108 protein-coding genes and 1 riboswitch (2 of these 109 only partly in view) are annotated in these 115343 nt (G+C 43.8%); of the genes, 29 read left to right on the forward strand and 79 right to left on the reverse strand.

Annotated features, from left to right (window positions below):
- The 45 genes from QPK24_RS21790 to QPK24_RS22010 form a co-directional block, all read right to left on the reverse strand.
- Positions 1 to 1357 carry the 5' portion of a DUF5693 family protein gene (locus QPK24_RS21790; protein ID WP_285744662.1) on the reverse strand. 659 nt of this gene lie to the left of the window's left edge, so 1357 of the gene's 2016 nt are visible here — the first part of the coding sequence; the start codon lies at positions 1355 to 1357; the stop codon falls past the left edge of the window.
- A 211-nt stretch (positions 1358 to 1568) separates the two neighbouring features.
- Positions 1569 to 3278 carry a phospho-sugar mutase gene (locus QPK24_RS21795; protein WP_285744664.1) on the reverse strand — a complete coding sequence of 570 codons (1710 nt, stop codon included), beginning with the start codon at positions 3276 to 3278 and terminating at the stop codon, positions 1569 to 1571.
- A gap of 108 nt (positions 3279 to 3386) precedes the next feature.
- A complete protein-coding gene (gene fabZ / locus QPK24_RS21800) occupies positions 3387 to 3818 on the reverse strand; it encodes a 3-hydroxyacyl-ACP dehydratase FabZ (protein WP_285744666.1) in 432 nt (143 codons plus the stop codon).
- Positions 3819 to 4100: 282 nt separating this feature from the next.
- A complete protein-coding gene (locus tag QPK24_RS21805; protein WP_285744668.1) occupies positions 4101 to 4301 on the reverse strand; it encodes a DNA-directed RNA polymerase subunit beta in 201 nt (66 codons plus the stop codon).
- 9 nt (positions 4302 to 4310) lie between these two features.
- Positions 4311 to 5147: a flagellar hook-basal body protein gene (locus tag QPK24_RS21810; protein ID WP_285744670.1), complete on the reverse strand. Its 837-nt coding sequence runs from the start codon at positions 5145 to 5147 to the stop codon at positions 4311 to 4313.
- Between the two features lie 34 nt (positions 5148 to 5181).
- Positions 5182 to 6063 carry a flagellar hook-basal body protein gene (locus QPK24_RS21815; protein ID WP_285744672.1) on the reverse strand — a complete coding sequence of 294 codons (882 nt, stop codon included), beginning with the start codon at positions 6061 to 6063 and terminating at the stop codon, positions 5182 to 5184.
- A gap of 45 nt (positions 6064 to 6108) precedes the next feature.
- Positions 6109 to 7107, reverse strand: a complete 999-nt coding sequence (gene mreB / locus QPK24_RS21820; protein ID WP_285744673.1) for a rod shape-determining protein — start codon at positions 7105 to 7107, stop codon at positions 6109 to 6111.
- 218 nt (positions 7108 to 7325) lie between these two features.
- Positions 7326 to 7613 (reverse strand): sporulation transcriptional regulator SpoIIID, encoded by a 288-nt coding sequence (gene spoIIID, locus QPK24_RS21825; protein WP_160032722.1) that lies wholly within the window; start codon positions 7611 to 7613, stop codon positions 7326 to 7328.
- A 205-nt stretch (positions 7614 to 7818) separates the two neighbouring features.
- On the reverse strand, positions 7819 to 8553 hold the full coding sequence (locus QPK24_RS21830; RefSeq protein ID WP_160032721.1) for a M23 family metallopeptidase: 735 nt from the start codon (positions 8551 to 8553) through the stop codon (positions 7819 to 7821).
- 86 nt (positions 8554 to 8639) lie between these two features.
- Positions 8640 to 10163, reverse strand: coding sequence for a stage II sporulation protein D (gene spoIID / locus QPK24_RS21835; RefSeq protein WP_285744674.1), 1524 nt, complete (start codon positions 10161 to 10163; stop codon positions 8640 to 8642).
- Between the two features lie 434 nt (positions 10164 to 10597).
- Positions 10598 to 11944, reverse strand: a complete 1347-nt coding sequence (gene murA, locus QPK24_RS21840) for a UDP-N-acetylglucosamine 1-carboxyvinyltransferase (RefSeq protein ID WP_213530413.1) — start codon at positions 11942 to 11944, stop codon at positions 10598 to 10600.
- A gap of 491 nt (positions 11945 to 12435) precedes the next feature.
- Positions 12436 to 12693 (reverse strand): DUF1146 family protein, encoded by a 258-nt coding sequence (locus QPK24_RS21845; protein WP_285744675.1) that lies wholly within the window; start codon positions 12691 to 12693, stop codon positions 12436 to 12438.
- Between the two features lie 232 nt (positions 12694 to 12925).
- A complete protein-coding gene (locus QPK24_RS21850; protein WP_285744676.1) occupies positions 12926 to 13333 on the reverse strand; it encodes a F0F1 ATP synthase subunit epsilon in 408 nt (135 codons plus the stop codon).
- Between the two features lie 74 nt (positions 13334 to 13407).
- Entirely contained in the window at positions 13408 to 14811 is a 1404-nt protein-coding gene (gene atpD, locus QPK24_RS21855) for a F0F1 ATP synthase subunit beta (RefSeq protein WP_285744677.1), read from the reverse strand.
- A 106-nt stretch (positions 14812 to 14917) separates the two neighbouring features.
- Positions 14918 to 15784: an ATP synthase F1 subunit gamma gene (gene atpG / locus QPK24_RS21860; protein ID WP_285744678.1), complete on the reverse strand. Its 867-nt coding sequence runs from the start codon at positions 15782 to 15784 to the stop codon at positions 14918 to 14920.
- Positions 15785 to 16005: 221 nt separating this feature from the next.
- Positions 16006 to 17523 carry a F0F1 ATP synthase subunit alpha gene (gene atpA, locus QPK24_RS21865; protein ID WP_160032716.1) on the reverse strand — a complete coding sequence of 506 codons (1518 nt, stop codon included), beginning with the start codon at positions 17521 to 17523 and terminating at the stop codon, positions 16006 to 16008.
- 16 nt (positions 17524 to 17539) lie between these two features.
- Complete coding sequence (locus QPK24_RS21870; RefSeq protein ID WP_285744679.1) at positions 17540 to 18088, reverse strand: F0F1 ATP synthase subunit delta; 549 nt, start codon at positions 18086 to 18088, stop codon at positions 17540 to 17542.
- Positions 18085 to 18573 carry a F0F1 ATP synthase subunit B gene (gene atpF / locus QPK24_RS21875; protein ID WP_160032714.1) on the reverse strand — a complete coding sequence of 163 codons (489 nt, stop codon included), beginning with the start codon at positions 18571 to 18573 and terminating at the stop codon, positions 18085 to 18087. Before atpF ends, QPK24_RS21870 begins: the two co-directional genes overlap by 4 nt.
- Before the next feature lie 91 nt (positions 18574 to 18664).
- Positions 18665 to 18877: a F0F1 ATP synthase subunit C gene (gene atpE, locus QPK24_RS21880; RefSeq protein WP_211747437.1), complete on the reverse strand. Its 213-nt coding sequence runs from the start codon at positions 18875 to 18877 to the stop codon at positions 18665 to 18667.
- A 113-nt stretch (positions 18878 to 18990) separates the two neighbouring features.
- A complete protein-coding gene (gene atpB / locus QPK24_RS21885) occupies positions 18991 to 19752 on the reverse strand; it encodes a F0F1 ATP synthase subunit A (protein WP_285744681.1) in 762 nt (253 codons plus the stop codon).
- A 32-nt stretch (positions 19753 to 19784) separates the two neighbouring features.
- On the reverse strand, positions 19785 to 20162 hold the full coding sequence (locus tag QPK24_RS21890; RefSeq protein WP_285744683.1) for an ATP synthase subunit I: 378 nt from the start codon (positions 20160 to 20162) through the stop codon (positions 19785 to 19787).
- A complete protein-coding gene (locus tag QPK24_RS21895; RefSeq protein ID WP_285744685.1) occupies positions 20155 to 20376 on the reverse strand; it encodes an ATPase F0F1 in 222 nt (73 codons plus the stop codon). The genes QPK24_RS21890 and QPK24_RS21895 overlap by 8 nt, the downstream gene beginning before the upstream one ends.
- Positions 20377 to 20658: 282 nt before the next feature.
- Positions 20659 to 21813, reverse strand: a complete 1155-nt coding sequence (wecB, locus tag QPK24_RS21900; RefSeq protein WP_285744687.1) for a non-hydrolyzing UDP-N-acetylglucosamine 2-epimerase — start codon at positions 21811 to 21813, stop codon at positions 20659 to 20661.
- Positions 21814 to 21845: 32 nt separating this feature from the next.
- A complete protein-coding gene (gene upp, locus QPK24_RS21905; RefSeq protein WP_160032709.1) occupies positions 21846 to 22475 on the reverse strand; it encodes a uracil phosphoribosyltransferase in 630 nt (209 codons plus the stop codon).
- Positions 22476 to 22719: 244 nt separating this feature from the next.
- On the reverse strand, positions 22720 to 23970 hold the full coding sequence (locus QPK24_RS21910; protein WP_285749498.1) for a serine hydroxymethyltransferase: 1251 nt from the start codon (positions 23968 to 23970) through the stop codon (positions 22720 to 22722).
- Positions 23971 to 24009: 39 nt separating this feature from the next.
- Complete coding sequence (locus QPK24_RS21915) at positions 24010 to 24606, reverse strand: TIGR01440 family protein (protein WP_285744689.1); 597 nt, start codon at positions 24604 to 24606, stop codon at positions 24010 to 24012.
- Positions 24607 to 24780: 174 nt separating this feature from the next.
- Positions 24781 to 24863, reverse strand: a riboswitch (ZMP/ZTP riboswitch).
- 87 nt (positions 24864 to 24950) lie between these two features.
- Positions 24951 to 25520, reverse strand: a complete 570-nt coding sequence (locus tag QPK24_RS21920) for a low molecular weight protein arginine phosphatase (RefSeq protein WP_285744691.1) — start codon at positions 25518 to 25520, stop codon at positions 24951 to 24953.
- A gap of 121 nt (positions 25521 to 25641) precedes the next feature.
- Positions 25642 to 26202, reverse strand: coding sequence for a manganese efflux pump MntP (locus tag QPK24_RS21925; RefSeq protein WP_160032706.1), 561 nt, complete (start codon positions 26200 to 26202; stop codon positions 25642 to 25644).
- Between the two features lie 72 nt (positions 26203 to 26274).
- Positions 26275 to 27423, reverse strand: a complete 1149-nt coding sequence (locus QPK24_RS21930; protein ID WP_407082939.1) for an L-threonylcarbamoyladenylate synthase — start codon at positions 27421 to 27423, stop codon at positions 26275 to 26277.
- 87 nt (positions 27424 to 27510) lie between these two features.
- The gene (gene spoIIR, locus QPK24_RS21935) at positions 27511 to 28161 is read right to left on the reverse strand and encodes a stage II sporulation protein R (protein ID WP_285744693.1); all 651 of its coding nucleotides are present in this window, start codon (positions 28159 to 28161) and stop codon (positions 27511 to 27513) included.
- Between the two features lie 91 nt (positions 28162 to 28252).
- Complete coding sequence (locus tag QPK24_RS21940) at positions 28253 to 29209, reverse strand: IS30 family transposase (protein WP_285741540.1); 957 nt, start codon at positions 29207 to 29209, stop codon at positions 28253 to 28255.
- Between the two features lie 264 nt (positions 29210 to 29473).
- Complete coding sequence (locus tag QPK24_RS21945; RefSeq protein WP_285744695.1) at positions 29474 to 30682, reverse strand: FtsW/RodA/SpoVE family cell cycle protein; 1209 nt, start codon at positions 30680 to 30682, stop codon at positions 29474 to 29476.
- Positions 30683 to 30860: 178 nt separating this feature from the next.
- Positions 30861 to 31757 (reverse strand): peptide chain release factor N(5)-glutamine methyltransferase, encoded by an 897-nt coding sequence (prmC, locus tag QPK24_RS21950; protein WP_285749503.1) that lies wholly within the window; start codon positions 31755 to 31757, stop codon positions 30861 to 30863.
- Between the two features lie 6 nt (positions 31758 to 31763).
- Positions 31764 to 32831 carry a peptide chain release factor 1 gene (gene prfA, locus QPK24_RS21955; protein WP_285744697.1) on the reverse strand — a complete coding sequence of 356 codons (1068 nt, stop codon included), beginning with the start codon at positions 32829 to 32831 and terminating at the stop codon, positions 31764 to 31766.
- A gap of 321 nt (positions 32832 to 33152) precedes the next feature.
- Positions 33153 to 34253: a redox-regulated ATPase YchF gene (gene ychF / locus QPK24_RS21960; RefSeq protein WP_285744699.1), complete on the reverse strand. Its 1101-nt coding sequence runs from the start codon at positions 34251 to 34253 to the stop codon at positions 33153 to 33155.
- A gap of 206 nt (positions 34254 to 34459) precedes the next feature.
- A complete protein-coding gene (locus tag QPK24_RS21965) occupies positions 34460 to 34942 on the reverse strand; it encodes a GNAT family N-acetyltransferase (protein ID WP_285744701.1) in 483 nt (160 codons plus the stop codon).
- Between the two features lie 13 nt (positions 34943 to 34955).
- Positions 34956 to 36062 carry a type 2 isopentenyl-diphosphate Delta-isomerase gene (fni, locus tag QPK24_RS21970; RefSeq protein ID WP_285744703.1) on the reverse strand — a complete coding sequence of 369 codons (1107 nt, stop codon included), beginning with the start codon at positions 36060 to 36062 and terminating at the stop codon, positions 34956 to 34958.
- A 200-nt stretch (positions 36063 to 36262) separates the two neighbouring features.
- The gene (locus QPK24_RS21975; protein ID WP_285744705.1) at positions 36263 to 37735 is read right to left on the reverse strand and encodes a phytoene desaturase family protein; all 1473 of its coding nucleotides are present in this window, start codon (positions 37733 to 37735) and stop codon (positions 36263 to 36265) included.
- On the reverse strand, positions 37732 to 38937 hold the full coding sequence (locus QPK24_RS21980) for a glycosyltransferase family 2 protein (RefSeq protein ID WP_285744707.1): 1206 nt from the start codon (positions 38935 to 38937) through the stop codon (positions 37732 to 37734). Before QPK24_RS21980 ends, QPK24_RS21975 begins: the two co-directional genes overlap by 4 nt.
- 3 nt (positions 38938 to 38940) lie before the next feature.
- Positions 38941 to 39678, reverse strand: coding sequence for a lysophospholipid acyltransferase family protein (locus QPK24_RS21985; protein ID WP_285744709.1), 738 nt, complete (start codon positions 39676 to 39678; stop codon positions 38941 to 38943).
- Positions 39647 to 40417 (reverse strand): carotenoid biosynthesis protein, encoded by a 771-nt coding sequence (locus QPK24_RS21990; RefSeq protein ID WP_285744710.1) that lies wholly within the window; start codon positions 40415 to 40417, stop codon positions 39647 to 39649. The genes QPK24_RS21985 and QPK24_RS21990 overlap by 32 nt, the downstream gene beginning before the upstream one ends.
- Positions 40417 to 41289 carry a phytoene/squalene synthase family protein gene (locus tag QPK24_RS21995; RefSeq protein ID WP_285744712.1) on the reverse strand — a complete coding sequence of 291 codons (873 nt, stop codon included), beginning with the start codon at positions 41287 to 41289 and terminating at the stop codon, positions 40417 to 40419. The genes QPK24_RS21990 and QPK24_RS21995 overlap by 1 nt, the downstream gene beginning before the upstream one ends.
- Positions 41286 to 42749 (reverse strand): phytoene desaturase family protein, encoded by a 1464-nt coding sequence (locus tag QPK24_RS22000; protein ID WP_285744714.1) that lies wholly within the window; start codon positions 42747 to 42749, stop codon positions 41286 to 41288. The genes QPK24_RS21995 and QPK24_RS22000 overlap by 4 nt, the downstream gene beginning before the upstream one ends.
- A complete protein-coding gene (locus QPK24_RS22005; protein ID WP_285744716.1) occupies positions 42746 to 44296 on the reverse strand; it encodes a phytoene desaturase family protein in 1551 nt (516 codons plus the stop codon). Before QPK24_RS22005 ends, QPK24_RS22000 begins: the two co-directional genes overlap by 4 nt.
- 276 nt (positions 44297 to 44572) lie before the next feature.
- A complete protein-coding gene (locus tag QPK24_RS22010) occupies positions 44573 to 45514 on the reverse strand; it encodes a MerR family transcriptional regulator (protein ID WP_285744718.1) in 942 nt (313 codons plus the stop codon).
- 263 nt (positions 45515 to 45777) lie between these two features.
- Here QPK24_RS22010 and QPK24_RS22015 point away from each other — a divergent pair, with 263 nt between their 5' ends.
- The 9 genes from QPK24_RS22015 to QPK24_RS22055 all read left to right on the forward strand — a co-directional run bounded on the left by QPK24_RS22015 (position 45778) and on the right by QPK24_RS22055 (position 56567).
- Positions 45778 to 47289, forward strand: a complete 1512-nt coding sequence (locus QPK24_RS22015; RefSeq protein ID WP_285744720.1) for a phospholipase D family protein — start codon at positions 45778 to 45780, stop codon at positions 47287 to 47289.
- Positions 47290 to 47494: 205 nt separating this feature from the next.
- Positions 47495 to 48103, forward strand: a complete 609-nt coding sequence (locus tag QPK24_RS22020; RefSeq protein ID WP_285744722.1) for a TetR/AcrR family transcriptional regulator — start codon at positions 47495 to 47497, stop codon at positions 48101 to 48103.
- Positions 48100 to 48459 carry a DMT family transporter gene (locus QPK24_RS22025; RefSeq protein WP_285744725.1) on the forward strand — a complete coding sequence of 120 codons (360 nt, stop codon included), beginning with the start codon at positions 48100 to 48102 and terminating at the stop codon, positions 48457 to 48459. The genes QPK24_RS22020 and QPK24_RS22025 overlap by 4 nt, the downstream gene beginning before the upstream one ends.
- The gene (locus tag QPK24_RS22030) at positions 48460 to 48774 is read left to right on the forward strand and encodes a DMT family transporter (protein WP_285744727.1); all 315 of its coding nucleotides are present in this window, start codon (positions 48460 to 48462) and stop codon (positions 48772 to 48774) included.
- Positions 48775 to 48992: 218 nt separating this feature from the next.
- Positions 48993 to 49910 (forward strand): TetR/AcrR family transcriptional regulator, encoded by a 918-nt coding sequence (locus QPK24_RS22035; RefSeq protein ID WP_285744729.1) that lies wholly within the window; start codon positions 48993 to 48995, stop codon positions 49908 to 49910.
- 62 nt (positions 49911 to 49972) lie between these two features.
- Positions 49973 to 53143 (forward strand): efflux RND transporter permease subunit, encoded by a 3171-nt coding sequence (locus tag QPK24_RS22040; protein ID WP_285744731.1) that lies wholly within the window; start codon positions 49973 to 49975, stop codon positions 53141 to 53143.
- Between the two features lie 175 nt (positions 53144 to 53318).
- Entirely contained in the window at positions 53319 to 54254 is a 936-nt protein-coding gene (locus tag QPK24_RS22045; RefSeq protein ID WP_285749505.1) for a 1-phosphofructokinase family hexose kinase, read from the forward strand.
- Between the two features lie 107 nt (positions 54255 to 54361).
- Positions 54362 to 55459: a stalk domain-containing protein gene (locus tag QPK24_RS22050; RefSeq protein WP_285744733.1), complete on the forward strand. Its 1098-nt coding sequence runs from the start codon at positions 54362 to 54364 to the stop codon at positions 55457 to 55459.
- Between the two features lie 280 nt (positions 55460 to 55739).
- On the forward strand, positions 55740 to 56567 hold the full coding sequence (locus QPK24_RS22055) for an aldo/keto reductase (RefSeq protein WP_285749507.1): 828 nt from the start codon (positions 55740 to 55742) through the stop codon (positions 56565 to 56567).
- A 170-nt stretch (positions 56568 to 56737) separates the two neighbouring features.
- On the opposite strand, the gene QPK24_RS22060 is transcribed toward QPK24_RS22055, so the two are convergent.
- Positions 56738 to 57352, reverse strand: coding sequence for a LysE/ArgO family amino acid transporter (locus QPK24_RS22060; RefSeq protein WP_285744735.1), 615 nt, complete (start codon positions 57350 to 57352; stop codon positions 56738 to 56740).
- 164 nt (positions 57353 to 57516) lie between these two features.
- Here QPK24_RS22060 and QPK24_RS22065 point away from each other — a divergent pair, with 164 nt between their 5' ends.
- Positions 57517 to 58968 (forward strand): aminotransferase-like domain-containing protein, encoded by a 1452-nt coding sequence (locus QPK24_RS22065; protein ID WP_285744737.1) that lies wholly within the window; start codon positions 57517 to 57519, stop codon positions 58966 to 58968.
- Here QPK24_RS22065 and mobA read toward each other — a convergent pair.
- Positions 58952 to 59584 carry a molybdenum cofactor guanylyltransferase gene (gene mobA, locus QPK24_RS22070; protein ID WP_285744739.1) on the reverse strand — a complete coding sequence of 211 codons (633 nt, stop codon included), beginning with the start codon at positions 59582 to 59584 and terminating at the stop codon, positions 58952 to 58954. The genes QPK24_RS22065 and mobA overlap by 17 nt on opposite strands.
- Before the next feature lie 219 nt (positions 59585 to 59803).
- Between mobA and QPK24_RS22075 the strand changes: the two genes are divergently transcribed.
- The 4 genes from QPK24_RS22075 to QPK24_RS22090 all read left to right on the forward strand — a co-directional run bounded on the left by QPK24_RS22075 (position 59804) and on the right by QPK24_RS22090 (position 63390).
- Positions 59804 to 61012, forward strand: a complete 1209-nt coding sequence (locus QPK24_RS22075) for an MFS transporter (RefSeq protein ID WP_285744741.1) — start codon at positions 59804 to 59806, stop codon at positions 61010 to 61012.
- 865 nt (positions 61013 to 61877) lie between these two features.
- Entirely contained in the window at positions 61878 to 62288 is a 411-nt protein-coding gene (locus QPK24_RS22080) for a DUF6941 family protein (protein WP_285744743.1), read from the forward strand.
- A gap of 5 nt (positions 62289 to 62293) precedes the next feature.
- On the forward strand, positions 62294 to 62818 hold the full coding sequence (locus QPK24_RS22085; RefSeq protein WP_285744745.1) for a hypothetical protein: 525 nt from the start codon (positions 62294 to 62296) through the stop codon (positions 62816 to 62818).
- Between the two features lie 2 nt (positions 62819 to 62820).
- Complete coding sequence (locus QPK24_RS22090) at positions 62821 to 63390, forward strand: hypothetical protein (protein WP_285744747.1); 570 nt, start codon at positions 62821 to 62823, stop codon at positions 63388 to 63390.
- A 197-nt stretch (positions 63391 to 63587) separates the two neighbouring features.
- Here the strand turns inward: QPK24_RS22090 and QPK24_RS22095 are convergent, their stop codons facing one another.
- Positions 63588 to 65291, reverse strand: coding sequence for a glutamine--tRNA ligase/YqeY domain fusion protein (locus tag QPK24_RS22095; RefSeq protein ID WP_285744749.1), 1704 nt, complete (start codon positions 65289 to 65291; stop codon positions 63588 to 63590).
- 337 nt (positions 65292 to 65628) lie between these two features.
- On the opposite strand from QPK24_RS22095, the gene QPK24_RS22100 reads away from it, so the two are divergent.
- The 3 genes from QPK24_RS22100 to QPK24_RS22110 all read left to right on the forward strand — a co-directional run bounded on the left by QPK24_RS22100 (position 65629) and on the right by QPK24_RS22110 (position 66934).
- Positions 65629 to 65883 (forward strand): DUF2164 domain-containing protein, encoded by a 255-nt coding sequence (locus tag QPK24_RS22100; RefSeq protein ID WP_160032678.1) that lies wholly within the window; start codon positions 65629 to 65631, stop codon positions 65881 to 65883.
- 83 nt (positions 65884 to 65966) lie between these two features.
- Positions 65967 to 66515 (forward strand): GNAT family N-acetyltransferase, encoded by a 549-nt coding sequence (locus QPK24_RS22105; RefSeq protein WP_160032677.1) that lies wholly within the window; start codon positions 65967 to 65969, stop codon positions 66513 to 66515.
- A gap of 182 nt (positions 66516 to 66697) precedes the next feature.
- Positions 66698 to 66934 (forward strand): hypothetical protein, encoded by a 237-nt coding sequence (locus tag QPK24_RS22110; protein ID WP_285744753.1) that lies wholly within the window; start codon positions 66698 to 66700, stop codon positions 66932 to 66934.
- 96 nt (positions 66935 to 67030) lie between these two features.
- Here QPK24_RS22110 and QPK24_RS22115 read toward each other — a convergent pair whose 3' ends face one another.
- From QPK24_RS22115 to QPK24_RS22140, 6 genes are all read right to left on the reverse strand, one after another.
- The gene (locus QPK24_RS22115) at positions 67031 to 67525 is read right to left on the reverse strand and encodes a GNAT family N-acetyltransferase (protein WP_285744755.1); all 495 of its coding nucleotides are present in this window, start codon (positions 67523 to 67525) and stop codon (positions 67031 to 67033) included.
- 227 nt (positions 67526 to 67752) lie between these two features.
- On the reverse strand, positions 67753 to 68994 hold the full coding sequence (locus QPK24_RS22120) for an MFS transporter (RefSeq protein WP_285744757.1): 1242 nt from the start codon (positions 68992 to 68994) through the stop codon (positions 67753 to 67755).
- A 490-nt stretch (positions 68995 to 69484) separates the two neighbouring features.
- A complete protein-coding gene (locus tag QPK24_RS22125; RefSeq protein WP_285744759.1) occupies positions 69485 to 70318 on the reverse strand; it encodes a formate/nitrite transporter family protein in 834 nt (277 codons plus the stop codon).
- Positions 70319 to 70492: 174 nt separating this feature from the next.
- Positions 70493 to 71854, reverse strand: coding sequence for an FAD-dependent oxidoreductase (locus QPK24_RS22130; protein WP_285744761.1), 1362 nt, complete (start codon positions 71852 to 71854; stop codon positions 70493 to 70495).
- A 578-nt stretch (positions 71855 to 72432) separates the two neighbouring features.
- Complete coding sequence (locus tag QPK24_RS22135) at positions 72433 to 72909, reverse strand: glutathione peroxidase (RefSeq protein ID WP_285744763.1); 477 nt, start codon at positions 72907 to 72909, stop codon at positions 72433 to 72435.
- A gap of 259 nt (positions 72910 to 73168) precedes the next feature.
- On the reverse strand, positions 73169 to 74818 hold the full coding sequence (locus QPK24_RS22140) for an amidohydrolase (RefSeq protein ID WP_285744765.1): 1650 nt from the start codon (positions 74816 to 74818) through the stop codon (positions 73169 to 73171).
- Positions 74819 to 74968: 150 nt separating this feature from the next.
- Between QPK24_RS22140 and QPK24_RS22145 the strand changes: the two genes are divergently transcribed.
- Positions 74969 to 75517, forward strand: a complete 549-nt coding sequence (locus QPK24_RS22145) for a GNAT family N-acetyltransferase (protein ID WP_285744767.1) — start codon at positions 74969 to 74971, stop codon at positions 75515 to 75517.
- 215 nt (positions 75518 to 75732) lie between these two features.
- Here QPK24_RS22145 and QPK24_RS22150 read toward each other — a convergent pair whose 3' ends face one another.
- The 16 genes from QPK24_RS22150 to QPK24_RS22225 form a co-directional block, all read right to left on the reverse strand.
- Positions 75733 to 76548 (reverse strand): hypothetical protein, encoded by an 816-nt coding sequence (locus tag QPK24_RS22150; RefSeq protein ID WP_285744769.1) that lies wholly within the window; start codon positions 76546 to 76548, stop codon positions 75733 to 75735.
- 54 nt (positions 76549 to 76602) lie between these two features.
- A complete protein-coding gene (locus tag QPK24_RS22155; protein ID WP_285744771.1) occupies positions 76603 to 77457 on the reverse strand; it encodes an ABC transporter ATP-binding protein in 855 nt (284 codons plus the stop codon).
- Positions 77458 to 77759: 302 nt separating this feature from the next.
- Positions 77760 to 79397 carry a DEAD/DEAH box helicase gene (locus tag QPK24_RS22160; RefSeq protein ID WP_320416901.1) on the reverse strand — a complete coding sequence of 546 codons (1638 nt, stop codon included), beginning with the start codon at positions 79395 to 79397 and terminating at the stop codon, positions 77760 to 77762.
- Between the two features lie 73 nt (positions 79398 to 79470).
- Positions 79471 to 80835, reverse strand: a complete 1365-nt coding sequence (locus QPK24_RS22165; protein ID WP_285744775.1) for an aldehyde dehydrogenase — start codon at positions 80833 to 80835, stop codon at positions 79471 to 79473.
- A 149-nt stretch (positions 80836 to 80984) separates the two neighbouring features.
- On the reverse strand, positions 80985 to 82649 hold the full coding sequence (locus QPK24_RS22170) for an ABC1 kinase family protein (RefSeq protein WP_285744777.1): 1665 nt from the start codon (positions 82647 to 82649) through the stop codon (positions 80985 to 80987).
- Complete coding sequence (locus QPK24_RS22175) at positions 82650 to 83039, reverse strand: phasin family protein (protein ID WP_285744779.1); 390 nt, start codon at positions 83037 to 83039, stop codon at positions 82650 to 82652. It abuts the gene before it with no gap.
- A 99-nt stretch (positions 83040 to 83138) separates the two neighbouring features.
- Positions 83139 to 83786, reverse strand: coding sequence for a ThuA domain-containing protein (locus tag QPK24_RS22180; protein ID WP_285744781.1), 648 nt, complete (start codon positions 83784 to 83786; stop codon positions 83139 to 83141).
- 366 nt (positions 83787 to 84152) lie between these two features.
- Positions 84153 to 85502: a hemolysin family protein gene (locus QPK24_RS22185; protein ID WP_285744783.1), complete on the reverse strand. Its 1350-nt coding sequence runs from the start codon at positions 85500 to 85502 to the stop codon at positions 84153 to 84155.
- Positions 85503 to 85718: 216 nt separating this feature from the next.
- The gene (locus tag QPK24_RS22190) at positions 85719 to 86540 is read right to left on the reverse strand and encodes a uroporphyrinogen-III synthase (protein WP_285744785.1); all 822 of its coding nucleotides are present in this window, start codon (positions 86538 to 86540) and stop codon (positions 85719 to 85721) included.
- 40 nt (positions 86541 to 86580) lie between these two features.
- Complete coding sequence (locus QPK24_RS22195) at positions 86581 to 86991, reverse strand: DoxX family protein (RefSeq protein WP_285744787.1); 411 nt, start codon at positions 86989 to 86991, stop codon at positions 86581 to 86583.
- A 56-nt stretch (positions 86992 to 87047) separates the two neighbouring features.
- The gene (locus tag QPK24_RS22200) at positions 87048 to 87911 is read right to left on the reverse strand and encodes a M56 family metallopeptidase (RefSeq protein ID WP_285744789.1); all 864 of its coding nucleotides are present in this window, start codon (positions 87909 to 87911) and stop codon (positions 87048 to 87050) included.
- Entirely contained in the window at positions 87908 to 88324 is a 417-nt protein-coding gene (locus QPK24_RS22205; RefSeq protein ID WP_213530521.1) for a BlaI/MecI/CopY family transcriptional regulator, read from the reverse strand. The genes QPK24_RS22200 and QPK24_RS22205 overlap by 4 nt, the downstream gene beginning before the upstream one ends.
- A gap of 145 nt (positions 88325 to 88469) precedes the next feature.
- On the reverse strand, positions 88470 to 89930 hold the full coding sequence (locus QPK24_RS22210) for a catalase (protein ID WP_285744792.1): 1461 nt from the start codon (positions 89928 to 89930) through the stop codon (positions 88470 to 88472).
- Between the two features lie 225 nt (positions 89931 to 90155).
- A complete protein-coding gene (locus QPK24_RS22215) occupies positions 90156 to 90971 on the reverse strand; it encodes a response regulator transcription factor (protein WP_285744794.1) in 816 nt (271 codons plus the stop codon).
- On the reverse strand, positions 90947 to 91345 hold the full coding sequence (locus tag QPK24_RS22220; protein WP_213530525.1) for a Fur family transcriptional regulator: 399 nt from the start codon (positions 91343 to 91345) through the stop codon (positions 90947 to 90949). The genes QPK24_RS22215 and QPK24_RS22220 overlap by 25 nt, the downstream gene beginning before the upstream one ends.
- 211 nt (positions 91346 to 91556) lie before the next feature.
- Positions 91557 to 92498: an aldo/keto reductase family protein gene (locus tag QPK24_RS22225; protein WP_285744796.1), complete on the reverse strand. Its 942-nt coding sequence runs from the start codon at positions 92496 to 92498 to the stop codon at positions 91557 to 91559.
- A 193-nt stretch (positions 92499 to 92691) separates the two neighbouring features.
- Between QPK24_RS22225 and QPK24_RS22230 the strand changes: the two genes are divergently transcribed.
- On the forward strand, positions 92692 to 93195 hold the full coding sequence (locus tag QPK24_RS22230) for a helix-turn-helix transcriptional regulator (RefSeq protein ID WP_285744799.1): 504 nt from the start codon (positions 92692 to 92694) through the stop codon (positions 93193 to 93195).
- A complete protein-coding gene (locus QPK24_RS22235) occupies positions 93192 to 93500 on the forward strand; it encodes a hypothetical protein (protein ID WP_285744801.1) in 309 nt (102 codons plus the stop codon). The genes QPK24_RS22230 and QPK24_RS22235 overlap by 4 nt, the downstream gene beginning before the upstream one ends.
- Before the next feature lie 103 nt (positions 93501 to 93603).
- Here QPK24_RS22235 and QPK24_RS22240 read toward each other — a convergent pair whose 3' ends face one another.
- On the reverse strand, positions 93604 to 94893 hold the full coding sequence (locus QPK24_RS22240) for an amidohydrolase (protein ID WP_407082940.1): 1290 nt from the start codon (positions 94891 to 94893) through the stop codon (positions 93604 to 93606).
- Positions 94894 to 94960: 67 nt separating this feature from the next.
- A complete protein-coding gene (locus QPK24_RS22245) occupies positions 94961 to 96034 on the reverse strand; it encodes a MerR family transcriptional regulator (protein ID WP_285744805.1) in 1074 nt (357 codons plus the stop codon).
- Positions 96035 to 96329: 295 nt separating this feature from the next.
- Here QPK24_RS22245 and QPK24_RS22250 point away from each other — a divergent pair, with 295 nt between their 5' ends.
- A complete protein-coding gene (locus QPK24_RS22250) occupies positions 96330 to 97586 on the forward strand; it encodes a DUF438 domain-containing protein (protein ID WP_285749509.1) in 1257 nt (418 codons plus the stop codon).
- Between the two features lie 151 nt (positions 97587 to 97737).
- Here QPK24_RS22250 and QPK24_RS22255 read toward each other — a convergent pair whose 3' ends face one another.
- From QPK24_RS22255 to QPK24_RS22265, 3 genes are all read right to left on the reverse strand, one after another.
- The gene (locus QPK24_RS22255; protein ID WP_285744807.1) at positions 97738 to 98721 is read right to left on the reverse strand and encodes an Abi family protein; all 984 of its coding nucleotides are present in this window, start codon (positions 98719 to 98721) and stop codon (positions 97738 to 97740) included.
- A 112-nt stretch (positions 98722 to 98833) separates the two neighbouring features.
- The gene (locus tag QPK24_RS22260; RefSeq protein ID WP_285744809.1) at positions 98834 to 101266 is read right to left on the reverse strand and encodes an EAL domain-containing protein; all 2433 of its coding nucleotides are present in this window, start codon (positions 101264 to 101266) and stop codon (positions 98834 to 98836) included.
- A gap of 228 nt (positions 101267 to 101494) precedes the next feature.
- Complete coding sequence (locus tag QPK24_RS22265; protein ID WP_285744811.1) at positions 101495 to 104314, reverse strand: glycoside hydrolase family 3 protein; 2820 nt, start codon at positions 104312 to 104314, stop codon at positions 101495 to 101497.
- A 326-nt stretch (positions 104315 to 104640) separates the two neighbouring features.
- Here QPK24_RS22265 and QPK24_RS22270 point away from each other — a divergent pair, with 326 nt between their 5' ends.
- Both QPK24_RS22270 and QPK24_RS22275 read left to right on the forward strand, forming a co-directional pair.
- Positions 104641 to 106137 carry an FAD-dependent oxidoreductase gene (locus QPK24_RS22270; protein WP_285749511.1) on the forward strand — a complete coding sequence of 499 codons (1497 nt, stop codon included), beginning with the start codon at positions 104641 to 104643 and terminating at the stop codon, positions 106135 to 106137.
- Between the two features lie 144 nt (positions 106138 to 106281).
- Complete coding sequence (locus QPK24_RS22275; protein ID WP_285744813.1) at positions 106282 to 107496, forward strand: NAD(P)/FAD-dependent oxidoreductase; 1215 nt, start codon at positions 106282 to 106284, stop codon at positions 107494 to 107496.
- 94 nt (positions 107497 to 107590) lie between these two features.
- Here the strand turns inward: QPK24_RS22275 and QPK24_RS22280 are convergent, their stop codons facing one another.
- Positions 107591 to 107989, reverse strand: coding sequence for a YrhK family protein (locus QPK24_RS22280; protein ID WP_285744814.1), 399 nt, complete (start codon positions 107987 to 107989; stop codon positions 107591 to 107593).
- A gap of 210 nt (positions 107990 to 108199) precedes the next feature.
- On the opposite strand from QPK24_RS22280, the gene QPK24_RS22285 reads away from it, so the two are divergent.
- The 6 genes from QPK24_RS22285 (at position 108200) to QPK24_RS22310 (ending at position 112968) form a co-directional block, all read left to right on the forward strand.
- The gene (locus QPK24_RS22285; RefSeq protein ID WP_160032645.1) at positions 108200 to 108529 is read left to right on the forward strand and encodes a PadR family transcriptional regulator; all 330 of its coding nucleotides are present in this window, start codon (positions 108200 to 108202) and stop codon (positions 108527 to 108529) included.
- Positions 108522 to 109163, forward strand: a complete 642-nt coding sequence (locus QPK24_RS22290; RefSeq protein WP_285744817.1) for a DUF1700 domain-containing protein — start codon at positions 108522 to 108524, stop codon at positions 109161 to 109163. Before QPK24_RS22285 ends, QPK24_RS22290 begins: the two co-directional genes overlap by 8 nt.
- 1 nt (position 109164) lies before the next feature.
- Positions 109165 to 110124 carry a DUF4097 family beta strand repeat-containing protein gene (locus QPK24_RS22295; RefSeq protein ID WP_285744819.1) on the forward strand — a complete coding sequence of 320 codons (960 nt, stop codon included), beginning with the start codon at positions 109165 to 109167 and terminating at the stop codon, positions 110122 to 110124.
- A gap of 89 nt (positions 110125 to 110213) precedes the next feature.
- Positions 110214 to 111434 carry an NAD(P)/FAD-dependent oxidoreductase gene (locus QPK24_RS22300; RefSeq protein WP_285744822.1) on the forward strand — a complete coding sequence of 407 codons (1221 nt, stop codon included), beginning with the start codon at positions 110214 to 110216 and terminating at the stop codon, positions 111432 to 111434.
- Between the two features lie 111 nt (positions 111435 to 111545).
- Positions 111546 to 112475 carry an aldo/keto reductase gene (locus tag QPK24_RS22305; protein WP_285744824.1) on the forward strand — a complete coding sequence of 310 codons (930 nt, stop codon included), beginning with the start codon at positions 111546 to 111548 and terminating at the stop codon, positions 112473 to 112475.
- Positions 112476 to 112689: 214 nt separating this feature from the next.
- Complete coding sequence (locus tag QPK24_RS22310; protein ID WP_285744826.1) at positions 112690 to 112968, forward strand: hypothetical protein; 279 nt, start codon at positions 112690 to 112692, stop codon at positions 112966 to 112968.
- A gap of 121 nt (positions 112969 to 113089) precedes the next feature.
- On the opposite strand, the gene QPK24_RS22315 is transcribed toward QPK24_RS22310, so the two are convergent.
- The 3 genes in view from QPK24_RS22315 to QPK24_RS22325 are tightly spaced (each overlapping or abutting the next) and all read right to left on the reverse strand, a layout consistent with a single transcriptional unit that may run on beyond the window.
- Positions 113090 to 114160: an ABC transporter substrate-binding protein gene (locus tag QPK24_RS22315; RefSeq protein WP_285744828.1), complete on the reverse strand. Its 1071-nt coding sequence runs from the start codon at positions 114158 to 114160 to the stop codon at positions 113090 to 113092.
- A complete protein-coding gene (locus QPK24_RS22320) occupies positions 114157 to 114960 on the reverse strand; it encodes an ABC transporter permease (protein ID WP_213530563.1) in 804 nt (267 codons plus the stop codon). Before QPK24_RS22320 ends, QPK24_RS22315 begins: the two co-directional genes overlap by 4 nt.
- Positions 114947 to 115343 carry the 3' portion of an ABC transporter permease gene (locus QPK24_RS22325; protein WP_285744830.1) on the reverse strand. 425 nt of this gene lie beyond the right edge of the window, so only the last 397 of its 822 coding nucleotides appear in the window; its start codon lies beyond the right edge, outside the window — the gene reads right to left on this strand; it ends in the stop codon at positions 114947 to 114949. Before QPK24_RS22325 ends, QPK24_RS22320 begins: the two co-directional genes overlap by 14 nt.

Consider the following 115343-nt stretch of genomic DNA (forward strand, 5'->3'; position numbering starts at 1 on the left):
AAAGATCAGGATTTCTCAGCTGCATTGCATTAATACGGCGTACGGCAAGCACCATCGCAATCGTTGGAGCGCTGATCGCAACGAGCAGAGCAACACCTTGTTCCATAAGAGACGGTCTAAGTACATATAATCCGCCGCTTCCGAGGATTCCTAGCACAAAGGCTGGCAAAGTCAGGAATGGAATGAAGTAGGATACCATTAATGCGATCATTGCAATGCTTCCGACCACAACAACAGCTTTGAAATATTTTTGACCTGGTGTTTCATGTACTTTGAATGGCTCGGCTTGTCCTATAGTGAAGCCATTCTCTTTCATTCGTTCTACTGCATTTCCTTCTTCCCCCAGTGCATCCAGTAAGTTATCCAGAGGATCTGTCACTGCTGCTTGCAGTGCACTGCGTGAAGGTGCTGCGTTTAGATAAATCATCCGAATATTCCGATCTTTTGTAGCCAGCGTGAATCGATCTGCAATTACTTTTGGAGAAAGATTCGCATCGTTTTCACTTAGAGAGATAAGACGAACGACATTGTAGTCTGTTAAATAAGCAAGGGTGCTGAAACCATGCTGCGGCACTTTCAAATTCTCAATTGCAGCAAGTCCGATACCATGCTGATTCAGAAGCTCTGCAAAAGATGACAAGCTTCTCAGCTCTCCATTATCGTTATAGCCCTTAACCTTATCTCCTTCAAACAGAATTCGTTTGACACCGAAACTCTCAAACGTATCCATTAACTGAGCTACGGACTGCTGATCGTAAGGAAGTGAGTCACCTAGCCGAGGCATAATACTAAAACCACGATCCACTAGATCACTCATTGTAATTGGATCCGGCATCATTGGCTTTAAGTTGGCATTTTCTACAGGTGTTTCAATAACCAAACCTTCTTTACCCTCATGAGTCCATGTACGAACTGGAATATCGAGTCTGCGGAATGTGTCCGCAATGACAGGAGTTAAGACTTCTTTATTCTCTTCATTTGTAAATAAGATATAAGTATAATTCTCATTCTCCGGTAAAATTTCACCTGACATATTCGCTACATCTAGACTGCTGTAGATCATGATGCGACGAGATTTACGGAATTCATCCAGTGTACTCTCAAACATCGCCATCGTTGATATGCCTGCATTTTTGAGTTCCGTTAATTTTTCATCAATAAAGTCCTGCGGGTGAACCTGATAGGCTGCTATATCCACAAGATCCCGATAATCGAATACCAATTCTACATTTTTGGAACTGGATTCCGTTGTGACACGGTCGTAGATGACTGGAATGGAAGCTATAAGTCCAATAATTACAATAATCCATAGCCATTTACGAGAGACCGTGTTCCAATATTGCCATTTTTGACGCACCGATGTGTACCCCCTAAATTTTATACCTTTTATAAGCCATATCATGCCCAGCACGCAAATATTTAGCAACTCAGCATTGAAACGATTCCTGTATATTCCTGTGTCTTCATTCCAACACAAAAGCCTCTCCGCCAAACAACCCGTAACGGTGCGGAAAGGCTCCTGATTTAACTTAACATTTCTTATAAAAAGAAATCAAACAAGCTCTTGATCAGCGATCAATACGGCCCATAACTGCATCCGTAAGACGCTGAATTCGTGCATGAGCATCTTCATTATTTTCGCCTTGAACAGCAAAGTATATTTTAATCTTCGGTTCTGTACCTGAAGGGCGCAAGCAGAACCATGAGCCATCTTCCAGAATGAATTTAAGCACATTCTCTTTAGGAAGACCATCAATACCTGTGGAATAATCCAGCATTTCTTGAACCTTAATTCCAGCAACCTCTTCTGGAGCAGAAGTACGCCACTCGGTCATAATAGCCTGAATCTGCGCTACGCCATCTTTGCCTTTTAAGGTACGAGACTGCAAGTTCTCTAAGAAATAACCAAACTGCTCATACAGTTCTTGAAGAACATCGTACAAGGTTTTGCCTACACTCTTATAATAAGCAGCCGCTTCACAAATCAGCATCGCAGCGAGTACGGCATCTTTATCCCTTGCATAATTACCTGCGAGATAGCCGTAACTTTCTTCATATCCAAAAAGATAAGTATGACTGCCTGTCTCTTCAAAGGCATTCATTTTTTCACCAATATATTTAAAGCCAGTTAGTGTATTAAACACTTCCGCACCGTAATGTTTCGCGATTACAGCACCCATCTCACTCGTTACAATGGTTTTTACCACTGCGCCGTTCGTAGGAAGCTGTCCGCGCTCTTTCAGCTGTCCGAGGAGATAATTCGTCATAATGGCACCGGACTGGTTACCTGAGAGCACGAAATATTTGCCTTCTTTATCTTTTACCACTGCACCCATACGGTCCGCATCCGGATCGGTACCAATGATAATATCTGCATCCACTTTTTCGCCAAGCTTCATGGCAAGTGTGAATGCTTCGCGTTCTTCTGGATTAGGTGACTTCACCGTAGTGAAATTTGCATCCGGCTCTGCTTGCTCAGAAACGACATGCACATTCGTAAATCCAATACGCTCCAGCACTTTTGTCACAGGCATATTTCCTGTACCATGCAGCGGTGTATAGACGATATTGAAGTCTTTACTATACTCAGCAGCAATACGGTCCCGGTTCAAACTTTCGGCAGCAACGGTTTCGATGAATGCTTCATCTTCTGCATCGAGAAGCCATACAAGCAGTCCTTGTGCTTCTGCATCCGCCTGTGTAAGCTTCTTCACATCAGCAAGGGAAGCTACATCCTGAATATACTGAATCACTTGTTCTGCTTCATCCGGCACGAGTTGTCCGCCAGAAGCATTATATACTTTGTACCCATTATATTCGGGAGGATTATGACTCGCTGTGATCACGATTCCACCTGTCGCCTGCAAATGACGTACACTATAAGACAACTGTGGTGTCGGACGCAGTGATGTAAAGAGTTTAGCCACAATACCATTCGCAGCGAGTACTAAAGCAGCCTCAAGAGCAAACTCCGGTGAAAAATGACGAGAATCATGAGCGATTACAACAGAAGGTTTTCCTTCTCCGTTATGAGCTTCATTAATGTAGCGTGCAAAACCTTGTGTTGCTTTTCCTACTGTATAACGGTTGATCCGGTTACTGCCTGCTCCAATGACACCGCGCAGACCTCCTGTACCGAATTCAAGCTCCCGGTAAAAACGATCCTCAAGTTCATTCGTATCTCCAGATAAATCCGTTAGCTCCTGTTTGGTTTCCTCATCAATAGATGGATCCTTAAGCCATTGTTCCAATGTTTGCTTCGCAGTTTCACTTAACATGTCGTCACCATTCTCCTTTATCCCATATGTAACTATGGTTCTCTATGTGGTTATTTCATGATTGTAAGCTAATCGATAATTCATTGCAGTTCATTCCGTAACATCGCCCTACTGCGGATCAGATAGAGCAAACATAATCTCGCCTTCTGCGACGACTTTATCGCCGACTCGAGCGGTTGCTTTCCCTTTTCCAATGGAGCCTTTCAGACGTGTGATCTCCACCTCAAGCTCCAGCGTATCACCTGGTACCACTTGTCCGCGGAATCGGAAATTATCTAGACCAGCAAGGAAACCAATCTTACCTCGGTTACTTTCCACTTTAAGAATAGCCACTGCGCCTACTTGAGCGAGTGCCTCTGTAATAAGTACGCCCGGCATTACCGGATAGCCTGGAAAATGACCTGTGAAGAAGGGTTCATTGATGGTTACATTCTTAATTCCAACTGCTCGTTTGCCCTCTTCGATCTCCACGATCTTATCGACCAATAAAAAAGGAGGTCTGTGAGGGATGATTTCTTGAATTTGATTAACATCTAACATATGTTTATAAACCCCTTCCTTACATGCATAAACAATCTATTCTTCGTCCATACTAATTATATCCTTCATTAACTGCAGTAGTGAAGGTTAAGATAAGGGGCTTGTTCCTTTGTGCCGCACAGTTCGTACTGACGGTCTAAGGGAATCAGCCCTTTTTGTGTTTGCAGTAGACACCGCAAAGTCCCCCATCATTATACATTTTTCGGGAACAAAAAGAAAACTCCTGCTTCACAGGAGTTCCGTTTCTAAAACGATCCACAATACGACGTTCTGCCTACCCGATTAAGGGGCAAAAACAAGATCAAATATATGTTTCCATGTTTGATAATCAAAGGCAGATCCAATATCTCTCCCGCCAACGACCACATAACCGACTAACATACCTCCGATTAAAGCAATTAACAAAAGCAGCGGAATCAGAAGCCGGCGTAAGATCTTTCGTGAAGATCCCTTCTTCTTCTCTACTTTTTTTTCTTCAGTCATAACCTTCACCTATGCCCTCATTGTATTCGCAAGATTCATCATCGTGTCACTTGAACTCAGTGCGCGGGCAGCCAGCTGGTAAGTGCGCTGTACTTCAAGCATTTGCGTCATCTCACTCGTTAGATCTACATTGGAATTCTCTAAATAACCTGCCCGAATGGTCGCTTCAGGCACCGTAGTTGCCGCATTTTCTCCAAAAACCATGTTTTCGCTGGCTCCAGAAATTAAGCTGAACAAGTTGTCTGAGCTAGCTGCGAGCCCTTCAGGGCGCATGGGTTCAACGAGTTGAAGTTGCCCTGCAATTCTTGCATTCATGGAGCCGCTGTCCCGCACTAATAAGTTACCGCTCGAATCAAAAGCTACCGTAGCATTTGCAGGTGCAGTAATAGGCTGATTGTCTCTGCCGAGCACAGCATAACCATCACTCGTTACGAGTCTCATGCGCGGTGCTGCATTTGGGTCCTGAACCGATTCATCCGGTACAAAACGGAAATCGCCTGCTCTTGTCCATGCTTTTTGACCATTCACTTCTACAGCAAACAGCGCATTTCCTTCAATAGCCAAGTCTGTGGGATTTCCTGTCTCACTTAGTTCCCCTTGTGCCATATCTTGAGTAATCGATGTCATCTTCACACCATAGCCTACATTAAAACCGAGCGGCGTTGCTCTGCCATCCCGTGACAACGAGGAAGTCTGCTGCTGAACACCTGTCAGTACATCTTCAAATGAAGCTTGTTTGCTCTTGTAACCTGCCGTGTCTACATTCGCAACGTTATTTGCGATCAAATCTAGTCGCTGCTGCATGCTCGTCATGGATACGAGAGCACTGATCATTGAATTATTCATATAATCCCCCAAACTTCAAAAATATGTAGTACCTCTACACACGCCCGATTTCATTTACGGCTTTATCCAAGCTTTTATCGTAAAATTGAATTACTTTCTGATTGGCTTCATAGGCTCGAAGAGCTGCTGTTAAATCAACCATCGACTGAGCTGAATCCACTGTTGAACGTTCCAAGAATCCCTGCTTCACTTGAACCCGGTCTTCTGCTCCAAGCAGCCGGGCTGATCCCGCACGATCCGAGCTTAGTACATAATTCCCATTACCTTCTCTGACTAGCTGATATGGGTCATCCACGATGGTAATACCAAGTCTCTCACCTGTGAGAGCTCCTGTAAGAGGATTCACTAGCTGTCCTTGCTCGTTCACTTTAAATTGATTCATGGCGCCTGTCAATCGAATAGGCTCGCCATTATCTGACAATACCTCATCGCCCGTTGAACTTAGCAGTCTGCCTTCCGCATCCACCTGAAAACTGCCGTCACGGGTATATTTTACGTTTCCTTCCTTATCTTGCACGGTAAAATAAGCTTGCGGTTTATAAATTACATCCCCGTTATCACTGATATATTTACCTGAAGCATCAAAAGGAATGGCTTCGCCTGTATTCGGATTGGTAACGCGAAGATCTGAATACAGCGCAAAATCTGTTATTTTATCAGAGGGTATAAGATCCCCCTGTACATTCATAGACATGCTTTCTTCTGCAAATACGCCTGTATTTAAACTGCCAATCACCTTACTGCCGAGAGAGGAGTCGCCGCTTCTGCTAAGCTGCATTTCTGGAAAGGATCGTACCAGACTCTCCACTTGTTTATAACCGTTCGTATTAAGGTTAGCAATATTCTGTGTTACCGTATCATGTTTACGCTGTTGAGCAACCATTCCCGCAGCTGCCGTATAAAGACCTCGAATCACACCAGGTCCCTCCTTATTATTACAACTACTACCTATATCGGTGCATTAGAACTTTTTCTTAAGAGAACGGTCCAAATGATTCAGCATCAGTCCCGTTCCCTTGACAACGCAGTGCATCGGATCATCAGCAACGAGTACAGGTACCCGAAGTTCATCCGTTAAGAGCTCGTCCAGTCCTTTAAGTAAAGCGCCCCCGCCTGTTAAAATCACACCTCGATCAATAATATCAGCAGATAATTCCGGCGGTGTCTGTTCGAGGACAAACTTAGCTGAAGCTACAATGGATGCTACCGAATCAGCGAGTGCTTCCTGCACTTCACTTGAGGTGACCGTCACGGTTTTAGGTAAGCCGCTCACCATATCACGTCCGCGAATATCGAGTTCTTCCTGCTGCCCTCCCATTTTCACGGTTCCAATCGATACTTTGATATGTTCTGAAGTCCGCTCTCCGATCAATAGCTTGTACTTATTTTTTATATATTTCAAAATCGCTTTGTCAAACTTGTCCCCTGCCATTTTAATAGAAGAAGCTGTAACGATCTCACCCATAGATAATACGGCCACATCGGTGGTTCCTCCGCCAATATCGATGACCATATTTCCACTCGGTTCATATATGTCCATTCCCGCTCCAATCGCTGCGGCTTTGGGCTCTTCTTCAAGGAACACCTCTTTGGCACCACTGCGCTCTGCTGCCTCACGAATGGCTTTTTGTTCTACGGAGGTGATATTCGTCGGTGCACAAATTAAAATACGGGGACGGCTGTACCAACTTTTGCCGCCAACCCGGTTAATAAAGTACTTAAGCATTACTTCTGTAATATCAAAGTCAGCAATGACGCCGTCCCGCAAAGGTCTAATTGCAATAATGTTACCTGGTGTTCTGCCGACCATGCGTCGTGCATCTTCTCCCACAGCAAGCACTTTCTTCGATCCACTCTCAATTGCAACTACCGAAGGTTCGTCGAGAACGACGCCACTCCCTTTTACGTGAATGAGCACGTTGGCCGTACCAAGATCAATACCGATATCCTTGCTTAGCATATAAAAGAGCCCCCAAAGAGATATTTTTGATCGTATAATAGTTCCTTATTTCTTACCTATGTATTTCATACATTGCTCGCTATTAGCTACATTTTGTGTCGGATCATGCAGATAAGAAGTCTTGTGCTTAAGCTTATACCATCTTTTAACATATCATACTTCAGGGGAGGTCTTCAACGTATTTGTATGCTTTTTGACCTACATGAGTTTTATGGTCACTACGACTTCCCAGAAGCGAGCACCTCTCGATTTTTTCCGTTCGTTTTTTTATATTTAATCTTGGTTGCCTCGCCTCCTCGTAAATGGCGAATCGATTTATGGTACTCGAGAATGTGTTTTACCTGATCGGCAAGATCAGGGTTGATTTCCGGCAGTCGTTCGGTCAAATCCTTATGCACCGTGCTCTTTGAAACGCCAAATTCCTTGGCAATGGTACGGACCGTATTCCTCGTCTCAACGATACAGCGTCCGATTTTTATGGTCCGTTCTTTAATGTAATCGTGCACGCTCCCGCCTCCCTACTGTGGATAGTTTGGTACATTATATGAGAGGCATGCTTAGATATTCACGGTTTCACGGGGTGACAAGCTTTACAGTGATCAAATATTTTTCATTTTGTTATCCACAGGTTTGTCCCAAAATAAATTCCTTCTATATAACAAAAGAAACAGCGGGCATGTCCCACTGCTTCTTTGTTTTTACCTACATATTTTATTTTTTCAGGAATTGCTCTGGATTAACGGGTTTTCCTGCTTCGTACACTTCAAAGTGTACGTGGTTGCCAAGATCCTTGCCAAGTTCACTCTTGCCTGAGATGGCAATGGTGTCACCTTGTTTTACTTCATCATTTTGTTTTACTTTTACATCAGCAATACTTTGATATACGGTTTTGAGATCATTGTCGTGAGTGATCTCGACAACCATTCCATTCAGCGGATGTTGTTCTACACGAGTTACTTTACCGCTCAGTGCAGCTTTTACTTCAAAAGTTTGGTCATCCGCTCTTGCTAAATCAATACCAGCATTTGCGATAAAGGTTTGATCGTACTCTAGTAAAGCAAGTGCTTTCTCATCTGTCGTTGCTGCAGCGTCATAAAAAGGTTTCACTACGTTCACTTCCGATGCTACTGCCACCGGCCATGCTAGATTTTCAGATACGCCTTCTACTTCACTTGTAACAGGTTCTTCTTCCAAAACTCCAGTGGTAGGAACGGCTTCGCCATTCTCAGACACTTGCTTTGTCGTTTCTTTCACAGCAGACTGCATGCTAGCGTCCTGGTAGGCCCACACTAAAGTTAGTATAATAGCTGCTGCGGCGATGTAAGCTGCCGGGTATACCCACCGTTTGGACAACAGCTTTTTCCAGGATGAAGATTGTGATTCAGGTGCTCCATTACTTGTTTTTGGAGCATTTTCTTGGTTTTGATTTTTGTTTTGTTCATTCATTTTCTATCACCTCAGTAACAAGTGTTACCGGGTGCAACTCTTTTATACTCGTACTATTAAATTTATTTACAAGATTTTTAAGGAGACTATGATTTGCCTTTATATAATAACTTGGAAGCTTGGCCAAAAGCGACTCCGTTATAGTAGTGTTTTAGAATCTGAGTTGCAGTATAACCTTCTTGCGCCATTCCGTTGGCTCCATACTGACTCATCCCTACTCCATGTCCATAGCCGTGAGTGGTAATCGTAATCTCATCCCCGTTTGTCTTCCACGTGAATTCAGTAGAACGCAGCCCGAGCTTCTCTCTTATCTCTATTCCCGTAAATACTTTCTTACCGACCTGAATCTCTTTAATCCGATTTCCTGCTGTTTTAGACAGGACCTGAATAAAAGGCTTTGCCTTCTTGCCGCCAACAGATACAGGAATTGCATCGGAGGTTACATTCAGTTTATTCAGAAAATCAATTCGGGACATCGTTACACTTCCCTCATACCCTGGAGCAATCTTGGCATCCCATGGACTTTCGACACTTCGTAGATAAGGAACAGCTTGCTGCCATACATCTTCCGAATTCTCGGTATATCCGTTGCTAGTCGAGAAAAAGGAGGCGGTGATCGGCTCCCCTTTATAGGTCATAATGGTATCCTTACTCTCCCTTACGGCTTGCTTCAGCTTGGCCCAATCCTTTTCTTTTCCTGCTTCTTTAAAATGAGCTTCGAGCTTGCTGTAAGGAATGTATACCTGATGCTCGACCGTATCCTTTACGTCTGCGCCCTCGACCGGTATGCCGCTGTGATCTCCCGCAGCCATCCGCTTGGTTACAAATGTGCGCGCGGCAATGGCCTGCGCCTTAAGTGCTTCAATGCCGAAGTCCGAAGGCATTTCGGCTGCTACGACCCCGGTGACGTACTCTTCCATCGTCACCTTATCAATGGTGCCCGTTTTCGTTAGATAAACGCGTACCTCGGGTTCGGGATACACCACTGCCGGCTTTGGTGCCGGTGTGGTGTCAGGGACAAGGGCAGGCGGCTCTGCAGCGATAGGATTCTTCGCGGGTGCAGCGGGAGCCGTCTGCCCTTGCACCGCCGGCGCAGGGCTCGGCGGTGGTGTTTCCTCGCGGGGCCAGGCAAGCACTGCTGGAATCAGCAGTGCCGCAATGGCTAGTCCCGCGAGGGCGGCGGCAGGGCCGGGCCGCCGGGGGCGCTGCGGTGCGGAGCCGCGGCGCCAGGAGCGGGCGGCTTTGTAGGTGCCGCCCGCTGGGTTTGGTGCATGCAGCTGAGGTGCATGCACGGGCTGGCTGTGCCCGGTAAGAGGCACAGCGGGTTCCGCAGCGGGGGAAAGCGAAGCCTCTCCCCGCTCTCGTCTTTCTTTTACACCGCCCAGCTGCTCTTTGCTGCCTACTCCATTTACTATAGTAAGAGACGTTTGTTTTACGTTTCTAACTTTTAAGATTCCTTGTTCATCCCGCTCTATTAAAATCTCCGCTGGGCCGTAGGAAGTTTCGGTTACCTCTTGCCAAGGAATGGCCACAACCTTCTTCCTTTTCATTCGGACTCTTCTATTCTTAAGCTCTTCTTTAGGTATGGAAGAACCTCGTGTTGCCTTCATCTATATTCCTCCCAACATCTCATTTGATAGCTGCTCTAGCTCGGTAGATCAGATAGACCTTATATGACATACATATGGAGATCTCGCTTCTGATAGAACCAAATTAAGAGAATATAAATGAGAGGTTGCCTAGTATTAAGACCACACTATAGTAGTTACTAATGATGTGTAATCTCATACTTGAGGTATTATCTCTAAACTCATTAAATTCATAAGATATAAAGAATAAGATATAAAGATAGCGATGCGCCTTCTACCATCTTCTTTTAAATAGACCAAGACCATGTATTGTATAAAGGTTCTATAAAATAAAAAAAAGACTGCAGACATCCTAGTTATAAGCTAGTGTGTCTACAGTCTTCATCAAGCCTAAAAGGCTTGGTTTCTATTCTTTCTTACACAATGTTGCATCAGGTTCCAATCTATCCCTTAGCTTACGCTAAAGTAGGCTGAACCTTAAATCTTGCTGTTTCTGTTTCCGTTACAGCGGATTCTGTCGATTTCGCTTCACGTTTCGGCTCTTCTACCGATACACGATAGATGTCTGCTCCAAGACCGTTCAGCTTCTCTGCAAGGTGCACATAACCGCGGTCAATATGATGAACACCGCCTACTTCTGTTGTGCCGTCAGCGATCAAACCAGCAAGAATCAAAGCAGCACCTGCACGCAAGTCCGTAGCTGTTACTTTTGCTCCGGTAAGTTTAGCTCCTCCAGTAATAATCGAAGAACGACCTTCTACTTTGATCTCTGCATTCATCAGGTTGAACTCATCCACATGCATAAATCGATTCTCGAATACCGTTTCCGTTACAACACTTGTACCTTGAGATTTGAGCAGCAATGCCATCATTTGTGATTGCATGTCTGTCGGGAATCCTGGGTAAGGAAGCGTCTTGATATCCACCGCTTTCAGAGGACCGTCAGCAATGACACGGACACCGTTCTCGTCAGGGACAATCTTCACACCCATTTCTTCCATCTTAGAGATAACAGGGCCAAGATGATCGGAAATTGCACCTTCAACATAAACGTCTCCGCCTGTAATCGCTGCAGCAGCCATATACGTGCCTGCTTCAATTCGATCTGGAATAACAGCATGTTGTACACCGTGAAGTTTTTCTACGCCTTCAATGCGAATCACGCCTGTGCCAGCACCGCGTACTTTTGCACCCATCCCATTCAGGTAGTTTGCCAGATCCACAATTTCCGGTTCTTTTGCTGCATTCTCAAGAATCGTTGTTCCTTCTGCAAGTACAGCAGCCATCATAATATTTTCCGTTGCACCAACACTCGCAACATCCAAATAAATTTTGGCTCCGCGCAATTTTCCATTTGACCTTGCTTCTATATAACCATGTCCTAGGCTGATTTCTGCACCCATTGCTTCAAACCCTTTAAGGTGTTGATCAATCGGGCGTGTACCAATCGCACATCCGCCTGGAAGAGATATTTTTGTATAACCCATACGTGTTAGCAGAGGACCCATAACCAAGAAAGACGCCCGCATTTTTGTAACCCATTCGTAAGGGGCTTCGCACGAAGTAAGATTCGTTGCGTCTACGGTGATTACTTCATTTTGGTATGTAACTTCCGCTCCTAGCGATTCCAGTACTTTGTTAATTGTCATCACATCGTCTAAAGGAGGTGCATCTGTAATAATGCTTACTCCTTCTTCCCCTAAGAGAGAGGCGGCGATGATCGGAAGAACTGAATTTTTAGCGCCGCTGACTTTGACACTTCCGGTCAATCTCTTGCCTCCGCGGACGATAAATTTGCTCATCTTGTTTCCCTCCGCGCGTTATTTTTCTTTTTCTGCTTACGAGTGGAGTTTCCTCTTTCACTTGTCGTCCGATCCCGTCGGAAAATTCGACATCATTATTAAACATTCGTCAAGATGTCGTATTTCAGAAAAGAATAGTTTGCACTTTTCATTTTTTAAATTCGTTAGTGATTGAAGACATGATTTCCATCATATAAGACCATTTCTATTCGAAATCATTTGAAACTGTGATTAAAAACAAAGAAATAGCAGTCATTCCGCTAATCCCCTAACTTACATCATAACATTAAAAGTTCATGGGAGACAAGCGATTTTTCATTTTACATTGTTTTTTACCATTCCATACGAATCAACGTAAGAAACGACCGACATTGCATTGTTATCAAATGAATATCTTTAATTCCATTGTTCACATAAAAACATAATGTTATTCGACAAAAGCTGTCTTAAGGTATTCTGGCCTAAGAGTGATATAACCAGCCTGGAAAGCTTTAAAACAGATATTTAAGCATTTGTGTCCATGAGAGATATTCGAGCACGAAATTAGACACAAAATGTCCCAGCACAATCGCTAAAAGCAATTGCAGCATTCTAGCTTGCGCACTCTTTGGATGTTTAACAATCAAGTCGAGTTTCAAGTGCTGTAAGGACCACCATGCGATCGCAATACAGGAAAGTGAGATAATCATAGCTACAAGACTATTTGTGCTAATGGCCTGATTAACTTGATCATTCAACAGTTGATCCATGTCCAGCCTCCGTCTTTCTTTGTTAATGATTTATTTCACATACTGTGAAATCATATTCGGAACAGTGTTTATTGTCAACCAATCTTACAACATTGGAACCCACAAACCTTAATTTAACTCTGAATTGTTATACTTTTGACAAAAAACATGTCTAATCCGTATTCTTTCTGTCATTTCCTCGGAAATAATCTCGAAAACAAAAAGAACCTGACGAATGGTCAGGTTCTTTGTTCTATAGGTTGCCGGATACTTTAAGTCGGTTCATTGCTTTTTGTAATGCAATTTCAGCACGACGGTGATCGTATTGATCTCTGTTTCCGCTAGATGTTAAACGAGTTTCTGCACGCTCAAGAGCAGCTTTCGCACGAATTACATCAATCTCAGAAGCGAGTTCAGCACTCTCAGCCAAAATGACTACCTTCTCTTTGCGAACCTCTACAAAACCGCCTGCAACAGCGATTTTCAGTTCCTTTCCATCCGTTTTAATGGACACAGGTGCAATTTGCAAGGGAGTTACGAAGGGAACGTGACCAGGAAGGATTCCCAGTTCACCTTCCACTCCGCGTACAACCAGGCTATTTACCTGTTCAGAGAAGATGAGTCGCTCCGGAGTTACAATTTCCAATAAAAAGGTACTCATTGTCATCCCTCCTGAACTCTATCCGAAGGATAGTTCAACTCATCTTTGGGTCATTAATCCTAAGGATTAATGGACTACTCCATTGATTTTGCTTTTTCTACCGCTTCTTCAATTGTTCCTACGAACAGGAATGCTGCTTCTGGAAGATGGTCATACTTACCATCTAGAATTTCTCTGAAACTGCGAACTGTATCTTTAACAGGAACATATTTACCCGGGAATCCGTTAAATGCTTCTGCTACGTGGAACGGTTGGGATAAGAAACGTTGGATTTTACGAGCACGTGCTACGAGCATTTTGTCTTCTTCGCTCAGCTCATCCATACCCAAGATCGCAATGATATCTTGAAGTTCGTTGTAACGAGCAAGAATACGTTTAACTCCTTGAGCTACGTTGTAATGCTCTTCCCCTACTACTTCTGGAGTAAGGATACGTGAACTTGATGCGAGTGGATCTACCGCAGGGTAGATACCCATCTCAGAGATTTTACGCTCAAGGTTCGTTGTTGCATCCAAGTGAGCAAATGTAGTTGCCGGCGCAGGGTCAGTGTAGTCATCCGCAGGAACATAGATTGCCTGAATGGAAGTTACGGAACCTGTTTTCGTCGAAGTAATACGTTCTTGAAGTTGACCCATTTCCGTTGCAAGCGTAGGTTGGTAACCTACCGCTGATGGCATACGTCCCATAAGGGCAGAAACCTCAGAACCTGCTTGAGTAAAGCGGAAGATGTTATCAATGAAGAGAAGAACGTCTTTACCTTCTTGATCACGGAAATACTCAGCCATAGTAAGACCTGTCAAGGCTACGCGAAGACGTGCACCTGGAGGCTCATTCATTTGACCGAATACCATTGCTGTTTTGTTAATAACACCAGAGTCCGTCATCTCATGGTACAAGTCATTACCTTCACGAGTACGCTCACCAACACCGGCAAATACAGAGATACCGCCATGTTCTTGAGCAATGTTGTTGATAAGTTCTTGAATCGTTACCGTTTTACCTACACCCGCACCGCCGAAAAGACCAATCTTACCGCCTTTTGCGTATGGAGCTAGCAAGTCGATAACTTTAATTCCTGTCTCCAGCATTTCTGCTTGTGTAGACAACTCATCAAAAGTAGGCGCTTGACGGTGAATCGGATTACGAACAGCCGTTTCAATTACACCGCCATTGTCAATTGGATTACCTAGTACGTTAAATACTCGGCCCAAAGTAGCTTCCCCTACGGGTACAGAAATAGGTGCACCTGTATTGATTGCTTCTGCACCGCGAACGAGTCCATCTGTGGAAGACATTGCAATACAGCGTACACGGTTATCGCCTAGATGTTTCGCTGCTTCAAGCGTAAGGTTGATTTCTTTACCATCGCTTGTCTTTGTGTTGATTGTAACTGCATTATTAATATCGGGAAGTCCGTCACGGTCGAACTCAACGTCAACAACCGCACCCGTAATGCTGACAACGCGTCCTTTGTTCATCTTCAGTTCCCTCCTACAAGCTATTGCAGTAATAATCTCCTGTCATCATTCATCATAAATGTGAAAGAGCATTATTCTGAAAGCTTCATTGTTTATCCGTACTTGATTAAGATTGCGCGTTTGCACCAGCCACAATTTCTGTGATTTCCTGTGTAATCGCAGCTTGACGTGCTCTGTTATAAGTAAGCGACAATTCGCCAATAAGCTTCGATGCATTTTTCGTTGCACTGCCCATCGCTGTCATTTTCGCTCCAAGTTCACTTGCTTTACCGTTCAGAAGTGCACCATAGATCAAAGTCTCGGCGTAGCGAGGCAAAAGAGCTTCTAGTACTGCTTCAGGTGAAGGTTCATACTCATATTGAGCAGAAGCTTCGGTCTGCTTCTTCTCCGGTTTTTCCATTGGAAGAAGTTTTTCAACCGTAGGAATTTGGGTAATTGCATTTACAAACTGGCTGTAACAGATATAGATCTCATCATACTTTCCTGCTTCAAATCCAGAAACGGTTTCGTTCGCAATGGATTTAATATCAGCAAAGGTTGGGGAGTCAGACAAATCTGTGACATCCATACCAATCGGTTGCTCACGGCGTCTGAAGAAATCACGGCCCTTCCGTCCAATTACAAACAGAACATATTCGTCTTTAGAGGTATGGCGTTCCTTTAGAGTCAGGGATACCTGACGAAGAACGTTGGCATTGTATCCACCTGCAAGACCACGGTCTGAAGTAATTACAAGATAAGCTGTCTTTTTGACAGGACGAGTCACCAGCATGGGATGGGTAACCTCTGTAGAAGAGGATGCAATGCTTGTTACCACTTCCTTCAACTTCTCGGAATATGGTTTTGCAGCTTCTGCTTTCTCCTGCGCTTTTCTTAGCTTGGAGGCAGCAACCATCTCCATTGCCTTGGTAATTTGCTTCGTGCTCTGAACACTTTTGATTTGACGCTTGATTTCGCGCATACCTTTTGCCATGTTTTCACCACCTTAAAGTTTTGACGAAGTCAAAACTAACTTCGAGAGCATTTACTTAAAGTTTTGACGAAGTCAAAACGATCTTCGAGAGCGTTACTTAAGTTTTGACGAAGTCAAAACGATCTTCGTAAGCATTTACTTCATATAAGAAAGAGGGACTGCGGCGTACGTTGTGTTCGCGCAGCCCTTCTTTGGTTCTTTGATATGGAATACGATGCGGCTTAGTTCGATGATTTAGAGAAGCTGTTTCTGAATTTCTCGATTGAGTTTTTCAGAGCGGCTTCATTATCTGCAGTAAGCTCTTTCGTTGTACGGATAGATTCAAGAATCTCAGGGTGATTGCTTTCCATGAAGGAGAGATATTCTCTCTCAAAACGAGTTACATCACCTACTGGGATTTCATCTAGATATCCTTTAGTCGCTGTATATAAGCTGACAACCTGTTGTTCAACAGGAAGTGGCTTATGCACATCTTGCTTCAGGATTTCCATCATCCGCGCACCACGGTTCAGACGAGCTTGTGTTGATTTATCAAGATCAGATCCGAATTGGGAGAACGCTTGAAGCTCACGATATTGAGCTAGATCCAGACGCAGGGAACCTGCTACCTTTTTCATTGCTTTAATCTGAGCGGAACCACCAACACGGGATACCGAAATACCTACGTTGATCGCTGGACGTTGACCTGAGTTAAACAAGTCTGCTTCCAGGAAGATCTGACCATCGGTAATCGAGATTACGTTTGTTGGGATGTATGCAGAAACGTCAGATGCCTGCGTTTCAATAAATGGCAGAGCGGTTAATGAACCACCACCAAGTTCGTCATTCAGTTTAGCTGCACGTTCGAGCAAACGGGAATGCAGATAGAAAACGTCACCTGGGTAAGCTTCCCGACCCGGAGGACGACGAAGCAGCAAGGAAAGTTCACGGTATGCAGATGCTTGTTTAGTCAAGTCATCATACACTACGAGCACATGCTCACCTTTGTACATAAAGTACTCACCCATTGCACAACCAGCATAAGGAGCTATGTAGAGAAGTGGTGAAGGCTCAGAAGCAGATGCAGTTACAACCGTTGTATACTCCATTGCACCATTACGGCGAAGTGTTTCAACTACTTGTGCAACGGTGGATTGTTTTTGTCCAATAGCAACGTAGATACATTTCATTCCGCTGCCTTTTTGGTTAAGGATCGCATCAATCGCAATCGCTGTTTTACCTGTTTGACGGTCACCGATGATAAGCTCACGTTGTCCGCGGCCGATCGGTACCATTGCGTCAATCGCTTTAATTCCTGTTTGCATTGGCTCATGAACCGATTTACGGGCCATAACGCCAGGTGCCTGGTTCTCTACCGGGCGGAATTCATCTGTTGCAAGCGGACCCTTGCCATCAACGGGTTGTCCCATTGCATTAACGACACGGCCGATCAAAGCTTCCCCTACCGGAACTTGCATGATTTGTCCTGTACGTTTTACTTGGTCTCCTTCACGAATGTCTGTGTAAGGTCCCATGATAACGATACCTACGTTGCTTTCTTCAACGTTAAGCGCTAGGCCCAAAACGCCTGTAGAAAACTCTACGAGCTCACCGGACATTACGTTCTCGAGTCCATAAACACGGGCAATCCCGTCACCGACTTCGATTACAGAACCAACTTCGCTGACTTCGATGTCCGTTTTGTATTGTTCGATCTGATTTTTAATGATAGTACTAATTTCTTCAGGTCTGATACTCAAGCGTCCTCACCCCTCACTACTTTACTCGTCTTGTAAAAGACTGTTCTAGACGTTTCAGCTGGCCTGCCAGACTTCCGTCATAAATTGTATCGCCGATGGCAACTTTAAGTCCGCCAATCAAGCTTTTATCAATCACATTTTCAATGCGAACTTGTTTACCAACTCGAGTACTAAAATCTTTCGCAACTGCATCTTTCTCTTCCTGGCTAAGCTCATATGTCGAATACACACGCGCATTAACCATTCCAAGTGAATCTGATTCGAATTTAACATAACTTTCCACGACGGATTCCAGTACATGGATTCGGTTACGTTCGATAAGCAGTTTAATTGTATTTAAGACTGGCTCAGATACTTTGCCTTGCAGACTGCTGTCTACAACACTCAGTTTCGAAGCAACACTGACGTTTGGAGAAGAGATAAATTTAACGATGTCGCGATCTCCTGTAATAGAGGTTGCAACCGCGTGAAGCTCGGCTTCGACTTCCAGTACGGATTGATTTTTGATCGCCACTTCAAACAACGCTTTTGCATATCTCTTGGCGACTACCGAATCCCTACTCATGGTCTGCCTCCTACTTCATTCAGATACTTTTCAACAAGCTCTTCCTGAACGTTGTCTTGCTTAACTTCTTTATCCAAAATCTTAGATGCGATCTGTACAGATACCGCTCCAAGTTCACTGCGGAGGGATTCAACCGCTTTATTCTTCTCACTCTCAATCGCACGAACAGCTTCCAGTTTCAGACGCTCTGCTTCTTGTTTTGCTTCATTCAGCATTTGCTCTGTTTGGTTTACACTAGTTTTGCGAGATTGTTCAATAATACTTTGAGCTTCATTACGCGCTTCTTGCAAAGCTGCTTTTTGCTCTTCTACATATTGGGTAGCCTGTTCACGAGTTTGTTTTGCTTCATTAAGCTGGGAAGCAACTAACTCACGACGCTGCTCCATAATAGCGAACAATTTGTTAAATGCATACTTGGACAAAAGCCAATAAAGGATCAAGAACGCAACAATGGTAATAGCAATGTTTTCCCATAAAATGTGCACTCACGTCACTCCTTTCCGTTCATTCCTGTATCGTAACAAAAACGAAGGCGCGGATGGCATCGCCCTCCCCGCCAAACCGTTACTTCTGATATTATGAAAACATAATCAAGAACGCGATTACTGTAGCTGCCAAAGGAATAACCTCTACGATACCTACACCGATAAACATTGTTGTTTGCAATTGTCCACGAGCTTCTGGTTGACGAGCGATGGACTCCACTGTTCTACTTACGATCATACCGTTACCAAGACCTGCACCAAGGGCACCCAGACCTACTGCGATAGCTGCTGCTAACATTTCCATTTTTGAATTTCCTCCTCAAAATATATATACAATTTTTGGTTAAACTTACGAATATAATAATCTCCTTGCTGGCTTACAAACCGCTCCGGAGTTACTATTGTTGCCAGTTAAAACTAGTGTTCTTCGTGAATTGTCGTTTGTGCGATATACACCATCGACAAGATTGTGAAGATGAAGGCCTGCAAAGCACCAACGAAAATACTAAATCCTTGCCATGCCATCATGGCCGGAACACCAACCCATCCAATTTTTAGAATGGTGGAGATGAGGATTTCACCTGCAAAGATGTTGGCAAACAAACGAATCGCAAGAGCGATCGGCTTCGCCAAGTTCTCAATAATGTTAAGTGGCAGGAAGATCGGGAACGGTTCGATGTAGTGTTTCAGGTAATGCTTACGGTTGTATCTCAGTCCAAGATAGTTCATTAGAATGAAGATAATAATCGCAAGCCCTGCAGTGATCGAAATATCTGCCGTCGGAGATTTCCACCAAAGAATTTCTGCGTGGTGTTCACCACCAAGTCCTCTAGTCGCTTCAATTACGTGTCCAAACACACTTGCTTGTTCCGTGTGCTCTGAGATCACCGAGAACGGTAACCCAAGCAAGTTGGCTACGAAAATAAACAGAATCAGTGTTAACCCCAAAGTTATGTAATGCTTACCTTTACTTAACGGCATGGCACTTGCAATGAGATTCTGAACGAATTCAACGACCCATTCCATGAAATTCTGTACTTTAGAAGGATTCTCCACAGATAGATTCCGAACACACAAACGAACGAGTAAGAACACGATTAACACCGTCACTGTGAGCATTAATACAGCGGAAAGGTCAATGTTCAATCCTCCGAGTTTGATAATCGGTGAGTCATGCATATTGATTTATTCACCCCTTTCCCATAATAATGTCATTTGCCTTCTTTAGCGTTCACAAAAATACTTACGGGAACCGCCAAAACCTGTACTAAGAAAAGTCCTATCACAGTAAAACTTATAGATATCTGATCAAACTTCACAGCCAGCATGATCGCCAGAAGAGAGATACTTAACCGTGACAAAAAGCCAAAATTCACTCGTTTGCCTCCGCTTGTTGCTGCACTCTCTGAAACTTGATGAATTTTGATATGCAGATATCTAAAGTTAAACAACCCTGCTGCAAGACCAATAATAAGGCCTAAAAACAAAGGACGTTGTTCAGGGAATATCACCCATAAGAGAAGGGATCCCGATAAAAGGAAAAACGTTGCCCTTGTAACAGCATTTACAATGGAAGACAAATCATTCATTTTGTTCCCCCAAAAACTTCTTAATAAAAACGGCAATATTCAGAACACCTAGAACAAGACCTGATAGACAGCCAATAGCAATCCAGAAACTCGGTCCATCCACAGCATTCATGAGCCACTTTCCTATAAAGTATCCGATCGTTATGTAAGCAGCCAGCAGGATGCCTGAACCACCGATACTCAAAGCAATCAACCACGGTTTATCCTGATTCATTTAGACACAACCCATCCCTAGAAAGCGCTGTATATGGAAAATGAGTTAATAATTCTTTTCCCGCGGAGATCGAGAGAAAAAGATGAAAAATGTGTCAAGTTTGTCCAATCCCAATTATCTTACTGAATGGTTAAAGCGTTTGTCAATCGGTAGAACAACCTGTTCTGGCTGTAAGAAACGTTGAAAAATCCTGAAAGAAAATCAGAAAATCTTTCAAACCCTTATAAACCGTACAGTTTAACTGTACACTCTACTGTCTACACTAGATATTAAAAGGTTGAATTATTTTTTGAACTTTCTGTGAAAAGTCTCGGGACGCTCTTCTTTTTTACCGAAATAGTGCAAAATCGCACTGACAATACGCTCAGAAGCATGTCCATCTCCGTAAGGATTCGCTGCTTCGCTCATAGAAGCATACAGCTCTGAGTCTGTTAATAATGCTTTTGTTCTTGCATATACATTTTCCTCTTCTGTACCAACCAGTTCCAGTGTTCCTGCCTCAATCCCCTCTGGTCTTTCCGTTGTATCACGAAGAACAAGAACAGGCACTCCGAATGAAGGAGCTTCTTCCTGCATACCACCGGAATCCGTTAAGATTAGATGTGTGTGTGGATAAATGTTATGGAAATCCACTACATCCAGCGGATCAATCAGTTTAATACGCGGATGGTTTCCAAGCAGCTCATAAGCTGGTTCTTTAACGGCTGGGCTTGGATGTACAGGATACACAATGGCAATATCCTCGAATTCATCTGCAATGCGTTTTACCGCCTTAAATATATTTCGATGCGGTTCACCTTGTGATTCTCTGCGATGCGCCGTCATCAAAATCAATCTTTTTCCCTTAGCAAACTCCAGCACTGGGTGGTTGTAATCTTCGCGCACAGTATATTGAAACACATCAGTAACCGTATTGCCTGTGACAAATACACTTGATTCTGATTTATTTTCACGCAGTAAATTGCCTCCAGACATATCTGTTGGAGCAAAGTGTAAATCTGCCAAAACCCCTGTGAGTTGTCTATTCATTTCTTCTGGGTAAGGAGAGAGTTTATTCCACGTACGAAGACCCGCTTCTACATGACCTACCTTGATCTGCTGTAAGAAGGCCGCATAACTCGCCAGGAACGTAGTGAGGGTATCTCCATGAACCAGAACGATGTCAGGCTTCGCTTCCCGCAGAACGGGTTCAAGACCTTCCAGTACGCGAACGGTAACTTCATTCAGGGTCTGGCGCTCTTTCATGACATCCAGATCGTAATCCGGTGTAATGTTAAAAACTTCAAGTACTTGGTCCAGCATCTGACGATGCTGGGCCGTTACACATACAATGGATTCGATATCTTCGGAGTGACGTTCGAGCTCCAAAATGAGTGGAGCCATCTTAATTGCTTCAGGGCGCACTCCGAATACCGTCATTACTTTAATTTTAGACATTGCTCTAGAGCCCCTTTTCATCCCAATTTTCCTTATTTGGTGCCGTACAGTCTGTCTCCCGCGTCTCCAAGACCCGGAATGATGTAACCATGCTCATCCAAACGCTCGTCCATTGCCGCAACATAAATGTCGACGTCTGGGTGTGCCTCTTGAACTGCTTTCACACCTTCTGGCGCTGCAATCAGGTTCATCATCTTAATTTGAGTACAGCCGCGTTTCTTGAGTACGTTGATCGCTTCAATAGCAGATCCGCCCGTTGCCAGCATCGGGTCGATCACGATCAGTTCGCGCTCTGTTACGTCTGTTGGAAGCTTCGTATAGTATTCAACAGGCTGCAATGTTTCAGGATCACGGAATAATCCTACGTGTCCTACTTTTGCGGCCGGAATCAGTTTTACTACGCCATCAAGCATACCCAGCCCTGCACGAAGAATCGGAATAAGTCCGAGCATACGGCCCGAAATTACTTTCCCTTCTGTCTCTGCAACAGGAGTTTGTACTGTTATTGTTTCGAGTGGAATATCACGTGTAATTTCGTAAGCCATTAGAGTTGCTACTTCATCTACAAGTTCGCGAAAATCCTTAGTGTTCGTGCGCATGTCACGAATAATTGTCAATTTGTGTTGAATCAACGGGTGATCACATACCACCAATTTTCCCATTGTTTGTCCCTCCGGTAGTTTCATCTTCCATTATCAACTCCGGGCAGTTCCTGCTCACAGAAACAAAACCTGTCGATAAATCCTGTATATTATATCATTCCCTATCCTCAAATTACACTATAAACCGTGACAGCTTCCGGACATCAATAAAAAAAGACCGAAACTACAAAAAAAGCAGCTTCGGTCTATATGAAGTAAATAGCTTACCAAAGCTATTTACTATTATGGGTAAAAATACTCAATTTTAATACTTCAGGTCAGGATAAAGCGGAAATTTATCAGTAAGTGCCGTAACTTGAGCTTTTGCTTCTTCAAGAACAGCCGCATCTTTCGAGTTTTTCAGCGTCTTCGCGATAATCTTGCCAATCTCAACCATAGCCTCTTCATCCATACCGCGGGAAGTCGCTGCCGGGGTACCGATACGGATACCACTAGTTACAAAAGGACTCGTAGGATCAAATGGAATTGCATTTTTATTCACCGTAATACCGATGGAATCAAGGACATGTTCTGCCTCTTTTCCTGTAATATTAACACTGCGTGTATCAATAAGCATCAGATGGTTGTCTGTTCCGCCAGATACGATATTGAGACCTTCAGCGATCAGGGTTTCTGCCAATACTTGAGCATTCTTCACCACGTTCTGAGCATATGTTTTAAATGATGGCTGCAACGCCTCACCCAAAGCTACAGCTTTTGCTGCGATTACATGCATCAAAGGACCGCCTTGTGAACCAGGGAATACGGCTTTATCAATCGCTGTTGCCCATGCTTTCGTTGTCAGAATCATACCACCGCGCGGTCCGCGAAGCGTTTTGTGTGTAGTTGTCGTAACAAAGTGTGCATGCGGAACTGGATTTGGATGAAGACCAGCTGCTACTAGACCAGCAATGTGAGCCATATCTACCATGAATAGCGCACCCACATCGTGTGCAATTTTAGCAATCGCTTCAAAATCAATCGTACGCGGATAAGCACTCGCACCTGCCACAATCATCTTAGGACGATGTTTAAACGCCGCTTTGCGGAGATCATCATAATCAATACGGAACGTGTCTTCTTGTACACCGTAAGAAACAAAGTTATACAAAAGACCGGAAGCATTCACCGGGCTGCCGTGCGTTAAATGACCGCCATGTGCCAGGTTCATACCAAGAACAGTATCGCCTGGTTTCAGTGCTGCAAGATAAACCGCCATGTTTGCTTGTGCACCAGAGTGAGGCTGAACATTGACATGTTCTGCTCCGAACAATTCTTTTGCACGATCGCGAGCGATATCTTCTACGATATCCACATGTTCACAACCGCCATAATAGCGTTTGCCTGGGTATCCTTCTGCATATTTGTTCGTAAGAACAGAACCCATTGCTTCCATAACCGCTTCAGATACGATATTCTCGGATGCAATTAATTCGATGTTATTTTGCTGACGTTTCAGTTCCAAATTCATAGCTTCCAGTACAGCAGGGTCACTTTTACGCAATTGTTCCATAATGATAATTCCTCCTAAGAAATAAAATAATATGAAAAAAAGTTAATCACATGTTGAGGTATTACTTGATGTCTCCATCTGATACACTGCGCGCTGACCCCCGATAAGTTTCGGTCTTGTTATCGCTGTTGTCACACGAGCCTCGCCAATATACCGTCTTTTGGTACGATAGGGTACGGCCACTCTGCGAAGGTGCATTCCTATAAGGGTCTCTCCAATATCCATTCCTGCATGGGCTTCGATCGTCTCTGCCAGGCACGGGTCTGTCATAGAGCGATAAGCTGCTGCTGCCATAGAACCGCCGGCGGTGGGAATGGGTACCGCAGAAACCTCGGTCAGACCTAAGCGTTCGAGTAAATGCCTTTCCATGACGAGTGCACGGTTAAGATGCTCACAACACTGAAACACAACTTCAAAACCAAAAGATTCCTTTACCTCGTTGATCCCATTAAGTAAGGACTCAGCAATTTCTAAAGCACCGCCTGTACCAATATGTTTGCCGGCTACTTCGCTTGTGCTCGTTCCGACAACAACGACTTTTCCAGGGCCTAAATCTCCAGCTTCCGCAAGTTCTCTTAGAATCTCTGCCGTATGCTGGACAAGTTCATGCCATTCTGAAGCAGACTTCTGTTGTTCCACTGGCTTTCATCCTTCCCTTCTATGACGAGCAATACTCAAAAGGTTAGGGCATAACTCAAGTGAACAAACACCAATGATATGTTCGCCTTGCCGCCCTTTTTCATTTATTATAACGAAAAAAATGACGAAAGACGAAAAAAGAGCAGTCTGCACGTATAGATACGCACAGAAATGCTCTTTTGCCCAGGCGACCGGCCGATATTTCCAGTGCTCCATCGTGGTTTAATCCACACTTGTCGCCAGTTACACTGGAATCTATTTTTACATTCCATCTCATCATAGAACATCAGATGGCAGAAATCAACCATTTATGATTGCTTACTGTAAACTTTTTATATTGTATATCACAGCTTATCCAGAAGTCGCTCTATTGCTAAACGAATTTCTGCGGCGGTGACATCGTAATCTTCTTTACTGCCGCCAAACGGATCCGATATATCAAAACTTGGGATACGCTGGTGGATTTCAATCATTCGCTGACGTTCTGCTGCTTCAATCTCTTGACCAAGTGACAGCTTTATTTCCAGCTCTGCATACAAGCGGTCTCTCTCTTTAAGATCTTCAAGGACCTGTACATCATCCTCCGTATATTCCTTCAGCGTGTAGATTCGGTCTGCTGCATTCGGGAAGAAGTGAAGCACATGCTGCTTATGAGAACCGGTTAATGTCAAAATAAGATCTGCCCACTCTACGTGTTCCGAGGTAAGTGAGGAAGATGTAATCGAGTCATGGATATCGTGATCCTGAAGCACCGCTTTGGCATGACGAGAAATCATACTCCCTTCTGTTGCAGCAACACCAGCGGACCTAACCTCTAGATCAACACCTCGTTCTGCTGCGGCTTTACGGAGTAAACCTTCTGCCATCGGACTTCGGCATGTATTGCCTGTACAAACAAATAAAATATGTTTCATATTCTTCACCTCCATCAGGGCCTGTAAAGCCAGTATCAATCTTTCCCCATCCGCAGGAGATCATTTCTATTGTAAATTGCTTTTACCTAATACGCAAAATCACTCAGCAAACTGCCTAATACTAGAGAATAAACAAGAGACCAAAGGCAAGTAAAATCGCCCCTCCTACTGCCTCTCCATATTCACCCAAGTTGCGATTTACCCTTCTGCCAATCAGCAGTCCCACAACCGACATGAGAAACCCGCACAGTCCAAAAGCAAATAACGTCAGCCATAAATCCGTGCGGAACATACCAAGAGTCACCCCTACAGAAAAGGAGTCAATACTCACACTAAAAGCAAACATGAGTGTACCCGTAAACGTACGGTGATCCATGAAGCTGGTCTCTCCTGAACGAAATGCATTAAAAATCATATGAGCTCCCAGCAAAAGTAACAGTCCCCCGGCTACATACGAGGTAACTTGTCCAAGCAAGGAACTAAAATACTCACCTGCATAAAATCCAACGAGCGGCATGAGGACATGAAATATTGCAATTAAAATACTCATACGAAGTACATGCAATAATCGAATTCCTTTCATACCAATCCCTATTCCTAGAGAAAATGCATCCAAACCCAGGGCTACCGCCATTATCAGAATGGTAATTAGCTGGCCCCACTGCGCAGAAGCCTCCAGCATTGTTCATACCCCCATGTACACAGCATTCTTGTACACCTTATGCGGACAAGAATGAAAACATGACGAGTATGTTTATTCAGCTACATGGATGATCTGATGACCGGCTGCTTTCAGCAGACGGTTCATGATTGCATCCCCGAGGCCATCCCGGGGACACGCCTCGGCGTAAAGTACCGAGGCGCCGATCTCGTCACAGCTGCGCAGCGCAGCGTATAGACGGTGAGCTCCCTCGGCAAGCCGCTCCAGGCTGCCGAGAGAATAGACAGCGTCTGCGCGGTACAGATGCAGGTGCTCGCTGAAGGCTAGCACCGCAGTTCGTTCTCCGCGCGCAGCCGCCGCTGAGAGCGCACCATTCACATATGCGGCTACCGCACCCGGTGCGCCTTGCACTACACGAAGCTCTCCCTTAGGAGCGTAGTGCGTGTATTTCATTCCTGGCGAGCGAGGTGCAGGCGAGGAAGCATCGGTCTTGACTGAATCTACGGAGAGGCCTGGGTCGAGACGTACCTCGGAAGCTACCTCAGCAAGCTGTTCAGCTGTAATGCCGCCAGGTCTAAGGATCGTCACGGTTCCGTCATCATGAGCCTCCACTACAGTAGATTCCACCCCTACTCCTGTAGGTCCGCCATCTACAATTCCAGCAATTCGGCCCATAAGATCTTCTCTCACATGAGAAGCGGTCGTCGGACTTGGACGTCCTGAACGATTTGCGCTTGGTGCGGCGACCGGGCAATCCGCAGCGGCAATCAGTTCAAGGGCGACCGGATGATCCGGCATACGCACACCAACGGTAGTGAGCCCTGCTGAGACTTTCTCGGACAAGCTATTTGGTTTTAGCGGAAGGATTAAGGTAAGCGGTCCAGGCCAAAATGTATCCATTAATCTGCTGGACAATTCATTAACCGGTTCCGTAAATCCGTCCAGCTGTGCTCTACTTGCAACATGAACAATAAGCGGGTTATCCGAAGGTCTGCCTTTTGCAGCAAAAACAGACTCTACTGCTGCCGTATTTCTGGCATCTGCACCAAGTCCATATACCGTTTCCGTGGGAAACGCAACAATGGAACCGTCTTGAAGCAAGGCTGCCGCTTCCTTCAAGTGTTCCATTGTCTCCTCTTTATTCGTATCCCCTGTCACATCCCAGATGTGAGTCACCATGTCTGATCTCATCTCCGTAGTAACGTCCGCTATATTCTCTATCGAATTCTTCTCATTACACATGTTGTTATCATCCAGTCTCATATATTAATTATCGTACATTATATCACAATTCATGCATTCTTCGGGCGGAGTGCAAATTCGAATATACTATGCCACGATACCCCCTACAAAATCCCAAGCTTTAACCAATATATCCCATAGGAAAAATCGGACTTCAGGCTCAGTAGTGCCCTCACTTTCTGATCCCTGCCCCGCTTGTTCATTACTTGCCGTCACATTCTTCTCGGCAACATCTCCATTTTTACCACCAACGAAGCATAACGGAGGAAATAACACGCACCACCAGTTCTGTCCTTCCCCTTTACCAAGGGTAACTCGAACAGCTTCATAGTCTCCTGCAGGATAGATTAGTTTGCCATACATCTTTGTCGGAAAAGGTACCGTTGCAAGTTCTACATTATAATCGTAAGTCAGCCCGCGGTTCTTAAGTTCTTGTCCAACCAGTTTATTCAGCTCGGGCAAATGTCCGCGAACCATGGTTCTAGCTTCTTCTAAACTATGCGGGTCAGCCAGTGCCGGCACCCACTCATTCATCTGTTCAACAACAGCATCCCGAATCTCTCTTTTGACCAACTGATCATGAGGCATATCTGAATTTGCTAGAATCCGTAACCGGATTGAATCATGCGGAATGACAGCTTGATGTATGGCTGCATCTGATTTTTGACCTTCCCAGCTCATCATCACAATCATCATACACACCACAATCATGAAAAACTGTTTTATACTCTTCCGCATGTTCTTCTCCCCCTCGAACTCTTCATGTCTATCAGTATGTCCGCGAGCTGGTAGAGTTAAACCTAGCAAAATTTATTTTTATGACGGATTGTCAATCCAAGTGCGACACTTCTTCTTCAAATGATTCGTGAGCAGTTTTCCATCCCAAACATTTCCTTGGTCTGTTGTTAATAAGTTGGAGGGCGTGTTCTAATTCTTCCTCGGTCACCTTTGCAAAGTCCTTTCCTTTTGGGAAGAACTCTCGAAGGAGCCCGTTTCCATTCTCATTGGAGCCTCGTTGCCATGAGGAATAAGGATCTGCAAAATATACCGTCATACCGTGTGACTCTTCCAATTCACGAAAGCACGCGAACTCTTTACCACGGTCTACGGTAGCTGTCTGGAAGGTTTGGGCAGGGTACTGTGCAGCAACTACACCAATAGCAATTTCCATTGATAATGAAGTGCGATCTGGCATTTTAATAGCAGTGTATAGCCTTGTTTTTCGCTCGATACATGTAGCGACACAAGCCTTACTTTTTCCTCGGCTGGAGACGACCGTGTCCAGTTCCCAGTGTCCAAAGGTTTCACGGGAACGAATCTCTTTAGGCCGTTGTTTGATAGAAGTGCCTACGAGGAAGCGACCTCGTTTTTCTTGGGGTTTTTGTCTTTTTCCTTTGTGTCTTAACTGCTGAACGGTGTTACGAATCATACGTCCTTGATAAAGCCAGCGATAGATCGTTTTGAACGAAACCATGGGCTCTCCTTTCAGTCTATAACGCATAGAGATTTGCTCAGGAGACCAGGTTTCGTGAAGTCGCTGTTCAATTTCTTTTCCGAGTGTCTCCGTCCATTTTTCTCTAGGTTTCTGAGCTTGGCGAAGATGCTTATAACGATGCTCTGATGCTACCGCTTGATAACCATTTAGGCTTTGATTTTTCCTCAGTTCCCGGCTGATCGTGGAATGATGACGATCCAATTCGCGAGCAATGGCTCGGGCGGACAGCCCCAGTTGATGTAATACTTCTAGTTTACTGCGTTCAATTATGCTAAGATGTGTGTAGCTCATGGCGGATTCTCCTTGTAGGTGTTGTGTGGTAACTCCATTCTACACGAATCCGGCCATGGGCCATTTTTAATTTTGAACTAGGTGTCGCACTTCATATTACAATCCGTCTTATTAAAAAAACTCATAGTTTCATAGAATGGGCTTAGACTGTAAAAAAGAAGCATCATCACGATCCTTTTCAAAAAGGAGAATATCCGTGATAATGCTTCATTTTATCCATGTAACATTGGGTTTAACATCGGATTTTTATTTAAAGGATACACTTTACGCCTTAGCTTGTTTACGACCAAAGATGCGTTTCTTGTTTGGACCGTTTGTTCCTGGAGCAAGAATATCATCATCAACTTCTTGTCCATGGACCTTGATGCTCATAATGAGTCCGATACTCGCCATATTAATGAGCAGTGAGGTCCCCCCGTAACTGATAAACGGCAGTGTAATCCCGGTCAGCGGCATAATTCCAATAAATGCACCTATATTCTCAAATACCTGGTACAAATACATCGCGACAACCCCGACAATGATATACGGCCCTGATCGCTCCTTAGATTCCAGGGCAATCAGGATCATCCTATGGATTAATATGAAATATAACAGTAACACGACCGAAGAACCTACAAATCCAAACTCTTCTGCAATTAGTACGAAAATGGAGTCAGAGTAGGTATAGGGAACGCGGCCGGATTGCACGGAAGTTCCCTGCATAAATCCTTTGCCTGTAATCCCGCCTGAACCAATCGCAAGTTTCGCATTATCTGTATGCCAGGAAGCTTTGGCAGTTGCCTTCTCAGGCACAAGCCATGGGTCAAGTCGTTCCACCCAGTGAGTACGTCCGAGCTTATCCAAATAATCATAGATGTTATCATGATATACCGTATAAAGTTTAATCCCGCCGCCCACGAGTACGGCAATAACGACAAATCCGATTAAGGCATGGGATGCTTTAATATTCCCGATCCAGAGCAGTCCGATTAAAATTACGACATAAGCCATCGCATTACCCAGGTCATTCTGAAGCATAACGAAGGCAAATGGAACAAAGGTCATGAGTCCAATCGGAACGACATCCCTCCAAAACTCCAGTTTCGCCTTACCTCTTTTGATAAGTACGGAAGCCAGGAAAATAACCAGGATCAGCTTAAATAACTCGGCTGGCTGAATGGAGATCGGACCGAGTTTGATCCAACCTGATGCATTATTAATATTTCCTCCAAAGAAATTAGCCGCCAGCAGAATAAGCAGCCCGAAGAAATAAATATAAAGTGCATATTTGACAAGAAGTCTGTAATCGAACAGTGTTATAGCAAACACGGCGCCAAATCCAAGTACATAGAAGGCAAGCATTTTAATATGATGTCCTTCGAGCTTTGGATCACCATGTGTAGCGCTATACAGACACATAACACTGATAATCATCAGCATGAAGATGATCATCAGTGTGGGTACATCCATCTTTTTAAACTTTTGCAGCATGAACCGTCCCCCTAAAGGCGAGACTGGGCATTAATCTAACCAGCCTTACATAATAATGAGCTTGTAACACGATAAGGGAGGTTTATAACCCCTATGTTTTCTATAATCTATACCGACATGAAACGACACTATCCTCTATTGTAATGGATGAAATCGTAAAAAGAAAATGTTCTACAGCTTACAATTTCGTCACCTTTGTATGAATGCCAATAACATGTCTTTCAATTCCTGCTAGATCGGACACGATCTCAATTTGTTCCCAGTGACCGGCCTGCCTTAACAGCTCTGCTACATCTTGCGCCTGCCCCTCTCCAAGCTCAAATCCAACCAGGGCAGGCGGCGCAGCAAGCAAATCCAGCTGCGTCATCATGATCCGGTACGGAGCCAGCCCGTCCGGTCCACCGTCAAGAGCGGTGCGCGGCTCATGCTCGCGCACTTCGCGCTGTAACCCGGCGATGTCTCCCGCCGGGATGTAAGGCGGGTTCGACACCAGGATGTCGAACCTCTCTCCCGCGAAGGGCGCAAGCAAATCGCCCTCGCGAAAAGACACAGCTGCGCCGTTTGCCGCTGCGTTCTTCGCGGCAACTTCCAGCGCATCAGCGCTAATGTCGCTGGCTGCAACGTCCCATTGCGGGCGCATTGTCTTTAGCGTCACCGCAATAGCGCCGCTGCCTGTTCCAATATCTATGACCCGCGGTGTTCCGCTTGGCCACAGTACATCGCCGTGCTTCATAATTGCCTCGACCAATAGCTCGGTCTCGGGTCTTGGAATGAGCACGGCTCTAGTTACTTCAAACTGCAGTCCGTAAAACTCCTGCTGTCCAATAATATATTGGACGGGTTCTCCGCGGCCTTTCCGATTCACAGCAACCGTGAAAGCTGTGATCTTCTCCGCCGGAAAAGGTTCCGGCTGTGCCATATAATAAGCAGCTCCTTCGAGGCCAAGCACATACATCAGCAAAAGCCGTGCATTGTTTTGCGGCTCCATTACGCCGCAATCCTCTAAAAAAGAGGAAGCCTTCACAAAGGCTTCCCGATTGCTGCTTCCCTGCGGTAAGTTAAATTCTTGCCGCATCAAGCATTATTCCCCTTTTTCCATTAGCTCTGCTTGTTGTGCAACCGTGAGAGCAGACAGAATGTCTTCAATATCACCGTTCATCACCTGATCGAGTCTATGCACGGTTAAACCGATACGGTGATCTGTTACACGGCTTTGCGGGAAATTATACGTACGAATCCGCTCACTGCGGTCTCCTGTTCCCACTTTACTCTTCCGTTCGCCGGAAATTTTCGCTTCTTCCTCTTGACGGATCACATCATAAATCCGCGTCCGAAGAACTTGCAATGCCTTCTCCTTGTTCGAGTTCTGGGATTTTCCATCCTGGCAAGTTGCTACAATTCCCGTAGGAACATGGGTAACACGAACCGCTGATTTGGTCGTATTAACCGACTGTCCGCCAGCACCGCTGGAGCAGAACGTATCTACACGAATATCTTTATCATGAATGACAATATCTAATTCTTCTGCTTCCGGCATTACCGCTACTGTAGAAGTAGAGGTATGAATCCGTCCGCCTGATTCTGTTGCAGGAATCCGCTGAACACGGTGAGCACCACTCTCATATTTCATTTTGCTGTAGGCACCGCGTCCGTTAATCATGAAGATTACCTCTTTAAATCCGCCGAGGTCATTCTCATTTACGTCCATCAGTTCCACTTTCCAGCCCTGAGATTCCGCATAACGTGTATACATCCGGTACAAATCAGCTGCAAATAGAGCCGCTTCATCTCCGCCAGCAGCACCGCGAATCTCGACAATAACGTTCTTATCATCATTCGGGTCTTTTGGCAGCAGAAGAATATGAATCTTATCTTCCAGCTCTTTCTGGCGCGTGCTCAGTTCATCAATTTCCATTTTGACCATTTCACGCATCTCATCGTCCAGTTTCTCGGCTTGCATCTGCTTAGCTGCTTCCAGTTCTTCCATAACGGTCTTGTATTCCATGTAAGCTTCATAAGCGGGCTGCAGATCGGACTGCTCTTTAGAGTAATCTCTCAGTTTCTTATTGTCACTGACTACATCCGGGTCACACAAAAGTTCGCTCAGTTTCTCATATCGATCAACCAATGCTTGTAAACGATCCAGCATAAGTAAAATCACCTCTCCATTTTCAATGTTTGTCTATATATGATGAAAGCTTCCAACTGTTGATATTCAAATGTATTGTGCCGTATTAATGATGATTTGTATCGCTACAATGTCATCCATCCTTTTAGTATAGAATAAACACTCGTCGCAGTTTACTCTGGCGACTCTTTATTATATCATACGGCAAAGCCCTTGAGAAGATACGGACTGGCGCCCAGAATCATACAGATCACTCCATGCTGAATTCATGAAGAAAGCCCCAGGCTCATCCCGCGAGGAGGAGTCTGAGGCTTCATGATCAGAAGCTATTTCGATACTATTTTATACATTAAAACGGAAGTGCATTACGTCGCCGTCTTGTACTACATATTCTTTCCCTTCAAGACGAAGCTGACCGCGTTCTTTCGCACCATTCATTGAACCTGCAGCCACTAGGTCATCGTATGACACTACTTCTGCACGGATAAATCCACGTTCAAAGTCCGTATGAATCACACCTGCAGCACCCGGTGCTTTGGTTCCTTTACGAATCGTCCATGCACGAACTTCTTGTACACCTGCTGTGAAGTAAGTGTACAGACCAAGTAAACGGTAAGCTGCTTTAATCAGACGGTTAAGACCAGACTCTGCAAGTCCGAGCTCTTCAAGGAACATTGCTTTGTCTTCGCCTTCAAGCTCAGCAATCTCAGACTCTACCTTCGCGCTGATTGGAACAACTTCTGCATTCTCATCGGCTGCAAATTCTTTTACTTTCAGTACATAAGGGTTAGTGTCTGCAGAAGAAACTTCATCTTCGCTAACGTTCGTTGCATAAAGAACCGGCTTCATTGTCAGCAAGTGCAGATCGCGAATAATCAACTGCTCATCATCTGTCAGCTCGATACTGCGAGCTGGTTTATCATCGTAAAGTACCGCTTTTACTTTCTCTAGAACTTCTACTTCTTGAGCATGCTGCTTATTGCCGCCCTTCATATTCTTACGCGCACGTTCAATTCGTTTCTCAACACTTTCAATGTCTGCAAGAATGAGTTCCAGGTTAATTGTCTGAATGTCGGAGATCGGATCTACTTTGCCATCCACATGGGTAACGTTCTCATCTTCAAAGCAGCGAACCACATGTACAATAGCATCCACTTCACGGATATGAGCAAGGAACTTGTTGCCCAGCCCTTCCCCTTTACTTGCACCGCGCACGAGCCCTGCGATATCCACAAATTCAAAAGCCGTTGGTACTGTTTTTTTCGGTACTACAAGTTCTGTCAATTTATCAAGACGCTCATCCGGAACTTCAACGATTCCCACGTTCGGATCAATGGTACAGAATGGGTAGTTGGCACTTTCTGCGCCCGCTTGTGTAATTGCGTTAAAAAGGGTTGATTTCCCTACGTTCGGTAACCCTACAATCCCTGCTTTCAAAGCCATTTATATAAACACTCCTCAAATGTATTTGGTGTATTTTACGATTTCCATCAAACAATCTTTCTAATTATATATGAGAACTAGAAGGGCTTCAAGGATATTGCCTATGGCAGCTTTCCCCTCTTCCTACTTTTCTTAAGTCACCATTCCACTGTGGTGAATTGGTTATGTATCTTTTTCCCTCATTGCTCAATAAGCTTAATAAGGAATTATAACAACTCTTTATATAGCGTAATACTTCTAGCATCATATCCCATTTTCTGATACAAATGCAAAGCCCGCTCATTATGCCCAAAGACATGCAGTCCCACGAAATCTACCCCGAGTTTTCTAGCCTCTTCTTCTAGAAGGAACATTGTCTTTGTACCATATCCTTGGTCCTGGTATTCATCCAGAATGGTAATGTCGTATAAGAATAATTCATTCTTATGATTTCTTCGATAGAGATTAAACCAGATAAATCCGATGACGGCAGGAGTGGGGAGAGCCATATCAATAACCCGGTAGAAATAAGCATTTTCCGTGGAGTACCCTTTTGGAAGAATTCTGCTCATATCCTCCAGTGCTCGACTTTCTGCATGTTCTGGAATCCAGGTACCTGCCTTGATCTTCGCTTTCATATAGGTCACAAGTGTAAACGCCATAAAGTCTTCATATTGTTCTTTATCCATTGCTACTAGTTCAAGCTGCATGGGAACACCGTCCTTACTTGATCGTTCTGATCAACCGTTTCGTACCTTGCAAATCCGTTGGACGTGGGGCGCCTACCCCGAACATCGCTGTTCGCAGTTCAAATTCTACTTGGTGAAGCCGCTGATGAAGAGCTTCTTCCGATTCGACAGCGGCTCCAAGGAGCGATCTTCCAAAACCAACAAGATCAGCACCGAGTGCAATCGCTTTGGCCGCATCTACACCGGAGGTGAGCCCGCCGCTTCCAATCACTGCTTTCCCAGGGTTCATCTGCCGTACTTCGGTTATACATTCAGCTGTAGAGATTCCCCAATCTACAAAGGCTTCTGCCGCTGCTTTTTTCATCATATCTTCATTTCTAAACTTTTCTACTTGAACCCAGCTTGTCCCGCCGGCCCCTGCAACGTCAACAAAAGAAACTCCCGCATCATAAAGTCTGGCTGCTGTCTCTCCATCGATTCCCCAGCCTACTTCTTTGACCCCGACAGGTACAGAGAGTTCCCCGCAGAGCTTTTCTATCTTCTTCAAAAGCCCGCTGAAGTTCGTGTTTCCTTCCGGCTGAAAAATTTCCTGCAGACCGTTTAAATGAAGCACAAGCATCGAAGCACCCGCGATATCAACCGCCCGCTGACATGCTTCTTTGCCAAACCCATAGTTCAGCTGAACGGCTCCAAGGTTCGCAATAATGGGAATCGTGGGCGCAAACTTTCTCATAGAGAAGGAGGCGGCCAGTTCTTCTTTTTCAACCGCTGCCCTTATGGAACCCACACCAAAAGCCCAGCCTCTTGCTTCAGCAACCGCTGCCAGGCGTTCATTAATCTTTCCTGTCGCCCCGCTTCCGCCTGTCATAGAACTGATAAGAAACGGTGTGCGGAGCTCTTGTCCGAGAAACATCGTATTCAGCTGAACATCAGCAAAATCAAGCTCAGGCAGTGCTGCATGCCGAAACCGGTAAGATTCAAATCCAGCAGTTATTCCCTGTGCATTCACGTCTTCGTTAAGACAGAGCCGGACATGTTCTATTTTCCGTTCGCCGGTCGGCACTTCAGGCAGCAAATGCTCGCCAACCCCCTGAAAATCTTGATCTTTATGTAATTGATTATCTCGTCCCGCTTCCCGCATATCCCGTCTCCTTTACCCATTCCATTTCAAGCTAGATAGAGCCATTATACCTTATAAATAAGGTTGCCGCCTTGTTTTACAGCACAGCTTGCTCCGCCTGTCTTTGTGTTTACCCTATGTTTATCCTATGTTTATCCTATGTTTATCCTACACTTACCCTATGTTCACCTTATGTTACCTTGTGTTTGCTTAAATATGCCCTAACGAGCAATCTCCTCCGCCACGAGCCTTCCCGAGCGGGTGACAATAGGAGTTCCCCCTCCAGGATGTGTTGTCCCTCCTACAAACCACAATCCTTCTATATCTTTGGAACGATTGGACGGTCTTGTGAAGGTCTGCTTCGGATTGTTGGAAGAGATTCCATAGATACTGCCCCGGTAAGCAAGGGTATCACGCTGAATATCTTCTGGGGTGTAGTGACTCATCACATCAGCTCGTTCCAAACCTGTCACACCAAGCTCTGATAGCCGCCGGATCAGTTTATCCTGATAAGCAGACGACTCATGCTTCCAATTCCATTCCTTTGATACATAAGGTGCATTGGCAAGAATGAACAGGTTGCTGCCCCCTTCTGGAGCCATTCCCTGCTCTGAATACCCAGAGTAACAAAGATATAGCGTCGGATTTTCAGGAGCTCTCTTTTTACTAAAAATATCCGTGAATTCTGCTTCATAATGGTCTGGAAAAAAGACGGTATGATGAAGAAGTTTGTCATACTGCTGCTGTATGCCTGCAAGTGTGACAAACCCTGATAGGGAGGGCTCATACTGCTCAATCTTTCGATTGTTCATTGATGGGCGCTGTGATTCAGGAATCAGCAGCTGATGAATACGAAGTACATCCCCATTAGCAATAACAACGTCTGCTGTATATTCATCCCTGTCCGTCTCTACTCCAGTAACTTTGCTACGGTGTGTTTTAATTCTCTTCACTTCTTCTCCAGTCCGAAAGATAACCCCCTTCTCCCGCGCGAGCTTCTCCATTCCGGACACCAGGGAGTACGTACCTCCTTCCACGCCATATACCCCAAGTTCTGCTTCCACATGAGCGAGCATGGCGAAGATCGAAGGTGCTTCATAAGGCGAAGATCCAACGTAAGTTGCGTATCTGCCGAACATTTGGAGTGTATTTGGATGCGTGAAATAACGCTGAAGCAGTGTATTCAGCTTCGTCATGGGTCTGACACGCAGTAAACTTTTTAACATCGACACATTATATTTATCCTGGGGACGAATCATCAGCTGCCCAAGAAATTTCTGATTTGCTTCCCTATAAAGCGCTTTGGATTCATCCATAAAGGCATCGTAGTTTTGTGCGTCTTTTTCGCTGTATGCGGCAATCTGCTCTTTCATAAAGGCACGATCGCTAGACAGGTCTACCGTTTTCCCGTCAGCGAATACATTTCTTGTCCTTGGCTCGAGATCATACATTTTCACATAGTCTTCCATCTCTACACCAGCCAGTTCAAACACTTCCCGAAAAATATGGGGCATCGTAATGGTGCTCGGTCCTCGGTCAAAATAATAATCGCCAAGCTGAATACGCTGCAGTTTGCCGCCTGCATGTTGCTGCCGCTCAATGATCGTTACATCCTTGCCTAGTGTGGCAAGACGTATAGCCGAAGACAACCCGCCGAATCCAGCTCCAATAATAACTACCTTTTGTTTGTTCAATGATAGTGCCTCCCTTTCCACACATAACCTTTACCGGTCACAGCTCCAAGCCAGGATGAGATACCAATGGCAATGACAAAAAAAATGCTGACTGAGTGAAGTAAACTTAACCAGAATGGATGGCTTCCTGTAAGATCAGCCACTCTTTTCACTAGCATGCCAAGTAAAGTCCCGGTCGCTCCCAAGGCCGCTGCTTTAAAGTCGCCAGTAAATACTCCAATCAGAAAACTGATCGGCGGGAGAAGATAGAGAGCAGTATACATCACAAGAACCCCTGCTAACAGAAAACCGCTGCGCCCGAGGCCCTCGTACATATTTTTCTTATATCCGTTCCATACCTCGTCTGCATTCTGGTACATCCTCGTGCGGGTATGGCGATGAACATCAACGAGCGTAACCGGATGCCCTGCTTTTTTCACTGCACGGGCAAGCTGCATATCATCCAGCAAATCTGCCTTGATGGCTTCATGCCCTCCTGCTGCTTTATAGGTATCCCGGTGAATAAACATAAACGCACCGGTAGCCGCAACAAAACGGGGGTTCTGCGAACCTCTCACTAGCACAATAGGCAGATGACTGATAATCGTAAATTTCATCATAGGTACGACCAGTTTCTCAAGCCAAGTGGCTGTTATTTGGCGGGGGAACCCCGTAACAAGTCCCTTTTGCTGAGCTTGGCCGGTGGTGAGCACCGCGGTGAGTGCCGTTTTTTCTAATCTGACGTCGGCATCCATATACAGCCACCACTCTCCGGTTGCCTGCTGAGCAAGCTCATGGCATGCATAGGATTTGCCCATCCATCCTGAGGGAAGTTCCTTACCTTCCAGAATTCGCAGACGGTGATCTTTTGTCGCGAGTTGTTCTAGAATCTCACCGGTTTGATCTTCCGATCGGTCATCGAGAACAATGACCTCCAGCTGTATGCCCTCTGTATCCGCAGCCAGCACACTTTCCACACAATCTTTAATATGAATCTGTTCATTTCGCGCAGGAATTAGAACAGAGATCTTCGTCTTTGCGTCCCTATTGATGTGAGATAGGCGAGTGTCTTTCGAGCGTTCTGCGATGTGATCTGCAGTAGAATCTTTGTTATCATCCGGTACGCCAAGGAGTGGAAGCTTGGTCCGGTTCCAGAGAGAGAAGACCAGCTGAACAGCAAGAATACCGCAGAGGATCAGCAGCAGAGTGTGATAAAAACCCATGATTCATCCCCGCTTCCGTACAAATACATGATCAAAATGTTCGCTTGTGGAACGTCCTGATTTGGTTAGAGGTTGATATTGCTTGGGACGATTATCCTCAGCCTTCATTACCTCTACTTTTTGACTGTCTAGTTGTTCTACCATTACGGTCTCAAGCCTGCTCGTAATTAATCTGCTGTCCATCATTTCCCAATTGTCCAGCAGCGGAGGACCTGCCATCATCAGCGCTTCCGGCTTGTCCTGTCCATACATGCCGTGTACTAGAGTTACCGGTATGACAGCAGCATCCGGCACCCGTCTCAGCAAAACTCCGATCCCGCGCTGAAACGTAAGCGGACGCAGATCTTGATGCATGATTTTTCCCTGTGGATACATCCATACCCGTTTTCCCGCACGTAATAACTGCGTTGTATATTCAAAGGAAGCCTTCACATCAGAGGCAGACTCTTTTTTGATCGAAAAGGCTCCTAATTTGCGAAAAAAGGTAAACTTTTTGAGCTGTTTTTCTTCCATCATCACGTAATGATCATGGTTCGTAAGTTTACGAAAAGCATGATAAGCCAGCAGACCATCCCACCACGAACTGTGGTTCATAATATATAACATAGGTCTGCCCTCTACGAGCAAAGGGTCTAGATCACCGGTAAAACCGACATATCTAAACCGCCGCTCGAGCAAGTATTTTTGATGGTAATGAAAAAACATGTGATCAAAAAGCCGAGACTTGTTTGCGGGCAGCATACTGATGTCTCCCTTCAGCAAGCAAGATACCTATTGCAGCGATCAGGGCACTGCCATAGAGTCCGGCTTGAACGGCAAGTAATCCAAACAGCAATATAAACATTTGGTATAGAACTTTTGCTTTTCGCTGAACAACTGGATCATTCGGGATCGGCGGAATAAAGAGTGACAACAGGCCCCCCATAACAAACCAGCTTACAAAATTGGTCCACGGTACCCCGTAAAATCCACCCGCAGCTTCCCAGCTCCAGAATTCTCGCTGGTGGGCTACTGGATCAAGTACCAAGTCCATCATCAGTGCCCATGCCCCTGTTTTTATGGCTCTTATTCCTTTACTCTTCCAGCCGGCTCCTCCCCCGCTGAGAAGGGCTGAATTCCCAACCACAGCAATCCAAGCAAATCCAAGCGTAAAAGGAACAGCAAACAAATGAGGTCCAAATAAATAGGAATAATGATAGGATCCAAACGGCCAACCCGTATGGACCCCGACCCATTCTACCCCCATTCCTCCTGTCCAGATAACAACTGCCATCATCCAGAATCTTGGCTTCTTCCACCAACTGACTGACTGGTCGGACAGTGGGTTTTTCACGTCGTTACTAAAAATAAGATCAACAGCACATAGTGCATATAAAATAAGAAATATCCCATTTGAGAACGAGAGCGCATCGGGGACGCCGATCGTTAATAACAAAACCGCTCCAATACTGTACCAAATCCAGTAAATAAGCTGAACCATTAGGATACCGCTGCTTTCGGTCCTTCTCCTAATAGAGCAGGATATCTAGAAGCGACTTCTAAAAACAGTTGCATTTTCGTTTCATCATTTACGTAGGCCCGCTTTGTGAACACATCATACTCATTACTCTCCACTGCTTGTAAGATCGAGGCATAATAGGATGATGCAAGTTCAATAGCAAAGCCGCTTACTTGAGGATATGTTCCTATATCGGATAATCCGATTTCAAATAAGTGTAGTGCCCTCTTTCTTAATTCGGTAAGCAAAGATACAAATTTTTCATCTATAATTCCGTTATGAAAGTCTTCTTCTGTATATCCATGAGCTTTCATCATCTCTAGCGGAATATAGCGGCGACCTCTCCTTTGGTCTTCACCCACATCCCGAATGATATTTACAATCTGCATTGCTTTGCCTAGTGCAATCCCTGATTCCATGACCTTCATTCCGCTGTCATCACGAAGCACGGGGAGCAGCATTTCGCCAACTGTTCCTGCAACCAAATAGCAATAGTGTTCAAGCTCTTCTACCGTAGAATACTGAGTGAGAGTTAAGTCTGATAATTGTCCATCCATTTGTCTGAAAAATGGAGCTTTTGACAACATGGGAAACGTATCAAACAACCAGCGAAGTGCCGGCCATATAAAGTGACCCTCGGCTTTTTCAAGTGCCTGTAGTTGTTCCCTCAGCTCATGAATAGAATAAGGGGCCTTCTCTGGTTCATCTACACTGTCATCGATGATCCGGCAGAATGCATATATCACAAATACGGCTTCACGCCTGGGACTTGGTAAACCATAAAAAGCATGATAAAAAGAAGTCGAACCTTTCTTGATCATTTCCTCACAGCGTTCGAATATCATTTCGTTCATGATCTCAACTCCTTTATTAGTTGATTAACTGCCAGCTTCGCGCCCTGCATCACAATGGGTACGCCCCCGCCTGGATGAATCGAAGCGCCTGCCGCATACAAACCCTGGATATTCGGATAAGGTTTCGGCTGAGGACGATAAACTCCGGATTGAGTAAGTACCGGCGCGATGCCAAAGCTTCCTCCTCCATACAATCCATCCCGCTTGGCATCGTTTGGTGTACGTACTTTTTGCCAGCGGATATTCTCCCTGAGGGCAGGGAATGCTTTCTTTTCTGCCTCTTCAAGCACTTTCTCTACAAGCTTACCTGTTTCCTCCCCATGAGAGAATCTTTCAGCGTTCGGTACAGGTATTAAGAAATAGAGAACGCTATGACCTTCTGGTGCCGCAGATGCATCCGTATGAACCGGATTAAATACATAGAAGGAAGGATGTTCAGGTAGTCTATTCTTCTGAAATACTTCTTTCATGTTAGAGACAAAAGCGCTTGGAAGGAAAAACTGATGGGTCGTTGCTTCCTCAAACCTTTTTTCTACGCCTAAATATACTAGCAAACATCCAGAAGAGGCTTTGTAGGCACGTCTTTTTCGTCTGTGCTTCGGTGACAGAAGCTCTGTGATCTGCGGAAAATCACCATTAAATAGGGTAGCATCATAAGGAGCTGTTCGTTGTGAAGTCACGATCCCTTTGCAGCTTCCTTCTTCGATCATAAGCGACGTAACCTCTTCACCGAAATGAAAGATGACCCCTCGATTCTTTAGTTCCTCTTCCAGTATGGAAGCGAGAGAAGCATATCCGCCTTTGAGAATCCATACGCCATACTCATGTTCTGCATAAGGCAGCAAAGTATAAATACCGGGTGTCGACAGCGGTGACCCGCCGATGTATAAACTTTGCAAGGAATAAGCATCTTTCAGTTGATCACTATGAAAATAACGGCTCATCGCAGAACGCAGACTGGTATAAGCTCTCATCCGTTTTAAAAGGCCTGTCATCTCGCGAGTATAGAAATCTCTTTGCTTCGGAAAAGGCCGCTCAAGAATAGCACTTACCCCTCTTGGAAACAGGGGATCCATATCGGCCATAAACCGCTCAAACCCTTTACCTTCCCCTGGGAATACACGGTTGATCTCGTCTACCTGTTCTTCCCGGCTTGACCACTTATTCAGTACTCTTCCATCTTCAAAATAAAAACGATGCATTGGATCGCAGCGAATCAGCTCCACTTTAGAACGATCTACGCCGGCTTCTTCCAGAATACGCAGGAGCATATCCGGCAGTAAAACAATTGTCGGCCCCTGATCAATTCGATAAATCCCTTCTTCTTCGTAGGCAAGCCGGCCGCCTGTACGATGGGATTTTTCATAGATTGTCACTTGATATCCTTGATTCGTTAATAGCAGAGCGGCTGTCAGCCCGCCAATACCGGAGCCTACAATGGCAATCTGTTTCTTGTTCATGTGCATTGCCCTGCTTCCTTCCCTTTTTTAAAGAGGGGACTTGCAGTTTGCTTTTTTGCGTCATCCTCTTGAATTAGTCCTACAGATATTTTAGCCGATTCAAAAATAGTAGGCAGACCGCTGCCTGGATGGGTTCCGCCGCCGACAAGATAGACACCTTCTACTTCCTCAAACCGGTTATGCGGTCTTAAATACATCATCTGCCCAAGCTTATGTGAGAGATTAAAGAGCGCTCCATTATAAATATCCAGCTCTTGTTCCCACTGAAGCGGGGTGAAAAACATCTCTTCTTCGATGTAGTCGGATAAACCTGCAAGTTCGGGGATCTGTTCCAGACGATCCATCATTCTTTGCCGTATTTCAGCTCGCTGTCCATCCCAATCGATATCCGCTGTCGTATTTGGCGTTGGCATCAGCACATACAGGGATGACTTGCCTTCCGGCGCCAGAGTCGGGTCAAGTACAGACGGATTATGAACATAGATGGAAGGGTCTTCTGATAAAACTTTATGCATCGTCATCTCATCCACATTTTTACGATAATCCGCTGCAAAATGAACGGAATGATGAGCAAGGTCGATTTTCTTGTTCACGCCTAGATAAAGCATGGCACCAGAGCAGGAATACTTCATATCCTTGATTTTTTCAGGCGTGTATTTCTTCAGTACCCCAGGCTCAAACAGTTTGTTCATCGATGCAGCGAAGTCTCCATTTAGGACAACATGATCTGCCTTCACTTCTTCCCCGTTCTCAAGTAAAAGACCTTGCGCTCTGCCTTGCTCCACTTGAATCTTCTGCACAGCCGTACTTGTGTGGATCGTTCCTCCATACTCCCGAATGACATCGGCCATCGCTTGGAAGATCTGATTGACTCCGCCTTTCGGGTGATGTAATCCAAAATGATGTTCTATATAAGAAAGAATCGTAAACGTTCCTGGACAATCCCAAGCTGACATCCCTAAATATTTAGCCTGGAAAGTAAATCCCCACCGGAGCCGTTCATCTTGAAAATACCGAGAGAGTCTGCCGTAAACCGTATCTTGTAGGTGAAGATAAGGAAGTGCCTTGATCGCATCTTGTTTTATGTAATCAGATAACTTGCCAAAAGGCCTGCGCAGAAGCGGCTCTACCTTTTGGTATTTAACAGATTCAACCCGCATAAAATTTCTGTAGTTCTGTTCATCTCCCGGAAACACGCGTGCAATCTCTGCCGCTGTCTTCTCTTCATCACTGGAAGGTCTGAATACGGTATCCCCAAAATGGAGAGAATACAGTGGGTCGAGCTGCTGCATATCCACATAATCATATAAAGACCTGCCTACCTTCTGGAACATTTCTTCAAGCAGATGGGGCATCATCAAAAAGGTAGCTCCGCGGTCAAAACGATAGTCTCCAAGCTCTAGTCTCGCAGATCGTCCTCCAATCACCGCTTGTTTTTCATATATATCAACTTTATATCCTTGGCCGGCAAGCAGCATCCCTGCCGCCAACCCCCCAGGCCCAGCTCCAATGACAACAGCTTGTCTCTTGTTCTGATTATGGTTCATTGCAGACTCACCTTTCTATAATTACGGTTAGGATTAGCGGATATGATAGACAATATTCACAATCTTCCCAATATATTCATCCATAACGTTATACAAATATAATACAAATCATCGTAGATAAAGTAAAGTTAAGACAAACATTATACAAACTATTTACACTGACTTCTTCTTCAAACTGCGAAAACGGTCTTCCAAATAACAAAAAAGCACCCTCTTTTAAAGAAAAGAGCGTGCTAAATATGCTGCTTTATCGTGTTGTTTCACTATAGGCTATGCCTATCTTTTAGAAAAAAGATCTCGTGGATGGAATTTTGCCATATACGTTTCTGTAAACCAGTCTTGCCAATCGTGAGCACTTCCCGTCAGGATCCACTGCTTATACTTCGGTTTTTTTGCTTTTTCATACCCTTGTCCACCAAGTGCAAACTGTATATTTGGAGCATGTTTCCGAATCGTTGTTACCACATCATCCGCTGTTTTCGCCATCTCTTCATTCGTTACCGAAATACATACGAGATCAATCTTCTGATCCTTGAGAATGGGAAGCACTCCCTCGGTAGGTGTATTTGCACCTAGATAAAGTACCTCTGCTCCATTCTTTCGTAAGAATAAACTAAAGAGCATTAGACCGACCTGATGATGTTCTCCTTCTGGACACATGGCCAGCACTTTTGGTAAGTGAGGATAAATCGGGAATAAATGAAAGAACTGATAAAACCGCTGAGAGATCAGCTGTGTCATATAGTGTTCTTGAGCGACCGAAGCTCGTCCGTTCTCCCAGGCGTCTCCTACCCGAATCAGTATAGGCACCAGCACTTGATAAAACATGGCATCGTATCCGTACATCGTAAATCCAAAATCAATAAGGGCGTTGGCTCGTTCTCCCTGGAACTGAAACAAAGACTGGTAAATTTGATCTTCCATTTTTCGAAAGGCATCATCATTTCCAATCTGCGGCATCGGTTCTGCCAGTATTGCATCTGCTTTGTTTTGTTCATCCTTATGGGTTTTTAACAATCGTACCGCATGGGAAATGCTCATATGGTTAGAATCGACCTGCTCTTTGAGCCAGCGCAAATCCTCTACATTTTCTTCCGTATAGATTCGGTATCCGGAATCGGTTCGCAGGGGTTCCACCGCATGGTATCTGTTCTCCCACGCCCGCAGGGTTACGGCAGGAATACCCAACATTTCAGTAACCTGTTTAATTGAATACAAAAGGCATTCACTCACTCTCTTCTATCATCCGGTCCGTGACTTAAGGAGAAGTCTCCTTAAACATTCTACAAAAATAGTACATTCATTATACACAAACCAAAATTCACTGTCGATAACCCTTGCTCCTCTACTCTTGTATATAGGATAAGAGGACCATGCTTCAATAGTTGTATGTTGGTGTTAATAGTGTTCATACTGCCTGCTTACCTGCTTGTATAGGCCTGTATACATAGATCAACTAATTACTCGAAGGGATGTTTCTTATGAAAAAGCATTCTAAACATAGTCCAGTAATATCGCATTCCCCGTCCTCTTCTCCTATAAAATCAGCGATCCAAAAAAAGAGGCCGATAAAGAAATTCATCTTATGGTTTTTACTTGCTAATATCGTTTGGCTTACTGCCGTTGTCATCTATCAAATGAATAAACCTTTGCCTGAGGGTGTTGCTTTTGAAGGTCAGGTCCATCAATTAGCGGATGTTGACTTCATAACAGACCTTACCTACCCTTCCTCAGATGGAAAGATGGAACATGAACAGCAGATTATTAAACGCATGGAGAAGATTGTGAACGAAGCGCAGCAGTTCCTAGTCATTGATCTATTTTTATTTAACAATTATCAGCATACCGATCAGAAGTTTCCCGAAGCGAGTGAACGGTTCACGAACCTGCTTGTGAACAAAAAGGAAGAGAACCCGGAAATGGACATTGTCTTCATTACAGATGAAGTAAATACCAATTACAATTCTCATCCAAACGCACTGCTCGAGCGAATGAAGCAACATGGAATACGGGTTGTTATTACGGATGTGGATTCACTTCGCGACTCTACACCGCTGTATTCAGCAGTATGGCGCACTTATTTTCAGTGGTTTGGACAGTCCGGTAACGGATGGCTTCCCAATCTCATGGCAAGCGATGGTCCTGATGTTACATTGCGGTCCTATCTGAAACTCATGAATGTAAAAGCCAATCACCGAAAACTGGTAGCCAGTGAGAAAAACGCGATTGTGGCCTCGGCTAATGTACATGACCCTAGTATTTATCACTCTAATATTGCCTTCGAAGTGAGCGGAAATATCATAGGGGATCTGCTCAAAGCCGAACAGACGGTCCTTAATATTTCAGGCGGAGGAAAACTCCCGGCCTTTACTCCTTCTCAGGAAGAAGAGCAAGGTCCCATCCGTGTTCGTTACCTGACCGAAGGGAAAGTGGCAGAATACGCAGTTAATCTCATCAAAGAAGCGAAAAAAGGAGATACCCTATGGATGGGCATGTTCTATCTGGCGGACCGTGATATCAAATCAGCACTGCTTGACGCCGCTTCACGCGGAGCTGCGGTAAAACTGATTCTAGACCCGAATGAAAATGCGTTCGGTCAGAAAAAAATAGGGATACCAAATCGGCCCGTTGCCCAGGAACTCACAGATAACTCAGAGGGGAACATTGAAATCAGGTGGTACAATACCACTAAAGAACAGTACCATACAAAACTTCTGTATTTATCACGAAACAGCGGAACTCAGCTGATTTTGGGAGGATCAAGTAATTTTACTCCTCGGAATCTAAATAATTATAACCTGGAGAATGATCTTTATATGGAAGCTCCTGAAGACAGTAAACTTGTTACCCAGATGAATCAATACTTTGAGCGTTTGTGGACGAATGAAGATGCCAAGTTTACACTTGATCTAGCCGAATATAAAGATGATATCCCATTTTTTAAAGACATGTTATATAAACTGCAATACTCCCTTGGTTTCACTACGTTCTAACTCATCTTCACAAAAATAAGGCGATAACCCGCTGTGTATGTCACTTGTTCATATGTCTACAGTCTAGAACCCGCTGTGAAAGCGGGTTTTTGTTATGTTTATCCAGACGCTATGCCGGTCACTATGAGCTGAAAAGAAGGTTGACAACGGCATACCGTTGTGAAAAAATACATTAAACTAACGATCGTTAGGTAGGTGAGAGAAAATGAGTTCAACCTCTATTAAACAAGTGGCTCTAACCCAGTTCGCCCGTGAAGGGTATGAAGGAGCTTCGCTACGAAAAATCGCTGACGAAGTTGGCATTAAGAAGCCTTCTATCTATGCGCATTATAAAAACAAGGAGGATTTATTCCTTCATGTCGTACGCTATGTATTCGGGCTGGAACGCAGGAGAATCCTTACCTTTTTTCAGGAGCAAAAAAATCTTGGAACACCACTGGAGCTTAGACTGAGGGGATTACTCGACTGGATTCAAGAAGAATTTGAATCTCAGGATGCGGGCAGATTCCTACTCCGGATGTCTTATTTCCCCCCTCAAGCTTTATATAGGGAAGTCATGGATATTGTATATCCCTTCTTAGACGGGCTGGAGAGAACACTAGCCAAGTTTATTGCATCAGAGGCTTGGGACGGTGAGCTTTCTCAAGAAGAAGCCATGCAATTTGCCGTTGCCTATATGACACTAATTGACGGGGTATCTGTAGAGCTGCTCTACGGGGACTCGGCTCGTTATCAAAAGAGGGTTCAGGCGGCTTGGCCTATATTTTGGCAAGGAATTACACATCAATTCGAGAAAAAGGAGTCTACATCATGAATCGCTACTGGTTATTTGTTGTGCTCGGAGGGATCATAGAGATCCTATGGGTATCTGGTCTTAAGCACGCTTCCACCCCGCTGGAATGGATGGGAACTATACTATCCATTGCGGCTAGCTTCTGGCTTATCATTGAAGCATCTAGAAAACTTCCCGTCGGCACCGTATATGCCGTATTTACGGGGCTTGGTACAGCAGGAACTGTAATCACTGAAATGCTCCTGTTTGGGGAACCCTTCCGTATCACAAAAGTTTTGCTAATCGCGCTTTTGCTTGTGGGAGTGATTGGACTCAAGCTGGTTACGGATGAGTCTTCCAAGGCAGAGTCTTCGTCTTCACAAGGAGGTGCTGTCTAGATGGCATGGTTAGCAGTCGTTCTTGCAGGACTAAGTGAAATCCTTGGGGTCATTGGGATTAAGGGGCTCACGACAGGGAAAGGAAAAAAATATTTGCTGCTTATGGGGCTTAGTTTCCTCCTCAGTTTCTCTCTCCTTTCTTATGCTATGCAGTCCCTCTCCATGGGTACAGCTTACGCCGTGTGGACAGGGATTGGTACCGTAGGAAGTACCCTTGTTGGTATGTTCGTATTTGGTGAACCAAAAGAAGCAAAACGTTTACTATTCATTACCATGATTCTCTGTTCTGCTGTTGGACTGAAACTTATTGGCTGATCTTTCGTATCATAGTAAGGCACAAAAGCCAGAGTGAAAAGGAAGCCTTCTGCTGACTTTTCATTCTTGGCTTTTCTTTATACTCCCTCTGTTATCCTCGTTACCTTCCCCCCCTTACCTACAGCGTAAAGTTGTATCGCCCTCTTAATTAAGATATAATTTCCATGACTTCTTAGTCAAAATGAGAACCGTGGAGTTCTAGAGAGGGGTGATCTTGGATGATGAACTCAACCACGGATAAAAAGAAACATATTGTAGTCACGGCTCTAGGATTATTTTCTACCAAAGGAACTGCGGCAACCTCCATGCAAGAAATCGCAGAAATCTGCGGGATCTCTAAAGGAAGTCTGTATCTTCACTTCAAATCGAAAGAAGAACTGCAGCAGAGTGTGATTCACTACTGTATTCAGTCTATTTATGACAAAATAGTGCTTGTGGAGAGTGAACAGCACTTATCACCGAAAGAAATATTCTGCAGGCAGATCGAAATTTTGCTTGAAAATTTTTTGGAACTCAAAGAATTTTTTCTTGCTCAATTTCAAGATGCCATCAGTCAAGGTAACAGCGGCCTAACGCAGAAGAATTGCCCTGAAGATATGTTCAAACTCGTCTTAAAAAAATTCAATCAGAAAATGATCGATGTGTATGGACCGCAGATTCATCCTTATACTCTTGATATGGCGCTTCAAGTACAAAGTTTGATGGGTTCTTACATAAAAATTATGTTCTCAAAAATACTGCCTATATCCATTAAGCGAATGGCGGAATATCTCGTGGAAACGCTTGATGATCTGGCGGAAGCGAAACTGCGTCATGGCGGAGAGCCGTTTATTCCGCATGAACTATTGCTCCCCTGGATTGAAGAGGGAATCCCACAAAGCCCTGCTAAAAAACACCCTTTGCTATTACTGAAGGAAATGCGTCAACATATTGAAAAAAATGTAGAGTTGTCTGAGCTCGTTCGCTCCGAAGCACAGGAGTCCATTCTTGTACTGGAACATGAACTTACTGAAATGAAGCCTCGCCGCGTAATCCTCACGGGTATGCTTAGTAATTTAAGTACAGTGCCTGGGTTGGAAGAACAAGTCATACAATTAGAGCATTTGCTTGACACGTATTTATCTTGGCGCAAATAAATAAGCGCTATTATAAATAGATGAATATTTTTTGTGAATGAGAGAGGAGAAGAAACCTACGGATGAAAGGGATAATTAATTTCTCACTGAGAAACAAGCTGGCGATCTGGATTCTGACCATTATCTTGACCTTTGGCGGACTGTACAGCGGTTTGACCATGAAGCAAGAAACGATTCCAAATATCAACATTCCATTCCTAAACATCACTGCCATCTATCCAGGGGCAGCCCCGGAAGGTGTCGTTGAGGATGTAACCAAGCCCCTCGAAGAAACGCTTCGTAATGTAGATGGGATTAAGAGTATTACATCTACATCGATGGAGAATGTTTCTTCCGTCATGATTGAATTTGATTATGGCACAAATTTGGACAATGCGACGGCTGCAGTACGCGAAGTGCTAAACGATGTTCCACTTCCCGATGATGCTCAGAAGCCTACCATCTCCAAGTTCAGTATAAACTCTTTCCCGGTAGCTTCCGTAAGTCTATCTGGTAAAGATGGGGAGTCGCTCGAAGATTTGACTCGCCTTGCCGAGAATGAGATCGCACCTGCCTTTGAAGATGTAGATGGCGTAGCATCTGTTCAGGTATCCGGTCAATATACGAGAGAAGTCACTCTTACCTTCGACCAAAACAAAATGAATGATCTCGGATTAACCGAAGATACGGTACAACAAATCGTTCAAGCCTCTTCTTTACGTGTTCCTCTGGGTCTATTCACCATGGAAAACACAGAGAATGCGGTTGTTGTAGATGGTAACGTGATTGACGTAGAAGATTTGAAGAATCTGAAGATTCCTGTTGTTCCTTCTAATTCAGGTCAAGGCAGTGCTGCAGGCAATGCCGATGCGAATAGCGGTGCAGGAGCAGGCGATGGAGCGGGGCAAGAAGGCGCTCAGGCCTTGCCGAATGCGGGAGCTGCAGCACAAATGACAGGCATACCTACCGTTAAGCTTTCTGATATTGCTACTATTGAAGTCATCGGTAAAGCGGAGTCTATCTCTCGCACAAACGGTGCAGAATCGATCGGATTCTCTATCGTAAAAGCAAATGATGCCAACACCGTTGACGTTGTAAACGGAGTAAAAGAGGCTTCCGCTGAACTCGAAGAACTATACGATCATATTAATCTCGATATTCTTCTTGATCAGGGTCAACCTATTGAAGACTCCGTCCATACGATGTTATCCAAAGCCTTATTTGGCGCCATCTTTGCCGTACTTATCATTCTACTCTTCCTAAGAGACTGGAGATCGACGATTATTTCCGTGATTTCGATACCTCTTTCTCTATTGATTGCCTTAACCGTACTCTATCTAATGGATATTACGCTTAACGTAATGACACTCGGAGCAATGACGGTTGCGATTGGCCGGGTAGTCGATGACTCTATTGTTGTTATTGAAAATATTTATCGGCGTCTCTCTCTCCCAGGAGAGAAACTGAAAGGCAGAGAATTGATCGGTGCTGCTACGCGCGAAATGTTTGTACCGATTATGTCCTCCACCATTGTGACCATTGCGGTATTCCTTCCGCTGGCACTAGTTAGCGGTATGGTCGGTGAACTCTTTATGCCGTTCGCACTTACAATGGTCTTTGCACTTCTCGCTTCCCTTGTTGTAGCGATCACAATCGTACCTGCTATGGCTCACTCCCTCTTTAGAGGCGGGCTGAAAAACAAAAAGAACCATGAGCATAAACCAAGCCGACTGGCAGGCGGTTATACTCGAATATTGAATTGGTCACTGAATCATAAGCTCATCACAGTAGGGGCAGCAATCGTTCTGCTCGTGGGCAGCTTGTTCCTTACTCGCTTTATCGGCACCAGCTTCTTGCCAGAGCAAGGAACCAATTATACTCTGGTAACTTACAGCCCTGAACCAGGGGCAACACAAGAAACGGTAGAAAAACGAACGCAAAGCGTTGAGAAGTTCATTCTTGATGCAAGCGGTGTTGAAAGTATGCAGTACTCTGTTGGCGGCGGTAATCCGATGAGTATGGGTTCTTCCAACTCGGGTCTGTTCTATATCATCTTTAAAGATGGTGTCAAAGTTAATGAAGAAAGCGAGAAGCTGCTGACTGGACTCCAAGAACGTGTGCCTGAAGGTGAATGGTCAACACTCGATATGGCTGCTGGCGCTATGGGCGGCAGCACGCTGACGGTCAGCGTCTTCGGTGACAGTCTTGATCAAATCAAACCTGTTGCTGATGATATTTTAAAAGTGGTACAAGACGATACGGTAAACTTCGAAGATGCGGAATCTTCTCTAGCAGAAGGATATGAACAATATACCCTCGTAGCTGATCAAGAAAAACTCAGCTCTCTTGGACTTACAGCTGGGCAGCTCGTGATGACTCTTAGTCCAGAAAGAGAACGTCCGGTACTAACCGAAGTCGAAGTAGACGGTAAGTCTTATAAAGTCTACATTAAAACAGACAGTAAAGAATATGGAAGCATTGAAGCGATTGAAAAAGAAACGGTCACTTCGCCGCTTGGTATTGAGGTTCCTATTGGAGAAGTAGCAACCGTGGAAAAAGGAACCACTCCTGACTCCATCATGCGTATTGACGGTGATATGGTCGTGCAAGTAACGGCGAGCATCCTCGCTTCCGATGTCGGTTCTGCTTCATCTTCCATTGAAAAAGCGGTTGATACTATGGATTTACCTGAAGGGGTTCATGTTGAATTTGGCGGGGTAACCGAACAAATTAACGAGACCTTTACTCAGCTCGGTCTTGCTATGCTGGCTGCGATCGCAATCGTGTACTTCGTACTTGTCGTAACATTTGGCGGCGGACTTGCTCCATTTGCCATTCTGTTCTCCTTGCCGTTTACGGTGATTGGAGCCTTACTCGGTTTGCTTGTTACAGGGGAAACACTAAACGTATCCTCTTTGATGGGTGCGCTGATGTTGATCGGTATCGTTGTTACGAATGCAATTGTCCTTATCGACCGGGTTATTCATAAAGAAAACGAAGGCATGTCTACAAGAGACGCCTTGCTTGAAGCAGGTTCAACTCGTCTTCGTCCAATTCTCATGACAGCTTTGGCTACCATTGGAGCTCTTCTCCCGCTTGTCTTTGGATGGGAGAACAGTGCCGGTATTATTTCCAAAGGTCTTGGCGTTACGGTAATTGGCGGACTCATCAGTTCTACGCTGCTTACACTCGTTATTGTACCGATTGTGTACGAATTCTTAATGAGATTTAAGAAAAAACGGATTGAAGATTAGATGGATAACCTTCCATAGTGAGTGTTGTTAATTTGATCTATTTATAAAATGAAAGAGCACTGAATACCTCGGGTATTCAGTGCTCTTTTTTATGTTTAAGAAGAAGCATAGCGGAATCTTCAAGCCATCCTGTATGATGAAAGAATTCATATCCATTAAGGAGTTGCCTGCACTGATGATTACCACCGTTACCTTAAATGCTGCATTAGACAAAGTGTACACCCTGCCAGATTTTAAGCTGGATCAGGTGCACCGCCCTGAACATGCGATTACGGTCCCAGGCGGCAAAGGCATTAACGCTGCCCGGGTACTGCGCCTACTAGGAGCACCTGTAGGCGCTACGGGCATTGTTGCCGGACATACGGGCCGGCAAGTACTGGATGGGCTGCGCAGCGAAGGCATCGCAGCCGATTTTGTAGAAGCCGCGCACGGAGAAACGCGGCTGGCCATTACGGTGCTGGGTTCATCGCCCAGCACCCAGACCGAGCTCATCGAGGCGGGGCCGCCGGTCACCCGCGATGAGCTTGCGGCGCTGCGCCGCAAAGTAATGACCCTGGCGCGAAGCTCCGCCTGGGTCGTGTTCTCGGGCAGCCTGCCGCAAGGCTGCCCTGCTGGGCTGTACGCCGAGCTGATTGCTCTGGCGAAGGCGCAAGGTGCGCGCACCGCGCTTGATGCAAGCGGCGAGGCGCTCGCACAAGGGCTGCAAGGCGGGCCGGACCTAGTGAAGCCCAACGCAGAAGAGGCGGCCCGCTATGCCGGGGTTACCGCGCTCACCCCGGATACGGCTAAGATGGCTGCTACACAGCTAGTAAAAGCCGGTGCAAAGCTTGCCGTAATCTCTCTCGGCGCAGATGGTGCTGTAGCTGCGTCAGCAGATACTTTATACCGCGTAGAGGTTCCTGCCGTCTCTATCGTAAGCCCGCTCGGCAGCGGAGATGCGATGGTAGCAGGCATGGTTGCAGCTGCTCTGAAGCACCCCACTAATATTCAGGCAATTTTAAGGCAAGGTGCCGCATGCGGTACCTCAGCAGCGCTTCACCCAATGGCCGGTGTCCTGTCAATAGAAGATGTAACCAAACTGGAGCAGCAAATATCTGTTCAACAGGAATAAACAAAAGTCTCAATTTTGTTAATCTTTAGTTTATCCATAACTTTTCTTGCTTTGGTCTCGTTTATAAAAACGTAACGATGTCAATACACGAAAGGGTAGTGATTTCATTGATTAATCGAAAGAAGACGTGGCGTTCTCGGGCGCTGACTATATCACTTGCCGCCATTATGTCGTTTCCCATCGCAGCCAATATATCCATAGACAACGCTTCAGCAGCTGTTAAAAAATACCCGGTTATCTCGCAGCCCTTTAAGATTAAAGGGGAAAGTTCCCGCATTGGCACGATCAACAAAAGTGGATCAACGTACATTGCACTTCGGGATCTAAACACCGCGCTGGGATTAAAAACGAAATATGTCCCTTCTACCCAGCACGTTCAAGTAACGGGAAGAGAACGAACGATGGAAATGGGTCTTCAAAATAGTTCTTACGTTTTGAACGGGCAGCCCGTTTTAGGTCCTGAGGTTATTGTGCAAAGCGGTACGACGTATCTTCCTCTTCGTTTCTTGTCAGAGAGCTTCGGTTATGAGGTAACGTACGAAAATAAATCAAAGACCATCGGCCTGAAAGCCATATCAGAAAATGCACTTTCCATTACTGCAGAATCGATCGGAGCAGACGGTGAAGACAAATCTCTGCTTGTGTTCTATCCTGTTCTGTCTGGGTATAAAGATGCCGAGGTACAGCAAAAGATCAACAAGTTTCTGAAAAAAGAAGCCGACCGGTTCGTTTCAGCTGGATCAAAACAAATGGACCCTGTCGTTAAAGAAAACAACGCTCAGTTGGCTAAAGATCCAAAGGCTTCAATCCGGCGTCCGAGCTTCGATGGACGATTTACCGTCACACATAACGAAAAGGGACTGCTAAGTCTCTACGCTGATTACTCCGTCTACTTAGGAGGGGCACACAGTGATACCGCTCGCGAAGCGTATACCTTTGACCTCTCGACAGGCGACCTGCTTACATTGAAAGAGGCCGTAGGCGGCGGGTCGGATTATGTTACGATCATCAATCAGCAAATAAAGAAACAAATTGCGGATCGCAAACTAACTCTAATCGCACCGTTTAAGACAATTGAACCAGATCGTGATTTTTTCCTAAGCCATGACGGGGTTGTTATCTACTTCACGCAATACGAATACACTTCCTTTGCGGAAGGGATGCCGAAGTTTGTTATTCCCTATTCTGCCTTTACAAAACGCTGAGGCATTAGAGGAAAAACCTTGATTTATCTGTAGTTTTTCAAACTAGCAGCCTTCAAAATTCAAATCCCTATACTTGCCAACACAAAAAAAGGTCCCTTAGGGGGGCCTTTTTTTTGCGTATATAGTGTGGACCCGCTTGCTTTCACATAACCTGAAGTCTAGAATAAACAAGAAACTATATGTATGCGCATGAAAGTAAAGAGCGAAAAACACTGCGTTGCTTAATCCATATAGGTGTAATAATAGTAAGAATCTATTAACGGAGGGATTATCTATGACCATTACTCACTTACAAGATACAGTAACCCTTAACAACGGTGTGAAAATGCCTCAGCTCGGTCTTGGGGTATGGAAAGCGAAAGACGGAGAAGAAACTTACGCTGCCGTTAAACATGCAATTCAGCACGGATATCGTGCAATTGATACAGCTGCTGCCTACAAGAATGAAGAAAGTGTCGGAAAAGCAATTAAAGATTCCGGTGTACCTCGCGAGGAACTTTTCATTACAACCAAAGTATGGAACGCAGATCATGGATATGATGCTACCATTCGTGCTTTTGAAACCAGTTTAGAAAAGCTCGGTCTTGAATATCTCGATCTATATTTGATCCACTGGCCGGTAAAAGATAAATATAAAGATACATGGAAAGCACTCGAACACCTATACAGCGAGGGTAAAGTTCGGGCAATCGGGGTATGTAATTTCAATATTCATCATCTGGAAGATCTGCTGGCCGAAGCCAAAACGGTTCCTGCGGTCAATCAGTCCGAATTCCACCCGTATCTTACACAAGAACCACTCCGTGAATTCTGCAAGTCCAAAGGAATTCATTTCGAAGGCTGGTCACCCCTTGGTAATGGCAAACTATTAGACAATGCTCTGATTCAGGAGATTGCAAAAAAATATAACAAAACAGCAGCTCAAGTTATCCTTCGCTGGCATTTGCAGAATGATGCGATCACTATTCCTAAATCTGTGACACCAAGCCGTATCGAAGAAAATGTGGCGATCTTTGACTTCGAATTGACTGCAGAAGACATGAATACCATCAACAGCCTGAACAAGGATGAACGTACAGGCCCAGACCCAGATAACTTTAACTTCTAAATAGACAGCATCTAAGTAACTGCATTTATAGTTTAGATTCCATTTTTAGGATTACAATGAAACAGGGAATTGAACATAGAAAATGTACTTCGATGTGTCCAATCATAAAAAAGCTTTCCTCATGCAAATGTTATGTTTGCTCTGAGGAAAGCTTCTTTTTATACTACTTACTACAAACTTTGTACAAAGGAATACATCATATAAACTGCCAGCCCAGCCATCATAAGTGAAGAACCTTTGCCATGCCACTTGGACCCATTCCCCGTCTGGTCCCATCTCCCCATGCTTCTTCCCGCCGCAGCAAGCAGAACAAACCACACCCATGACACAAGAATAGTGACTAAGGTAAAAGCGATAAGCTCTTTACTCTCATACTGCAAAGAGTTCGTTCCGATGACTCCTACAATATCCAGAATGGCATGCGGATTAAGCACCGACACAGATAGTGCAAAAAGAATCTGCTGACGACTTGTCAGTGGTTGCTGCTTTCCTTTTACCCCATCCCCCGTTTGCCAAAGGGTCCAGGCCATATATAGAAGGAAAACACATCCTGCCGCATATATCCCTTGGGTTACCACACTCTTGTCCGATAGAAAGAGAGACAGCCCTCCAACAGCAAGTACAATAAGAACCGTATCACATAGAGCGGCCATAATGACTGCTGGCAAAGACCCTGTCCAGTGTTTGTGCGTTGCTCCCTGATTAAATATAAATACATTTTGTGCCCCGAGCGGTAAAATAAGTCCTATTGCCAAAATGAGTGCATGTATAATCGCTCCTGGCATTTTCGCGTCCTATCCTTTCTATTATTCGAATGTAATGATCTTCTTTCTTGCTCTATCCTATCTCATATAGAACAACCTGTACCCAGCCATTTGGTTGTATAACAACCCAACCAAATGGTATATTACAGTCCATATCAATATTATGGGAGGGTGTTCCATATCCTATGAAACCTGCTCTAGAGATTCGTTTCACTCCAGATCCATTGCTGCCTGAACCCCTCTATCACCAGATTAAGGAATACATTAAGATGAAAATAATGCAGGGAGAATGGACCCCTGGAATGCGTCTTCCTTCTCAGCGTGCACTAGCAGCCGCTTTTAAAGTCAATCGAAGTACCATCATTGCAGCACTAGACGGGCTTCATTCTGAAGGACTCATCGATACAAACTACGGCGGAGGAACCAAAATATCTCGTGCGGGATGGAATAGTATGTCCACTCCCCTGCTTAACTGGGAAGATTATGTGGAAAGCGGGCATCATTACCCGAATCTCCCAGAAGTTCAGATCATTAATCAATCGGAATACCGCTCTGATATCATTCGTCTCGGTACAGGTGAACTCTCACCCGATTTGCTCCCTCAATCCTATTTTCAGAAGATCTATGATAAGTTAGCTCAGCGTGCACCGAGTCTTGGCTATTTGGAACCTCTAGGGTCTTACAAACTTAGACTTGCTATCTCGAGTTATTTGGCAGACCAGCAAATACAGGCTTCACCAGAATCTATTCTTATCGTTTCAGGCTCACTACAAGCGATGCAGCTAATAGCTATGGGACTCTTACCGAGAAGATCGTCTGTACTTGTTGAAAAGCCATCCTATCTCTATTCAATCCATGCCTTTCAAACTGCAGGAGTTCGAATGATCGGCATGCCTGTGGACAAGGAGGGTCTCCTTACCGCAGAGCTGGAGCGTTATATACGCCAAAACCGCCCATCCTTGCTTTACACGATACCTACGTTTCAGAATCCGAGCGGAGCAGTGATGAGTGATAAGAGAAGAATGGAACTCATTCAAACTGCTGAGGCAACCGGACTGGCTATTCTCGAAGATCATGCCTACGCAGATCTGTGGTTTGACGAGAAACCTCCTCTATCTCTGAAAGCTCGTGATCCAGGAAGTTATGTATTACATATGGGCACTCTGTCCAAAAGTGTGAGTCCAGGTCTTCGTATTGGCTGGGTTGCGGGACCAGAAACCGTCATACAGCGTCTTGCAGATATTAAGATGCAAACCGATTATGGTGCGAGCAGTCTTGCACAGGAAGCGGCAGCACTTTGGTTCACAGAAGGATATCACGATGTTCACTTGGCTGAGGTTCGAGCAGCATTAATCCGTAAAAGAAATCTGGTTCTGGATCTACTATCCCGAAATCTGGCAGGTGCAGCGGAGTGGAATGTGCCGCAAGGCGGGTTTTATATTTGGTTGAAGTTACTAAATGGGACTCGGCCAGAAACCTTGTTCAGGAGAGCCCTTGCCGAAGGAGTTCTGCTGAACCCAGGGTCTATCTATGACCGGTTTGATCAGGATCATATCCGATTATCATTTGCTTATGCATCGGAAACAGAATTGGAACGTGGAATCATGACGCTGGCACGTCTCATTCTACATCCCTAGACTCATAGATTTGTTTCACCCGCTCATAGTCTTCTTTCTCATTCATATTGATAAACATTTCTTCGATCTGCGCAGCAGGAATGCCCGTGACCAGTTCCAGCTCAGATTCGGTTACATAACGAACGGAAAGCCTAGAGAGTGCATCCCTTACTCTACGATTGTCTTCCCTAAGCTGGGCTTCAAGTACATCTATAATACTGCAATGGTAAACTGCTGCCAGGGGATGTATCTGTCCTCTTATCTGCGGTACAAGTGCCTGAATCCCAGAATCAAGACTGAGTTCCAATACCTTCACCATTGCAGATAATAATTCTGCACGAATCAAAGGAATATCACAGGAAACAACCACATACAGATCGGCTTCTCCCCGAAGCATTCCTGCTTGCATCCCTGCTAGCGGGCCGCTCCCCGGATAGATATCTTTTACCTCTATATACTCAGAATCCATGTGTTCTCTGCTTACAGATCCTGTTGCAATATAGACTTGGGCTGTCATGCTGGACAGCTCCCCTGCTATGATGTCTAGAACCCTGCTGTTTCCAAGCTCGAGTGCAGCCTTATCTGTTCCCATACGCCGGGAGGCTCCGCCAGCCAGTACAATGCCTGCAATCTTCATCTGCCTCATCTCTCCGTTCTTAATAAAATAGAAGGACAATGTTCCTTCTTAAAGATACTATATAACCTACAAGGGCCGCCTGCTGTTCACGTATTATCCACATCATTAACATCTTAGAATAAAAATAAATTGTATCCCCTTACAATTACGTGCTAAAGTGTAAACAAAACATGAATTTATGCCAAAATATATGATTCCACCGAAAGGAATGGCTTACCTTTGCGTACGTCCTCTTTTTCGCAGCTGAAGCTGTACAATTTCTTTGTCTATGGGGCTATTGCAGTCTTTACCAGCTTCTTTCAAATTTATCTTCAAGACATTGGTCTGACGAAAATCGAGATCGGCAGCCTGATGGCCATTGGTCCTTTTGTTTCTCTGTTTGCTAACCCTTTCTGGGGGTATATGAGTGATCGTACACAGAACATCCGTAAGACCGTACTTATTATGGTGGCGGGTACTCTGTTGTTTGTACAAGCTGTATTCCTAGCGCAGAGTTACAGTCTTATTTTTACGGCAATGATCTTCTACTATTTCTTTCAAAGTCCTTTATTTGCACAGACGAACAGTATGATTCTGACCTATATTGATGGAACAGACTATAAATTTGGTTCCTTTCGGATATGGGGTTCTATGGGCTGGGCGTTCACTGCCATTATAGCAGGGCCAATCATGGACAGGCTCGGAGATTCCCAAATGTCCCTGGTCTTTAGTGTTCTGCTCATCACAGCCTTTGGATTTGCGCTTCTTCTGCCGCGTCTTAAGCGATCATCTGATGCACCGATTGTTACGATGCGCGGATTCTCTCAGGTTATCATGAATCCCTATTTCATGACATTCGTGATCCTTGGAATTCTTGTGTCCATTCCAAATGCCATGAATAGTTCGTTTATTTCCCTCTACATTACCGAACTTGGCGGAAGCAAACAAATGGTAGGTCTCGCAGTATTTATGTCCTCTATTCTGGAGATTGCTGTGTTTCTATTATTTGACCGTTTTCTGAAACGGAAAATGACCGTCATGCTCGCTTGTCTCACGATCGTCAGTCTGCTCTTCGCGCTGCGTTGGGAACTGATGGCACTGGCAACCACCCCGTTGCAGATTGCCTTTATCCAGCTGCTACATGCGGTTACATTTGGCGGATATTTTTATGTAGGGACTCAGCTGACCATGCTTTTCATTCCCAAACCATACCGGTCCTCTGGGCAAGCGCTCTACACGCTCTCCTGGAGTGGGATTTCAGGTGTAGTTGCCGGCATATTCGGCGGTTTTATGTTCCAGAACTTTGGAGCGTCCGTTATGTACCAGGTCGGCGTATTCATGGCTGCTGTGGGAACAATCGGTTTTGGTGTGATGTACTATATTGTACGCAGATACGGATACCAGCCTCCGCTTCCATCAAGCTACAATGTCAAATCTAATATAAATTAAGTTGTTATCCAAATCATAAAGGGCAGGATTGGGATGAAATAATTCAACCCATTCCTGCCCTTTTATGAAATCAAAACCTTATTCCCAAGATAGTTCTTCTAGAAAAGAACTCACTGCCTTATAAAAACCCTCTGGACTTCCAAATGAACCCCATGCCCGCACTCCTCAAAAAGAGTAAGCTTAGTATTAACCCTGCGTTCTGCCATAAGTACAGCCTGATCTTTATTCAGACTTTCCAACGAATCTTACATCAACTACTTTATAAATCAATATAATTTGTAATGGACAGTGTAAATGATATGTCGCTGTTTTTTTAGATACTACAAGGGGGACTAGAAGGGGGACTAGTTCAGAGTATATACTGCAAGACTGTTATCTCATTGTGAATGACTGAGAATTGCATTTTAAAAGGGTTGATTACCTGCAGATAAATCTCTATGGCATAATCTTAGTTTTAATATATTCGCTAAATTATTTCTCCACTAGCAATACACAAATATATGTGACATATGGGGAAATATAAAATCTTTCTCTAAGCTTAACCTCAGCTAATTAATTGTAACCTTATATATACGTGAGGAAGATAAGAGTGCCAGCTCCATCAAAGATCTATTGAAGTTGATTGCTTAACCTAAAAAAAACGCTTAAATGAATCAACTAATTAAAAACTACCATAATTGGGCTTTTTAGTCTTATGAATTACAGTGTTACTTTCGAAGTATACATAGTACACCCCTAATTTTTAATGTTGATAATATTTTTCATTTTTGGTATGTTATAAAAGTTTATGCTTGAAAGTAAATCTAAAAGTTTATATGATGTTAATAGTTAGTTAAGGCAAAGTATAGACTGAGAGGAAAAAAAAGTGAAAACAAAACCAATAGTCAGAGCAATCATTGTTGTTGAAGAAGCAAACTTTGTCCCTAATCAAGAAGAATCGAAGATGATCCTTATTCAACCAATCCTTAACTTCAATGTTCCTTTTATACCTACACAACTAAGTTTTAACATAGTAGTATCTTTATCTCATTTCTCTCGAGGAGAGAAATACAACGTTGAAGTTCGTTTGAAAGATACTACAGGTAATTATCTCAACTCGATGTCTTGGGAAATTAGTGATCATGATGAGGAAAATGATATTCCAGCAGGTGGTATTATCGTGGCTGGGATTAAAAACCTACCCATATATAATGAGGGCAATTATGATATTGAAGTTTTTGCAGATAATGAAAAAGTTGGAGAAGAATTCTTTACTGTATACAAGAATAGGGGGTGATCTCTATGCCTTCAATTGAGAAAAACAAAATGGGTATGATTGAAAAATATGATGCTTTCAATGGAGTACTATCAGCCGACAAACGTATAAAACCATCTATTGAAAAAAATGAAACCTTCCCTAGAATCAGCAAAATTGGACTAGGCTTGGTTTTGTTAGTAGGTACATCAACGCCCATAATTTCTCATAATAATCTGGGTGCTGGAGGAAATAAAATCCAAATACGTGTGGTAAATGCCTCAACTAACACGTATAATACACAGACTGCAGTCTACACTAATGATAAGATTAGTGAGGGATCGGAGGCGATTCAGAATATGAGATCAGAACGCCCTAAAACTGTTGCAGTGAATTTAGAGAAATCAGGGTATGTTAAACATATTCTACAATTCCCTGAAGAAGATGAATTTTTTGATGAAAAATTTACTATCCAATGGTCAGATCAACCTGCAAATTCCTTTCCACTTCAAGCAGTAATTAGAAGTTCAGGTCGTGTTACGCACACTTTAGACTTTAAGGATGAGGTATAAGTATGAGTAATTGGTTTGAGTTTGTAGCACCTGATAGCACATTACAACAAGGTGACATTCTATATGAATGTCCCGTTTTTTTTCCTGATCCTAAAATTGATTACACTCAATTAGCTGATCCTGCTCAAGTTGATTTTAAGTTGGAATATAAAGATGTAATTGTTATGTCGCAGTCATGCGATATTCAACAAGGACAACCATTTATGGGAGTCATGTTATGCCCAATAGCAAATCTGAGCTCAGTGCCGAAAGAAGGGCATCTAGGAAATTTGCTTAATGATAGAATTGGTTATATGCATCTTTTAAACAAGCAGATTGAGACAGAAAATAGTCCAAATCTAGACTATATGATAATAGACTTTAGTAATGTTTATACTGTTCCGCTTGCTACCTTAAGTAATTGGAAACTAAACAAGGGACAAAAAATACCTCGACTCCTTTCTCCTTATACTGAAGCTATGTCACAGCGTTTCGGGGTTAAGATGATGAGGGTTGGAACTGATGATACTACTAAGGTAGTTATGCCAGAGTTATCAGCTAGGTGGAAAGAACTTACTGCGCCTAGGATCTAAAAATAAGGAGCCTGTTACTTATCAGTAACAGGCTCCTTATTTTTAGTAGAGTTTTAAGCGAGGGTATATTATTATGAACATCATTCAGTCTAGTTCTGATTCCTTACAAACCCGTCTGGGGTGGATTAGTCATAAAGTACATAAGAGACATTAAAGCCCCTTCTCTGTCAGAAACAGAAAGGGGCTTATTTATGTTCTTATGCTTTTGGAAGGCGGAAGGAACTCTTCAGAGATACTACCCGGTTAAATACCGGTTTACCTGGCTCTGAATATTTAGGATCCACATTAAAGTATCCATGACGGAAGAACTGGAATTTATCTTGCGGTTTCGCATCTTTCATGTTTGGCTCCACAAAACCTTGAACAATCGTAAGCGAATTTGGGTTCAGTTCATCAAGGAATGATTTTTCCACAGGTTCCCCTGCTTCCTTCTCTTCCTCAATCTCATTATCGCTTTCCGGTTCTTCTTTGTTAATAAGTGGTTCAAACAAACGGAATTCCGCAGGAATTGCTTGAGTCGCTTCTACCCAGTGAATCGTTCCTTTTACTTTACGGCCGGTAAATCCAGAGCCGCTCTTCGTTTCAGGATCATAGGTACAGTGGATCTCCACAATGTTGCCTTCTTCATCTTTAATCACATCGTTGCACTTAATAAAATAAGCATGTTTCAGGCGAACTTCGTTCCCTGGGAACAAGCGGAAGTATTTACTTGGCGGATCCTCCATGAAATCTTCACGCTCAATATAAATCTCACGGGAGAAAGGAATCTCACGTTTACCCATCTCTTCATTCTCTTGGTTATTCTCTGCTTCAAGCATTTCGACTTGACCCTCTGGGTAGTTGGTAATTACCACTTTGATCGGATCAAGTACAGCCATCGTACGCGGTGCCTTCAGTTTCAAGTCTTCTCTGATAAAATGCTCCAGCATTCCGAGATCAACTAGTCCTTGGCTCTTCGAAATTCCGGTCTCATAGACAAACTCGCGCAGCGCTTCAGGTGTATAACCACGGCGGCGCAGACCAGAAATGGTCGGCATCCGCGGATCATCCCATCCGTCTACATGTTTCTCATCAACGAGAAGCTTCAGCTTCCGTTTGCTTGTTACGGTTTGAGCGAGATTGAGACGGCCAAACTCATATTGATGCGGCTTCGCTTCGAGTTCACAATGCTCAATCACCCAGTCATAAAATGGACGTTGGTCCTCAAATTCCAAAGAGCATAGAGAGTGAGTCACTCCCTCAATTGCATCTTCTATCGGATGAGCAAAGGTATACATCGGATAAATGCACCACTTATCCCCTGTGTTATGATGCGGGATGTGAGCAATACGGTAAATAATAGGATCGCGAAGATTGATATTCGGCGAAGCCATGTTGATTTTGGCACGAAGCACACGCTCTCCGTCTTTAAACTCTCCGTTACGCATACGAGTGAACAGATCAAGGTTCTCTTCCACACTGCGATCCCGATAAGGGCTGTTTGTACCCGGTTCTTTCAAGGTTCCGCGCATTTCACGGATTTGATCTGGGCTGGAATCATCCACATAAGCAAGTCCCTTTTTGATAAGGATTACGGCGCGGTTGTACATTTCTTCAAAATAGTCAGATGCGAATGGATTCTCTTTCCACTCATATCCAAGCCATTTTACATCCTCACGGATGGAGTTAACGTACTCCGTATCTTCTTTAGCTGGGTTCGTATCGTCAAAACGCAGATTTGTCGTCCCGCCGAATTCCTCAGCGAGGGCAAAGTTAATCCAAATCGCTTTGGCATGTCCAATATGAAGGTAACCATTGGGTTCCGGAGGAAACCGGGTCACCACTTCTTTTACTTTTCCTGTACGAAGATCCTCAGAGATCACATTTTTTATGAAATTGGAGGGTGTTAACGGCTTCTCCATGATGATCAACCTTTCTTTACGTAATAAGTTCTGTAGTTCAAAAAATACCTTCTATTAAATATACCTTTTCAGGCGTTATTCAGCAATAATATAGGATCACGAGGAAAGGTAAGCTGCAATCATATCCTTTATAGAGAGGACCATAGCAGAGCAGCATACCCTATATGGTCAGCATTCCCAAGTTATTAGGTACAGATAACCTGAAGCAAGCGGATTCTTCATAAATGGGTGAACTTCCATCTCTTAAAATAGGATAATAACAGCATCTCTTGCCTTTTGACGACAAGCTTAATATAAGGTAGCATGAAGGAAATGAGGTGTTAAAGGAGTATTAGTTATGAAAGCGATGAAGCTTCCCAAAGAACAGAAGGATCAAATGATACGATTAATACAAGCTTATTTCGAAACAGAACGCGGAGAAACCATCGGTGATTTGGCGGCAGATGGAGTTCTCGATTTTTTCATGACACAGCTCTCACCCTATGTATACAATCAAGCTCTAAGCGACTGCCGAGTATTATTGAATCAGCGAATGATTTCCTTAGAAGAGGATGTTTACGCTCTAGAGAAAAGCATCAAATTATCTCGTTAATTTTTGCTTTTTAAGTTGGTCTTACTCTCATATATGTTCTTTTACTTTGATTCTATGATCTTAATTAGAAGGAAGGTTTGATCATGTTTGCGTACAAGTTAGATGATGATATTGAACTGAAGCCCCTGTCTATGGAGCATACGGGAGCTTTGTATAGTTTGACTGATAAGTCTCGTGAGCGACTACGGGAATGGCTTCCCTGGGTGGATAATGTAACCGAAGAAACTCACACCGTTCAGTTTATCAAAAATGCGATTCGCCAAGCGGCGGATAACGGCGGCTTTACTGCAGGAATCTGGGTAAAAGGTGAACTTGCCGGTGTCATCGGGTTTCATGAGATCGACTGGCATAATCGTACCGTAGGTATTGGTTATTGGCTTGGTAAAGTTCATGAGGGACAAGGGATTATGAGCTCAGCTTGCCGCGCTCTGGTTGATTATGCCTTGATTGATCTGGATCTAAACCGTGTGGAGATTCGCTGTGCTACGAGCAACCATCGCAGCCGCGGGGTTCCCGAAAGACTCGGATTTGTTCTGGAAGGGATTATCCGTCAAGCAGAGAAATTACCGCTCGGCTATGTAAACCATGCTGTATACGGCATGCTCCAAAGTGAATGGAAGTTACTTCGTTAATCAGCATCGCTAACGTTTCCTACATAATAAAGATGAATTCTGATGTATACAGGCATTTTGCTAACCCGCTCGGTTAGGCAGAATGCTTTTTATATTTTATCTAGTCTTAAGGTTACATTCATACCTCACTCATTCTATTTGGTTATCTTTAAATAGCCGCGAATGAAGGGAAGGTATTATTAATGAATGACAAAGTATCGAATTGGGTCATGTCAAGCTCGTTTGCCATGATGTTAACCATTGGGATGGCTGTCAGCACCAGTCCTTATGCCAGCAGCGGTCAACCCGCTTCAAACACAGAGAAATCACAGCACTCCATTATCGATAACCGAAGTACTGCAAATCGGCAGCAAAACATAGCTGTAACCCGGCAGGAAACCGATCGTTCAGATCATTCAAATAAGCAAAATAACAAATAAGATGTTCCTGAGTGTCTCTTTGAACAAGCACAAGACTTCATACAAATGAGAAAGAGGCTGACCTAGGCAATTAGGTTAGCCTCTTTTGGGTAGCGGTTATAGCATATACCGCATTAATATGTCGTCAACATATGTTCCTGCGATGTAGAACTCTGAACTGAGCCTTCCCTCTTCCACGAACCCATACTTTTTATAGAAAACAAGCGCAGCAGGGTTGCTGGATAAAACGCGCAGACGAAGTTTACGGATTCCTTCACGTTTTGCATGTTCGATCATCGAGTCCATAAGTGATCTCCCGATTCCCTGCCTCTGATAAGCGGGATGTACCGCAATATGAATCTCATATACATGATTGTTGCTGATCAAGGAGGTTGGCGGCCTAAAGCCAATATATCCGCAAAGTTTGTTATCCTTCAGAGCAATGAACTGATTTCCTGGCGGCGATGCCAGTAAATATTCTTCTTTTGATTTCCAAAGTACGGGAGCAGGTGTATTATGCTCGTTCCATACTAGAGCATCCAGTTCCATCAGCTGCGCTGCGTCCTGAAGGTTCGATCTGCGCACCGTCAGAGCTTCTCTGGTTACTACCATCTGCGATCTACCTTTCTGCTTGCAAGTGAATCCATTCATAACGTATTTTATAACGTTGATTCTGATTCAGGTGAAATGTATTTTTCCTATTCTACCACATGCTATACATCACACGACAATACAGTAAAATATTCGAGTCATTTCGTGTTAACAGGTGACATTTTCCGCCCCTGTCCTATAGCCATATCTCTACCTTAATAGGTTCTGCACGAAGGATTAATAAGAAACTAAAAAGAAGTATGCTGCTCTCCCTGCTCATAAGCACGCACTCTGGCAGCATTCATACGGGCATGGATGATAAACATAACAATGCTGATTCCTGCTGTCATCGTAGCAAAAAAGGCTACGGGAGCTAGTCCACCGGCATCAAACATGATGCCCATTGCATAAGGACCGATGACTCTTCCGATCGCAGCAATACCACCGGAGACACCCAAGTAAAAAGGCGCAGCCTTTCCCGCATGATCGGAGATAAAAGCAGGGGTAGCAGGAGAGATCAGCATCTCACCAAGCGTTATGAGGATCATGGCCAAAATCATCCCTGGATAATGTTGAAATAGAGAAATGACAGCAAATCCTGCAGTATAAAGCACAGCACTGAGTGTCATTTGGGCAGTGGTCGTAGAAGCAATCGTTTTTTTGAAAAAGGAAGTCACAGGTTGAGCAACGAAAATAAGAATTCCATTTAATGTCCATAGCAAGCTGTAAGCTTTTTTCTCCATCCCTTCGGAGATGATATACGGCGATACCCCTGTATTCCAGATGGAATTACCGAGCAGAATGAAAAGCGTACCCAAACTGAGAAACAGATATAGCCGCAAGTTAAGCAGTAACTGCCAGGTGCTTTCTTTTTTTAATGGGGAAGAAGTCTGTTTCTTAGGCACATATACTTCGCCTTGTTGACGATCGACCTTACTAAGATAAGAAAAGAAGTATAGACCGAACCCGGCTGAAGTGATCCCGTTCGCAATAAAGCTCAGATGATACGAGATGTCTGCTAGAAAACCGCTGAGTCCTGTCCCTAGTGCAACCCCGATATTTTGTGCCACATAAATGACATTAAACAGTTCTCCGCGCCGCTCAGCAAATCGAAAACCGACAAATGCTTGAATCGCCGGCAGCGACATCGAGTTAAATAGTCCGATCAGCCCCATCATAGTGACGAACAGCCACCAAGTTTGACTAATGACAGGCAGCGTAAAGAGCCCCAGCGCATTAAATAGAAGTGCTCCTACAATCAATTTCTTCACACCAACCCGGTGATACAATGCCCCTCCAAGAAGCTGACCGGCAATACCGCCAATCGATTGAATTAGAATCACAAAACCAGCTTGTGTCATGTTGCGGCCGAGCTCATCGAATACATACATTGTAGTCAGCGGCCACATGAGCGAACTGCCTGTTGAATTAACCAGACTAGCAATCAAAAAAACTTTAATTTCCTTTGGGTATGTATCGAGCCATCTCATGTCAGTCAGGTTCTCCTATGAAGTCTATTTGGCATATGAAAACAGATCATTATCTTTCTACACTTTTCTACATATTTCTAGTTTGTTCCAAACCTATCCTTTATGATAGTTCTGTCATAAGGTTTCGTAAAGCAAAGTTTCTGCATACGCTGGTATGATTGATGTGCAAAAAAGCAAAAAAAGCACCTGTGAACGGATTTTGAATCCTTCACAGATGCTTAAAATTGTCTTGTGAAAATTTTTAATTTCTAATGTTTCACCCTATATAAAGGCGGGTAATGAAGATCAAGGCATTATGAGACAGGCAAATGACCTCCTCCACATGCCATATCATGGACCACTCCCGAAAATCCGTCATGAACAGGTTTCGTTCCCCCGAACCTGGCCATGACGGATTTTTTTATATTCCTGATTAATTCATAACATGAAACTGAATTCCTGCGTTTATTTTGCATAATGTAAGTCATTATTCCGTAAGGGACTACAGAGACTACATTGCTGCTGGAGTCGAACCCACTTGAGGCTCTGTCTCCTCCGTCGTTACTGATGCACTAGCTGGTTTGTGAAGATAAACAGCATAATATGCCGCAGCGACAAAGATAGCTCCGCCTGTCATATTCCCAAGCCAGACCGGAATAAAGTTCATGATATACTGCCCCCAAGTAAAATGCCCTTCGAAAATCGCTGCAGGAATAAGAAACATATTAGCGACCACGTGCTGAAAACCTAAAGCGACAAAAGCCGTTGTCGGAATCCAGATCCCAACAATCTTAGCACTCATTGAATCGGCAGCATAAGCAAGCCAAACGGCTAAAGCGACCAGCCAGTTACAGCCAATACCAGAAACAAACGCTTGCAGAAAGGACTCTCCCATTTTATGTTCTGCCAAATCCACTACTTTATCAAGGTATACACCTTGGCCGGTCAAACCCAGCACATGACCAAACAAGTAAGCTACAAAAACAGCACCCACAAAGTTTGAAAAGGTAACCAATGTTAAATTCCAACATACTTCTCGCGTTGTAATTTTGCGTGCCAACCGAGCAATCGATAATGCCATCATATTGCCTGTAAGCAGCTCTCCACCTGCAATCAAGACTAGGGTAAGTCCGATGGGGAAAACAAGAGCTCCAATTAGTCCACTCATACTCCCCCATGCTTCAGGGGCCGCAGCAACCACTCTTATATACAATAGATATCCTAAAGCAATATACGCACCTGCTAAAAAACCTAAGATCAGAACCACTATAGCGGGATTATGTGCTTTATGCTCGCCCGTATCCGCCGTTAACTCAGCAACTGCTGCCGGTTTTAATGCTGCCATAATCGGGATAACTTCCTTTCACCTATAAATTAAGTGCCTTAAGCTTATTGTAAATCCTCCTCAAACTCAAGTTTGTTATTAAAATCACAAGTTCAATATTTTCCTAATTTCTATTCATAATACGGCATAAAAAAACCATCCATACAATGATGTACGGATGGCTGGAGGTTCTTTTTATACAGATACTGTCTCTTTTGTTGATACAGGCTCTAGTGCTGCTTGCCCTGCAGTGTTAAGGAAATTCCACGGTTTATTGTAGTGAGGCTGGAAGAAAAAGTCGATAAACGCCAGCTGATCCACCGTCATTTCGTTCTGAATGCATACGGAGATTGTATTGATTGACTGTGTTAGATCAGCTTCACTCATAATCTGAGCACCCACAATTCGGCGGGATTCTGTCTCATAGATGACTTTTATAAGGACTTTCTCCGCAGTAGGCATAAACTCAGGACGATAACTATCTTCGATGGTAACAGCTTGGACAGCCATACCTGCCGCTTTTGCCGCAGCTTCTGTTACTCCCGTTCCTGCAATATTCTGCTCATAAATTTTGATTCCTGATGTCCCCTGAGTACCCATATATGGCATCGTAGGGTTTACCAGATTTCGAGCTACAAGCATCCCCATGCGAACCGCATTCGTTGCTAGTGGAATATATGCATTCTGACGAGTTGGATTATAATAGATCGCTGCGCTGTCCCCTGCTGCAAAGATATCAGGATTGCTTGTGCGCATATAACGATCTACAAGGATCGCTCCATTTGGCATCATATCCACTTTATCCTTGAGTAATGCTGTGTTCGGACGGAATCCAATACAGAGAATAACGAGATCCGTAGGGTATTCTCCTTTATCGGTTACGACCGCAGTGACCTTGCCATCCTTCCCTTCAAATCGGCTTACTTTCTCACCAAGCACAATCTCAATTCCTTTATCCGTAAGCGATTTTTGGATACGGTCCGTAAATTCAACATCAAGATATTTATTTAGAATTCGATCTTCCGCATCGATTAACGTAACTTCCTTCCCATTCATTTGGAATGCTTCGACGAGTTCAATACCGATGTATCCTGCACCAACGACGGTCACGTGACGTACATCCTTTGATTTCTCGATAATCGTGTTGGAATGGTTATAATTTTTGCACAGAAGTACGTTTTCTAGATCAATCCCCTCAAAGTTTGGAATAATAGGCCAAGAACCGGTTGTCATAATCAGTTTATCGTACGTATCCGTGATTTCCTCGCCTGTTTCTAAGTTGCGTGCTGTCAGCTTGCGCCCCTCTGTGTCAATGTCTGTAACTTCATGCAGCATTTTTGTTTCGACGCCAAGTTCCTTCAGCTGCTCTGGAGAAGAGTAAAACAACCCATCCGGGTCTTTCACTACCCCGCCAACATACAGCGCAATACCGCAAGAGAGAAAAGAAATATTATCATTACGCTCGTATACCGTAATCTGAGCATCGGGATAAAGTTTAGCGGTATTCACAATAGCAGCCGTACCTGCGTGTGTACATCCAACAACAGCAATTTTCATAATAATGTTCCTCCTAAGGTTAAATGATCTAAAATCACTTCAAATTTAATTTGTGAAAACTTTCACTAAATAAGCTATAAAAAATTCATGGATAGGTGTTCGATTCCGCCTATGTGTTCGATTTTGTCTGACACATTCTTTTTATAGATTCTCAGGCATTGGTTTGAATTGTGATTTAATTCACTAATGTTTATATCCTGATTATAATGTGACATTTTTCACATTGCAAGCCCCTTTTTATTATTTTCCCAAAATTTTTCGGCTTTTCTTTTGGCTGTTCTGCACTCACTGAGATCTTTATGAACAATGTTTCAAATTGTTTTTACAAATATTAAGAGCGAAAAGAGCGAAATAAAGCTAACTTATTGATATTCGTAACGGAAACCTCATCTCATGATTAAATCTGCAAACTCGAAACGAATCACGGTGAGGCAGCAGACTCATCTCAAACAGAGGTTGTAATTGTAAACCAAAAAGCATCACGGGCAAACCCATGATGCTTTCCTTCTATCTATTTTTTCATTTTATCTATTTTTTCAAGGGAATCATTTATGAAATCTAAGCAACTATTATAGCAATTATAGTAATTTTTCAATAAGTGCTGTCATTTCTTCTGGAGATTGTTTCGGTTCAAAACGCTCCACAACTTCCCCATTACGATCTACTACAAACTTTGTAAAGTTCCACTGAATATCGCTGCTCTCTCCGCTTCCAGGTTGTTGCTCTTTCAGGTATTGGAAGATAGGGTGTGTATTATCTCCGTTTACATCAACCTTTGCAAAGACAGGGAAACTTACACCATAGTTGATTTGGCAAAATTCTTCGGCTTCTTCACTCGAACCCGGTTCTTGTCCACCAAACTGATTGCACGGAAACGCAAGAACGACCAGCCCTTGGTCTTTATAACGATCATATATCTTTTGTAAATCCCCATACTGCGGAGTTAGTCCACACTTACTGGCTGTATTCGCGATAACGACTACCTCGCCTTTATACTTCTCTAGTGAGACTTCCTGATTTGTGGGTGTCACTGCTTGATACGAATAGATAGACATATATTATTCCTCCTTTTTCTCACTAACTGATTCTAATAATCTATACTATACCCTTTATCCTTCCCTTCAAAATTCTCTATGTAACCCCGCTCTCCCTGCTATTACAAAAAAACAAAGACCAAGGAACCTTTCTTTTCCTTGGCCAATATACTCACCCTAACTGGGCTTATCTCTCCTTACTTACCTCACATCATTTCTGAACCTTCTAAAGATACTGGTTCAGGTTCAGGTTCGTATTATGAGAATAAAGCTATACCTGCTATACACCATTTCCATAGATGAATTTGCCGTCCCTTAATGTAGCGAAAATCGAAATGTCCTTAATTCGAATCGGCTCTACCTCGGTCGGATCTTCCTCTAGAATGACGAAGTCTGCTCTTTTTCCGCTTTCAATCGTTCCTGCCTCTGCTTCTTCAAAATTCAGTTCTGCACCATAACTCGTCATCGCTCGCAAAGCTGTCAGCGCATCAATTCTTTGCTCCGCACCTAATACTTTGCCGCTGCTTGTTACTCGATTCACCGCGGCCCATACTAAGAATAAAGGCGAGATTGGAGTTACCGGGCAATCGGAATGAAGAGTGAACAGAAGCTTAAGCTCCTTTGCCTCTGCAAGCGGACTAATTCTAGCTGCACGCTGCGGCCCCAGAAACAGTTTCTCGTGCCGATCTCCCCAGTAATACACATGATTGATAAAAAAGGAACCTGCTACCCCGAGTTTTTGCATACGCTCCAGATCTTCTTTGGTAGCTGTCTGAACATGCTCGATCCGGTGCCGATGATCACTGCGTGGACTCGATGTTAATACATATTCAAATGCATCTAATATGGAACCAATGGCCCGATCTCCGTTCCCATGGATTGCGATGCGGAATCCTTTATCATGCCATTCCTTCACTTCTCTATTTAATTCTTCTTGCGATTTAATGAGTTCACCATACCGCTCAGTATCACAGAAATACGGCTCTCGAAGTGCACCGGTCAGTCCTTGAATTGACCCATCTTGAAACAGTTTCACGCTGTCGAGCGATGCTCTGCCTCCCGATCGTTCACGGAGGTAAGCATCGACCTCACCTGCTGTCATGGATTTCAGTTTTTCATCCTGATTCAGCTTATCGCTCGATATCATGAGCTTCATGCGAAAGGGAATGGATTCTTTTTCAATTGCCTTCATACATAAATCAATATCATCTATATCCATACTTACACCCATTTTGGCATCCGTAGAAGTCGTAATTCCCTGAGCTGCATAAGTATAAGCCTCATCTCGAAGCAAGGAGAGAACTTCTTCTTCACTTGGTCCCGGCAGATGCGAGCCGACAAGGGTTGTCGCTCCTTCATAGAGAATGCCATTTAGTTGTCCCCTGTCATCCCTTCCGAGACGACCTCCGGTTGGATCCTGCATGGAATCACTAATACCTGCTATAGATAAAGCCACTGAGTTCGCCACACATAGATGTCCCGAGATGTGATATACCACAACCGGATGGTCCGGGGCAGCTGTGTCGAGATCTTCTTTCGTAGGATGCCTCATGTCGAGTAAAGATGTATCGTCATACCCGAATCCTACAATCCAGGTATCTTTTCCAACTTCGGATGCCTTTTCAGAAATCCGCTTCTGAATATCAGCGATCGTTTGATTCAGCGGGCTTTTGCAATCAATAAATCGTTTCAGCATAATGGCACTGATTAAGTGATTGTGTGTTTCAATAAACCCGGGAAGTACCGTTTTCCCTTGGAGATCAATAATCGCATTGTCGTCAGACAGCGTGATTTCTTCCCGTGCAGGATTCGCTTCCTTCCACAAGGCGCTGATTTTACCATTCTTCACCCCAATTGCTCCTGCTTTATTGTTATCACCATCTAAGGTCAGCACATTTGCATTGATAAACAACAGATCAAGTTCTATCATTTCTTAAAAAGCCTCCAGTCAATAAACTCGAAATATCTGCAAAATCCAGTCCACTTACTATGCCCAAAATAAAACAACTCATGATTTAGCTTGAATCTTCCAAATATTGAGATATAATATAAAAAATTCATGAGATGAGGAGCTATGGAGATGCAGCCTACATTCGTAACCGAAAGACTAATGCTAAGACCTCTTCAATTAGCGGATGCACCGTTCATACAGAAACTTGCTGGGGAAAAAGACGTAGCAAGTACCACTCTATCTATTCCTCATCCTTATCCGGATGGTGCAGCCGAATCTTTCATTGCGGCTAATCACGAGAGGTACAGTAAAAACCTAGGGAGCACCTTTGCCTTGATCTTGAAGGAAACGAATGAACTTCTCGGCTGTGCAGGAATGCATATTGTCAGCGACTATAACAGAGCGGAACTCGGTTACTGGCTCGGCAAGCCTTATTGGCGACACGGCTACATGACAGAGGCGGTACAGCGTATGATGGAGTATGGATTTAATGAGCTGAAGCTAAACCGAATCTGGGCTGCTGCGTTAGCTCGAAACCCTGCCTCATCCGCCGTTATGCAGAAGAATGGTATGAAGTATGAAGGAAAGCTTGTACAACATATCAAGAAGTGGGGAGAATACGAAGATCTCGTCTATTACGGCATAACGTTAAGCGAATATGAAACAGCCCTACGTTAAAAATAAAAGAGGCAGATACCAAAAGTATCTGCCTCTTTTCTATATATTTTTTAGAATGTAATTGAATAATTTCATAACTCATTAAAATGATGAATTTGTAACTATATATAGACAAACAAAACCATTTTGATCTATATATACCCCTGATTAAAGCAACTAAAGGTATTATGAAATTGATTCAAGTATTACATCTATTATGAGTAATCTTTAGATGGTTACTGGGAGATGGTTACTGTGCCCCGCATTTCCTCTGCTCGTGCGTTTCGTTCCTCAGCTGTCATTCTAGGGCATGTAAAACATTTGCGATTCTTCCCATCCGATACTCGGTAGAACTCGCAGCAGGCGTCCTTCATTCGAAACGGTTCTTCTGCATTTAGCGGATTCTCTATATATACAGGCTCCACATCAAATGGATTCTTTCTCAAATTAAATACATCAGAACTAAAACCTTGCACGGACTCTAAGTCTACTCTCAAATACTCTGCAAGATCTTGCTCCCCGCAGGTGAGTCCTCCCTTAAATAGATCAACATAATATATGAGGACACCCGGTAACTGCTTCCATAACGCTAAAATAGGTACTCTGCCCGCCGCTGCCAATCCCTCTATTATGGGACCAAGTGTCTTAACATAGAACTGCTCCAGCATCTGTCTGCGTTCAGCTGCATCCCCGTGGTTCACAAGTTTACATTCTTCTGTCTTGTGAAGTACAAAAGATAACTGCGGAGCACCCGTATCACTCAGTAACATCTGTATGCTTAGGTTCGTGAGGGAGAGATCCACATAGGTACCGCATCTCGATATCATATAATGGGCTGCTGCAAGAAGTCCGCGAACGGTATGCATGACATACACCGCAGCTACTCCTGTCGTCTCTGCCTGAAGATGGTGCTGATAAATCTCAAGCCATGGTTTACCATATTCCGGACGGATCAGCTCAAGTAAGCTAATGTCTCTTACCGATTCAGAGGAGGGCTTTGTATGAATTCCCCCATATTGAGCAAGTACAGCATAATCTAGTGCCATCTTCATCTTCATCTCCCTCATTCCTATTCAGATGATTCAGATTATTTCTATTTAACGAATCTATACACCAGCAACCTGGCGTACTTGGGACTGTACTAAACTTTCAACACCGATAATTCCTCTGTTCTCCTTACCTGCAAGTGCATATGGCAGACAGAGCGGAACTCCTGTCCGAGGATCTGTTACAATGTCCGCCTCAATCCCGAATACTTCTCTCAGTACATCTGGCGTCATTACTTCCTTTGGGGTTCCTGTTGCAGCGGCCTTCCCCTGCTTGATCGCAATCATATGATGGGCATAACGAGATGCATGATTTAGATCATGAACAACCATGACGATCGTGCGTTTTGCCGTAACATTCAGTTCCTCAAGTAACTGCAGCACTTCAAGCTGATGTGCCATGTCAAGGAAGGTAGTCGGTTCATCCAGAAAAAGAATATCTGTGTCTTGAGCCAGTGCCATAGCAATCCAGGCACGCTGACGCTGGCCACCTGACAACTGATCGATAGGACGGTCGTGAAACTCCTGAAGACGAGTAGACTCAATGGCCCATTCAATCATCTTCTTATCCTCTGCTTGCAGTGAGCCAAAGCCTTTCTGATAAGGAAAACGTCCATAAGATACCAGCTCAGTCACCGTAAGACCTTCCGGCGCAGTTGGATTTTGCGGAAGAATTGCTAATTGTTTCGCCACTTCGCGAGTGGACTGCTTATGAATGGATTTCCCGTCGAGCAAAACTTGGCCTGTTTTGGGCTGCATTAGACGAGCCATTGTTTTAAGAATGGTAGACTTCCCAGAGCCGTTAGCACCTACAAGTGCTGTAATTTTGCCTTGAGGGATTTGTATATTTAGATCATCAACGATTAAACGGTTCTCATAAGCAATGTTTAGTCCTGCAGTTTCCAGGCGAAACATAAAATCATCTCCTCCACTTGATTGAAAAAGAAAAATTAACATCACATGATGTATGTATGTGTAATATGAAGTTCAGACGAACAACAAATGAAAAATGTATGATGATTTATTGTAATCTATTTAAAGATACTGATAATCATTATCACTTGTCAAGTCATCCTTTGTTAGTTTCTACTGCGGGTACACTAAATAAACACATAAAAAAGACTGTAGGCTAAACTAGGGTAGCCCAGTTTGTCTACAGTCTGTACACGCCCTCTTTTCAAACGCGTGTTTTGATCTTTAAACCACTTAATATCGAATTAACGTCCTCTTCGTCCCCCAGAGCGACCACGATCGCTGCTGCTCGAAGAACGACGGTTATCTCTGCTTTGCGATGATGAACCGCTCCGACTGCTGCTTTGTGAGCTTCTTCCGCTGCCATAACCGCCGCTGCTCGAACGTGATTTACTTCCGGCACTAGCTGCTCCTTCTGAAGCGCGCCATGGACGATCGCTGTCTGCTCTCTTCTGCCCCGTACTGCCTGCAGAGCGTCCACTACTGCGCGGTTTGTCCGAAACTTGGCGCACAGATTCGCCGCTGCGCTTGCTGCCGCCCCGCTCTAGATCATAGAAGGCACCTTGCTGCCCGCGGCTTCTGCCCCGGCCATTACCAGATGAATCCTCACCCTTACGTGATCCGCTGCGGCCCCCGCTTCTTCCTCCGCCGGCACGGCTGGCATCTCGTTTCGCATCCGAACGAACTCTGCGTGTTTCGCCTCCGCTGCCCCAAGAACTTGTACCGTGAGCCAGCTTCTCAATCGTTCCCGTCTCGCCGTCGATACCGCTTTGCCATACAGCACGGTCAAGACGCTGCTCTGTTCCTTCTTCGATCTTAGCAATCTCCGGCTTGTCTTTCTGAGCAGCAAATGTAATTGCGAGCCCTTTGCCTCCCGCACGGCCTGTTCTTCCGATCCGGTGAATATAACTTTCCGCATCATGAGGAATATCGTAGTTAAATACATGCGTTACGCCTTCCACATCAAGACCCCTAGCTGCTACGTCCGTAGCGACAAGAAGCTGCAGCTTGGCATTACGAAATGCTTTCATTACCGTCTCGCGCTTCGCTTGAGAGAGATCTCCATGCAGCTCGTCACTCGCATATCCCAGATCCTGCAGCGCCTCATTAAGAACGGATGCACGACGTTTCGTACGGCAGAAAATAATACCGAGATATGGGCGGTATTGCTCAATTGCCCCGATCAGAGCTGCTTGCTTTGTACGATCCGTTACTTCTACCACTAGCTGACGAATTTGTTTTACAGGAATAACATTGCTGGATTGTACTTTAACATCAACAGGGTCTTTCATGTAAGCACGAGCCAGTTTACGAATACCCGCAGGCATCGTTGCAGAGAACAGCATCGTTTGACGTTTATAAGGGAGTGCCTTAATGAGCATTTCCACATCATTCAGGAATCCCATGTGAAGCATTTGGTCTGCTTCATCCAGAACCAGCATTTTCACTTTATCAAGCACTAGCGTTCCGCGGCCTAAATGATCCAGCAGTCTTCCCGGCGTACCAATGATGATCTGTGCTCCGCCTTTAAGTTTGTGCAATTGTTTCTCCACATCTTGTCCACCGTACACCGCGAGAACCCGAATATCTTCTCTTGATTCCGTCAGCTTCTTCGCTTCGGTTGTAATTTGTAGAGCAAGTTCCCTTGTAGGAGCTACAATCAGTGCTTGCGGTGAACGATCTTCCGCGTTAAGACGCTGCAGGATCGGCAGCATAAAAGCGAACGTTTTTCCTGTTCCTGTCTGTGCCTCCGCAATAATATCCGATCCTTGGAGCAGAATCGGGATTGATTTTTCTTGTACCGGTGTCGGTACCGCAATTCCCTGCAAACGCAGAGCTTCATTCCATTCGGGCAGAATGCCCAACTTATCAAAACCTACCAAATTTTTCACCTCATGGTTTTATTTCGAGCTATTTTATATTCGTCTACCTTAAGCAACATGATAAGCAATTATTCTACTTCATGAACCGGCGCATCATAACAGACCCGGTCTTGGAAGGATAACGAAATTTAATATCAAAAGCATTGGTTTGCTTAAGGATACTTTTCATATGTGAGAATGCAGTGAAGCTGTACTCTCCGTGATAATTGCCCATGCCGCTTTCCCCTACGCCGCCAAATGGCAAATATGGTGTAGCTATATGCATAAGTGTATCATTAATGGACCCTCCACCAAAAGGTATTTGTTCAACAATTCGGTCTTGAACAGACTGATTGACCGTAAAGAGATACAAAGCGAGTGGTTTTGGTCTAGTATTTACTGCCTCTATCACTTCGTCCAGGTGCTTATAGGTCATCATCGGTAAAATGGGTCCGAATATTTCCTCCTGCATAACCGGACTATCCCAGGACACTTCATCCAATAAGGTCGGTGCTATTTTCAGGGATTCAGGGTCTGTCTCCCCGCCAAGAACAATGGAGCCGTTCGTGAGAAAAGATTGTAATCGTTCAAAATGTCTAGGAGAAACAATTCTTCCGTAATAATCACTTAACAGGGGTTCCTTCCCGTAGAATTGTTTGATTGCTTTTTCATATTCCGTGACAAATGCATCTCTTACACTCTCATGAACCAGTAAATAATCAGGAGCAATACATGTTTGCCCGCTGTTTGTCAGTTTCCCAAATGCAATGCGTTTTGCTGTAAGCTTCATATTCGCATCATGATGAATGATACATGGACTTTTTCCGCCGAGCTCCAGCGTCACAGGAATAAGACGCTCGGAGGCGGCTTTCATAACCAGCTTACCAACCGCAACACTGCCTGTGAAAAATAGGTTGTCAAAAGGTTCAGCGAGCAGCATCTCGCTTGCCTCAACACCGCCCTCTACAACCGTTACATAAGCAGGATCAAATACTTCTCCGATCATCGAAGTGATGACAGCAGATACATGCGGCGTCAGCTCCGATGGCTTAATCACTGCCGTATTGCCGGCTGCAATCGCTCCGATCAGGGGAGAGATAGCCAGCTGGAATGGGTAATTCCAGGGAGCAATAATCAGTACGCTGCCATAAGGTTCAGGGACAATATATCCCTTACTGCCAATATGGGTTTTTGCCGTTTTTACTTTTCTAGGCTTCATCCACTTTTTCAAACGTTTAGAAACGAATGAAATTTTCTCAAATAAAATACCGATCTCGGTCATATATGCTTCTTGGTCACTTTTGCTTAGATCAATCTTCAGTGCTTCGAGGATTTCAGATTCTCTGCGCCGAATGGCCTCTTTCAGTAAATCTAGCTGCTTTATTCTTGCTTCATAACGCCGGGTTGCGCCCGTTCTATAGTAAAGTTTCTGTTTATGTACGATTTCACTTACGTTCATTATGGACTTACCCCCTGTCATTACACGACTAATTACCAAACCAAGATTCTAGATGAATTTGTTTCTTGTTCCTGATTATACATGGATTCCCTCTAAGTACAAAGCTCCCCCGCCCTAGTCTAGGGTAGAGGAGCTTTGACTTCATCCCTTTATTGTTTTCTTGATCGGATCATCGAAATAATAAGCCATAATACCATGAAAGCAGCAATAATCATGCCAATTTCGAGCAGCGGTACATGCCAGACCTGCTCCATCTTGGAAGCACCGATAAACAGACCTACCATGAGAATACAAAAAGAAAGGAGTACGATGCTGAGAGATAATTTATTGGTGATTTGGTCCAGCTTATGTTCAAATTGTTCAATTTCGGGAATGCTGATCTCGACCTTCAGTTTACCTTTACTGATAATGGAAGACAGCAGCCGTGCTTGTCCCGGCAAGTCGATTAACGTTTCTAACAGCTCCGTTATACCGCCGAGCACTTTTCCTTTAATCCGTCTTGAGCTAAACTTTTCACGCATCAGCTTCCGGCCAAAAGGTTCTGCCATATCAATAATACTAATGGAAGGATCTAAATTCTCAATCACCCCTTCAAGCGTCACGAGTGCTTTGCCTAGTAAGATTACATCCGATGGCATAGTTACTTGGTGTCTTTGCGCCACGCCAAATAAATCATTCAGCGCTTGCCCGATACTGATACTGGAAAAAGGAAGATCATAATAATCGTCCCGGATTCGGTCAAGGTCTCTGCGAAGGGATGCCATATTGGTGCCGTCTGGAATCATACCAAGGCGCTGTATAGCTCGCACCATTCCTTCGGTATTCTTTCGCATCAGCGATATGATCAGGGAAGAAAGCTGCTCTTTTAAATCCTCATTAAGACGTCCGACCATTCCGAAATCAAGGTAAGCCAGTGCCCCATTTTTCATGACCATTAGATTGCCTGGATGGGGGTCTGCATGGAAGAAGCCTTCTATAAAAATTTGGTGCAGCATCGAATCTACTAATCGCTGCGCTATATTTCCGAGATCATACCCTTTCGCAGTCAGTACATCCCGCTGATTCAGCATGATCCCATCCATATACTCCATCGTCAGTACTCTTGCAGTTGTGTAGTCCCAATAAATAACAGGGACATGAACCTCTGGGTTCTCCGCAAACTGCAGCCCGACCTTTTCTGTATTTCTTCCTTCATAGCTGTAATCCAGCTCTGCAAGTAGAGATACTGCAAATTCACTCACCATCTCCTGCAATTGATACCTGGTTACCCATTCCCATCTGCGCTCGGCAAGCGCAACAAAATCTTTGAGAATATTTAGGTCACGCTGAATAACAGGTGATATGCCCGGTCTCTGAATTTTGATCGCTACCTGTTCTCCGCTCCGCAGTCTGCCGATATGTACCTGACCAATACTCGCAGCTGCAAGAGGGGTATCATCAAATTCTGTAAGGAGTTCTTCAAGCGGACTGTTCAGCTCCTGTTCAAGTAACCCTCTTGCAATCTCTGGTGAAAAAGGAGGGACTTGATCTTGAAGTTTGGTCAGCTCCGATATAATCCCTGGAGGCAGCAGGTCAGACCTCGTACTTGCAAGTTGTCCTAATTTGACAAACGTCGGCCCTAGATCCTCTAGTACATGTCTTATCCGCTCCCCAAGGGTTTTGGCTTCTGGACCTGTCTCATGGGTAATCCACCTTCTGGGTAAAGATAGCACCTGAAAGAAGCTGATTTCTTCCACAATATAGCCGAAGCCATGACGCATCAGCGCCATGGCAATTTCTCTATATCGACCGGCATTTTTAATATGCACTACCATTTATTCAATCTCATTTCCTTTAGGAGGCTGCTCTATTTCAGGCGTTGACGTAAGAATCGGAGTTTCTGGTTTTTTCGCAGGCTGACTCGCTTCGAGTGCAGACAGTTTCTGTTCCAGTTCTTCGATCCGCATGTTTAATCGGTTTACATCTGTTTTGGTGGGTACGCCCAGATCAATCAGCACTTTCTCCACTTGACCTTCAATCATTTTCTTAAAGCCGGTTTGTTCTTCATTACCACGTTCCATAAGCTTATCAATGAGTGCCTTAGATTCAGATGGAGCCAGTTCTCCGCGTTTGACGAGATCCCCTACAACACTCTCCACTTTCTCTTTACTAACCAGAGTAAGTCCTAGTCCGAGTGAAACCGCCTTTTTAAACAAATCGCTCATGCCGCTTTTCCTCCTTCTGAAAAAAACTGATTTTATACTAGTATATACCTATATTACCCAATCAAGCGAGAATGGGTCCGATCTCTAGTTCATCTGCAATTAGAGTCTTGGCTTTGTACGGGTAGCCCACATTGCCGACTGTAAGAGAAGCCGTCTGAATGATTCATTATTAAAAGAAGGAACCGAATGTCCTGGCATTAGATATACAACACGCCCCATGCCATAGTTATGAGCCCAAGCTGCAGGCCACGATTTTCCATCTTCATTCATATACTCAAGAAGAACCGTGATATCAGCGAAATTATCGAATTCAATCTCGTAAGGTTCCTCTTCCATTGAAAAATTCTCTATTCCTGACACAATAGGATGAAGCGGATCTGTAACTTGGAACCTAAGTTCACGCGGAGCAGGATGACCTGTAAATCTGCCGCCTAGTAATTGAGCTACTTCATAACGATTGTGCATGGATATCCCGTTATGCAGCACCAGGAGAGCGCCTCCTCCGCTGACATAACTAAGTAGTCCAGCAGCCTGCTGCGGAGCAATAGCTCCCTTCCAATCGTCCAGATAAGAAATTAGCAGATCATAGCCAGCCAAGTTCTCCATTAACATCAAATTGCGATTTTCACTGCACTGTACGGTCATTTCATCTTGCAAGATACGGCTGACTTCTGCGTCAACTCCTTGCAAGGGGTGATACATGGGATGTGTATAATCTCCCAATAGTAATGCTTTTTTTCGACTCATAACCATTTCTCCTTTGCTCTGCTTTTGTCTGATTCATTTCGTTTCATTTGCTTACGCAAAGCAAGAAAGGCGCAAGACCCTTTCCTCGCTTATATGATCATATCTATCCTTACCGCCCTAGAGAGGTAAAATTAGAAACGAATTAACTTCATGGTCTGTTGACTTGCCTAGTATAGCCGCAATCGTTCTTCTAAATCCATAAGTTACATAACAGACAAAAAGCTTTGTATTTACTTCTTTTGAATTCGGCGCTATTCGGAAATACCCTTTATTCATTCTGTGAGTTTACCATATTCGTCATATTATTCCGTATAAAAACAAACAAATCACAGAAAAAGATCTCTGCGATTTGTGTTATTCACGATTTTATACTTCAGGAGGCAATTCCTCACCATCTTGATATCGTGGTGTTTCCTCTTCCGGCAGCCTTGTCATTTGAATTCGGCGAATACGCTGTTTCCCCACTTCCAGCACTTTGTACCGAAAACCTCTGAATTCAAATTCGGGGCGTTCTTGTTTTGTCGGAATTCGGCCGATGGTACCCACCATAAACCCACTAAGAGTATCGTACTCTTCTTCCGGCAAACTTGCTTTTGTAATCTGGCTTACTTCATCCAAATGAGCAATCCCTGTAAAAATGTAGGTGTCTTTATCGACTTGTTCAAAGATCCACTCTTCTTCATCATACTCATCATAAATAGAGCCGACAATCTCCTCAATCAAATCTTCGATTGTAATGAGACCTGCTGTACCTCCGTATTCATCGACCACGATTGCCATATGAACTCGGTTTTGTTGCAGTTCTTCGAGAAGGTCGTCCCCTTTTTTCGATTCAGATACAAAATAAGCAGGACGGATGATATCCATAATGCTCATCGGTTTAGCGGTATCTCTTCTAAACTGAACAATCAAGTCTTTTACATGCAGAATCCCAATGATATTATCGACACGTTCTTCGAATACAGGAAACCGGGTATACTGCTCAGATTGCACAATTTCCAGCACGTCTTCTAGCGGAGTATCCGCAGAAATGGCGATCATATCCGTACGATGAGTCATCATATCCGATACATCTTTGTTATCAAAATCAAATATGTTGTGGATAATCATCTTTTCACTTTGCTGAATCGTTCCTCTTTCAAGCCCTGTATCTACAAGCATCCGAATTTCTTCTTCGGAAGCTTCCTCATCTTCCGCGTTGGGATCAATACCAAACAAACGAACGGTAAGATTCGTTGATACCGTAAGCAATTTTACAAAAGGATTAACGACCTTAGACAACACACTTAGCGGACTTGATACCGCAAGTGCAATTGCTTCTGCCTTTTTCATCGCGATCCGTTTCGGAACAAGCTCCCCAAATACAAGCGTAAAGTAGGAAAGTATCAAGGTAATAACAATAACCGATACGGAAGATAGCACAGAAGGTGAAATAGTAACACCTAGCGACAACACATAATCCACAAGCAGGGATGCAAATTTATCTGCCGCAAAAGCACTGTTTAGAAATCCAGCAAGTGTGATTCCGATCTGGATGGTGGATAGAAAGCCGGTTGGTTCCTCCAGCAACTTCTCCAGTTTCTGTGCACGTTTATTTCCTTCGAGCGACAAGATGCGAATCCGATTATCATTAATGGAGATCAGTGCCATCTCAGAAGCTGCAAAGAAAGCATTAACGACAAGTAAGATGAGAATGACTAAAATATCAAACCCCAATGGCTGTGGCACCTCCTAATTCATGAGTCCACTCCAGGAAATCCTGTGAGTGTCTACATATGTACAATATAAATAATAAGTCTCTTACCTATCTAAACACAAATTTGAGTAACGACACGTTTAGTCATACACCTTTCTAATCTCAATAACGCAAAAACACCTCACCTCTTCTGGTCAGGTGTTCTTGCCCTATAGGTTGTAACAAGATTGCCCTTCTTATACTCGCTCTTTCTCAGCAAAATACTTACCTAATGAGACGATCATACTTCCCATCCGCTCTTCTTCGGGAATCACCTTAGGGGGTACTCCTTCTTCCACCATGGCTTGGGCAGTTACCCTGCCAACCGCAGCAGCAACCACATCCTCTTCAAAGCGTTGTTTAAGATCTGCCAGCTTCCCATGCTTTTCTGCATAGGCTGTAAGAAAGCGAATCTGCGGAGCACTCGTAAACGTAACTGCATCAATTCTTTGCTGAAGAATATCTTCGAGCAGTTCATTGAGATCCGTATCTTGAGGAGGCACATGCCGATAAGGAAGAACTTCCTTAATTTCAGCTACTCCTCTCTCCTTAAGCCAAGCCATAAGGCGCGGAGCAGATTCTCCATGAAGCTGAACGAGAATTCGTTTTCCCTTAAGATCATAATTCATAAGCTCACGTATGAGTCCTGATGTACTTCCATCATCATCTCTAACATCAGGTGTCAAATTCCGCTTACGAAGTGCATTCACTGTCTTATAGCCGCGTGCTGCAATTTGTGAATGCTTTAAAGCCTCAAGCAGCTCATCTTGTTGCTCCAGCTGCTCAGCTGCCTGAAATATCGCATCAAGCCCCATCCCTGTCGTAAGGATCGTCCAATCGGGTGGACTTTTCACCCAAGCTTCTATACTGCTTTTCAAATGTTCATCATCCACAAAAACCGTCCCTTGTGCCGGTCGCAGCAGTGGAGTCCCGCCTAACTTTCTCACAATCATGGACATTTCTTCCGACTTTCTCGGCCCAGCAAGTGCCACTTTTTTCCCAAGTAAATTTTGTGCCATTTCTTATGAATCCCCCTCCAGGCTTGTTGTCCTGCTCATGCTATCTGCGGTTTCTTCGGAATAAACGATCTACTGCCACATACCTACTGCCTGCTACAGCAAGCGTGATTCCCATTCCAATCAGTGCAACATCGAGCTCATAGCCTCCAATAAACCCACTCTCTGCCTTCGCAGTAAAGATAGCTGCGAATAGAATAACAACAAATAGAAGACTAACAATTCGTGTAAACAAACCAATAATTAAAAATACCCCGCCAAAGAACTCTACCAATCCGACAATGGTAGCCGCCGAACCCAGCAGACCGAGACTAATAAAGTAGCTTTGTGTATCCTCCATGCCTTGGAATTTGGTGATACCATGAATTAAAAAAATGGCTCCAAGTACGAGTCTAGTAATTAGAAGTCCAAGCTCCATGTTTCGAGTCTGGCTTTGATTTCGATTGCTATACATTTTCTCATTCCTCCTGCGAATTCATATTTTTTTATTTTCTTAATTTCAGTTATCGATCAATGAGGAACAACGTTAAATACAGCAAACAATGCAATCAGAATGAAGACGGAGCATAGCAAACTTGAGCCGGATATTCGTAAAGGCAGCTCCTTCTCCGGTTCCAAAATCCAGGCAATTCGGTCATTGACTGTACTTTCCGCAGCAAAAGAAGAAACTACACCGCTCTGAAAGCCAGAATTCACTGATGTACCCAGCAGCTTAAGAAGGGCTCCACCCAAGCCGATAGGCGTACCGGCTCTCGTAATGGCATCGTGATCTGCTATCATCTCGCGAACCATTTTGTAATTGAATAGTATCGATTTTAATATAGGTATATATCCAAGGGTAGATACACCAAGTGTAAGAAGAAACGTCTTAAGCGGGTCGTAATGCCGTAGATGATAGTGTTCATGATAGAGTACAGCTTCCAATTCTTTCTCATCTAACAGCTGAATTAGTCCCGATGAGATCACAATTCGCCGTCGGAACAATCCACAAGTAAGGGCAACCGGTTCATTCGTTCCGATTACCACTAGATTCTTGCGAAGTGTGAGGTTCGGATACCGCCCCGCATAATACGCCGTGAGATTAAAATCAGTTAATTGGTATATGTATTTTAAGGCGCGAGCCCCGCCAATCAGCTGGGTACATATATAGTAAATAATGAATAGAAAAGTTCCTGCAACAAATACGTTTAATAAATGAATAATAGACAACAACCCAAACTCTCTCATCCAGTGAGTACACCATGTAAATAGATTAAACGTAGATTGCCAGCCCCAGATCATATGAACTACATATAATCCCATTTGAATATAAACAGCCCCGCATATCAGAATCCCGCAGCTAAATAACACCCTGGAACGCAGCGCCCACTTCACGGTAGATCCTTCTTCCACTGCTTAATTCGGAGCTCAAGTTGTTTAATTAACTCGGGATCGGCAACTTCAACCGCATCGAGCATATGGGTAACCGCAATGGAACCAAACTGGTCCATCAGCTCATGTGTCAGTTCTTTCGACTGCGTATCCATAAACACCTCCCTTGATTGAACCGGGCGATACTTTGAGGTCCTGCCTTGAAGTGTTTTGACGAGTATCCCTTTTTCAACAAGCCTGTTCATCACGGTCATGACCGTATTGAAGCTCAGCGCTTTATCCTCTTCCAGTTTTAATTGAACCTCTTTAATGCTTACCTCTTCCTCATTCCAGAGGACGTCCATAATTTTTGCCTCCAGAGGACCAAAGAAACGGTTAAGACCTTGCTCTCCCACCTTAAAGTGACTAATCCTCATCAGCACCCCTCCACACTACCCATTGTATTGTCTCTCTTTCCTTTGTCAACATATGATTCCACTCACATCCAGTTTTTCATAAGAAAAAAACCGAGCAGACAGAAAAATTCTGACAGCTCGGTTTCTTATGAAATTTAGAAATTTATTACTTAGTTGGCGGCATAAACTCACGAATATCTACACCAAGACCTTCTGCTAGAATCATACCTAATCTATGATCTGCTCGAATGAAGTTGCAGATCGCGCGAAGCTGTGTCTGCTCCGGTGTTTGTTTCAAATCTTCGATAAGATTTCTGTGGAAGTTTACTTTTTCCTGTTCGGTGAAGCTGCGATACGTATCCCCCGCTTGTTTGAAATCATCTTCTGTTTTTTCAATCGGTTCACGGGTAATATGCCCGCTGATCGCTACTTTAGAATCACGATATTTCGGGTCTTCCTTCGGGCTGTCAGGAGAGCTGTTTGGCTCATAATTATATTCCGAAGGATTCTGGTTCATCTGCATAAGACCATCGCGCTGATAATTGTTCACTTTTGCATAAGGGCAGTTAATGGGAATCTGTGTATAATTCGCTCCCAGACGGTGACGCTGTGTATCTGGATAAGAGAACAACCGACCTTGAAGCAGCTTATCTTCCGAAGCTTCGATTCCCGGTACAAGAACACTTGGGGAGAAAGCAACCTGCTCCGTTTCCGCAAAGAAATTCTCTGGATTACGGTTCAGAGTCATGCGCCCAACCGTCTCGAACGGATATTTATCTTCTGGCCAAATCTTGGTCGGATCAAGCGGGTCAAACGTAAGTGCATCGATATCTTCAGGATTCATGATTTGTACTTTAAGAACCCACTCTGGATAATCACCACGTTCAATTGCATCATACAGATCACGAGTGGCATGGTTAAAATCTTTTCCTTGCGTCTCTGATGACTCTTCTGAACTGAAATTACGAACGCCTTGCTGTGTTTCCCATTTATATTTAATGTATACCACTTCATCTTGATCATTGATCCATTTATAGGCGTGAACACTGAATCCATCCATCTGACGGTAATTCGCTGGCGTACCGTAGTCGGATAACAACCATGTCATCATGTGAGTAGACTCAGGAGTTAGTGTCATGAAATCCCAATATCTAGCTGGATCTTGAATATTGGTTCTAGGTGATGGTTTTAAAGAGTGAACCATATCTGGGAATTTAATCGCATCACGGATAAAGAATACGGGCAGGTGGTTGCCGACTAGATCATAATTGCCTTCCTCCGTATAGAATTTAACCGCAAAGCCGCGAGGGTCCCGAGCCGTCTCTGGAGATCCCTGTCCATGAATTACGGTAGAGAAACGTACAAAGACAGGTGTCTCTTTTCCTTCTTCCTGTAAAAAAGCAGCTTTTGTGTACTTGGACATTGATTTTTCTACTTTAAAAACACCATGTGCTCCCGATCCGCGTGCATGAACAACGCGCTCTGGAATACGTTCACGGTCAAAGTGAGCGATCTTTTCAATCAAATGATAATCTTCTAGTAAAGTTGGACCTCTTCTTCCTGCCGTTCTAGAGTTCTGATTATCACCTACAGGTGTGCCTTGATTGGTAGTTAAACGTTCTGTCATATAGGGGTCACCCTTTCCATTCATTTTCTATATTTATATGTGTAGTTAGATTTAATCTAAATTCATATATAGATTGTAGCATGGAGCTATGCTTTTTTTCATGAGAATAGGATGAATGATTTGTGATTACAAAATGAAATCACTCTTACATATTATGAAGAAATGAAACTCTTTATGAACAAAACGAAAGCCCCTGAATGTTTGCACATTTAGGGGCTTTATTTCTTAGTCAGCAAGACGATAACCTACGCCGCGGACGGTAATAATATATTTAGGATCAGAAGCCTGATCACCCAGTTTTTTACGAAGGCTTTTGATATGAACATCTACCACGTTGCTCCCGCCGGTAAAATCCGTTTCCCATACTCGGCTGAGCATCTCCTCACGCGATATAACCGAACCTTTCGCATTCATGAGGATGAGCAGAAGATCATATTCCGTCTTGGTAAGGTGAACCTGCTCCTCCTGTTTAAGGACCAACATTCGCTCCAAATCCACTCTCAGATCCTTAAAGACCAAGGTATCAGTGCTGGTTGTTTGAACCGTTTGTTCTTGTCTTGGTACGGCACGGCTGATAATACGCTGCACATGATACAGTGCTTCATGAGGTCTTCCCGGCCAAACCAGCAATTCTTCCTGAAGCATCTCAGGTGCTGCACCGCGAATAAATTTCTCACTCACAAGGAACAAGTTCTGTGAAGAAGTCGATTCCTTTAGCTTCATCTGAAGATCAAGTGCATCCTGATCATCATAAGAAGTCACGTCATAAATCAGTAAGTCATGCGGAATGTTATGATATAGTTCAGGCTCAAGCCTGTGAAACATCATGACATCAAAGCAACGATCTGTCAGAACTTTAACCAAATCATGTACTTGATTCAGTGTAGGACTGATTAAGAGAATTCGCTTTGTCACCGCACAAAAAGGAACGGTATCTTCTTCCGGCTTATTTAGCCATTCTGAAGATTTATCCTGTGAAATACGAACAGACGCATAAGGATATTGATTTTTATTCACTAATTCTTCCGCTTGCTTTGGCATTCTGGACATACACCCCCAAAAACGACATGCACATGGCCAATCTCATATTCTGTTTCTTTTGCAACAGATTCCGTCCAAGGTCCGGGTACTTCTGTCATTACCTCATCTACCTTGCCGCAAACTTCACAAATGATGTGTTGATGGTCATCTGTTCTCGCGTCATATCTGCTGGCTGTCTCACCGAGCTTCAGTTCAACGATTAATTCTTTCTCAACCAGATACCGCAATGAATTATATACTGTACCATAAGCTAAGTTATACCCTTGCTGTGCAAGCATTGTCATTACCTCTGCTGCTGTTGGGTGGTTGTGAGCATTCTTCACTACATCATAAACAGCTTGACGCTGCGTTGTTAAATTTAATGTTCTAGGCATAAGATCATCAGATCTCCTTCTATTATAAAATGATTCCGCATCATTAGTATTTATTTTTAGATTAAGTATAAATCTTAATTCATAACCAGTCAATCCCTGTATAAACGGTGTACTGATCTGGTTTAATGAAAACAAAAAAGAGCTAAGTGAAATCCTAGTGTAGACTGGATCTGGATTTCACCTAGCTCTCTGTAGCTTAAATCTAATACGTTTACTCCGAAAGTATGGACTCAATCTTATCTTGTATTTCTTCGCTGAGCTCTATACCTGAAGCTCCTATATTTTCTTGGATCTGTTCAGGCCTGCTCGCACCCACAAGCGCACTGGAGACATTCTTTTGTCTTAAGATCCAAGCCAGTGCAAGTTGTCCCACCTTCACATCAAGTTCACTGGCAACGCCGGACAGCTTGCGTACCTTTTCAAGTTTTTCCTGGCTTATTTTCTTATCATCCCATTTAAGCTTTGCCGCCCGGCTGTCTTCAGGAATGCGAGAAGCATCATTATATTTACCTGTCAGCAGGCCTTGTGCAAGCGGAGAATAGACAACTTGTCCGATCCCTTTTTGCTCCCCAAGCGGAATAATCTCGTCTTCAATATAACGTTCGAACATATTATATATAGGTTGGTTAACCACAATTCGGTCCAGCAGATAACGATCTGCAATCCCTAGCGCTTCTTCCATCTGAGCTGCAGTCCACTGGCTTACACCAACATAGAGCACTTTTCCTTGACGTACGAGGTCATCGAGTGCACGAAGTGTCTCCAGAAGAGGAGTACCCGTATGAAAACGATGGCAGTAATAAATATCTACATAATCTGTGCCCAGTCGCTTCAGAGAAGCATTGCACTGTTCCATAATATGTTTACGGGATAAACCTTGGTCGTTCGGACCATCGCCCATTTTACCGAAGACTTTTGTAGCTAAAACATAAGACTCACGTTGATAATTCTGAAGTGTCTTGCCTAAAAGTTCCTCTGCTGCTCCACGTTCATACACATTCGCTGTATCAAAGAAGTTCATACCTGCATCGTAAGCCGTCTCAATGGAACGTACTGCATTCTCCTGCTCGACATACCCACCATAGGTCAGCCAGCTCCCAAGGCTAATTTCACTGACTTGTAAGCCGCTGCCGCCTAATCTTCGGTACTTCATCTCTCCATATAACCTCCCATTCAAAAATATGTAATAATTCCCATTATACATTACCCCTTCAGAATAAGGATGAATAAGAGAGTCTTAATGAATCATTGACCGTTTATTTTTAAAAGTGTAAAATTACACTAATCACAATAACCAAATGTTACCTATTGTTATAGAGGTACAGGCGGGAAGGAGCTTAATCATAATGACAAAAGAGCAGCTCATTCAGCTCTTATCCGGTAAAATCAAGCTGGTACGTAAGGAAATGGGATACACCCAAGAGCAAATGGCTGAAGTGCTCGGCATATCTAAAAAAACACTGGTCCAAATTGAAAAGGGCCGTTCCAAAGCAAGTTGGACTGCTGTTGTTGCTCTTGTAGCTTTGCATACTGAAAGTTTAACGGTCCAATCTATTCTCGGCGAAGAACCGATGGAGATTATCGAAATGGCCGCACATAGCATTCTGGAAAGACCGAAAGGCAGAACGCTTGGAGGTAAACTTTGGTGGAACGAAATTGAACGAGAAGGCGATTATATTTTGCAGCAAAATATGATCAGTATGCACTACCGGATTCTCGATACTGCTCATATTCGCTGGTACAGCACATTTGATCAGGATGAAGCGCATGCAAGACTTACAGATCTAGCTAATTCTGTAGACTGGGATCGCCGGGTAAGTCATGATCCTAAAAAAAGTTTCAGTCTATGAAAATTTTGCGCTCCCTTCGATCCCGCTGGACATGCTGGCTCGCCTTTCTATCCATTCTCATTATTGTTGATGACTATGTACAATGGGATTCCAAACATCTGGGTCTCTTTTTGACGGGACCTATAAATACACAGCTTCATTTTGATTATGGTGATCCAGTGGATATCTACATCCATTATGCAGTTCACCTATTAACCTGGATAGTAATTGGACTTATTCTAGATGGTCTTACGAATTACATTCGCAACTGGAGAAAACAGTACAGGAATAAAGCCATCTCACCTCAAAAAAGACCACAGCGGTAACAGCAAGTTTTCATCGTTACATAAAATGGACCGGTAAAGAAAGTCGGCTTTAACGACCTCTTCTCTACCGGTTTTTTATATACATTATAGAAAGTGGCCCCTGCTATACGCTTTGGACGATACGTTCAGCTCGGATCTGCACATCCTGAAGAAGCACCTTCTCATCTATCGTTAGTAACCTCCGGTTTCGCATCAGTATCTTTCCATTCACAATGGTCGTGTCCACATCGGCACCGCTTACGCCATAAGCCAGCAGTGACTCAAGCTGATGCAGCGGTGTAAGATGCGGTTTATTCAGGTTGACCAGGATCAGATCCGCTATCTTACCTACAGATAAGGTACCGATCTCATGATCAAGCCGCAATAACTTTGCACCACGAATTGTTGCCATCTTAAGTACCTCTTTTGCAGGGAGGACCGTGGGGTCGCCATATTGTAATTTCTGCATCCATGTGGCTGCTTTCATCTCTTCAAACATATCGAGTGTTGTGGCACTGCCCGCTCCATCCGTACCGAGTCCCACCGTTACACCTTCTTGTTGCAGCTTATAAACAGGAGCAATCCCGCAGCCCAGCTTCAGATTACTTACCGGATTATGAGACACCCCGCCTTGCATCCCTTTGAGGAGCTGAATATCCGATTCGCTGAGATGCACACCATGAGCCAATAGCACATGACACTGATCAAACAGCCCAAGGGCATGCAAATATTCCGCAGGGGTCTGTCCATATTTCTGACGTATGGTTGATACTTCCTCCACCGTTTCCGCTAGATGAATATGAATGGGGATATCCCGTTCCTCACCAAGTCTAATTACCTGGCGTAAAGCGTCTGGCGGACAGGTGTAAGGAGCATGCGGGCCGAACATCGTCGTTATTCGTCCTTCCGCTTTACCATGCCACTGATCGATCAGAGCCAGCGCCTCTGTCATTCTTGCTCCACCATCCGGTTCATGAAATACGAGTCCTCTTGCCAAGGAAGCTCTCATTCCCACTTCCTCCACCGTTTCTGCAATCGCACTCATATGAATGTACATATCTGCAAAAGTTGTGGTTCCTGATTTAATCATCTCTGCCATGGCCAGCCGCGCACCTGCCCGAATATCTTCTTCTGTCATATTCGCTTCGGCGGGCAGTATTTTCTGATCAAGCCAGTCCATCAGTTTCAGATCATCCGAATAAGCCCTAAGTAAGCTCATTGGGCTATGCTGATGGGTGTTAATAAGCCCCGGCAATACCGCATATCCGGTCCCATCGATTACTTCATCCGCCTCATCCGCCGAGCAGTCTCCCCGTTTTATAATCCGATCATGTTCAATAAGCAGATCTCCCTTATAAGGAGTACCTTCTTCTTCCATCGTAACAAGCCAAGCATTCTCAATTTTCAGTCTCATCTTCATGACCTCCTTTGTGATACAAAGAAGCGTAAAGGATCACGCGGCGTGAAGGTCAACAACTAACTTATAAATATCCTCTAACCGGGACCGCGTAGATCAAATGAAGTCTTTTCTGGATTTCTTTCGTCTTGGTCACGTACCCCTGTTCTTCTAAGAAGCTAGTTAACCGAGAACGATCGGCATAATAGGATTTTTCAATATCAGTAATGACATCGTCTCTCCCATCTTCTCTGAGCATATGCAGATACTCTTCTCTCGCCTGATGATCCTCAAACATAAAATCGACGATACCAATACGTCCGTGGGGCTTCAAAATTCGCTTGATCTCAAGCAGCGCAAGCAGCTTCTGGTCTTCTGTAAGGTGATGGAGAGCGTAGCTCATTACCGCAAAATCAAATTGATAATCATCATAAGGAATCGCCAAAAAATTACCGAGCCTCACCTCATACCCCGGATGTTTGCGCTCTGCCTCCCTCAGCATGGCAATGGATTGGTCCATCCCCTTCATCTCTATCCCATTCTCCATAAATAAGGCAGCTAGATTGCCTGTCCCTGTTCCAAGATCGACCCCTTTCTCCCCTTTCTTTGGCTGAACAGCTTCCAGTACTTTTTGTAAGGCAGTACGGTAACTTGGATAGGCTCCATATTGCTGCTGTGTTTTTTCTACCCGTTCGTCATGATGGACAGCATGCGAGTCATAGTTCCAGTGGTCCCGCCAGGAAGACCGCAGTTTTTTCGCATACCGCAAGCTAGCCGTCCATTCATAGATATCATCCCACTCCAGCTTCGCCTGCTCCTTCCCTTTTGCAATGATTCGGTCGGTCGTTTCAATGGAGTGCCTGATCTCTACCATCTGAGAAAACAGAACCGCTCTTTGCAGCTCCAAATGATGAAGAACATCCTCACTGTCTCCTGCCTCCATCTCAGCAAGTACACAGCCGATCTCTTCTAAAGACATTCCTACTTCTCTTAAAGAAACAATCGTTTGGAGTCTTGCTGCGTCCTGTTCTGTAAACAGCCGATAACCACTGCTCTCCTGCTTGGCAGGCGTGATCAGGCCTTTCTCCTCATAATAACGAATCGTTCTTGCCGATATTTGAAGCCGCTCTGAAAGTTCCTTAATCAGCAACATATTCATATCACTGCCCCCTTATAAATTAAGTATAAACCTTCACGTAACGTGAAGGTATAGAGGTAGGCTTAGAGGTGGATTGGTTTACCAAGAAGACAGCAACCTTTCTCTGTTCAATAAAATTCCATTTTATCTGTGCTTGTAATCACAAGGCAGGCAGCAGGGAGGTGATAACTTTAAAGATGTAAACAAGATCAAAGTGAAGCTTTTATATAGATTGAATCAATTTCACAACACCTTTAGTTGCTTTAATCAGGAGGATATGAAATTGATTCAGATAAAAAATAGCAGAGGTGAAATCATGAGTGAATTAATTAATAACCGTGAAAATAGAGTTTCTGCGGATCGAGCGGATCGGATCCATATACTCAAGGATATGATTAAAGAGCTGCACCATGGAAAAAGTGTGGAGGAAGTAAAGGAAAAATTCAATCAAGCATTTGGGGAAGTATCAGTGGATGAAATTTCGGAACTTGAGCAAGTTCTCATGCAGGAAGAAGGAATACCTGTAACAGAAGTACAAAGACTATGCAGTGTACATGCGGCGGTATTCAAAGGTTCCATCCAAGATATACACCGATCTAACAAACCCGAAGAACAGCCTGGACATCCGGTCCATACCTTTAAAATGGAGAATAGGGAAATTGATCAACTTGTTAATTTTAAAATTGCTCTGCATCTGGATCGTTTTCTTAAGGACCCGGGGGAGTCAAATCGCTTGCAGCTGCTGGAGGATTTCAGTCTCCTATATGATGTAGACAAACACTACAGCCGCAAAGAAAATGTGCTGTTTCCTTTTCTCGAAAAATACGGTATTTATGGACCGACGAAAGTAATGTGGGCGGTAGATGACGGTATTCGAATTGGAATCAAAGAAGTCAAACAGAAACTCACTGCTTTTGATGGAGATGCCGAAGCATTAGTGGACCTGGCAAGACGTGTCTTAACCGAAGTCACAGAAATGATCTATAAAGAGGAACATATTTTATTACCTATGGCGATTAGTAAACTGACAGAAGATGAATGGCTTCAGATTGCAGCTCAAAGTGAAGAGATTGGTTACTGCCTGACTGCGCCCGATCAAGTGTGGATTCCCGAAAGAGCAGCGGAACCCGGCACAGGTGCCGGAGGAGAATCTTCTTCGCTGCAAGAAGGATTCGTTCGTATGAGTACCGGCACTTTGTCAGTTAAACAGCTCGAGACAATGCTCAATCATTTACCGGTCGATCTCACTTTTATTGATCAGAATGACATTGTACGCTATTTCTCACACGGGCCAGAAAGAATCTTCGTTCGGACCAAGGCGGTCATCGGCAGAAGTGTTCAGAACTGCCATCCTCCGCAAAGCGTTCATGTCGTTAATCAGCTGCTTGCTGATTTCAAAGCAGGTGTCAAAGACTCGGAAGATTTTTGGATTCCTTTTAAAGATAAGTATGTCTATATCCGCTACTTCGCTGTTAGAGATGAAGAAGGGACTTATCTAGGTACGCTTGAATTCACTCAAAATATTAAGCCGATCCAGGAACTGTCAGGTCAAAAACGGATACTCTCTGAATAAGAGGAGAGACGGTACTATAAATTGCATAATTAGTTCTGGAATACAAAAAGGGAACCGGAAAATCCGGTTCCCTCAGGTGGTAGTCCGAAAACAGCCACCGCTATTCAGTAACTATATTATACATTTCGCTCCTAAAATATGCAAGTAATGCCTAAATAAACTGTCTAAGTGTACTTAATTTATGTTTTGTATCTGGAAGAAAGATCTGATTGTATATGGTCTGTGGTATCTGACTCTTAGCGTCATCAATTGCTGATTCAAATCTGTTCATAGTTTTCATCAGTTCTGTCTTAGTTAATTTAAAGCTTTTTAGGAGGTAAATCACGAGTATGAAATAATCGACAATAGTGTTAAAGGTAATATTACGTATACTCGTGTCACGTTCAAGACTCTGTATTAACGCTCTATTTGGAGTGCTACTTCTAAACCGGGCATCAAAAATAACATCGTTATGAGCTATAGAGTTTCTAAGATCCTTTATTTGATAAATAATACTCTCGGTAAGCTTCCCGTTAGAATCAAACGCCTGATTAAGACCTAGTGATCTTGATATAGCGTTTTTAGCGTTAAGATTAGCAACAGAAACAAAATTTCCAAACTCTCCTATAGTAATAACTTCAAATATGGCCCAGATAGGGACGTTCTGATCATTCACGTAGAAATGCTGTATAACATCCTTCTTAGTATTGAAATTCCTTGTTAGAGTACCATAAAACTTTTCTCTCAATACAAGTCGTTTGCTTAGAGCCTTACGATATTGTTCTGAACCACTCTGGTATGTCTTGTAGTAAGTTAAAACTGTATCAAAGATCTCATTAAAACTTGATGTTTTACTTTGATCTAGAACTACTTCTAGTACATAGTTTTTGAGTGCAGTTTCAATGAACATAATATGTCTATAGAAAATGGACTTAAGATTCATGTCCAAATCATTTACGGCTAGTATTTCATTAAAATCACTATAATGTATTTGTCTTACTTGGTTCCCAGGAGTAGATATGTACCGATAACCCTTGAATCCATGATAATACCCTATATTACGAAGCCTTCTTTTTTGAGGGCCTCCCGATATATTAATCTTATGTGTGTTTCTTAGATATTGCATTAATTGATTAACAGTCTTTACTTGAGACACATCGCATCCCCCTTCGAACCTAGTATAGCACGGATAATTAACAAATTGTTACATATAACCATAAAATAAGGGAATGGTAAACATTACATTTATACTGTAGAGATAACCTCTATTACTTATGCAGCGGAGCTAAAAAGGTAGAAGCCAGTTCTCCCGCAGGCAAGGGACGGCTGTAATAGTAACCCTGAATTTCACTGCAATTACTTGCAACTAAGATATCCAGTTGATCCTTTGTCTCAATTCCTTCTGCAATCACGTCCATCTTCAAATGCTGAGCCATGGATATAATAGATGCTACAATGGCCTTGTCATTGTCACTTACCGCGATATCTTGGATAAAAGAACGATCGATTTTCAGTTTGTTAATCGGGAACATTTTTAAGTAACTAAGAGAGCTGTATCCGGTCCCGAAATCATCCAGACTAATCCGTATTCCAAGACTTGATAACTCCTCAAGAATCTCACTCGATGTTTCCGCATCCATCATCATACTTTCTGTAATCTCAAGTTCCAGATACGCCGGCTGGAGTCCCGTCTCTTCTAGTATTTTTTTAATATCTCTCGCAAGATGCGGCTGATAGAACTGTTGTGATGACAGGTTTACTGATACGGGAATTAAAGGCCCTCCTTCTTCATGCCATTTATGCATTTGTCGGCAAGCTTCACGAAGAACCAAAGTTCCCAGGTTCGTTATGAGACCAATCTCTTCTGCAACAGGAATAAATAAAGCAGGCGACAGTATTCCCTTCTCTGGATGATTCCATCTCACGAGCGCTTCTACTCCGATCAGCTTTGCTTCCCCTGCGTGGAACTGAGGCTGATAATAAAGTTCAAACTCTTCTCTCTCAATAGACTTTCGGAGCTCCCCTTCCAGTTCGACACGCTCCGTAATTTGAGCATTAAGCTCATTAGAAAAGAAATGGTAATTGTTTTTCCCCTGCTTTTTTACTTCATACATCGCCATGTCTGCATTGCGCTGCAGCTCTACGGCATCAACCCCATGCTGCGGATAAATCGCAATCCCAATGCTGGCAGTAACATAATACTCATTATCCTTAAGCTGATAAGGCAGACCCATTTCCGTAATGATCTGCTCCGCCAGCCGGACTGCTTCTTCTTCGTTCCTAATCTCTTTCAGCAAAATAGCAAACTCATCTCCGCCCATCCGTGAGATAACGACATTCTCACCAGCTAAACATTGCTTAATACGCTTACTCATCTGCTGTAAGAACAGATCACCATAGGCGTGTCCAAGAGAGTCATTAATGACTTTGAAACGATCCATATCCATGACCATGACGACAAAAGAATTGCCGCTTCCCTGCTGCTCTATAATCAAGTCTGATAGATCTTGATTGAACATCCGCCGATTGGGAAGCCCAGTAAGCTCATCATGAAAGGCAAGAAAATGGTTTCTTTCCTTTATTCTTTTTTCCTCCGTTACGTCTCTTGCGATAATGTAGTTCCCCATGACGTTTCCGTCGACAAGCACAGGGGCATTTACCATACTCAGGTCAATTTGTTCTCCACTGTGATGGTGGATCGCTGATTCATATCTAAGAATTTCTCCTTTTGAGGAGCGGCGATACATCTCTCTTAAGTATTCATGCTGATCGAACACAAAGATCGGAAGAATGGAGCTGATCGGCTTATATTTATAATTATCTTCATTGATTTTCATAATTTTTTCAGCTGCGGGGTTAAATCCAATAATGATATGTTCTGAATTAATAGAAATAATGCCGTCCTGATTACTTTCATATAAGGATCTATACCATTTCTCGCTTTCCTGTTTTGCCATCTCCTGACGTGCAAACCGTCTTGTTATATATAATCCTAGAAGAGAGAGTGCAAGTGTAAGTATTGAACCTATGGTAATAAAATAAGCGAGCCATTCCTGCTGAATCATCATGACCGCGGGCTCACGCTCAAGACTTATTTCATAGCGGGCCCCTGCCATCCCCGTGTAATGCATTCCAGCAATCCCTGTTCCCATTAATAACGCACTTGCAAATTTCTTCCCTCGTTCCCGGTACTTCTGATCTCCGAGGAAATAAAAAGTAAGTCCTAAAGCAGTAATCGATGCAGCGAAGGCAATTACAATAGATAACGTGAAATAGAAAGGATCATACGTTATTTTAAGATCAACTGCCTCCATCCCAATGTAATGCATTGTTGAGATTCCGATCGCAAAGAGAGAAGCACCTGCGAGCAACCTTCTTTTGGATACATTCGGATGAACAACAATATAGAGAGCAATGAATGAAGCGATAATAGCGACGAGGACAGATGCGATAATAATCTCAAAATTGTAGGAAACGGGAACCGTAAAGTTAACAGCAAGCATGCCGACAAAGTGCATCGACCATATTCCCATTCCCATAACAACAGCGCCATATAACAGCCAAAGTCCGTAACTTTTCCCTCTGGAGCTGCTAATGGTCTTGGCTAAATTCAGAACATTATACGAAGCAAATACTGCAATAACATAAGAGAAAAAAACAAAAAAGTGATCATAAGAATTGTGTATATGTTCTATATGCATGGACAACCTCTTCCACAAGTGGCGATCGCCACTAAAAATGACGTACCTGTATAATATATCGACCTTGTGAACCTAAAATGTAACATTACAATCTGAGGGATAACAACTTATACGAAAGCGTGCGTTTATATAAAAAAGAGCATTGTTTGCCTGGCAAATGTGCCAAACAAGACAATGCTCAATGATTTAAATCAACAACAAAGGAGCTAAAACCCCTTCTACCCCTGCTTAGGCAATCGTAAATCGACTCATTCGAACGCCTTTGGGAAGAATAATATAAACATCCTGCACTCCTGCTGCTTCAGTAAGTGTAGTGAATACCGTCTGCCAGCCCTGTACTCCTCTGGCCGCGACTTGCGCCGTACCTGCAAGCTTCCCGTTTGGTGCGCCAAGTCGAATCTCAATCTCTGCATTTGAAAATTCACTGGATACACGTCCCGTAAAGCCCGCACTTCCCGCTCCAAAATCAGCTCCTTGATAGAGTACCCAGCTGGTATCTTCTAAAGATCTTACGCAGCTTCCGCTTTCTTTGCACTCATCCAGATCCACACCACTGTAGTCATCGTAATTCTCTGCACGTGTTTCAAGTGCCAGATTCCGAGGAGGGATCACCTCACCATTCACCTGAATGTCAGCGGTAACCTGAATATCTGCAGATGATCTTCCAATCAGAATACGATAGCTGCCTGTCTCTACACAGTATTTGTTTCGCGTTACATCCCAGAAGGCAAGCTCAGAAGCCGGTAATTCAAAGGTAACGGTCTTCGTCTCCCCTGGTGATAAGTGAATGCGGCGGAATCCTTTCAGGGTTTTGAGCGGACGCTTCACACGAGACTCGTTCGCACGAATATACAATTGAACCACTTCATCACTTGAAACTTGGCTAACATTCGTAATATCTACACGGACCGTAATTATATCTTCTTCACTGATCTCACTCGCACTCAGTCTAAGATTGTCATACTTGAAACTAGCATACGTTAAGCCATGACCGAATGGATACAGCACATCACCTTTGAAATACTGATACGTTCTTTCCGATTTGATAATGTCGTAATCTTTGATATGAGTCAGTTGATCTTCGGATTTATACCAAGTCATATTCAGTCTGCCTGCCGGTGCATAGTCCCCGAATAAGACATCAGCGATCGCATTTCCTATCTCCTGTCCTGCATGAGATGTATATAGAATCGCAGGGACGTTCTCTTCTACCCAGTTCATTGTAAAAGGATAGGCTCCCACAACAACGACAACTGTATTTGGATTCGCCTCATAAACCGCTTCTATTAGACGCTGCTGTGACTGAGGAAGCTCAAGACCCGGGCGGTCAATCTCTTCTTTTCCGTTAATCAGCGGATTATTCCCTACAAAAACAATCGCTGTATCCGCTGATTTAGCTGCTTCCACTGCTTCTGCTATACCGTCAGATACGACTTCAAGTTTAAATTTCTCTTCCGTTCCCACTTCAGTAATTGTTTCCTTCACAGCAAGCGCCGCAGTGCCGCCATTTGGGGCCGTTACTTTTTTGCCGTTCCAAGTACTGATTCCTATCGTACTATCTTCTTGGGGCAAGAGGTGAAGGATTTCTTTTACGAACCAGCCGTACGCTTCATCTGCAGAAGCAGTTAACTGCTCTTCGTCAGATGTAAGTAACTTGCCGCTCGATTCCGCTCGCAGCGTTACACTCCCAAATCCCCAGTCGGATAAAATAAACGTCTCTGCTGTGCCGTTCATTGCTACAGGCGGGTTCTCCCCGTCTAGTACCCCGACTTTTTTGCCGCTCGCAGCAGAAGTAAGAATGATGCGATCATTCGCATCACAGTATTGTACTTGTTTACCTGCAAGCTTCTTCTGAATTGCCTCAAGCGGAGTTACTTTATAAGGAAGGGTACCTGCATACCAATCCCGAAGGACCACGCCGCCAAGTTCACCGATAACAGCCGCACTTTGCAGCTTCTCTTTGTTCAGCGGGAGGGTATTCTGTTCGTTTTTCAAAAGAACCATTTGTTTCTTCGCTGCCTTTAATGATAAGGCTTTTGCTTCTTCGGTCATGAATACTTCCTCACCAATGGAGGCATAAGGATTCAGCTCGGCTGGATCAAATTCTCCTAGTCGGAAGCGCACACGGAATGTATTGAACAGTGCTTCATCAAGATCCGACTCCATTAGTGTCCCGATCTGGAGTCCTTCTCTTATGGCTTTTTTAGATAAATCCGCATCATCTGTAATACTGTCAATGCCGGCGTGAATGGATTCTACTACTCCCGGCGTATGAGAATCATAATATTTGTGATCATTGTGAATTCCCATCACATCACCTGCATCGCTGACGATAAAGCCATCCATTCCCCATTCGCCTTTGACGACTTCTTTGACAAAAGGATGCAGCAGTGCCGGCGTTCCATTAATGGAGTTGTAAGCTGTCATCATGGACTGGGCTCCGCCTTTTAAGAAAGGCTTCTCAAATGCTTTCAAATAATATTCACGCATATTCCTAGGATCAATACTTGAAGACCCGCTGCCGCGATCAACTTCATTATTGTTAGCCAGAAAATGCTTCAATGTCGCTATCGATTTATAATATTTAGGGTGATCTCCTTGCATCCCTTTGACAAGGCTCGTTGTCAGTTCACCTGTAAGCTCAGGGTCTTCTCCGTATGCTTCTTCATTACGTCCCCATCTTGGGTCGCGCTCCATATCTACCGTTGGTGCCCACAAGGTCAGCCCATTCACTTCTGGATTTCGTTTGTAAAATACCCTGGCTTCATCGCCAATAACCGAACCGATCTCTTCCATCAGTTCCGTATCCCACGTATGAGCGAGTCCTACCGGCTGCGGAAAGCTCGTCGCTTCACCCAACCAAGCGAGACCATGTGCTGCTTCAGTCCCATGTTTGTAAGCGTCTACACCAAGCCGCTCGATAGCGGGCTGATATTGCAACATCGATTCTATTTTTTCATCAAGCGTAAATCTCGAAATCAGGTCTTTTACACGCAGATCTAAATCAAGTTCTGTATCTTGAAAAGGAAATTGCACTGCTTTTGACATGTTCTCTTCTCCTTTGATCACCAAATTGGCTTATTTACCAATATTACCAAAAGTGAATCGCTTACAATACCCATATTTTATTTTCTAAAACGTTTTTTATAAGTCTAGTATAAGAGCCGATCTGCAGAAATAATAGGAGAAAAAACACACCGCTGGATTTATTTCTAAAATATATCCATACACAGAGTTTCTATTTATATGCAGGTGGTAATAATTGAAAAAAAAGATACGTATGTACCCTGAACTATTATTATAGGAGGTTTTTTGCTTTGAATAACCATATCGAACCTTGGTCTGCCACTGAGCTGCCCAAAACTCCAGAATCCATGTGGCGCGATACCACTCCTCTGCCTACCTTTCCTAAACTGCAGGAAAATCTAGTGACGGATGTAACAATCGTCGGGGCAGGTATCACCGGTATAACTACCGCTTATCTTCTTGCGAAAGAAGGATACAAAGTCACCCTGATCGAGGCAGGCATGATCCTTAATGGAACCACAGGACACACCACCGCCAAAATCACTTCCCAGCATGGTCTGATCTATAACGAACTCTTGCAGCACTTTGGCCATGAAAAAGCTCGGCTGTATTACGAAGCAAATGAAGAAGCCCTTCGTTTTATCCGCAGTGTCGTGACCGAGATGGAGATCGACTGCCAATTAAGTGAAGAGAATGCGTATATTTATCTTCAAGCAGAAGATGAGAAAGAACAGAAGAAGATGGAGGATGAATTTGACGCTTATAAACAGCTCAGCATCCCCGGTGTATGGCATGACCGCCTAACCATTCCTGTCCCAGCGGTATGCGGCATCAGTCTGCCAAATCAGGCACGATTCCATCCGCTGCAATACCTTAAGAAATTAACGGAGGAGCTTGTCAGCCTTGGTGTTCAAATCTATGAAAAGACAACAGCAGCGAATCTCGAAGAGAATGAGGATCATGTAAAAGTCTTTTTAGAGAATAGTGACCGCCATATTACAAGTAAATATGTTGTGTCCGCAAGTCACTTCCCTTTCCATGACCCTAGGCTGTATTTTGCCCGAATGCATGCCGAACGCTCTTATGCGATTGCCATTGAACCGGAAACCTCTTACGAAGGGGATATGTACATTAGCATTGATACACCGGAACGATCCCTGCGCTCTGTGCAGTATGGTGATAAGAATCTGCTGATTGTCGGCGGCGAGAATCATAAGACGGGACAAGGCATCAGTACACATGAGCATTATGAGAAACTCCTTACCTTTGCCGGTGAACATTTTGGTGTTAAAAAAGTATACTTCCGCTGGTCAGCACAAGACCTGATTACGATTGATAAGGTGCCTTTTATCGGTCCTATTGGAGGAGCCTACAACCGGGTATTCGTCGGAACAGGGTATGGTAAATGGGGGATGACAACGGGAACCGTTGCAGGAAGACTTCTTACCGATCTCATCATGAAGAGAAGCAATCCTTATGCAGAGTTATATGATCCGGGCCGATTTAAGGCAGATCCATCGATCAAAAACGCAATCAAAGAAAATCTGAATGTGGTAAAAGAATTAATTACAGGAAAAGTCGATCTTTCTCATCCTAAATTAGGTGATCTGGGGACAGACGAAGGCTCGGTCGTATGGCACGAAGGGAAACGGGCAGGCGCCTATAAAGACCCAGAAGGCAAAGTACATCTTGTAGATCGTACCTGTACTCATCTTGGATGTGAAGTGGAATGGAATTCAGGGGAACGCTCTTGGGATTGTCCGTGCCATGGGTCCCGTTATTCCTATGATGGAACGGTTATGGAAGGACCTGCTTCCGAACCGCTTAAGAAGCTGGATGCTTAAATTAGTCTTACTATGCTGAAGGAAATCATTACCCACCATAAATTACTTGTTTCTTATTTATAAAATTATGGTATTGAAAAGAACAGAATGTTGAATGTTGACCCTATACCATAAAATAAAACAGAAATAAGGGAGGCTCCCGCTATGGATCTACAAAGCGGTACACTATACTGGCCAACAACGGTGGGTAATGCTCCGGAGTATCCTTCATTAACGAAGGATATTTCTTGTGATGCACTGATTATTGGAGGCGGCAGTTCCGGCGCACAAAGTGCTTACAGGCTTGCTAAGCAAGGTTTACGTGTCGTTGTGGTTGATAAACGCACCATCGGCGGCGGAAGCTCTAGTACAAATACGGCACTCATTCAATATGCAGGTGACAAAAGTTTAGCTGAGCTGTCAGCAAGTTTCGGAGAAGAAACAGCCGTACGCCATCTAAAACTTTGCGAACAAGCGATTACAGATATTGAAGAAGCCTGTGCTAACATCGAGGATCAGGCTGATTTCATTAGAAGAGACAGCCTGTACTATGCTTCTACTGCTGAAGATGTGCCTGCCTTGAAGAAAGAGTATGATCTGTTATCCAAGCATGGATTTAAAGTTGAATATTGGGACGATAACCAAATTGCCGGGCTCTATCCTTTCCGCAAGGCAGGAGCCATATTTTATTCCAATGACGCTGAAATGAATCCGCTCAAATACATTTACGGGTTATTCCGGCAAGTAGAACAACTTGGAGGGAGAATATACTGCAATACGGAGATTACAGGAAAAACTTTTGAAAAAGATACTGCAGTTTTTAAGACAAAGAACGGCCATACTATCACTGCTAAATATGTCATCATGGCTGCAGGTTACGAGCAAGCAGAGATTACACCTAGTGACAATACAACCATTACAAGCTCTTACGTCGTAATTACAAAACCTGTTTCTGACTTTACAAGCTGGTACAAACGAAGCCTGATCTGGGAAACTGCCAGACCCTATCTATATATGCGAACTACGAAGGATAATCGGATCATTATTGGCGGAATGGACCAAGATACGGATCAGACACTAAGCCGGGATGCGAAAATTGGTCAGGGTCGCGATAAGCTGATGAAGGCTCTCCATTACTTATTCCCTGAGATCAACGCAGAACCTGAATTTGCACAGGGAGCTTTTTTTGCCGGCACGGTAGATGGTCTGCCGATGATTGGAAGGAACGAAGAGTATCCAAACTGTTTTTATATTATGGCTTATGGTGATAATGGAACCGTCTATAATATGAATCTTTCGAAAATCGTCACTGATGTAATTACAAAGGGAAACAGTCCAGATCTTGACTTGTACCTACATACTAAACCTAAAGTACATTAACACGATTATTCTACAAAAAAAAAGGTCTTAACTTTAGTTTGGAGGATATATCCAACTTAAGTTAAGACCTTTTTTTACTGGATGGATTCAAAATTCACTTGAGTTCTGACTTCAGATAGGCCTCTTCTTCGGTTTGTGATTCTCCTTCCACCGAAGAATGCCGATCTCTATAATCCCATTTTTTTAGTTTTACTAGGTAGGACATGCGGATTAAAGAACGAACAAGCATTTGAATACTCCCTAAGATGAACATGATTGAACCAATCACTTTTAAATCTGGATAGAAGAGAAAAAAACTACCGACCAGATACAAAATGGCTGTTACGATCTCACTCGCCATATGGGCTGTTTCATAACGATTTCTTATTTCAATTCTTTTTTTAACAAGTGAATTTTTCTTTCGATGTAAATGTACACGAAACCCTCTTTTTTTCCCTGAAGGGTTGCGTGAAGTTTTTTCTTTATCAATATCAGTATGAATTTTAGCTTTCACGTTCCATCCCTCCTTCTGCAAATTTACCCGAATGGCGCAGGATAAAACGATTTTCACGATGTTTTCACACTTGAAATCCATAGCAAAAAGGATATCTTTCCTAAAATTTATAGGAAAAGGTAGTAAATAATGTACAGTAGTGTATAATAAACAGTACATAGTATAGAACATTAGTTAACGTTATTTCATAACATGAAAGGAACATATAGGATGAATGTGAATACTCAGTTTAAAAAGGGCGTACTTGAGCTGTGTGTCCTCGTCCTAATCCACCGCAGAGACCGTTATGGATATGAACTGGCTCAAGCCGTATCTCAGCATATTGAAATTGCAGAAGGTGCCTTATACCCCCTCCTCAGACGGCTTGTATCTGATGGATACTGTACAACTTATCTTAGGGAATCTACCGAAGGCCCCCCAAGAAAATATTACCGACTTACAGAGACGGGCGTACATTATATGCGTGTACTGCAGTCTGAATGGAATGAATTTGTAGACAGCGTCAGCTCCCTGCTGAAGGAAGGAGAAGCTAATGAATAGGCTTCAGTTTATGAACAGAATGAAAGAAGGACTGGTTCCCCTTGAAGCTCAAGAACGCGCAGAACTACTCAGTGACTACGAGCAGCATTTTGATATGGGACTGTCCGAAGGAAAAAGCGAAATAGAGATAGCTGTTGAACTAGGAAATCCAGAAGATTTAATAAAGGAAGCGCTGGGTGACCGTTATTTTCAAGATTTTCAAGATAGGGAGCTCTTGTCACAGGGGCGCGTTCACAATGAAGAGCAGATCCCGAACAATAAGTCGTCACAAGGATCTCCTGCTCTTCCCAAAGAAACATCAAACCAAGGAACGACTGCGCGTTTCTTTAGAGCAACCGGATTGGTATTCTTAAATCTCCTTCTTGCCTTGCCGATCGCTCTAACGATTTGGGCTCTGTGGATCTCAGTGGCTGGAATATCCGTATCGGGCATCCTCGCTCCCCTACTTGCCATCCTTGATTTTATTATGGTTCATCAGCAAGTCGTGCTCCCTGAACTTTTTGTCAGTCTTGTTTTTTTGGGATTAGGTATTCTGGTCGGAATCTTCGCTCTTTGGTCTATGAGAAGACTAGGGCAATGGACTGCAGGATATTTCAAGTGGAACCGCACAGTACTGAAAGGAGAGGAGCATTAATATGAAAAATGCTATAAGGCTTGCCATTCTCTGCATTGTGGTCGGTCTCATCGGAGTTACCTTATTCGGATATGAATTCGGGGACAAACGTGAAGACTATGATCAAAAGCTAAGCTTTGACGCGGCGAATGTGAATTCCCTGCTAGTCCAAACCGAAGACAGCACGAACATCGTATTTACTTCAACTGACGATGATCAGGTCTCCGTCCATTTTAAAGGAAAATGGAACCCAGATACCATAGAGCAGCTTAACCAACTTCAGCCAGAAAACGCCCTGCTAACGATTAATACCCGCTCAAAAGATTCGTTCTCCTTCTTTAGCTTCTCCACCGATTTTAGTAAAAATGAAATGGAAATTTCCGTTCCGAAACAAAAGAGACTTTCGGAATTCACACTTGAAATTGTCTCAAGCGATCAGAATATCACGGGTCTTAATGCAGATCGAATCACGCTTACTTCTACCTCAGGTAATCTGAATTTGAACAATATCAAAGCCAATGCATTTTCTGCAAAACTCACTTCCGGCGAGGTGAAGGCAGATCAGGTCGAGGTTGCCGAGGCTGTCAGCTTTGAACTCACTTCTGGAAACGTAAAGCTCAGCTCCATAGAGGCTGACGAAATTACGATGAAGCTCCAGTCAGGGGATGTTAAGATCGAAGATATCCAAGGGGATCTTAAGGCAAGCCTTACTTCTGGAAATCTGAAAATAAATGGACTAACCGGTGAAGGAACGATTCGCATGAAATCGGGTGATATTCAACTTGTCCAAAATACAGCAGCAGGCTTAGATATTGAAACAATCTCGGGAAATATTAATGTCACCGCGGCCAGTGACTTTGCTGGATACTTTGATGCACAGACCGTATCAGGTAATGTGCGTACCCCGGACTCTTTGCGAATAGGACCCGAACTCATAAAGATACGTGCCACTTCAGGCAATATCAACATTACACAGCCCTAATCTCCCTCCTCTGCCATCTTTGTATGCATAAGCCCTTGTTCATCCATACTAAAGCCAATCTAAGATAAATAAGGAGGCTTTACGTCCTAATGGATTTACTAAGCGGCAAATTGTACTGGCCGACCACCGTGACGAATCCTGCATCTTACCCGCCGCTGACCGAGGATGTTGTATGTGATGTACTCGTAATTGGCGGGGGGAGTTCGGGAGCACAATCTGCCTATCTTCTTGCCAAAGAAGGTTTGAAGGTTGTCGTGGTAGACCAGCGGCGAATTGGCGAGGGCAGTTCCAGTACGAACACAGCGCTGATCCAATATGCAGGTGATAAAAGCTTTGTTTCCCTTGCCAATACATTCGGGGAAGAAATAGCAGCCAGGCATCTGAAGCTATGTGAGCAGGCCATTCATGATATTGAAACGACATGCAGTCAATTGCCGGTAGATGCTGATTTTGTTCGCAGGGACAGCCTGTATTATGCAAGTTACGAGAAAGATATCCCCGCTCTCGAACAGGAGCTTAACCTGCTTACCAAATACGGGTTTCATGTGGATCGCTGGGATGAAGAGAAAATAAGCAGCCACTTTCCTTTTCGTAAACAAGCAGCACTTTACTACTATGATGATGCAGAGATGAATCCGCTAAAATTCATTTATGGACTTCTTGAAGCAGTAGAAAAGATGGGCGGTAAAGTATGGGCTGAGACTCAGGTTACCGGACATCGTTTTGAAGAGGATTCTGCTGTCTTTTATACGAAGAATCGGCATCAGATCAAAGCAAAACATGTAATCATTGCTGCTGGATATGAGAATCAAGAATTTAAAGTAGAAAAAAATGCAGTTATCAACAGTTCCTATGCTGTTATTACTACGCCTGTACCCGATTTATCCAGTTGGTATAAACGGGCGCTTATATGGGAGACAGCCCGTCCGTATATCTACCTTCGAACTACACCAGATGATCGGGTTATTATCGGCGGAATGGATAAGGATACTGCCTATGCCTCTACTCGAGACTCGAAGATTCTTCATACCCGCGATAAGCTGATGAAAGAACTTTTTAAGCTCTTCCCTAATCTTCAGGCAGAACCTGAATTTTATCTGGGCGCCTTTTATGGTGGAACTCATGATGGACTGCCGATAATAGGACAATACGAGGAGTATCCTCACTGTTATGTCATTATGGGTTATGGAGATAACGGAACCGTGTATAATGCCGTGCTGTCTCGTATTTTGCGTGATGTCATTGTGAAAGGCTCTAATCCCGATCTTGGAATCTATCTTCAAAATAGACCCCAAGTAAATGAAACATGATTTCCTTAGATTTTTACCTCCCTCTGGCTAGTTAGTCAGAGGTTCTTTCTGATTTCCACCGATTTATTTTGTATAATTTGTCTTATATATAACTATAGGGAGGCGAATCAATTGACGAATCATACAAAACTCGGTAAATCAGATCTTTATGTAAATCCAATTGGACTTGGAGCAAACGCAGTGGGAGGGCATAACTTATACCCCAACCTGAATGAAGAACAGGGTAAGGAAGTCGTTCGCACAGCTATTCAGAATGGAGTGAATCTCCTCGATACCGCATTTATTTATGGCCCTGGACGTTCTGAAGAACTGACCGGTCAGGTGATCAAGGAGCTCAAAGCTCGCGACCAGGTCGTGATTGCCACAAAAGGTGCCCATGATGAGAACAATAATTATAAACCAAACAACAAACCAGAATTCCTAAAAAAACAGGTCGAAGACAGCCTTAAACGTCTACAAACGGATTACATAGACCTCTATTATATTCATTTTCCAGATGAGCATACTCCCAAAGATGAAGCGGTAGGTATGTTACGGCGTCTAAAAGACGAGGGGAAAATTCGCGCCATCGGTGTATCTAACTTCTCGATCGACCAGCTTAAAGAAGCAAATAAAGATGGTTATGTTGATGTACTTCAATCCGAATATAATCTTTTAAATCGGGAAGTAGAGAAAGAGATTCTCCCTTATACAGCAGCAAATCAAATTACCTTTATTCCGTATTTCCCACTGGTATCAGGACTTCTCGCAGGTAAATACAATAAAGACACTACATTCGATGATCTCAGAAAAAACAATCCACAGTTTCAAGGGGAGCAGTTTGTGAGAAACTTGGACAAAGTCGAGCAGCTTCGTACGATGGCAGATGCTAAGCAGGTTGAAGTCGCTCATCTGGTTCTCGCCTGGTATCTTACTCAGCCGTCTGTAGATGCACTCATTCCAGGTGCGAAACGTCCAGAACAAGTGGTTAATAACTTAAACGCCCTTGATGTGAAACTATCCCAAGCAGAAATTACGGAGATTGGTCAGATCTTCTCCTAATGATTCTTTTCTTAAATCATATTCAATATAGAAAACAGTGCGGTGCAGCGCGCTGTTTTTTATTTGTCATAAAACGATAGCGTCCTTAATATAATAGAATTTACAATCATGAGTTTCATAAATTAATAAGTGGAACGTATTTATTTTTTTGCTTATGAGATGTTTATAATGACTCCCACCTCACCTCTCCATCAATTGTAAAGGAGTGTTATCTATGTCCCAGCGGATCGGTACCGTAGACCATTTGTTCACCCTTGCCTACAGAAAGTTATTCTCACGCTACAAAATCCAGCTTTATGCCTCTCATAATGAAGAGGATTTCCATAAGAAAATCTTAAATCTCAACGCCCACTATATCGATTACAAGACTCATATTGTGGACACGAGCAAACAGAAGTCCTCTTCTACAGCCAATACCCTATATGAGATTTATGTCAAAAAAAAGGATCACTCCCTTGCAGAGCTCGCCATGAATACAGCAGCACACCGGTAACCAATAAAAGAGGATGAATTCATTCGGGTGCTCGAATGTCTGATTCAAAAACCAAAGAACCTTATCCACATGTGGATAAGGTTCTTTGATTATCTATATATACACAGGTTATCCCCATTATTCACTTCGGGTGCATTTTGAAGATGAGGAACAGATCGTTGTAATGAGCAAGCATTCGTTTGCCCAGGTTATCGTACACCTCAAGTTTCTCCGTCAATTCCTCATTTGGATAGAAACGTTCATCACTTGAAACTTCTTCGGGAAGAAGTTCTAGTGCACCCGCATTTGGTGTGGAGTAACCAACATACTCTGCATTACGTGCAGCATGCTCTGGATCTAACATAAAGTTGATAAACTGATGAGCACCTTCTATATTCTTCGCTGTCTTTGGAATGACCATGTTGTCAAACCATAGATTCGATCCTTCTTCCGGTACCACATAATCGAGCTTCTCATTCTCATCCATAATCTCCGAAGCATCACCCGACCAAACGAGACCCACTGCACCTTCTTCACCTGCGAGCAGCATCTTAATCTCATCTCCGACGATCGCTTTCACGTTAGGTGTGAGCTTAGACAATTTCGTAAGTGCTTCTTGCAGATGCTCTTCGTTTGTATCATTTAGAGAGTAATGCAGACTGTTTAGGCCCATGCCGATTACTTCACGTGCTCCGTCCACGAGCAGGATCTGATTCTTCAGACTTGGGTCCCACAGATCGTCCCAACTCTTAAATGTAAGGTCCGTTAATTCTGGATTAAATACAATCCCGACCGTTCCCCAGAAATAAGGAATCGAATACTTGTTACCTTCATCGAAAGAGAGATTCAGGAACCTTTCATCGATATACTTAAGGTTTGGTATTTTTGAATGATCGAGAGGGATCAGCAGATCCTCCTCTTTCATTTTGCTGATTGCATATTCCGAAGGAATCACGACATCATACGTCGTTCCTCCTTGCTGGATTTTGGTCATCATCGCCTCATTCGAGTCAAACGTCTGATAAACGACCTTCATCCCGCTTTCTTCCTCAAACTCAGCGATCAGTTCGGGGTCAATGTAATCACCCCAGTTATAGATGGTCAGAGTATTACCTCCAGAATATCCTTCACTAGAATTCAGTACCGAGGTAAGATACATGAGGCCAAAAGCCACGATCAGCACAAGACTAAAGGTCTGTACCAGCTGCTTCATGGTCTCAGCCCCTTTCCTTGCAGCTTGTTGTTACGTGTATTGATAAAGTAGTAACCTACTACCAGAATAATGGTCAGTAAGAACAACAGCGTCGATAAAGCATTAATGGACAGGGATACCCCTTGTCTTGCTCTCGAGTAAATCTCTATCGACAGCGTTGAGAATCCATTCCCGGTAACAAAGAAAGTAACGGCGAAATCGTCCAGTGAATAGGTCAGGGCCATAAAGAATCCAGCAAAAATTCCTGGCTTTACAAAAGGTAAAATAACTTTTGTCAGCACCTGCCAACTCGATGCACCGAGATCACGTGCCGCATCAATAAGCGTTGGACTCATCTCTTGCAGCTTAGGCAGTACCATGATTACGACAATCGGTACACTAAATGCAATATGTGATAAGAGTACCGAGGTGAATCCTAATTGAATCCCCAGCATCGTAAAGAAGATGAGGAAGGATGCACCGATAATTACATCCGGACTTACAATGAGTACATTGTTTAAAGACAGCAGGGTGTTCTTGTTACGTTTACGGCGAACCTGATGAATCGCTAGAGCACCAGCCACGCCCAGGATTGTCGAAGCCACCGCAGACAGAAGTGCGATCACAAAGGTATTCAGCACAATAATCAGCAGCCGCGTATCCGCAAATACTTCCTCGTACCACTCCAGAGTGAAGCCTTCAAAGTTCTGCATGGTTCCGCCACTATTGAATGAATAGTAGATCAGGTAAAGAATCGGCATGTACAAAATGGCAAAAACAATAAACAGATATACATTTGACAGCTTACTATTTCTTCCCATGAGGTACACCCCGCTTTCCACGCCCGCTAATAAACATGATGGCAATCATAATAATGATGAGGAAGACGGCAATCGTTGCTCCCATTCCCCAATCTTGTGTTACTAAGAAATGCTGTTCAATTGCGGTCCCCAGGGTAATTACCCGGTTACCGGCAATTAGTCTTGTAATCATAAACAGAGACAAAGCCGGAATAAACACAGCTTGAATTCCCGAACGCACTCCGCCTAGTGTCAGTGGAAAAATAACGCGCCGGAATGTGGTCCATGAAGAAGCCCCCAGATCTCGAGCTGCATAGATAAGGGAAGGATTCAGCTCTTCAAGCGCATTAAAGATCGGCAGAATCATAAACGGAATAAAGATATATACCGATACAAAAACAAAG

Source organism: Paenibacillus polygoni (genome assembly GCF_030263935.1).
GTDB lineage: Bacteria > Bacillota > Bacilli > Paenibacillales > Paenibacillaceae > Paenibacillus > Paenibacillus polygoni.

What these genes read in the sequence shown, in the direction of transcription:
- QPK24_RS21795 (WP_285744664.1), bottom strand. Translation starts at nt 3,278, where the DNA reads ATGTTAAGTGAAACTGCGAAGCAAACATTGGAACAATGGCTTAAGGAT.
- fabZ (WP_285744666.1), bottom strand. Translation starts at nt 3,818, where the DNA reads ATGTTAGATGTTAATCAAATTCAAGAAATCATCCCTCACAGACCTCCT.
- QPK24_RS21805 (WP_285744668.1), bottom strand. Translation starts at nt 4,301, where the DNA reads ATGACTGAAGAAAAAAAAGTAGAGAAGAAGAAGGGATCTTCACGAAAG.
- QPK24_RS21810 (WP_285744670.1), bottom strand. Translation starts at nt 5,147, where the DNA reads ATGAATAATTCAATGATCAGTGCTCTCGTATCCATGACGAGCATGCAG.
- mreB (WP_285744673.1), bottom strand. Translation starts at nt 7,107, where the DNA reads ATGCTAAGCAAGGATATCGGTATTGATCTTGGTACGGCCAACGTGCTC.
- QPK24_RS21830 (WP_160032721.1), bottom strand. Translation starts at nt 8,553, where the DNA reads ATGAATGAACAAAACAAAAATCAAAACCAAGAAAATGCTCCAAAAACA.
- spoIID (WP_285744674.1), bottom strand. Translation starts at nt 10,163, where the DNA reads ATGAAGGCAACACGAGGTTCTTCCATACCTAAAGAAGAGCTTAAGAAT.
- murA (WP_213530413.1), bottom strand. Translation starts at nt 11,944, where the DNA reads ATGAGCAAATTTATCGTCCGCGGAGGCAAGAGATTGACCGGAAGTGTC.
- QPK24_RS21845 (WP_285744675.1), bottom strand. Translation starts at nt 12,693, where the DNA reads ATGGATCAACTGTTGAATGATCAAGTTAATCAGGCCATTAGCACAAAT.
- QPK24_RS21850 (WP_285744676.1), bottom strand. Translation starts at nt 13,333, where the DNA reads ATGAGTACCTTTTTATTGGAAATTGTAACTCCGGAGCGACTCATCTTC.
- atpD (WP_285744677.1), bottom strand. Translation starts at nt 14,811, where the DNA reads ATGAACAAAGGACGCGTTGTCAGCATTACGGGTGCGGTTGTTGACGTT.
- atpG (WP_285744678.1), bottom strand. Translation starts at nt 15,784, where the DNA reads ATGGCAAAAGGTATGCGCGAAATCAAGCGTCAAATCAAAAGTGTTCAG.
- QPK24_RS21870 (WP_285744679.1), bottom strand. Translation starts at nt 18,088, where the DNA reads ATGAGTAGGGATTCGGTAGTCGCCAAGAGATATGCAAAAGCGTTGTTT.
- atpE (WP_211747437.1), bottom strand. Translation starts at nt 18,877, where the DNA reads ATGGAAATGTTAGCAGCAGCTATCGCAGTAGGTCTGGGTGCCCTTGGT.
- atpB (WP_285744681.1), bottom strand. Translation starts at nt 19,752, where the DNA reads ATGCATGACTCACCGATTATCAAACTCGGAGGATTGAACATTGACCTT.
- QPK24_RS21890 (WP_285744683.1), bottom strand. Translation starts at nt 20,162, where the DNA reads ATGAATGATTTGTCTTCCATTGTAAATGCTGTTACAAGGGCAACGTTT.
- QPK24_RS21895 (WP_285744685.1), bottom strand. Translation starts at nt 20,376, where the DNA reads ATGAATCAGGATAAACCGTGGTTGATTGCTTTGAGTATCGGTGGTTCA.
- wecB (WP_285744687.1), bottom strand. Translation starts at nt 21,813, where the DNA reads ATGTCTAAAATTAAAGTAATGACGGTATTCGGAGTGCGCCCTGAAGCA.
- upp (WP_160032709.1), bottom strand. Translation starts at nt 22,475, where the DNA reads ATGGGAAAATTGGTGGTATGTGATCACCCGTTGATTCAACACAAATTG.
- QPK24_RS21920 (WP_285744691.1), bottom strand. Translation starts at nt 25,520, where the DNA reads ATGAAACATATTTTATTTGTTTGTACAGGCAATACATGCCGAAGTCCG.
- QPK24_RS21925 (WP_160032706.1), bottom strand. Translation starts at nt 26,202, where the DNA reads ATGCTGGAGGCTTCTGCGCAGTGGGGCCAGCTAATTACCATTCTGATA.
- QPK24_RS21930 (WP_407082939.1), bottom strand. Translation starts at nt 27,423, where the DNA reads ATGTGTAATGAGAAGAATTCGATAGAGAATATAGCGGACGTTACTACG.
- spoIIR (WP_285744693.1), bottom strand. Translation starts at nt 28,161, where the DNA reads ATGCGGAAGAGTATAAAACAGTTTTTCATGATTGTGGTGTGTATGATG.
- QPK24_RS21940 (WP_285741540.1), bottom strand. Translation starts at nt 29,209, where the DNA reads ATGAGCTACACACATCTTAGCATAATTGAACGCAGTAAACTAGAAGTA.
- QPK24_RS21945 (WP_285744695.1), bottom strand. Translation starts at nt 30,682, where the DNA reads ATGCTGCAAAAGTTTAAAAAGATGGATGTACCCACACTGATGATCATC.
- prmC (WP_285749503.1), bottom strand. Translation starts at nt 31,757, where the DNA reads ATGCGGCAAGAATTTAACTTACCGCAGGGAAGCAGCAATCGGGAAGCC.
- prfA (WP_285744697.1), bottom strand. Translation starts at nt 32,831, where the DNA reads ATGCTGGATCGTTTACAAGCATTGGTTGATCGATATGAGAAACTGAGC.
- ychF (WP_285744699.1), bottom strand. Translation starts at nt 34,253, where the DNA reads ATGGCTTTGAAAGCAGGGATTGTAGGGTTACCGAACGTAGGGAAATCA.
- QPK24_RS21965 (WP_285744701.1), bottom strand. Translation starts at nt 34,942, where the DNA reads ATGCAGCTTGAACTAGTAGCAATGGATAAAGAACAATATGAAGACTTT.
- fni (WP_285744703.1), bottom strand. Translation starts at nt 36,062, where the DNA reads ATGCGGGAAGCGGGACGAGATAATCAATTACATAAAGATCAAGATTTT.
- QPK24_RS21980 (WP_285744707.1), bottom strand. Translation starts at nt 38,937, where the DNA reads ATGGGTTTTTATCACACTCTGCTGCTGATCCTCTGCGGTATTCTTGCT.
- QPK24_RS21985 (WP_285744709.1), bottom strand. Translation starts at nt 39,678, where the DNA reads ATGCTGCCCGCAAACAAGTCTCGGCTTTTTGATCACATGTTTTTTCAT.
- QPK24_RS21990 (WP_285744710.1), bottom strand. Translation starts at nt 40,417, where the DNA reads ATGGTTCAGCTTATTTACTGGATTTGGTACAGTATTGGAGCGGTTTTG.
- QPK24_RS21995 (WP_285744712.1), bottom strand. Translation starts at nt 41,289, where the DNA reads ATGAACGAAATGATATTCGAACGCTGTGAGGAAATGATCAAGAAAGGT.
- QPK24_RS22000 (WP_285744714.1), bottom strand. Translation starts at nt 42,749, where the DNA reads ATGAACAAGAAACAGATTGCCATTGTAGGCTCCGGTATTGGCGGGCTG.
- QPK24_RS22005 (WP_285744716.1), bottom strand. Translation starts at nt 44,296, where the DNA reads ATGAACCATAATCAGAACAAGAGACAAGCTGTTGTCATTGGAGCTGGG.
- QPK24_RS22015 (WP_285744720.1), top strand. Translation starts at nt 45,778, where the DNA reads ATGAAAAAGCATTCTAAACATAGTCCAGTAATATCGCATTCCCCGTCC.
- QPK24_RS22020 (WP_285744722.1), top strand. Translation starts at nt 47,495, where the DNA reads ATGAGTTCAACCTCTATTAAACAAGTGGCTCTAACCCAGTTCGCCCGT.
- QPK24_RS22025 (WP_285744725.1), top strand. Translation starts at nt 48,100, where the DNA reads ATGAATCGCTACTGGTTATTTGTTGTGCTCGGAGGGATCATAGAGATC.
- QPK24_RS22030 (WP_285744727.1), top strand. Translation starts at nt 48,460, where the DNA reads ATGGCATGGTTAGCAGTCGTTCTTGCAGGACTAAGTGAAATCCTTGGG.
- QPK24_RS22035 (WP_285744729.1), top strand. Translation starts at nt 48,993, where the DNA reads ATGATGAACTCAACCACGGATAAAAAGAAACATATTGTAGTCACGGCT.
- QPK24_RS22040 (WP_285744731.1), top strand. Translation starts at nt 49,973, where the DNA reads ATGAAAGGGATAATTAATTTCTCACTGAGAAACAAGCTGGCGATCTGG.
- QPK24_RS22045 (WP_285749505.1), top strand. Translation starts at nt 53,319, where the DNA reads ATGATTACCACCGTTACCTTAAATGCTGCATTAGACAAAGTGTACACC.
- QPK24_RS22060 (WP_285744735.1), bottom strand. Translation starts at nt 57,352, where the DNA reads ATGCCAGGAGCGATTATACATGCACTCATTTTGGCAATAGGACTTATT.
- QPK24_RS22065 (WP_285744737.1), top strand. Translation starts at nt 57,517, where the DNA reads ATGAAACCTGCTCTAGAGATTCGTTTCACTCCAGATCCATTGCTGCCT.
- mobA (WP_285744739.1), bottom strand. Translation starts at nt 59,584, where the DNA reads ATGAAGATTGCAGGCATTGTACTGGCTGGCGGAGCCTCCCGGCGTATG.
- QPK24_RS22085 (WP_285744745.1), top strand. Translation starts at nt 62,294, where the DNA reads ATGCCTTCAATTGAGAAAAACAAAATGGGTATGATTGAAAAATATGAT.
- QPK24_RS22090 (WP_285744747.1), top strand. Translation starts at nt 62,821, where the DNA reads ATGAGTAATTGGTTTGAGTTTGTAGCACCTGATAGCACATTACAACAA.
- QPK24_RS22095 (WP_285744749.1), bottom strand. Translation starts at nt 65,291, where the DNA reads ATGGAGAAGCCGTTAACACCCTCCAATTTCATAAAAAATGTGATCTCT.
- QPK24_RS22100 (WP_160032678.1), top strand. Translation starts at nt 65,629, where the DNA reads ATGAAAGCGATGAAGCTTCCCAAAGAACAGAAGGATCAAATGATACGA.
- QPK24_RS22105 (WP_160032677.1), top strand. Translation starts at nt 65,967, where the DNA reads ATGTTTGCGTACAAGTTAGATGATGATATTGAACTGAAGCCCCTGTCT.
- QPK24_RS22110 (WP_285744753.1), top strand. Translation starts at nt 66,698, where the DNA reads ATGAATGACAAAGTATCGAATTGGGTCATGTCAAGCTCGTTTGCCATG.
- QPK24_RS22115 (WP_285744755.1), bottom strand. Translation starts at nt 67,525, where the DNA reads ATGGTAGTAACCAGAGAAGCTCTGACGGTGCGCAGATCGAACCTTCAG.
- QPK24_RS22120 (WP_285744757.1), bottom strand. Translation starts at nt 68,994, where the DNA reads ATGAGATGGCTCGATACATACCCAAAGGAAATTAAAGTTTTTTTGATT.
- QPK24_RS22125 (WP_285744759.1), bottom strand. Translation starts at nt 70,318, where the DNA reads ATGGCAGCATTAAAACCGGCAGCAGTTGCTGAGTTAACGGCGGATACG.
- QPK24_RS22130 (WP_285744761.1), bottom strand. Translation starts at nt 71,854, where the DNA reads ATGAAAATTGCTGTTGTTGGATGTACACACGCAGGTACGGCTGCTATT.
- QPK24_RS22135 (WP_285744763.1), bottom strand. Translation starts at nt 72,909, where the DNA reads ATGTCTATCTATTCGTATCAAGCAGTGACACCCACAAATCAGGAAGTC.
- QPK24_RS22140 (WP_285744765.1), bottom strand. Translation starts at nt 74,818, where the DNA reads ATGATAGAACTTGATCTGTTGTTTATCAATGCAAATGTGCTGACCTTA.
- QPK24_RS22145 (WP_285744767.1), top strand. Translation starts at nt 74,969, where the DNA reads ATGCAGCCTACATTCGTAACCGAAAGACTAATGCTAAGACCTCTTCAA.
- QPK24_RS22150 (WP_285744769.1), bottom strand. Translation starts at nt 76,548, where the DNA reads ATGAAGATGGCACTAGATTATGCTGTACTTGCTCAATATGGGGGAATT.
- QPK24_RS22155 (WP_285744771.1), bottom strand. Translation starts at nt 77,457, where the DNA reads ATGTTTCGCCTGGAAACTGCAGGACTAAACATTGCTTATGAGAACCGT.
- QPK24_RS22165 (WP_285744775.1), bottom strand. Translation starts at nt 80,835, where the DNA reads ATGAACGTAAGTGAAATCGTACATAAACAGAAACTTTACTATAGAACG.
- QPK24_RS22170 (WP_285744777.1), bottom strand. Translation starts at nt 82,649, where the DNA reads ATGGTAGTGCATATTAAAAATGCCGGTCGATATAGAGAAATTGCCATG.
- QPK24_RS22175 (WP_285744779.1), bottom strand. Translation starts at nt 83,039, where the DNA reads ATGAGCGATTTGTTTAAAAAGGCGGTTTCACTCGGACTAGGACTTACT.
- QPK24_RS22180 (WP_285744781.1), bottom strand. Translation starts at nt 83,786, where the DNA reads ATGAGTCGAAAAAAAGCATTACTATTGGGAGATTATACACATCCCATG.
- QPK24_RS22190 (WP_285744785.1), bottom strand. Translation starts at nt 86,540, where the DNA reads ATGGCACAAAATTTACTTGGGAAAAAAGTGGCACTTGCTGGGCCGAGA.
- QPK24_RS22195 (WP_285744787.1), bottom strand. Translation starts at nt 86,991, where the DNA reads ATGTATAGCAATCGAAATCAAAGCCAGACTCGAAACATGGAGCTTGGA.
- QPK24_RS22205 (WP_213530521.1), bottom strand. Translation starts at nt 88,324, where the DNA reads ATGAGGATTAGTCACTTTAAGGTGGGAGAGCAAGGTCTTAACCGTTTC.
- QPK24_RS22210 (WP_285744792.1), bottom strand. Translation starts at nt 89,930, where the DNA reads ATGACAGAACGTTTAACTACCAATCAAGGCACACCTGTAGGTGATAAT.
- QPK24_RS22215 (WP_285744794.1), bottom strand. Translation starts at nt 90,971, where the DNA reads ATGCCAAAGCAAGCGGAAGAATTAGTGAATAAAAATCAATATCCTTAT.
- QPK24_RS22220 (WP_213530525.1), bottom strand. Translation starts at nt 91,345, where the DNA reads ATGCCTAGAACATTAAATTTAACAACGCAGCGTCAAGCTGTTTATGAT.
- QPK24_RS22225 (WP_285744796.1), bottom strand. Translation starts at nt 92,498, where the DNA reads ATGAAGTACCGAAGATTAGGCGGCAGCGGCTTACAAGTCAGTGAAATT.
- QPK24_RS22230 (WP_285744799.1), top strand. Translation starts at nt 92,692, where the DNA reads ATGACAAAAGAGCAGCTCATTCAGCTCTTATCCGGTAAAATCAAGCTG.
- QPK24_RS22235 (WP_285744801.1), top strand. Translation starts at nt 93,192, where the DNA reads ATGAAAATTTTGCGCTCCCTTCGATCCCGCTGGACATGCTGGCTCGCC.
- QPK24_RS22240 (WP_407082940.1), bottom strand. Translation starts at nt 94,893, where the DNA reads ATGAGACTGAAAATTGAGAATGCTTGGCTTGTTACGATGGAAGAAGAA.
- QPK24_RS22245 (WP_285744805.1), bottom strand. Translation starts at nt 96,034, where the DNA reads ATGAATATGTTGCTGATTAAGGAACTTTCAGAGCGGCTTCAAATATCG.
- QPK24_RS22250 (WP_285749509.1), top strand. Translation starts at nt 96,330, where the DNA reads ATGAGTGAATTAATTAATAACCGTGAAAATAGAGTTTCTGCGGATCGA.
- QPK24_RS22260 (WP_285744809.1), bottom strand. Translation starts at nt 101,266, where the DNA reads ATGCATATAGAACATATACACAATTCTTATGATCACTTTTTTGTTTTT.
- QPK24_RS22265 (WP_285744811.1), bottom strand. Translation starts at nt 104,314, where the DNA reads ATGTCAAAAGCAGTGCAATTTCCTTTTCAAGATACAGAACTTGATTTA.
- QPK24_RS22270 (WP_285749511.1), top strand. Translation starts at nt 104,641, where the DNA reads ATGTGGCGCGATACCACTCCTCTGCCTACCTTTCCTAAACTGCAGGAA.
- QPK24_RS22275 (WP_285744813.1), top strand. Translation starts at nt 106,282, where the DNA reads ATGGATCTACAAAGCGGTACACTATACTGGCCAACAACGGTGGGTAAT.
- QPK24_RS22285 (WP_160032645.1), top strand. Translation starts at nt 108,200, where the DNA reads ATGAATGTGAATACTCAGTTTAAAAAGGGCGTACTTGAGCTGTGTGTC.
- QPK24_RS22290 (WP_285744817.1), top strand. Translation starts at nt 108,522, where the DNA reads ATGAATAGGCTTCAGTTTATGAACAGAATGAAAGAAGGACTGGTTCCC.
- QPK24_RS22295 (WP_285744819.1), top strand. Translation starts at nt 109,165, where the DNA reads ATGAAAAATGCTATAAGGCTTGCCATTCTCTGCATTGTGGTCGGTCTC.
- QPK24_RS22300 (WP_285744822.1), top strand. Translation starts at nt 110,214, where the DNA reads ATGGATTTACTAAGCGGCAAATTGTACTGGCCGACCACCGTGACGAAT.
- QPK24_RS22310 (WP_285744826.1), top strand. Translation starts at nt 112,690, where the DNA reads ATGTCCCAGCGGATCGGTACCGTAGACCATTTGTTCACCCTTGCCTAC.
- QPK24_RS22315 (WP_285744828.1), bottom strand. Translation starts at nt 114,160, where the DNA reads ATGAAGCAGCTGGTACAGACCTTTAGTCTTGTGCTGATCGTGGCTTTT.
- QPK24_RS22320 (WP_213530563.1), bottom strand. Translation starts at nt 114,960, where the DNA reads ATGGGAAGAAATAGTAAGCTGTCAAATGTATATCTGTTTATTGTTTTT.